General features: G+C 68.6%; 105 protein-coding genes and 10 pseudogenes (1 of these 115 cut by a window edge). 53 read left to right on the plus strand and 62 right to left on the minus strand.

Translation table 11 applies throughout. The features are described 5' to 3' along the window. Positions 1-159: 159 nt before the first annotated feature. Positions 160-739, minus strand: a pseudogene (locus ACTWQF_RS08070) (dienelactone hydrolase family protein). Positions 740-881: 142 nt separating this feature from the next. Continuing rightward, positions 882-1,460 (minus strand): HD domain-containing protein, encoded by a 579-nt coding sequence (locus ACTWQF_RS08075; RefSeq protein ID WP_443278943.1) that lies wholly within the window; start codon positions 1,458-1,460, stop codon positions 882-884. Positions 1,461-1,655: 195 nt separating this feature from the next. Between ACTWQF_RS08075 and ACTWQF_RS08080 the strand changes: the two genes are divergently transcribed. The 6 genes from ACTWQF_RS08080 to ACTWQF_RS08105 all read left to right on the plus strand — a co-directional run bounded on the left by ACTWQF_RS08080 (position 1,656) and on the right by ACTWQF_RS08105 (position 7,379). Then, on the plus strand, positions 1,656-3,143 hold the full coding sequence (locus ACTWQF_RS08080) for an ankyrin repeat domain-containing protein (protein WP_443278496.1): 1,488 nt from the start codon (positions 1,656-1,658) through the stop codon (positions 3,141-3,143). Between the two features lie 149 nt (positions 3,144-3,292). Then, on the plus strand, positions 3,293-3,502 hold the full coding sequence (locus ACTWQF_RS08085) for a hypothetical protein (RefSeq protein ID WP_443278497.1): 210 nt from the start codon (positions 3,293-3,295) through the stop codon (positions 3,500-3,502). Positions 3,503-3,946: 444 nt separating this feature from the next. Further along, a complete protein-coding gene (locus ACTWQF_RS08090; RefSeq protein WP_443278498.1) occupies positions 3,947-4,225 on the plus strand; it encodes a hypothetical protein in 279 nt (92 codons plus the stop codon). Between the two features lie 223 nt (positions 4,226-4,448). Continuing rightward, complete coding sequence (locus ACTWQF_RS08095; protein WP_443278499.1) at positions 4,449-5,300, plus strand: hypothetical protein; 852 nt, start codon at positions 4,449-4,451, stop codon at positions 5,298-5,300. Positions 5,301-5,769: 469 nt separating this feature from the next. Next, entirely contained in the window at positions 5,770-6,300 is a 531-nt protein-coding gene (locus ACTWQF_RS08100; RefSeq protein ID WP_443278500.1) for a GNAT family N-acetyltransferase, read from the plus strand. Positions 6,301-6,602: 302 nt separating this feature from the next. Continuing rightward, on the plus strand, positions 6,603-7,379 hold the full coding sequence (locus ACTWQF_RS08105; RefSeq protein ID WP_443278501.1) for a glyoxalase: 777 nt from the start codon (positions 6,603-6,605) through the stop codon (positions 7,377-7,379). A 118-nt stretch (positions 7,380-7,497) separates the two neighbouring features. Here the strand turns inward: ACTWQF_RS08105 and ACTWQF_RS08110 are convergent, their stop codons facing one another. After that, complete coding sequence (locus ACTWQF_RS08110; protein WP_443278502.1) at positions 7,498-8,163, minus strand: DNA-binding response regulator; 666 nt, start codon at positions 8,161-8,163, stop codon at positions 7,498-7,500. A gap of 67 nt (positions 8,164-8,230) precedes the next feature. Here ACTWQF_RS08110 and ACTWQF_RS08115 point away from each other — a divergent pair, with 67 nt between their 5' ends. After that, positions 8,231-9,073, plus strand: a complete 843-nt coding sequence (locus tag ACTWQF_RS08115; RefSeq protein ID WP_443278503.1) for an oxidoreductase — start codon at positions 8,231-8,233, stop codon at positions 9,071-9,073. A gap of 289 nt (positions 9,074-9,362) precedes the next feature. Here ACTWQF_RS08115 and ACTWQF_RS08120 read toward each other — a convergent pair whose 3' ends face one another. The 4 genes from ACTWQF_RS08120 to ACTWQF_RS08135 all read right to left on the minus strand — a co-directional run bounded on the left by ACTWQF_RS08120 (position 9,363) and on the right by ACTWQF_RS08135 (position 13,848). Then, complete coding sequence (locus ACTWQF_RS08120) at positions 9,363-11,573, minus strand: MMPL family transporter (protein WP_443278504.1); 2,211 nt, start codon at positions 11,571-11,573, stop codon at positions 9,363-9,365. 2 nt (positions 11,574-11,575) lie between these two features. Further along, a complete protein-coding gene (locus ACTWQF_RS08125; RefSeq protein WP_443278505.1) occupies positions 11,576-11,827 on the minus strand; it encodes a hypothetical protein in 252 nt (83 codons plus the stop codon). 136 nt (positions 11,828-11,963) lie between these two features. After that, positions 11,964-12,632 (minus strand): response regulator, encoded by a 669-nt coding sequence (locus ACTWQF_RS08130; protein ID WP_443278506.1) that lies wholly within the window; start codon positions 12,630-12,632, stop codon positions 11,964-11,966. Positions 12,633-12,699: 67 nt separating this feature from the next. Then, entirely contained in the window at positions 12,700-13,848 is a 1,149-nt protein-coding gene (locus ACTWQF_RS08135) for a sensor histidine kinase (protein ID WP_443278507.1), read from the minus strand. Positions 13,849-14,024: 176 nt separating this feature from the next. Between ACTWQF_RS08135 and ACTWQF_RS08140 the strand changes: the two genes are divergently transcribed. Next, complete coding sequence (locus ACTWQF_RS08140; protein WP_443278508.1) at positions 14,025-14,474, plus strand: hypothetical protein; 450 nt, start codon at positions 14,025-14,027, stop codon at positions 14,472-14,474. Between the two features lie 37 nt (positions 14,475-14,511). Here ACTWQF_RS08140 and ACTWQF_RS08145 read toward each other — a convergent pair whose 3' ends face one another. Continuing rightward, positions 14,512-15,723 carry an RNA polymerase sigma factor gene (locus tag ACTWQF_RS08145; RefSeq protein ID WP_443278509.1) on the minus strand — a complete coding sequence of 404 codons (1,212 nt, stop codon included), beginning with the start codon at positions 15,721-15,723 and terminating at the stop codon, positions 14,512-14,514. Next, positions 15,720-16,091 carry a YciI family protein gene (locus ACTWQF_RS08150; protein ID WP_443278510.1) on the minus strand — a complete coding sequence of 124 codons (372 nt, stop codon included), beginning with the start codon at positions 16,089-16,091 and terminating at the stop codon, positions 15,720-15,722. Before ACTWQF_RS08150 ends, ACTWQF_RS08145 begins: the two co-directional genes overlap by 4 nt. A 273-nt stretch (positions 16,092-16,364) precedes the next feature. Here ACTWQF_RS08150 and ACTWQF_RS08155 point away from each other — a divergent pair, with 273 nt between their 5' ends. Next, positions 16,365-17,858 carry an MFS transporter gene (locus tag ACTWQF_RS08155; RefSeq protein ID WP_443278511.1) on the plus strand — a complete coding sequence of 498 codons (1,494 nt, stop codon included), beginning with the start codon at positions 16,365-16,367 and terminating at the stop codon, positions 17,856-17,858. Between the two features lie 384 nt (positions 17,859-18,242). Here ACTWQF_RS08155 and ACTWQF_RS08160 read toward each other — a convergent pair whose 3' ends face one another. Both ACTWQF_RS08160 and ACTWQF_RS08165 read right to left on the minus strand, forming a co-directional pair. Beyond that, complete coding sequence (locus ACTWQF_RS08160; protein ID WP_443278512.1) at positions 18,243-20,225, minus strand: amino acid transporter; 1,983 nt, start codon at positions 20,223-20,225, stop codon at positions 18,243-18,245. A gap of 292 nt (positions 20,226-20,517) precedes the next feature. Beyond that, on the minus strand, positions 20,518-23,724 hold the full coding sequence (locus ACTWQF_RS08165; protein ID WP_443278513.1) for a glycoside hydrolase family 2 TIM barrel-domain containing protein: 3,207 nt from the start codon (positions 23,722-23,724) through the stop codon (positions 20,518-20,520). A 122-nt stretch (positions 23,725-23,846) separates the two neighbouring features. On the opposite strand from ACTWQF_RS08165, the pseudogene ACTWQF_RS08170 reads away from it, so the two are divergent. After that, a pseudogene (locus ACTWQF_RS08170) lies at positions 23,847-24,032 on the plus strand (VOC family protein); the annotation flags it as partial. Between the two features lie 44 nt (positions 24,033-24,076). Here ACTWQF_RS08170 and ACTWQF_RS08175 read toward each other — a convergent pair. Together ACTWQF_RS08175 and ACTWQF_RS08180 are read right to left on the minus strand one after the other, a co-directional pair. Continuing rightward, positions 24,077-24,985: a serine hydrolase gene (locus tag ACTWQF_RS08175; protein WP_443278514.1), complete on the minus strand. Its 909-nt coding sequence runs from the start codon at positions 24,983-24,985 to the stop codon at positions 24,077-24,079. Continuing rightward, complete coding sequence (locus ACTWQF_RS08180) at positions 24,982-25,944, minus strand: LysR family transcriptional regulator (RefSeq protein WP_443278515.1); 963 nt, start codon at positions 25,942-25,944, stop codon at positions 24,982-24,984. Before ACTWQF_RS08180 ends, ACTWQF_RS08175 begins: the two co-directional genes overlap by 4 nt. Before the next feature lie 153 nt (positions 25,945-26,097). Here ACTWQF_RS08180 and ACTWQF_RS08185 point away from each other — a divergent pair, with 153 nt between their 5' ends. From ACTWQF_RS08185 to ACTWQF_RS08200, 4 genes are all read left to right on the plus strand, one after another. Then, positions 26,098-27,159, plus strand: coding sequence for an MBL fold metallo-hydrolase (locus ACTWQF_RS08185; protein ID WP_443278516.1), 1,062 nt, complete (start codon positions 26,098-26,100; stop codon positions 27,157-27,159). 7 nt (positions 27,160-27,166) lie between these two features. Continuing rightward, on the plus strand, positions 27,167-27,358 hold the full coding sequence (locus tag ACTWQF_RS08190; RefSeq protein WP_443278966.1) for a hypothetical protein: 192 nt from the start codon (positions 27,167-27,169) through the stop codon (positions 27,356-27,358). 72 nt (positions 27,359-27,430) lie between these two features. After that, complete coding sequence (locus ACTWQF_RS08195) at positions 27,431-29,086, plus strand: serine hydrolase (protein WP_443278517.1); 1,656 nt, start codon at positions 27,431-27,433, stop codon at positions 29,084-29,086. 178 nt (positions 29,087-29,264) lie between these two features. Next, positions 29,265-30,293, plus strand: a complete 1,029-nt coding sequence (locus ACTWQF_RS08200; RefSeq protein ID WP_443278518.1) for an MBL fold metallo-hydrolase — start codon at positions 29,265-29,267, stop codon at positions 30,291-30,293. Between the two features lie 189 nt (positions 30,294-30,482). Here ACTWQF_RS08200 and ACTWQF_RS08205 read toward each other — a convergent pair whose 3' ends face one another. Then, positions 30,483-31,088, minus strand: a complete 606-nt coding sequence (locus ACTWQF_RS08205; protein WP_443278519.1) for a TetR/AcrR family transcriptional regulator — start codon at positions 31,086-31,088, stop codon at positions 30,483-30,485. A gap of 120 nt (positions 31,089-31,208) precedes the next feature. Here ACTWQF_RS08205 and ACTWQF_RS08210 point away from each other — a divergent pair, with 120 nt between their 5' ends. Next, positions 31,209-31,649 carry a VOC family protein gene (locus ACTWQF_RS08210; protein WP_443278520.1) on the plus strand — a complete coding sequence of 147 codons (441 nt, stop codon included), beginning with the start codon at positions 31,209-31,211 and terminating at the stop codon, positions 31,647-31,649. On the opposite strand, the pseudogene ACTWQF_RS08215 reads toward ACTWQF_RS08210, so the two are convergent. After that, positions 31,650-32,163, minus strand: a pseudogene (locus tag ACTWQF_RS08215) (helix-turn-helix transcriptional regulator); the annotation flags it as partial. It lies immediately after the preceding gene. A 155-nt stretch (positions 32,164-32,318) separates the two neighbouring features. On the opposite strand from ACTWQF_RS08215, the gene ACTWQF_RS08220 reads away from it, so the two are divergent. After that, entirely contained in the window at positions 32,319-32,546 is a 228-nt protein-coding gene (locus ACTWQF_RS08220) for a hypothetical protein (RefSeq protein WP_443278521.1), read from the plus strand. Positions 32,547-33,030: 484 nt separating this feature from the next. Here the strand turns inward: ACTWQF_RS08220 and ACTWQF_RS08225 are convergent, their stop codons facing one another. Then, complete coding sequence (locus ACTWQF_RS08225) at positions 33,031-33,552, minus strand: HAD domain-containing protein (protein WP_443278522.1); 522 nt, start codon at positions 33,550-33,552, stop codon at positions 33,031-33,033. A gap of 147 nt (positions 33,553-33,699) precedes the next feature. Further along, positions 33,700-34,158: an Lrp/AsnC family transcriptional regulator gene (locus tag ACTWQF_RS08230; protein WP_443248374.1), complete on the minus strand. Its 459-nt coding sequence runs from the start codon at positions 34,156-34,158 to the stop codon at positions 33,700-33,702. Positions 34,159-34,236: 78 nt separating this feature from the next. Here ACTWQF_RS08230 and ACTWQF_RS08235 point away from each other — a divergent pair, with 78 nt between their 5' ends. Continuing rightward, positions 34,237-35,310, plus strand: a complete 1,074-nt coding sequence (locus ACTWQF_RS08235) for a Glu/Leu/Phe/Val dehydrogenase dimerization domain-containing protein (protein WP_443278523.1) — start codon at positions 34,237-34,239, stop codon at positions 35,308-35,310. 140 nt (positions 35,311-35,450) lie between these two features. On the opposite strand, the gene ACTWQF_RS08240 is transcribed toward ACTWQF_RS08235, so the two are convergent. After that, positions 35,451-35,834: a hypothetical protein gene (locus tag ACTWQF_RS08240; protein ID WP_443278524.1), complete on the minus strand. Its 384-nt coding sequence runs from the start codon at positions 35,832-35,834 to the stop codon at positions 35,451-35,453. A gap of 42 nt (positions 35,835-35,876) precedes the next feature. Between ACTWQF_RS08240 and ACTWQF_RS08245 the strand changes: the two genes are divergently transcribed. Continuing rightward, positions 35,877-36,542, plus strand: coding sequence for a TauD/TfdA family dioxygenase (locus tag ACTWQF_RS08245; RefSeq protein ID WP_443278944.1), 666 nt, complete (start codon positions 35,877-35,879; stop codon positions 36,540-36,542). A gap of 464 nt (positions 36,543-37,006) precedes the next feature. On the opposite strand, the gene ACTWQF_RS08250 is transcribed toward ACTWQF_RS08245, so the two are convergent. The 3 genes and pseudogenes from ACTWQF_RS08250 to ACTWQF_RS08260 form a co-directional block, all read right to left on the minus strand. Beyond that, positions 37,007-37,624, minus strand: coding sequence for a TOPRIM nucleotidyl transferase/hydrolase domain-containing protein (locus ACTWQF_RS08250; protein ID WP_443278525.1), 618 nt, complete (start codon positions 37,622-37,624; stop codon positions 37,007-37,009). A 277-nt stretch (positions 37,625-37,901) separates the two neighbouring features. Further along, positions 37,902-38,219, minus strand: a complete 318-nt coding sequence (locus tag ACTWQF_RS08255; protein WP_443278526.1) for an SDR family NAD(P)-dependent oxidoreductase — start codon at positions 38,217-38,219, stop codon at positions 37,902-37,904. A gap of 226 nt (positions 38,220-38,445) precedes the next feature. After that, positions 38,446-38,553: pseudogene (locus ACTWQF_RS08260) on the minus strand (DUF7691 family protein); the annotation flags it as partial. An 80-nt stretch (positions 38,554-38,633) separates the two neighbouring features. Between ACTWQF_RS08260 and ACTWQF_RS08265 the strand changes: the two are divergent. Continuing rightward, positions 38,634-39,302, plus strand: coding sequence for a hypothetical protein (locus ACTWQF_RS08265; protein ID WP_443278945.1), 669 nt, complete (start codon positions 38,634-38,636; stop codon positions 39,300-39,302). 56 nt (positions 39,303-39,358) lie between these two features. After that, positions 39,359-39,970 (plus strand): DUF998 domain-containing protein, encoded by a 612-nt coding sequence (locus ACTWQF_RS08270; RefSeq protein WP_443278527.1) that lies wholly within the window; start codon positions 39,359-39,361, stop codon positions 39,968-39,970. Between the two features lie 15 nt (positions 39,971-39,985). Here the strand turns inward: ACTWQF_RS08270 and ACTWQF_RS08275 are convergent. After that, positions 39,986-40,393, minus strand: a pseudogene (locus ACTWQF_RS08275) (IS5/IS1182 family transposase); the annotation flags it as partial. Positions 40,394-40,446: 53 nt separating this feature from the next. Next, on the minus strand, positions 40,447-41,433 hold the full coding sequence (locus tag ACTWQF_RS08280) for a helix-turn-helix domain-containing protein (protein WP_443278528.1): 987 nt from the start codon (positions 41,431-41,433) through the stop codon (positions 40,447-40,449). 106 nt (positions 41,434-41,539) lie between these two features. On the opposite strand from ACTWQF_RS08280, the gene ACTWQF_RS08285 reads away from it, so the two are divergent. The 4 genes from ACTWQF_RS08285 (at position 41,540) to ACTWQF_RS08300 (ending at position 44,835) form a co-directional block, all read left to right on the plus strand. Then, positions 41,540-41,671, plus strand: coding sequence for a hypothetical protein (locus ACTWQF_RS08285; protein WP_443278529.1), 132 nt, complete (start codon positions 41,540-41,542; stop codon positions 41,669-41,671). After that, positions 41,668-42,063 carry an ectoine synthase gene (locus ACTWQF_RS08290; protein WP_443278530.1) on the plus strand — a complete coding sequence of 132 codons (396 nt, stop codon included), beginning with the start codon at positions 41,668-41,670 and terminating at the stop codon, positions 42,061-42,063. Before ACTWQF_RS08285 ends, ACTWQF_RS08290 begins: the two co-directional genes overlap by 4 nt. Before the next feature lie 116 nt (positions 42,064-42,179). Further along, positions 42,180-43,328: a threonine aldolase family protein gene (locus ACTWQF_RS08295; RefSeq protein ID WP_443278531.1), complete on the plus strand. Its 1,149-nt coding sequence runs from the start codon at positions 42,180-42,182 to the stop codon at positions 43,326-43,328. A gap of 157 nt (positions 43,329-43,485) precedes the next feature. Continuing rightward, on the plus strand, positions 43,486-44,835 hold the full coding sequence (locus ACTWQF_RS08300; protein WP_443278532.1) for an outer membrane protein assembly factor BamB family protein: 1,350 nt from the start codon (positions 43,486-43,488) through the stop codon (positions 44,833-44,835). A gap of 103 nt (positions 44,836-44,938) precedes the next feature. Here ACTWQF_RS08300 and ACTWQF_RS08305 read toward each other — a convergent pair. The 4 genes and pseudogenes from ACTWQF_RS08305 to ACTWQF_RS08320 all read right to left on the minus strand — a co-directional run. Next, a pseudogene (locus ACTWQF_RS08305) lies at positions 44,939-45,127 on the minus strand (IS5/IS1182 family transposase); the annotation flags it as partial. Positions 45,128-45,134: 7 nt separating this feature from the next. Then, positions 45,135-45,841: pseudogene (locus ACTWQF_RS08310) on the minus strand (transposase); the annotation flags it as partial. A 77-nt stretch (positions 45,842-45,918) separates the two neighbouring features. After that, complete coding sequence (locus tag ACTWQF_RS08315) at positions 45,919-46,413, minus strand: GNAT family N-acetyltransferase (protein ID WP_443278533.1); 495 nt, start codon at positions 46,411-46,413, stop codon at positions 45,919-45,921. A 740-nt stretch (positions 46,414-47,153) separates the two neighbouring features. After that, entirely contained in the window at positions 47,154-47,801 is a 648-nt protein-coding gene (locus tag ACTWQF_RS08320) for a YceI family protein (protein ID WP_443278534.1), read from the minus strand. A 636-nt stretch (positions 47,802-48,437) separates the two neighbouring features. Between ACTWQF_RS08320 and ACTWQF_RS08325 the strand changes: the two are divergent. Continuing rightward, positions 48,438-48,545 (plus strand): annotated as a pseudogene (locus ACTWQF_RS08325) (IS5/IS1182 family transposase); the annotation flags it as partial. A 79-nt stretch (positions 48,546-48,624) separates the two neighbouring features. Here the strand turns inward: ACTWQF_RS08325 and ACTWQF_RS08330 are convergent. After that, on the minus strand, positions 48,625-49,521 hold the full coding sequence (locus ACTWQF_RS08330; RefSeq protein ID WP_443278535.1) for a LysR family transcriptional regulator: 897 nt from the start codon (positions 49,519-49,521) through the stop codon (positions 48,625-48,627). Positions 49,522-49,641: 120 nt separating this feature from the next. Between ACTWQF_RS08330 and ACTWQF_RS08335 the strand changes: the two genes are divergently transcribed. Further along, positions 49,642-50,157 (plus strand): nuclear transport factor 2 family protein, encoded by a 516-nt coding sequence (locus tag ACTWQF_RS08335; RefSeq protein ID WP_443278536.1) that lies wholly within the window; start codon positions 49,642-49,644, stop codon positions 50,155-50,157. Between the two features lie 829 nt (positions 50,158-50,986). Further along, positions 50,987-52,462, plus strand: coding sequence for an amino acid permease (locus tag ACTWQF_RS08340; RefSeq protein WP_443278537.1), 1,476 nt, complete (start codon positions 50,987-50,989; stop codon positions 52,460-52,462). Positions 52,463-52,536: 74 nt separating this feature from the next. On the opposite strand, the gene ACTWQF_RS08345 is transcribed toward ACTWQF_RS08340, so the two are convergent. Together ACTWQF_RS08345 and ACTWQF_RS08350 are read right to left on the minus strand one after the other, a co-directional pair. After that, on the minus strand, positions 52,537-53,985 hold the full coding sequence (locus ACTWQF_RS08345) for an MFS transporter (RefSeq protein ID WP_443278538.1): 1,449 nt from the start codon (positions 53,983-53,985) through the stop codon (positions 52,537-52,539). 283 nt (positions 53,986-54,268) lie between these two features. Beyond that, positions 54,269-54,961 (minus strand): GntR family transcriptional regulator, encoded by a 693-nt coding sequence (locus ACTWQF_RS08350; RefSeq protein ID WP_443278539.1) that lies wholly within the window; start codon positions 54,959-54,961, stop codon positions 54,269-54,271. A gap of 130 nt (positions 54,962-55,091) precedes the next feature. On the opposite strand from ACTWQF_RS08350, the gene ACTWQF_RS08355 reads away from it, so the two are divergent. Continuing rightward, the gene (locus ACTWQF_RS08355; RefSeq protein ID WP_443278540.1) at positions 55,092-56,012 is read left to right on the plus strand and encodes an ornithine cyclodeaminase family protein; all 921 of its coding nucleotides are present in this window, start codon (positions 55,092-55,094) and stop codon (positions 56,010-56,012) included. A gap of 63 nt (positions 56,013-56,075) precedes the next feature. Continuing rightward, the gene (locus ACTWQF_RS08360; RefSeq protein ID WP_443278541.1) at positions 56,076-57,359 is read left to right on the plus strand and encodes an NAD(P)/FAD-dependent oxidoreductase; all 1,284 of its coding nucleotides are present in this window, start codon (positions 56,076-56,078) and stop codon (positions 57,357-57,359) included. Positions 57,360-57,383: 24 nt separating this feature from the next. Here the strand turns inward: ACTWQF_RS08360 and ACTWQF_RS08365 are convergent, their stop codons facing one another. Genes ACTWQF_RS08365 through ACTWQF_RS08375 form a run of 3 tightly spaced genes read right to left on the minus strand, consistent with a single transcriptional unit; the run spans position 57,384 to position 60,438 of the window. Beyond that, complete coding sequence (locus ACTWQF_RS08365) at positions 57,384-57,533, minus strand: hypothetical protein (RefSeq protein ID WP_443278542.1); 150 nt, start codon at positions 57,531-57,533, stop codon at positions 57,384-57,386. Between the two features lie 47 nt (positions 57,534-57,580). Next, on the minus strand, positions 57,581-59,200 hold the full coding sequence (locus tag ACTWQF_RS08370; RefSeq protein ID WP_443278543.1) for a VWA domain-containing protein: 1,620 nt from the start codon (positions 59,198-59,200) through the stop codon (positions 57,581-57,583). A gap of 20 nt (positions 59,201-59,220) precedes the next feature. After that, complete coding sequence (locus tag ACTWQF_RS08375; protein WP_443278544.1) at positions 59,221-60,438, minus strand: AAA family ATPase; 1,218 nt, start codon at positions 60,436-60,438, stop codon at positions 59,221-59,223. A 465-nt stretch (positions 60,439-60,903) separates the two neighbouring features. Between ACTWQF_RS08375 and ACTWQF_RS08380 the strand changes: the two genes are divergently transcribed. Together ACTWQF_RS08380 and ACTWQF_RS08385 are read left to right on the plus strand one after the other, a co-directional pair. Beyond that, positions 60,904-61,317 carry a hypothetical protein gene (locus ACTWQF_RS08380; RefSeq protein ID WP_443278545.1) on the plus strand — a complete coding sequence of 138 codons (414 nt, stop codon included), beginning with the start codon at positions 60,904-60,906 and terminating at the stop codon, positions 61,315-61,317. Positions 61,318-61,544: 227 nt separating this feature from the next. After that, on the plus strand, positions 61,545-62,363 hold the full coding sequence (locus tag ACTWQF_RS08385) for an alpha/beta hydrolase family protein (protein WP_443278546.1): 819 nt from the start codon (positions 61,545-61,547) through the stop codon (positions 62,361-62,363). 56 nt (positions 62,364-62,419) lie between these two features. On the opposite strand, the gene ACTWQF_RS08390 is transcribed toward ACTWQF_RS08385, so the two are convergent. Further along, on the minus strand, positions 62,420-62,584 hold the full coding sequence (locus ACTWQF_RS08390; protein WP_443278547.1) for a TY-Chap domain-containing protein: 165 nt from the start codon (positions 62,582-62,584) through the stop codon (positions 62,420-62,422). 124 nt (positions 62,585-62,708) lie between these two features. Next, positions 62,709-62,786, minus strand: a pseudogene (locus ACTWQF_RS08395) (IS5/IS1182 family transposase); the annotation flags it as partial. A 169-nt stretch (positions 62,787-62,955) separates the two neighbouring features. Between ACTWQF_RS08395 and ACTWQF_RS08400 the strand changes: the two are divergent. Then, a complete protein-coding gene (locus ACTWQF_RS08400; RefSeq protein WP_443278548.1) occupies positions 62,956-63,486 on the plus strand; it encodes a hypothetical protein in 531 nt (176 codons plus the stop codon). Positions 63,487-63,532: 46 nt separating this feature from the next. Here the strand turns inward: ACTWQF_RS08400 and ACTWQF_RS08405 are convergent, their stop codons facing one another. The 3 genes from ACTWQF_RS08405 to ACTWQF_RS08415 form a co-directional block, all read right to left on the minus strand. Beyond that, positions 63,533-63,844: a cupin domain-containing protein gene (locus ACTWQF_RS08405; RefSeq protein ID WP_443278549.1), complete on the minus strand. Its 312-nt coding sequence runs from the start codon at positions 63,842-63,844 to the stop codon at positions 63,533-63,535. A 711-nt stretch (positions 63,845-64,555) separates the two neighbouring features. Further along, entirely contained in the window at positions 64,556-65,131 is a 576-nt protein-coding gene (locus tag ACTWQF_RS08410; protein ID WP_443278550.1) for a DUF6368 family protein, read from the minus strand. Positions 65,132-65,185: 54 nt separating this feature from the next. After that, positions 65,186-65,734 (minus strand): suppressor of fused domain protein, encoded by a 549-nt coding sequence (locus tag ACTWQF_RS08415; RefSeq protein ID WP_443278551.1) that lies wholly within the window; start codon positions 65,732-65,734, stop codon positions 65,186-65,188. 321 nt (positions 65,735-66,055) lie between these two features. Between ACTWQF_RS08415 and ACTWQF_RS08420 the strand changes: the two genes are divergently transcribed. After that, positions 66,056-66,220: a hypothetical protein gene (locus ACTWQF_RS08420; RefSeq protein WP_443278552.1), complete on the plus strand. Its 165-nt coding sequence runs from the start codon at positions 66,056-66,058 to the stop codon at positions 66,218-66,220. Between the two features lie 19 nt (positions 66,221-66,239). Then, positions 66,240-67,313, plus strand: a complete 1,074-nt coding sequence (locus ACTWQF_RS08425) for a DUF2867 domain-containing protein (protein WP_443278553.1) — start codon at positions 66,240-66,242, stop codon at positions 67,311-67,313. Positions 67,314-67,757: 444 nt separating this feature from the next. On the opposite strand, the gene ACTWQF_RS08430 is transcribed toward ACTWQF_RS08425, so the two are convergent. From ACTWQF_RS08430 to ACTWQF_RS08445, 4 genes are all read right to left on the minus strand, one after another. Then, positions 67,758-67,997: a hypothetical protein gene (locus ACTWQF_RS08430; RefSeq protein ID WP_443278554.1), complete on the minus strand. Its 240-nt coding sequence runs from the start codon at positions 67,995-67,997 to the stop codon at positions 67,758-67,760. A gap of 388 nt (positions 67,998-68,385) precedes the next feature. Further along, positions 68,386-68,898: a carboxymuconolactone decarboxylase family protein gene (locus ACTWQF_RS08435; RefSeq protein WP_443278555.1), complete on the minus strand. Its 513-nt coding sequence runs from the start codon at positions 68,896-68,898 to the stop codon at positions 68,386-68,388. Positions 68,899-68,969: 71 nt separating this feature from the next. Further along, a complete protein-coding gene (locus tag ACTWQF_RS08440) occupies positions 68,970-70,340 on the minus strand; it encodes an MFS transporter (RefSeq protein ID WP_443278556.1) in 1,371 nt (456 codons plus the stop codon). A 74-nt stretch (positions 70,341-70,414) separates the two neighbouring features. Next, positions 70,415-70,876 carry a carboxymuconolactone decarboxylase family protein gene (locus tag ACTWQF_RS08445; RefSeq protein ID WP_443278557.1) on the minus strand — a complete coding sequence of 154 codons (462 nt, stop codon included), beginning with the start codon at positions 70,874-70,876 and terminating at the stop codon, positions 70,415-70,417. Positions 70,877-70,989: 113 nt separating this feature from the next. On the opposite strand from ACTWQF_RS08445, the gene ACTWQF_RS08450 reads away from it, so the two are divergent. Next, positions 70,990-71,877, plus strand: a complete 888-nt coding sequence (locus ACTWQF_RS08450; RefSeq protein ID WP_443278558.1) for a sigma-70 family RNA polymerase sigma factor — start codon at positions 70,990-70,992, stop codon at positions 71,875-71,877. 285 nt (positions 71,878-72,162) lie between these two features. On the opposite strand, the gene ACTWQF_RS08455 is transcribed toward ACTWQF_RS08450, so the two are convergent. The 5 genes from ACTWQF_RS08455 to ACTWQF_RS08475 form a co-directional block, all read right to left on the minus strand. Continuing rightward, positions 72,163-72,636, minus strand: a complete 474-nt coding sequence (locus ACTWQF_RS08455; RefSeq protein ID WP_443278559.1) for a hypothetical protein — start codon at positions 72,634-72,636, stop codon at positions 72,163-72,165. Positions 72,637-73,027: 391 nt separating this feature from the next. Next, positions 73,028-73,816, minus strand: coding sequence for a GDSL-type esterase/lipase family protein (locus ACTWQF_RS08460; RefSeq protein WP_443278560.1), 789 nt, complete (start codon positions 73,814-73,816; stop codon positions 73,028-73,030). Positions 73,817-74,253: 437 nt separating this feature from the next. Then, positions 74,254-74,715 (minus strand): VOC family protein, encoded by a 462-nt coding sequence (locus ACTWQF_RS08465; protein WP_443248395.1) that lies wholly within the window; start codon positions 74,713-74,715, stop codon positions 74,254-74,256. Next, the gene (locus ACTWQF_RS08470) at positions 74,712-75,299 is read right to left on the minus strand and encodes a DinB family protein (protein ID WP_443278561.1); all 588 of its coding nucleotides are present in this window, start codon (positions 75,297-75,299) and stop codon (positions 74,712-74,714) included. Before ACTWQF_RS08470 ends, ACTWQF_RS08465 begins: the two co-directional genes overlap by 4 nt. A 236-nt stretch (positions 75,300-75,535) precedes the next feature. Continuing rightward, entirely contained in the window at positions 75,536-75,982 is a 447-nt protein-coding gene (locus tag ACTWQF_RS08475; protein WP_443278562.1) for a TIGR03618 family F420-dependent PPOX class oxidoreductase, read from the minus strand. Positions 75,983-76,228: 246 nt separating this feature from the next. On the opposite strand from ACTWQF_RS08475, the gene ACTWQF_RS08480 reads away from it, so the two are divergent. Next, a complete protein-coding gene (locus tag ACTWQF_RS08480) occupies positions 76,229-76,606 on the plus strand; it encodes a nuclear transport factor 2 family protein (RefSeq protein ID WP_443278563.1) in 378 nt (125 codons plus the stop codon). A 135-nt stretch (positions 76,607-76,741) separates the two neighbouring features. Here the strand turns inward: ACTWQF_RS08480 and pdxR are convergent, their stop codons facing one another. Then, complete coding sequence (gene pdxR, locus ACTWQF_RS08485; RefSeq protein ID WP_443278564.1) at positions 76,742-78,382, minus strand: MocR-like pyridoxine biosynthesis transcription factor PdxR; 1,641 nt, start codon at positions 78,380-78,382, stop codon at positions 76,742-76,744. 82 nt (positions 78,383-78,464) lie between these two features. Between pdxR and ACTWQF_RS08490 the strand changes: the two genes are divergently transcribed. Continuing rightward, complete coding sequence (locus ACTWQF_RS08490; protein WP_443278565.1) at positions 78,465-79,436, plus strand: EamA family transporter; 972 nt, start codon at positions 78,465-78,467, stop codon at positions 79,434-79,436. 80 nt (positions 79,437-79,516) lie between these two features. Here ACTWQF_RS08490 and ACTWQF_RS08495 read toward each other — a convergent pair whose 3' ends face one another. Then, positions 79,517-79,999, minus strand: a complete 483-nt coding sequence (locus ACTWQF_RS08495; RefSeq protein WP_443278566.1) for a MarR family winged helix-turn-helix transcriptional regulator — start codon at positions 79,997-79,999, stop codon at positions 79,517-79,519. Positions 80,000-80,111: 112 nt separating this feature from the next. Between ACTWQF_RS08495 and ACTWQF_RS08500 the strand changes: the two genes are divergently transcribed. Beyond that, positions 80,112-80,858: a dienelactone hydrolase family protein gene (locus ACTWQF_RS08500; protein WP_443278946.1), complete on the plus strand. Its 747-nt coding sequence runs from the start codon at positions 80,112-80,114 to the stop codon at positions 80,856-80,858. Positions 80,859-81,601: 743 nt separating this feature from the next. After that, on the plus strand, positions 81,602-82,213 hold the full coding sequence (locus ACTWQF_RS08505) for a dihydrofolate reductase family protein (protein ID WP_443278567.1): 612 nt from the start codon (positions 81,602-81,604) through the stop codon (positions 82,211-82,213). Between the two features lie 146 nt (positions 82,214-82,359). Here the strand turns inward: ACTWQF_RS08505 and ACTWQF_RS08510 are convergent. Together ACTWQF_RS08510 and ACTWQF_RS08515 are read right to left on the minus strand one after the other, a co-directional pair. Continuing rightward, a pseudogene (locus ACTWQF_RS08510) lies at positions 82,360-82,515 on the minus strand (MFS transporter); the annotation flags it as partial. Positions 82,516-82,594: 79 nt separating this feature from the next. Beyond that, positions 82,595-83,305 (minus strand): GNAT family N-acetyltransferase, encoded by a 711-nt coding sequence (locus ACTWQF_RS08515; protein ID WP_443278568.1) that lies wholly within the window; start codon positions 83,303-83,305, stop codon positions 82,595-82,597. A 297-nt stretch (positions 83,306-83,602) separates the two neighbouring features. Here ACTWQF_RS08515 and ACTWQF_RS08520 point away from each other — a divergent pair, with 297 nt between their 5' ends. The 3 genes from ACTWQF_RS08520 to ACTWQF_RS08530 all read left to right on the plus strand — a co-directional run bounded on the left by ACTWQF_RS08520 (position 83,603) and on the right by ACTWQF_RS08530 (position 85,848). Then, positions 83,603-84,535 (plus strand): alpha/beta hydrolase, encoded by a 933-nt coding sequence (locus ACTWQF_RS08520; protein WP_443278569.1) that lies wholly within the window; start codon positions 83,603-83,605, stop codon positions 84,533-84,535. Between the two features lie 16 nt (positions 84,536-84,551). Continuing rightward, positions 84,552-85,295, plus strand: coding sequence for a helix-turn-helix transcriptional regulator (locus ACTWQF_RS08525; protein WP_443278570.1), 744 nt, complete (start codon positions 84,552-84,554; stop codon positions 85,293-85,295). 253 nt (positions 85,296-85,548) lie between these two features. Next, complete coding sequence (locus tag ACTWQF_RS08530) at positions 85,549-85,848, plus strand: DUF6506 family protein (protein ID WP_443278571.1); 300 nt, start codon at positions 85,549-85,551, stop codon at positions 85,846-85,848. A gap of 101 nt (positions 85,849-85,949) precedes the next feature. On the opposite strand, the gene ACTWQF_RS08535 is transcribed toward ACTWQF_RS08530, so the two are convergent. Then, a complete protein-coding gene (locus ACTWQF_RS08535; RefSeq protein WP_443278572.1) occupies positions 85,950-86,690 on the minus strand; it encodes a class I SAM-dependent methyltransferase in 741 nt (246 codons plus the stop codon). Positions 86,691-87,299: 609 nt separating this feature from the next. On the opposite strand from ACTWQF_RS08535, the gene ACTWQF_RS08540 reads away from it, so the two are divergent. Both ACTWQF_RS08540 and ACTWQF_RS08545 read left to right on the plus strand, forming a co-directional pair. Then, entirely contained in the window at positions 87,300-87,611 is a 312-nt protein-coding gene (locus tag ACTWQF_RS08540; protein ID WP_443278573.1) for a hypothetical protein, read from the plus strand. Beyond that, positions 87,611-89,341: a hypothetical protein gene (locus ACTWQF_RS08545; protein ID WP_443278574.1), complete on the plus strand. Its 1,731-nt coding sequence runs from the start codon at positions 87,611-87,613 to the stop codon at positions 89,339-89,341. Before ACTWQF_RS08540 ends, ACTWQF_RS08545 begins: the two co-directional genes overlap by 1 nt. 98 nt (positions 89,342-89,439) lie before the next feature. On the opposite strand, the gene ACTWQF_RS08550 is transcribed toward ACTWQF_RS08545, so the two are convergent. The 3 genes from ACTWQF_RS08550 to ACTWQF_RS08560 form a co-directional block, all read right to left on the minus strand. Then, positions 89,440-90,024 carry an AAA family ATPase gene (locus ACTWQF_RS08550; RefSeq protein ID WP_443278575.1) on the minus strand — a complete coding sequence of 195 codons (585 nt, stop codon included), beginning with the start codon at positions 90,022-90,024 and terminating at the stop codon, positions 89,440-89,442. Continuing rightward, positions 90,021-91,331 carry an MFS transporter gene (locus ACTWQF_RS08555; protein WP_443278576.1) on the minus strand — a complete coding sequence of 437 codons (1,311 nt, stop codon included), beginning with the start codon at positions 91,329-91,331 and terminating at the stop codon, positions 90,021-90,023. Before ACTWQF_RS08555 ends, ACTWQF_RS08550 begins: the two co-directional genes overlap by 4 nt. Before the next feature lie 120 nt (positions 91,332-91,451). Continuing rightward, positions 91,452-92,099: a bifunctional 4-hydroxy-2-oxoglutarate aldolase/2-dehydro-3-deoxy-phosphogluconate aldolase gene (locus ACTWQF_RS08560; protein WP_443278577.1), complete on the minus strand. Its 648-nt coding sequence runs from the start codon at positions 92,097-92,099 to the stop codon at positions 91,452-91,454. Positions 92,100-92,202: 103 nt separating this feature from the next. Between ACTWQF_RS08560 and ACTWQF_RS08565 the strand changes: the two genes are divergently transcribed. The 3 genes from ACTWQF_RS08565 (at position 92,203) to ACTWQF_RS08575 (ending at position 96,409) form a co-directional block, all read left to right on the plus strand. Beyond that, positions 92,203-93,009, plus strand: a complete 807-nt coding sequence (locus ACTWQF_RS08565; RefSeq protein ID WP_443278578.1) for a DeoR/GlpR family DNA-binding transcription regulator — start codon at positions 92,203-92,205, stop codon at positions 93,007-93,009. A 924-nt stretch (positions 93,010-93,933) separates the two neighbouring features. Beyond that, a complete protein-coding gene (locus ACTWQF_RS08570; protein WP_443278579.1) occupies positions 93,934-95,295 on the plus strand; it encodes a protein kinase domain-containing protein in 1,362 nt (453 codons plus the stop codon). Positions 95,296-95,464: 169 nt separating this feature from the next. After that, positions 95,465-96,409 (plus strand): alpha/beta fold hydrolase, encoded by a 945-nt coding sequence (locus ACTWQF_RS08575; RefSeq protein ID WP_443278580.1) that lies wholly within the window; start codon positions 95,465-95,467, stop codon positions 96,407-96,409. A 227-nt stretch (positions 96,410-96,636) separates the two neighbouring features. Here the strand turns inward: ACTWQF_RS08575 and ACTWQF_RS08580 are convergent, their stop codons facing one another. The 3 genes from ACTWQF_RS08580 to ACTWQF_RS08590 are packed head-to-tail and all read right to left on the minus strand — an operon-like array spanning position 96,637 to position 101,122. Beyond that, complete coding sequence (locus ACTWQF_RS08580; protein WP_443278581.1) at positions 96,637-97,833, minus strand: fumarylacetoacetate hydrolase family protein; 1,197 nt, start codon at positions 97,831-97,833, stop codon at positions 96,637-96,639. 41 nt (positions 97,834-97,874) lie between these two features. Further along, a complete protein-coding gene (locus ACTWQF_RS08585; protein ID WP_443278582.1) occupies positions 97,875-99,611 on the minus strand; it encodes an IlvD/Edd family dehydratase in 1,737 nt (578 codons plus the stop codon). 50 nt (positions 99,612-99,661) lie between these two features. Beyond that, the gene (locus ACTWQF_RS08590; protein ID WP_443278583.1) at positions 99,662-101,122 is read right to left on the minus strand and encodes an Nramp family divalent metal transporter; all 1,461 of its coding nucleotides are present in this window, start codon (positions 101,120-101,122) and stop codon (positions 99,662-99,664) included. A 119-nt stretch (positions 101,123-101,241) separates the two neighbouring features. Between ACTWQF_RS08590 and ACTWQF_RS08595 the strand changes: the two genes are divergently transcribed. Then, positions 101,242-101,934 (plus strand): FadR/GntR family transcriptional regulator, encoded by a 693-nt coding sequence (locus tag ACTWQF_RS08595; protein ID WP_443278947.1) that lies wholly within the window; start codon positions 101,242-101,244, stop codon positions 101,932-101,934. A gap of 235 nt (positions 101,935-102,169) precedes the next feature. Here ACTWQF_RS08595 and ACTWQF_RS08600 read toward each other — a convergent pair whose 3' ends face one another. Further along, positions 102,170-103,306 (minus strand): PP2C family protein-serine/threonine phosphatase, encoded by a 1,137-nt coding sequence (locus tag ACTWQF_RS08600; protein ID WP_443278584.1) that lies wholly within the window; start codon positions 103,304-103,306, stop codon positions 102,170-102,172. Positions 103,307-103,551: 245 nt separating this feature from the next. On the opposite strand from ACTWQF_RS08600, the gene ACTWQF_RS08605 reads away from it, so the two are divergent. Continuing rightward, positions 103,552-104,436 (plus strand): GNAT family N-acetyltransferase, encoded by an 885-nt coding sequence (locus tag ACTWQF_RS08605; protein WP_443278585.1) that lies wholly within the window; start codon positions 103,552-103,554, stop codon positions 104,434-104,436. A 36-nt stretch (positions 104,437-104,472) separates the two neighbouring features. On the opposite strand, the gene ACTWQF_RS08610 is transcribed toward ACTWQF_RS08605, so the two are convergent. Next, on the minus strand, positions 104,473-104,934 hold the full coding sequence (locus ACTWQF_RS08610; protein ID WP_443278586.1) for a GNAT family N-acetyltransferase: 462 nt from the start codon (positions 104,932-104,934) through the stop codon (positions 104,473-104,475). 266 nt (positions 104,935-105,200) lie between these two features. Between ACTWQF_RS08610 and ACTWQF_RS08615 the strand changes: the two genes are divergently transcribed. Next, entirely contained in the window at positions 105,201-105,473 is a 273-nt protein-coding gene (locus tag ACTWQF_RS08615; RefSeq protein WP_443278587.1) for a hypothetical protein, read from the plus strand. Between the two features lie 246 nt (positions 105,474-105,719). Here ACTWQF_RS08615 and ACTWQF_RS08620 read toward each other — a convergent pair whose 3' ends face one another. Continuing rightward, a complete protein-coding gene (locus ACTWQF_RS08620) occupies positions 105,720-107,111 on the minus strand; it encodes a SufS family cysteine desulfurase (protein WP_443278588.1) in 1,392 nt (463 codons plus the stop codon). Beyond that, entirely contained in the window at positions 107,098-108,483 is a 1,386-nt protein-coding gene (locus ACTWQF_RS08625) for a family 2B encapsulin nanocompartment shell protein (RefSeq protein WP_443278589.1), read from the minus strand. Before ACTWQF_RS08625 ends, ACTWQF_RS08620 begins: the two co-directional genes overlap by 14 nt. A 720-nt stretch (positions 108,484-109,203) precedes the next feature. Here ACTWQF_RS08625 and ACTWQF_RS08630 point away from each other — a divergent pair. The 3 genes in view from ACTWQF_RS08630 to ACTWQF_RS08640 are tightly spaced (at most 21 nt apart) and all read left to right on the plus strand, a layout consistent with a single transcriptional unit that may run on beyond the window. Then, positions 109,204-110,505 (plus strand): extracellular solute-binding protein, encoded by a 1,302-nt coding sequence (locus ACTWQF_RS08630; RefSeq protein ID WP_443278948.1) that lies wholly within the window; start codon positions 109,204-109,206, stop codon positions 110,503-110,505. 21 nt (positions 110,506-110,526) lie between these two features. Beyond that, entirely contained in the window at positions 110,527-111,486 is a 960-nt protein-coding gene (locus ACTWQF_RS08635; protein ID WP_443278590.1) for a carbohydrate ABC transporter permease, read from the plus strand. Then, positions 111,483-111,490, plus strand: partial view of a carbohydrate ABC transporter permease gene (locus ACTWQF_RS08640; protein WP_443278591.1) — the start only. It continues 886 nt past the right edge of the window; only the first 8 of its 894 coding nucleotides appear in the window; the start codon lies at positions 111,483-111,485; its stop codon lies off the right edge, out of view. The genes ACTWQF_RS08635 and ACTWQF_RS08640 overlap by 4 nt, the downstream gene beginning before the upstream one ends.

Here is a 111,490-nt window from a genome sequence, read left to right on the forward strand (position 1 = left end):
ACGCCGTATCGTTGCCACCGGACGGGTGGAGACGCTAAACGCCTGTGGAGTGCCGGTAAGACGGGCACACGTGCCCGCACAGCGCAGTGAAGCAGGAAGCCCCCGGAAGGGTCAGGCGACCCAGGCCCGGAATCCCTGGACTTCAGGCCAGGGAGCACGTCAATTGATGAGATCGAGGAAGCTGAGCACTCGGTGGGTGACCTGCGCCGCGGCGTGCTCATCGTGCGACGGCAGGCTGCTGTCGGTGAAGAGGTGTCTGTCGCCGGGATAGAGGAAAAGCTCAGCGTTCGCCGCCGTCTCGCCGAGTGCTCGGGCCGCCTTTACATCACCCTCCCCGGCAAAGAAAGGATCTGCGTCCATGCCGTGGATCTGGACCGGGACGTCCTGGGGCCAAGCGTCGCCCAACTCCGTGACTGGGATGCACGCCTCGAGCAGCAGCGCGCCCTTCGCTCCGGGGCGGGACTGGGCCAGTTTCTGTGCCGGCAGGACACCAAGCGAGAACCCGAGGTACACGAGGCCCGCAGGCAGCTTCTCGGCGGCGGCCGTCCCGCGCGCAATGATCGTGCCGAACCCCACCGTCTCGACGTAGCTGATGCCTTCATCGAGACTGTCGAAGACCTGTCCCTGGAAAAGGTCAGGGGGTGTGGACGGTGTGCCCGGCCCGTCGCATCTGCTCGGCAAACTCGCGGACTCCGGCCGTCAACCCGCACCCGTGGTGGAAAACCAGCACTTCAGCCATGTCGTTCCCCTCGCACTGGCATGTCGTTTCCCCTCGAATCTAGGTGCCTGGGCGGCACCGCTGCACGAGTATGGTCCGCAGCACTGACAACCGCGTGGTCCCCAGGCCCAGCGCTCATGCAGAGGTTCCGAAACCTCGACCGCTATGCGTACACCGGGAAGGATGCTTGGAATGCGAGGCGGCGATCGGCTCCGTTGCCGATGTGTTCAAGCAGCTCGTCGAGCGCGAGGTATTCCGCCCAATGCTGTTGGCCTGTTGCGTGCGCCAGCCGCGAGATCAGGAGGTCTTCGAGTTCTGCGACGCGTTTGTTCTTCCAGACCTTGTCGGCCGTACTCACCAGCAAGTCTTCAAACGTCGCGTCGGGATCCGTCCAAGAGGCGTGAGTTCCGGCGAAGCGGGCCAGGTCCGGGCTGAATCCAAGAGCCAACAGCATTTCTCGGCCGGCCTCTTCGTGTGCTGAGCCAGGCCCGGACAGTTCGGCGACGTGCACAGCTTTGCCGATGTCATGTGTCGCTGCTCCGAAGAGAACGGCGTCGCGGTTGACGACGATGTCCGGACAGCGATGCTCTGTCCATTCCACCAGTTGATACGCCACGTCATGGACGGCTCGCAGATGGGCAGCCAACCGCGGCGGAGCATTCAGGGACCGGAGAAGGTCTGTCACCGAAGACGGAAGCGGCCGAAGTGGCGGATCGGTGGAGGCAAGCAAAGCCCGGGACAGGGCGTCTGATGGTGTCACCGGTTCAGGTTACTGACGCGGCCTGACGGCCCCCTGCCCACTGACCCGAATCGGTGGGCAGGGGGCCGTCTGCGGGGATTACCTGGGATGGGTGGGCCGACCGACGTCAGGCGGCGCTTCACGGCAGTTCGAACGGGACCGGGGCCGTTGTCAGTGGCAGGGTACAGACTCGGGGCCATGGACGAGGATGAGGTGTTGCGCTGTCTCGCCGAGGCGGAGTCCGGTCGGCTGCGGCCCGAACTCTGCGGCGGACGGTACGTGGCCGTGGCGTACGACATCGACGGTACGGACGACGAGGACGCGTTCGAGGACGAGGCCGACGAAGGCTTCGAGAACGTCCGCGTACTGGGAGAGGTCTCGTCGGTCTACGAGGCGTTCGATCTCCTCATGGCCGAGATGGCTGACGATGCCGAAGCCAAGAAAGCTCTCGGCGCGGCCGGGCTTCCTTTGGTTGACGATGACCGGGACGGCGACTTGCTCGACGAGGGCCAGGGCGATGACCAGGGTGACGGCCAGGGCGGCGGCCAGGACGGCGACCGGAACAACGACTTGGACGACGACGATCCGGACGACGACCCGGACGATGAATTCGACGACGACCGGGGCGCCCCCGCCCTCCCGGGAATCACCTCGCCCGCCCGGCGCTACCTCGCCTACACGGCGCTGAGCTGGACGGCGCCCATGGACCTGGTGACCAGCAGCCACCACGAGAGCTACTACCTCGGCCACGCCCCGGCACTCTTCGACGGCGCCCGGTTCCGCTTCCTGTGCAGCGCTGCACCGCCGCATCACGAGGAGGCATGGGCAATTCTCGAACTCCAGCCCACGGGTGAACCCTCGGACGCCGACCGCGCCCTGATGACCGCGTCCGCCCTCGGCGACACCGAAGCAATCAGCGCGGCCCTCACGGCGAACGCGGACGTGAACGCCCTGGACGAGCATGGCATGACGGCCCTCCATGCCGCTGTGGCCCACCGTCGGCCTGGCGCTGTGACCGCTCTGCTCGCCGCGGGGGCCGACCCCGCCCGCCAGGCGGAGTTCGGCAACGCACCCCACTTCGCCGGGCTGGACCATCGGCAGCGGGTCCGCTCCTGCGCCGACCGGCTCGACGGCGCCGAGCACATGGCGGTCATACGGTCGCTCCTCGACTCAGGAGCCCCCGTGGACGCCCACGACCGGGATGGCGCGACCCTCATCGACCTGGCTCTCAACACCCTGCCGTACCCAGCAGAGTTGGTGAGCCTTCTCGTGGACCGGAGCGCTTCCAGCGGTCTGTTGGGGAACAGGACGCTGGGCCACCTTCTCGACCGCCTGCCCTACCGCGACCCCCGAGCGCTGCGCACCCACGTCAACAAGGTGCGGTTCCTTCTCGACGCCGGCGCCGACCCGAACGCCGCGGAGAACGACGGGGCGGTCTTCACTCACCGACGTCCCGCACTGCACGCTCTCCTCACCGGCACCGTCTACTACGCTCACGAGGTGCCCGGCGAGGTGTTGGCGGCCCTGGTCGATGAGCTGCTCCGGCACGGCGCCCGGGACGTCCCGTACCGGGGAGAAACGGTCCTCGAGCAGGTCGAGCACCGGTTGGACGACGAGCGCTTCCAGAACTACCGACCCGTGGCAGACCGGCTCCGCGCCACCGCGACGGAGCAACAGGCCCGCTGACCCCTGTCTGTCCCAGCGCCCTACTGGCACTCACCGGCGACAGGGGGGTGACCACCGATGCCCGCGCCTCATGGGAGGCGCCGGTCCGCGGCCCCCCATTGGCGGCCCAGTCGTGGGTCGGACCGCGGCTGTCGTAGCCGCACTGGAAGATGGATATCGGATACCGCGCCTATCTGGACATTCTGCGGATGACCAGGGGCGCCTTCTCCTGGCAGTTTCTCTTCACCCAGGCGCCCCTGGGCTCGGAGGAGTTCTCCCGGGTCCGGGGCCGCGTGGAGGGCATGCTCGATCAGTTGCCGAACCTGTTTCCCCAGCACGACTACGAGCCGCTCAGGCAACGCCTGGCCGCCCGGGTGTGAGTCCGGCGCTACCTTCTGCACGTCTCCTTCTTCCTCACCGCAGGAGCAACAGCGACAACGTGGCGGCCCTGACCCGGCAACAGGCAGGGGCCAACGGGAGGGCTCAGGCCGCGCGGCGTGGTGGGCAGCCGCCGTGCGAGCATGAGTGGCCATGCCCACGACGCCGACGGTTGCCGAGGAGCCAGCGTGAGACGGAACGTCGGATTGGCGGTCCCTCTGGCGGCTGTGGCGTTGCTGACCGCGTGTGGGAGTTCGGCGGGAGACACCCACCCCTGCACCCTGGTGGACGCGCCTGCCGGGATCCGGGTCAAGGTCGCGCCGAAGCTGGCTGACAAGGTGGCCGACGCGACCCTTACGGCCTGCTGGGACGGGAGATGCCGAAAGCGCATGCTGAGGCTGCGGGAGAGCGGGTCGGAAGAGCCGGCGTCCCCAGGGAACCCCGTGATGACCACGGAATCCGCTTCCGCCACAGAGAGCCAGGTAGCCAGGCCCTCCCCGAGCCAGGAGCCCTTTGTCTGGCCCGGCTTTGCACGCATGCATGACCTGCCGAGGAAGCCGATACGCGTCACGCTGGTATTCAAGAACCGGGAGGGCGCCACCGTGCTGGACCGACAGATCCGGACCACCCCGAAACCCACCTATCCCAACGGTCGCAACTGCTCGCCGAGCAACCGCCAGGCGCGTCTGACGGTCACAGAAGAACGCTCGCTGATCCCACGCTGACCGTGCGCTTCACAACGGCACAACGGCACAACGGCAAAACGGCACAACGGCGCAACGGCGCAACGGCTTGACCCCGGCAAGACGCCGCCGGGGCCCGCAGAAGGCAAACCGCCTAGTCTTGGGCGCGCGCTTCGCGTGGGTACCGTCCCTCCTGGTCTTCGGGAGTGCCGGGGCGGGCTCGCACGTCAACGGAAGAACAGAAAGCGGAAACGGGGGATGGGACATGGGCTTTCGCGACAAGGTCCGCGGCATCGGTGACTCGGTGGGCAATGCTGCCGCCTCGGCGGCTGCGCGGGGTCGCGAACTCACGGACCGGGGCGCCGAGGCACGGCGCAATGGGGCGGTCAACTCCGGGGAGTGGGTGCTCAAGGCGGTACGCGCGCTGCCGGCGCCGGCCGCTCCGGCTCGCGAGCCCTGGGAGTTCTCCTTGGGCGCCCTGGTCTCCCAGCACCCGAGGGTGCCCGCCCTCACCGCCAAGGCGCTGCGGCCCCTCAGGAGCCTGGGGGCCCTCAGCTTCGGGCCGGAGTCGGTGGGGTTCGACGGGGAGGACATCCCCTGGAAGAAGGTCGTCAGCCTGCGGCTGCACAACGCGTTCGCCGCGATGAGCACCGAGGGGCTGGACCAGGAGGTGGACCGGATACGTGACGTGCTGCCGCCGTTGCCGGGGCGTAAGTGGGCGGTGACCAAGGTCGTCGAAGGGCTTGGCTCCGTGGTGCTGGCCTCGCTGGAGCGGGCCTCGGGGCAGCGCCTGGACACGGTGGACGTCGCCTCGGAGATCACCTACCGCGGTCTGCTGGGCCGTGAGTCGACCCTGCGCGCGAGCCTCTTCCCCACCGCGCTGCTGGCCCACCAGGTGGAGGTGGCCCACAGCCTGGTCGCCACCGCTCAGCAATGGAACATCCCGGTCCTGCCCGCCGAGCCGGTCGACGTCGACACCGTCGCCCGCATCCGGGCACTCCGGGCCCGCGCCGACAAGGTCTACGACGAACTTCTGGTGGACGAGGATCGCGAGTCGCTCGAGTCCGGCCAGGGGCACGAATCCCAAGGGACCGACGCCCAGCGGGCCGACGCCTAGGTCCGTGTCTCCTCGGTCAGGTACCTCGTGTTCTGGGCGTGCTCAGCAGCGGGGATCCGACCGACGGCCGTCGTCGATGCCGGGGCGGCCTGACCGCCGAGATCCACTTGGTGGCTGATGGCAAGTGCCGTCCGCCTGGCCCTGGTCATCACCCCGGACCGGCGGGCGGACCGCACCCAGCTCGAACGGAAGCCAGGCACGGCACGTCTACGCTTGCCGACCATGGCACTTGTGCCGACTCACGGTGGCCAGGACGCCCGCCGGGGTGGAAGTCGAGCCCGGAGATCCGGTCCGGCTGCGCGGGGACATTGGTCCGGTAGGACCGGGGCGCGGACGTGTGTCAGCAGGGCGCGCCGCGCGCCACGGGTGTCGGCGCAGCGCGGTGCCTCTCCACGCTGAGCAGGGTCGCTGCGACCAGGTTATGGCTGGTTCGCTCGTGATCCGCCCGACAGGGTCCTAGGCTTCCGCCGTGAACGACACCGCACATGGCATACGGATCAGACCGGGCAGCCCGGCCGACGTGCCGGCCGTTCTGGACCTGCTCGACTCCGCGGTGGTCTGGATGAACGAGCGCGGGAACACCGAGCAGTGGGGCACGACGCCGTACTCGCAGAAGCCCGGCGGGGTGGAGCGGGTCGAGCGGTACACGACCGAGTACGCGCCCTACATCGCGGAGTTGGACGCAACCCCCGTCGGGGCCCTGGTGTTGCACACCGGGCCCAGCCCGCAGATGCCGCTCGCGCCGGCCGGGGAGGCGGAGCGGTACGTCCGGCTGCTGGTCTCCGACCGACGGCACGCCGGTCGGGGCATCGGGGCGGCGTTGCTGGCCCATGCCGTCGAGGAGACCCGGCGGGCCGGCGTGGACCTGCTGCGGGTCGACTGCTGGGCGGGCGGCGGGGGCGAACTCGTCGCGTTCTACGAGCGCAACGGTTTCACCCCCACCAACCGTTTCCTGCTCGGGGCCTGGCCGGGACAGGTGCTGGCCCGGCGGGTCGGCTGACGGACGGCGCGGGCAGAGAGGGAGCGGAGAGGGCAACGCCTCCCGTGCCTGCCTCACCTCCCGCCTCAAGCACGACGGGGCTGGGACAGCGTTCCGCACCATGGCTGACGATGACGGCGGTGACCGGCTGGTGTCGGCGGGGCAAGGGGGCAACTGCTCCCTGTCTCCCACTATTAAAGTTTGACTAGTCGAGGTCGCGGTCGTACTGTCGGGGTCCCAGTTCGGCGCTCACCCTTTGGGCAGTGATGCCCGAGTGGCGGGGGATGCCGGGGACATCCGAGATGCGATGAGGCGGAGGACCGTTGACGGAAACGCTGATACGGGCGAACGAGACGATGGTGCCGGTGCTGCCGTGCGCGGACGTGGAGGAGACACTGGCGTTCTACCAGGCGCTCGGATTCAAGGTCACCTACGAACAGACGCGCCCGTACCTCTACCTCGCCCTGGAGTGGAGCGGTTTCGCGGTGCACTTCGGCAGGCCGCCCCAGGACCATGACCCGGCCAGGGAAGACGGCGGCGCCTGTCTGGTCATGGTGGACGAAGTCGCCCCCTACCATGCCGCCTTCACCCAGGCCATGCGCGCCGCCTACGGCAAGGTGCTGGCCAAGGGAGTCCCGCGCATCACACGTTTCCGCCGCGGCCAAACGCGGTTCACCCTTCTCGACCCGTCCGGCAACTCGCTCATCTTCATCCAGCGGGACGAGCCGATCGAGCTCGAATACGGCGGCTCCAAGAAGCTGCAGGGCCTGGCCCGGGCGCTCGACAATGCCCGTATCTTCCGCGAGTTCAAGAACGACGACCGGGCTGCCTTCCGGGCCGTCTCCTCCGCACTGCGCAGGCACGGCGACACCGCTGCGCCCCTTGACCGGGCCCTGGCCCTGGCCACCCTCGTCGAGCTTGCCACCGCCCTGAACGAGCGTGATCACATCGACGCCTGGGTCGGTGAGCTGGAACAGATCCAGCTCACCGACACCGAACGCAGGCGCGTCGCAGCTGAACTGCACCATGCCGAAGACCTCACGCAATGGCTCGCCGAACATTCCACCAGGGCAGGCACGCAGGACGACTCTTCTCAGTGATCCGCCCGCCTGCCCATACCTCCGCTTCCGGCGGCAACGATGTTCCCGGCGCAGGCGGGGCGGGACCCATCCATGTGTCGCCTCTGGCAGAAGGTGACGGGATGCGACCAGTGCGGTCTCAGCGGGGTATCCCCAGTTCGCCCGCACGCAGCCCGGCCTGGAAGCGGGAGTCGGCCTCGAGCGTGGCCATCAGCTCGGCCACGCGCCGTCGGTAGGTGCGTAGCGAGAAGCCGAGCCGTTTGGCCGCCGATGCGTCGGTGAGTCCCGAAGCGAGGGCTTCGAGGATCATGCGGCCGTCGGCATCGAGGTGCGGGACGTCGCTGCGCAGATAGGTGTCGAGACCGACGGCGCTGTCCCAGAGCGCCTGGAACAGCGAGTGGACGCCGTCGACCAGGATCTGCGACGTCGTCACGGTGTACTCGCGGCCGGTTGGGGTCTCCCGGCCGGCCAGGATCATCACCCGCCGGTCGATGAGGATGGTCTCGTGCGGCAGCGGCGAGCCGCTGATCCGCACGAGAGCCCCCTTGCTCTGCACCAGCCGCAGGTGCGTGCGGGCTTCCTCGTCGGCGAGCGCGACCGGGCTGAGCAGCTTACGAGTGGTGAAGTCGGGGGAATCCGCAGCACGCATCCGGTTCCCGATCGCTGCCCTGGCCTCCGGTTGCGACCAGGTCCTGAGGTCCCGGGCCGCGCACAGGAACTCGGTCTGCGCGGATTCGAAGAGATGACCGGCACGCATGATCAACTCTGCGTCGCCACGGACTGAGAACACCTGTTCATTCGGCACCCCGCCAGTTTGGCAGCAAGTTGCCACGAGCTCGCGGGGCGTCATGGCGGCGGACACCATGAGCCTCATGACGACCAAGACGTTCTCCCTGGGCGGAGACCTGACCATCAACCGGCTCGGCTTCGGCGCGATGCGCCTGGCGACGGGTACCTTCGACGGTCCGCCGCGAGCCCCTGAGCGCGGCATCGCGGTGCTCCGGCGCGCCGTGGAGCTCGGCGTCAACCACATCGACACGGCCGGCTTCTACGGCAGGGGAGCGGTACGGGCCAACGAGCTGATCCGTACGGCATTGACCCCCTACCGTGACGACCTGGTGATCGCGACGAAGGTCGGACCGCTGCTCGGACCGAACGGAATGCCGAGCGGTCAGGCGACGCCTGACCAGCTGCGCGGTCTGGTCGAGGCGGACCTGCGCTCCCTCGGGCTGGACCGGCTCGACCTGGTCTATCTGCGGGTGGGCGGGATCACCGGACCGGGTGGCGAGTCGATCGCCGAACGGTTCGAGGTGCTGGCCGAGCTCCGGGCGGAGGGGCTGATCCGGCACCTGGGCATCAGTAATGTCGACGCAGCCCAGTTCGCCGAGGCCCGGGCGATCGCGCCCGTCACGGCGGTGCAGAACCAGCACACCGGTGACATGGGGCTGCTCGCGGAATGCGAGGCAGCGGATATCGCGTACGTGCCGTACTTCCCGCTCGGCGGTGGCGGCAGCCCACTCGACACCGAACGGCTCGGCAAGGTCGCGGCGCGCCTGGGCGCGACCACCGCGCAGGTGCAGATCGCCTCGCTGCTGGCGACATCGCCGTCGGTGTTGGCGATTCCGGGCACCGGTTCTCCCGATCACCTGGAGGAGAACCTCGCGGCCAACGATCTCCGTCTCAGCGACGAGGACCTGTCCGACCTGCGAGGCTGACCGGTCGGCTCCGGAAGTCAGCTCGGCCGCCATCCCCTTTGCCGCCGCCTGCCCGATCTCCCCGACGCCGACACTCGGCAGCCGCGCAGGGAGACCTTCTTCTTCCTCCAAGCGCCGGACGGCACCCCGGCCGTGGTGACCTCTGGGCAGGCGCAGGCGGCGGGCGTTCATTCACGCGCGGCATTCCACCGACAGACCTTCTGGCGATCCGAAAGCGCCGACTTCGGCGGCGTCGACGCCGCGCTCATCGCAGAAGGCGAGCACCTTCCGGGTCCGGGCCGGCCGTCGGTCATCGAGCTGGTGACCGGGCTTCGGGACGCTCCAGTGTGGCTTCGGGACGCTCCAGCGCCACCGTCGGCAGCCGCCTGGCGAGCGTCGCGGGGAGCCACCATGCGCGGCGGCCGAGCAGTTGCATCGCGGCGGGCACGATGAGGCAGCGGATGACCAGCGCGTCGAGCAGGATCGCCACCGCGAGACCCAGACCGAACTGCTGCAGCATGCGGCTGGGGCTGAGGATGAAGGCGGCGAAGACCACGATCATGATGGCCGCAGCCGCAGTGATCACCTTGCCGGTGGCGGCCAGGCCCTCTCGAACCGCATGAGCGTGGTCTTCGGTGCGCTCCCACTCCTCGTGGATGCGGGAGATCAGGAAGACCTCGTAGTCCATGGAGAGTCCGAAGACGATCGCGAAGATCATCACGGGGATGAAGGCTTCGACGGGCCCCGGCTGCACCCCGAACCAGCCCTTTTGGAAGACCAGCGTGATCGCGCCCAGCGCCGCTGAGATGCTCAGCAGATTCAACAGCGCCGCCTTGAGCGGGATCAGGGCCGAGCGGAAGACCACCATGAGCAGCAGCGACGACATTCCGACGACGATCACCACGAAGAGCGGCATCCGCTGTGTGATGCTGTCGGCGAAGTCCTGGGTAGTGGCGGTCGATCCACCGACCAGGAACTCCGCGCCGGTGTCCCGCTCCAGCGGTGGCAGTACGTCGTCCCGGAGCCGGTGTACGAGGTCGGTGGTGCCCTCGTCCTGCGGCGCGGCCTCCGGGAAGACGATCAGAGTGGCGAGTCTGCCGTCCTTCGACGGCAGCGCGGGGCTGGTCGCGGCAACACCGTCGGCCTTGACGAGGGCCGCCCGCGCGGCATCGCCTGCCGCCTGGTCACCGTCCACGACGACGATCAGCGGACCGTTGAAGCCGGGGCCGAAGCCCTCCGCGAGGAGGTCGTACGCCTGCCGACTGGTCGAACTCCGCGGGTCGTTGCCCGCGTCGGCGAAGCCGAGGCGCATCTGCAGTGCCGGAGCGGACAGCGCAAGAAGCGCGATGAACGCGGCCAGCAGGGAGGGCAGCGGGCGACGCTGCACCGCTGCGGCCAACTGCCGCCAACGGGAGCCGTCTTCCCTCCCCTCGGCCTTGGCCTTCTCGGCGCGCTTGAGTACATGGTGCTGGATCCGACGACCGAACAGGGCGAGCAGGGCGGGCAGCAGGATCAGCGAGGCCGCCACGGTGATCAGCACCGTCAGCACCACCGCCAGGGCGACACCCTGCAGCGAGCCAAGGCCGAGCACAACCAGGCCGAGCAGCGCGAGGACCACGGTGCAGCCGGCGAAGAACACCGTGCGCCCCGCGGCGTCCAGGGCGGACCGGGCCGCAGTGTTGGGATCTGCGCCGTGGATCAGCTCGTGCCGGTAGCGGTAAAAGATCAGCAGTGCGTAGTCGACGCCGACACCGAGCCCGACCAGCATCATGATCGGCGGGGTGAAATCGGCGACGGCGAACAGGTGAGAGGCGAGGGCGATCAGCCCGACCGCACCGCCTACCGCGAACAGTGCGGTGACCAGTGGCAGCGCGGCCGCCACCAGCGAGCCGAAGAGGAGCACCAGAATGACGAGCGCGGCGAGCATGCCCGCTCCTTCGGCAGAACCGCTGTCTTCCTCCTCCGCGCCGCGCACAGCTTCGCCGCTGAGCTCGACCCGTAGACCGTCCTGGGCGGCGGCCTGCGCGGTGTCCATGATGTGTGTGACGTCGTCCTTGGGCACGCTCTGCGCCTTGTCGTCGAGCGTCACCGTGGCGTAGCCGATCGTGCCGTCTTCCGAGACGGCAGAAGCGTCTGCGAAGGGGCTGCGCACCTCGGTGACGCTGGACTTGCCGCGTACCTGATCAAGCATGTGTTCCACGGCCGGCTTGCGCTCCGCGATGCCCTGCGGGTGCTCGAGGACGATCTGGATGCTGTCCCCGGCCTGCAGCGAGCTGTGCTGCTTCATCAGATCCGTTGCTGCCTGGGACTCGGTGCCGGGCAGCGTGAAGTCGTTGCGATAGTTGCTGCCGGCCGCCTGCGAGCCGACCGTGATCACGGCCAGCAGGAGTATCCAGAGCAGCACGGCGGCCCTGCGATGGCGCTGGGACCAGGCAGCGAGCCGTCCGAAGGTACCCGAGGAAGAGGCGGTGCCGGACGGGGCCGAGGCGTTGTTCGCGGGCGTGCCGCGTGAGTCGGACACGATTACCTGCCCTTGTTCTGTCGGAGCGGACGGCCGGCCCGATGTGCGCCGATCACTGCGCCGATGAGGGCGCACAGGATGGGCACAGCGAAGAAGGCGGCCGGCAGCGTGCCGCCGCTCCCATCGCGGGCGCGGTCATGGACGGGGGTGAAGAAGGCGCCCATGGCTTCGGTCAGCAGAAAGCCCGTTGCTCCGCCGACCAGGAGGCCCAGCAGGGCGGCTGCGGCCTTGCCGCGTATGGACGGTTCGTTCATACGGGGAGCATGCGGGGCTGCTTCTGCGGCAGGCGTCAGCCCGCGGCGGACACTCGTGCTACCCCAGCGGTTGCGGTCCGGACGGACCGGTGTACGCCGGTGGTTGCGGGCCGGCGGATCGCTCGGCCCCGGCAGGTCAGTCCGCCAGCCAGCCGGGGCGGACCATCCCTGACTCGTACGCCAGGACGACCAGCTGGGAGCGGTCGCGGGCGTCCAGTTTCGTCATGATCCGGCTGACGTGGGTCTTGGCGGTGGCCGGGCTCAACACCAGCCGGTGGGCGATCTCGTCGTTGGTCAGCCCGGCCGCGACCAGCTCCATCACCTCGCGCTCCCGCCCCGTCAGCGCATTCAGGCGTGGGCTCGGCTCGGGCGCCGCGACCCGGCCGGCGAACTCCGCGATCAGCCGCCGTGTGACGGAGGGGCTGATCAGCGCATCGCCGCGCGCCGCCACCCGTACCGCCTGCAGCAGCTCCTCGGGCTCGGTGTCCTTCACCAGGAAGCCGGTGGCGCCTGCCCGCAGCGCCCCGTAGATGTGCTCGTCCAGGTCGAAGGTGGTCAGGACGACCACCTGCACCTCGGCGAGATGCGGATCGGCGGCGATCAGGCGGGACGCCTCGATTCCGTCCATGCCCGGCATCCGGATGTCCATCAGGACGACATCGGGGCGCAGTTCCCGGCAGGCGGCCACGGCCTCCGCGCCGTCGCTCACCTCTCCGACCACGGTGATGTCGTCCTCGTCGTCAAGGATCGAGCGGAACCCGGCGCGCACCAGGCGCTGGTCGTCGGCCAGCAGAGCCTTGATCATGTGAGGGTCGGCTCCGATCGTCACGTGACTCGGTTGGTGAGGCCCCGTCGCCGAAGGCGGACCAGGCTCAACTCTCGTACGGAATACGGGCCGTGACAAAGAAGCCACCGCTCGGCCCTGGACCCGCGGAAAGGTCGCCGCCGAGCGTAGCCGCCCGCTCCCGCATGCCGGCAATGCCGCTCCCCCCGGTGCCGTCACTCCTGGATTTACGGTCCAATGCGCCCGTCGCGTCCCCGTCGTCCTCGATCGTCAGCGAGAGCTGCCGCCCCCCGAAGCCGATCCGCACCTCCACCGCCGTGGCCCCGCGAGCATGCCGGGTCACATTGGTCAGCGACTCCTGAACGATCCGGAACGCCGCGAGATCCGCCGCGGCGGACAGCGCGCGTGGCCGCCCCCAGTTGTGCACATTGACATCGAGCCCCGCCGACTTCGCCGAGGCCACCAGCTCATCGAGGCGGGCAAGTCCGGGCGCGGGCCGCGTCGGCACCTCGGCGTCGACCTGGCGGAGCACACCGAGCGTGGTGCGCAGCTCCCGCAGCGCTTCCCGACTGCTCTTCTTGATCGCTGCGAGGGCCTCCTCGGCCTGTTCCGGGTGTTTCTTCAGCCGATGCAGCGCTGCGCCGGCCTGCACATTGATCAGCGAGATGTTGTGCCCGACGACGTCATGCAGGTCGCGCGCGATCCGCAACCGCTCCTCGGTGGCCCGGCGTCGCGCCTTCTCCTCCGCGTAGGCGAACTGCCTGAACCGCATCGTGCCGAGTGCCACCATCGCCACCAGCCAGCCGGTGAGCATGAAGAGCGTGACGCCGTTGATCTCTTGGTTGCCCGCCAGCGTCCCGACGCCCACACCGATGACGGCAACGGCGGCGATGGCCACCGCCGCCCGGAGTCCGCCCTCGGCGGCCACCGAATAGAGCGCGACGATCAGGGCGATCATAAGAGGGCCGTCGTACTCGCTGGTGAGGTAGTACGCGGCGGTGCCGGCCAGGACGAACAGCGCCACGGCCACCGGATACCGACGCCGGAACGACAGCGCCCCGCACGAGGTCACGATCAGCAGCCAGCCGAGGACGGTCATGGGCCAGGATTCCGCGGAGTTGCGGATCAGCGCCGCCGCACTCCCGACGGCAACCAGCAGGACAACACCGCAGGCCGGCGCCAAGTCCGCCGTGCGACCGTGCGGAAGCCGCAACCGACGCGTGGTCTCACTTGCCATGCGACCAGCGTAGGCAGCCGCTGTGCCCCGCACCGTCGGCCGCACGGCGAAACCTTCCGCACCACTCAGCAACCACGGGTGTACGCCGACCTGCCCCGACCGCAACCCCTGGTGTAGGACAGATGCCCGCCCACGGCCGACGCCCGCAGCTCCGCCTCCCGTCCATTCTCGGCGGCATGAACACGTACGCGCACGAACCCCGGACCCCGACGCTGCTGAAGCGCCTGAACTGGCCCCTGACGACGGGACTGGCAGCCGTGGCGCTGATCAGGCCGCTGTTCTCGATCACCGGCCTGAGCGACAGCCTCGGTAAACCGGTCACCCCGTTGATCCTCACGGTGGCCATCTCGGCGGTCTGGATCGGCGCCGGCGCCCTCAGCAGGGTGCGGGAGCCCCTGCTGACCCTCATCGCCGCCGGCCTCGCCTATGCGCTCGGCACCATCGTGCTCAGCGGAGTTCTCTCGCCCCTGCTCGACGGCGAGTTGGCCGGTCCCCTCGCCCATCCGCAGGCGATCGCCCCCCTCTTCGCCGTCAACGCCGCCTGGGGCGCCCTCTGCGGCGCCTGCGCCTTGGGCCTGCGCAGAGTCCGCCGACGCGCTGACCTCCCCGATCGCGCTGACGGCTGACCCACCGGACAGCCCCGGCGGGGGATCGGGACAGCACCTATGCTCTTACCCGGCCGGCTCGGGACTCCAGGTAGCGTTGCTCGGCGAGGCTGGCGGTGGACTTCGCGGCGCGCCTGTAGTGCTCGTACGCTCCGGCCGTGTCGCCGGTCTTCTCCAGCAGATGCGCCCGTACGGACAGCAGCCGGTGATGCCCGGCCATCCGCTCGTCACCGTCCAATGTGGACAGCAGGGCCAGCCCGGCCGACGGGCCGTCGATCTCGGCGAGCGCGATCGCCCGGTTGAGGGTGACCATCGGGTTGGGCGCGATCCGCTCCAGGATCAGATAAAGGGCGTGCACCTGCGCCCAGTTGGTCTCCTCGGCCGTGGCCGCGTCGGCGTGCGTGGCGGCGATGGCGGCCTGCAGCTGGTAAGGCCCCAGCGCCGGGCCGGCCAGCGACGCCTTGACCAGTCCTACTCCCTCGTCGATCAGCCCGCGGTCCCACTTCGTACGGTCCTGCTCGTCCAGCGGCACCAGGTCGCCGGCCGCCGTCGTACGGGTTTCGCGGCGGGCGTGGGTCAGCAGCATCAGCGCGAGCAGCCCGGTCACCTCGCCGTCGTCGGGCAGCTGCGCGTGCACCGTCCTGGCCAGCCGGATCGCCTCGTGCGCGAGATCGGCGCGGTGCAGCTCGCTGCCCGAGGAGGCGGTGTAGCCCTCGTTGAAGATCAGGTAGAGGACGTGCAGGACGACCCGTAGCCGCTCCTCGCGCTCCGCACCGACGGGCAGGCTGAATGAGCTGCCGGCGGCCTTGATGCGCTGCTTGGCCCGGCTGATCCTGGCCGCCATCGTGGCTTCCGGCACCAGGAACGCGCGGGCGATCTCGGCAGTGGTCAGGCCGCCGACCGCCCGCAGCGTCAGGGCGGTCTGGGAGGCCGCGGTCAGCGTCGGATGGCAGCACAGGAACAGCAGCACGAGTGTGTCGTCGGTGTCCGGCACGTCCTCGGGCACCACCTCGGTGGCCGTCGCCGACTCCCGCTCGCGGCGCGCGTGGTCGCTGCGCAGCTGGTCGATGAGCCGCCGGGCCGCGACAGTCACCAGCCAGCCGCGCGGGTTGTCCGGCACTCCCTCGGCCGGCCACTGCACGGTGGCGGCGAGGAGGGCCTCCTGCACGGCGTCCTCGCATCCTTCGAAGTGGCCGTGCCGGCGTACCAGCGTGCCGAGGACCTGCGGCGTGAGCTCACGCAGCAGGTCCTCGATGGCTGTTGCTGTCATGCCTCCAATTGTCCGTCAGCGAACATCACCTGCCGCACCTCGACCCCCAGACCCTCGATCGCGGTGTCCGGGATCTGTGCTGCCAGCTCGATCGCCCGCTCCTTGTTCTCGCAGTCGATCAGGTAGAAACCGCCCAGAAACTCCTTGGACTCCAGAAAAGGTCCGTCGGTCACCACCGGCTGGCCGTTGCGTACGGACACCACAGCGGCCTGTGACGGGTCGACCAGCGCCTGCGTGGTGATCAGCTCGCCGGACTTCTTCAGCGCCTCGATGAACTTGCCGTGTCCGTCGCCGATCGCCGCCTTCTCCTCGTCGGTCAGCGCGTCCAGCACGGCCGGGTTGATATGCATGCTGATCAGGAACTGCATTTCGTACTCCTCGTTGGTTCGCAAGCCCCGGCGGGGCCCTTCGACCGGTTGGTCGGAGCCGCTGCCGTCGTCTTGACATCCCCGCCAGAACTTTCGCACGGGTTTTCTGCCGTCGCATCGCCCCGACCGCGAGGCCGTCGTTCCGGACCGCGAGGCTGTCATGCCCGGTGACTCACCGTGGCAGACGAGACAGGTCCGTCCGTACCGATGTCAAGAAGCTCCCGACTGCTCCGACCAACCGGCGAAACGTCGAGAGAACAGGGAGTTTCCGATATGCGAGTCAACCGGACGTGGCTGGGACTGGTCCTCCTCATGCTGCCGACATTGCTCGTCGCGATGGACATGACGGCGTTGCTGCTCGCGCTCCCACGGCTGAGCGCCGACCTGGGTGCCACCAACGTCCAGCAGCTGTGGATCAGCGACAGCTACGGACTCATGGTGGCCGGCCTGGTCATCACCATGGGCACGCTCGGCGACCGGATCGGCCGCCGACGGCTGCTGATGATCGGCGGAGCGGCGTTCGCGGTGCTGTCGGTCGTGGCCGCCTTCGCGGTCAGCCCGCTGATGCTGGTCGTCGCACGTGCGCTGCTGGGTGTCGCCGGAGCGACCCTGGCGCCGTCCACGCTTGCTTTGATCACCAATATGTTCCGCGACGAACGGCAGCGCGGGCAGGCCATCGCGATCTGGGCGACGTGCCAGTTCGCCGGCGGCGCGTTCGGCCCCGTACTCGCCGGATTCCTGCTCCAGCACTTCTGGTGGGGATCGGTGTTCCTGGCCGCTGTGCCGGCGATGGCGTTGCTGCTGCTGGCCGGGCCGATCCTGCTGCCGGAGTTCCGCAGCGAACAGGCCGGCCGACTGGACCTGGCCAGCGTCGGGCTGTCGCTCGTGGCGGTGCTGTTGATGATCTACGGCATCAAGCAGCTGACCGTCGAGAGCGTGCCGGTCGTGCCGGCGGTGGCCCTTGTCGTCGGCGCAGCCCTCGGATTCGTGTTCGTACGCCGGCAACTGCGGCTGGAGACCCCGCTGCTGGATCTGCGGCTGCTCCGCAACCGCCCGTTCACGGCCGTACTCGTCGCGCTGGTCTTCGCCGGCATCGCCATGGCCGGCACGGGCCTGCTGGTGACCCAGTATCTGCAGAACGTACTGGGCTTCTCGCCGGTCGCGTCGGCGGTGCTGTTCGCACCGATGGGCCTGGGTGTGGCGGTCGGCACCATGGCCGCGCCGGCGCTGGCCCGGCGGATGAAGCAGACCACCGCGATCGCCGGCGGGCTGGTGGGTTCGGCGCTGGGCAGTCTGCTGCTGGTCGGCGTCGAGGGTGCGAGCGCCCTGCCGTTGGTGCTGACCGGCATCACCGTACTGGCGCTGGGCACCGGCCCGCTGTTCGCACTGGGCACCGGGCTGATCGTCGGGTCCGCACCGCCGGAGCGCGCCGGCTCGGCGGCGTCCATGTCGGAGACCGGCAACTACTTCGGCGGTTCGCTCGGTTTCGCGCTGCTTGGCGTGGTGGCGGCGGTGGTCTACCGCAGCCGGATGGACGGCACGTCCGACTCGCTGGCCGGCGCGGTCGCCGCCAGCCGGCGCCTTCCCGCCGGCCAGGGTGCGGAACTGCTGCACACCGCGCGGGAGGCGTTCACCGCCGGCCTGCACGTCATCGGTGTCGTCGCCGCGGTCATCTTCGCCGGGCTGGCCGCACTCGTCCTGACGATGCGCCCGGCAGCCCGGACCGCCCCGGCCGCACTCCCGGAGCCCGGGACGACTCGCTCGTAGAACCCCGCCGAGACCGACGCTGTGGTCGGCGTGTCCGAGTTCGGCGACGACCTAACCGTGACCGTCGTCGCACAGAACAAGGACGGTGCCGTGCTGAAGTTCACCACTCCGTGATGGTTGCGTGCCCGGCACGGGGCTGCGCCCCGAAGGGGCGCGGGGAACTGCGCGACCAGCCACGAGGCACCCGCACCCCGCAAGCGACGGCCAGGGGCACCCCCTCACCGGAACAACGATGCGGGGCACCTACGTTGACACGGCCCACCTGATGCGCACCGCACGTTCGTCCCGTTCCGCCTCCAGGTTGCTCGGCGCCGGGGGGGGGAGAGAGGGTCAGCTGAACGACGGCGACGCGGTGCCGCGAGGCACCTTGCCGACTGCGTGTGGTCAGCCGCCGACGTGGATGCCGGGGCGCTCGTCCGGGTCGGGTTCGTTGCTGCGGATGATCTCGCGCACGACCGGTGCCGTATCCCCGCGGCCGAGCAGGAAGTACCGGAACATGTGACGCAGCGGGCTGCCTTCGGCCCAGGCGAAGTAGCAGTGCGGCTTGACACCGGTGGCATCGCGCAGGGCCAGGAGGATGGCGGCGATGGCGTTCGGCGCGGCGGGGGCCTCGGTGCGCAGAATGCGATAGCCGTCGACTTCGACGCCGTGAATCGCGAGGGTGTCGCTGAAGTCGGACGGGTCGACCACGTCGATCTCGAGGAACAGCACGTCGGCGGGGCCGGGAACGGGGTTGGTTCCGCGCTGCTCCCGCTCCTTGAGGCTGTACTCGGTCCGGTCGCCGGCCTGGCGACGGTTGGCGATGATGTTGATGGAGTTGTCGTAGGCGAGGGTGTCGGTGATGAACCCACGGGCGGCAGGGTCGAAGACGATGCGATCGGCGCGCAGCTCCGTGGTGCGTGAGACGCGGGAGACGAGCGACACGAGAACGATGCCGACGATGAAGAGGCCGGAGATCGCGATGCCGTCGGGCTTGTCCACGATGTTGTAGACCAGGGCGTAGAGCAGGACCACTGTGAGCAGTGCGAAACCGACGGCCGTGACCCTGCGTCGGTGCCGGGCGACCGAGACGGTGACGGCGAAGGCACCGGAGACCATCATGGCGAGGATGCCGGTGGCGTAGGCGCCTGCTTGGGCGTCGACGTCGGCGTCGAAGGCGATCGTGATGCAGACGCACACGGCGGTGTAGACGAGGACGACCGGCCGTACGGCGCGTCCCCACTCCGGTGCCATGCCGTATCCCGGCAGGTACCTGGGGACGATGTTCACCAGTCCCGCCATCGCGGACGCGCCCGCGAACCAGAGGATGAGGATGGTGCTGATGTCGTAGACGGTGCCGAACGCCTCTCCGACCTGTTCGTGGGCCAGCCAGGCCAGGGCCCGGCCGTTGGCCGCGCCGCCGGGCTCGAACTCCTTGTGCGGGATGAGAACGGTGGTCACGAAGCTGGCGGACAGCAGATAGACGCTCATGATGAGCGCGGCGGTGGTCAGCAGCGCGCGGGTGTTGCGGATCCGCGAGCGCAGCCGCTGCTCGGCATCGGCGCCCGCTGCGGATACGAGCGGCATCATGCTGACTCCGGTCTCGAAGCCGGAAAGTCCCAGTACGAGCAGCGGAAACGCCAAGAGAGCCGGGCCCATCAGGTCACCGAAGCCGCCTCCGCCATTGAGCAGCGCGTCCGACCAGTCCGACAGCGCCCCCGGGGTGGTGAAGACATCGACCAGGCCGGCGACGATGACGATCGCGTTCAGGGCCAGGAAGAGCGCGACCAGCGGGATGGCGACGCTGACCGCTTCGCTGAACCCGAGCAGAAAGACGCCTCCGAGCACCAGCAGCAGAGCCACCGTGAGCGCGACCTCGTGGCCGTGCAGGGCATGCGGGAAGAACGGGTTCTCCACGACATGCACGGAGGCGTCCGCCGTGGACAGGGTGATCGTGATGATCCAGGAGGTCGCCACGAAGCCGAGCAGGACCAGCACGAACAGCTTGCCCCACCAGAACGGCAGGAGGTCTTCCAGCATCGCCACCGACCCGGCACCGCGCGGGCTCTCCCGCGCCACGTGCCGGTACATCGGCAACATGCCCAGCAGGGTCAAAGCCACGATCAGCAGCGTCGCCAACGGAGAGACCGCTCCGGCAGCCAGTGCTGCGATGGCCGGAACGTAGGCCAGGCTGGAGAAGTAGTCGACACCCGTCAGGCACATCACCTTCCACCAAGGGTGTGGCTTGACGTGCCCTTCGCCGGCGGCCGGCCCGACCGGCTCCACCTGATGGCGCAGCAACCAGCCGGCCATTCTCCCGGTCGGCTGTGTCCGCAGAGCCGGACTGTCCACCACTTCGGGAACAGCCGCCCCGTCCGCTTCTGCCATTTCCCTTGTCAGCCCTTCTCGCCTGCCGAGTGCACCTGTCGCGGCAGTCACCGTCTGGGGGGAGCCGCCGCGGTCACCGAGTATGCGCTGCGCCGACGGCGCGGTGCGGTAGCGGGTCCCTGCACGCTGCACGAAGAGTGCGGTCGGCAATGACGGGGGCCTCCGCCCACGGCCGGCCAGGAACTCGGGCGGCGGTTACGACGGCAGTGGTCGGTCCGCCTGCCCGGGCTCGCCGGAGACCGGGCAGGCGGATGGGTGGGAGGCGGATGTGTGGGAGGCGGCGGGTGGCGGCTCAGTCCTGGCCGTCCGCCCCCTCCGCGCCGGTCGAGGCGGTGAGGTGCACGATGCGGAGGAAGCCGTTGTCGTCGTGCGGGTGGGGGCTTGTCATGTCGACCCTCACCCGGGTGGTGGCAACGGTGTCGAACGTGATGCGGGTGGGCTCATCGGAGCCATCCGCCCAGACGATGCGGAGATGGTCGACCGGCACGTATTCCTTGCCGTTCCAGTAGCTCACGGTGAGCTTCTTCGGGAGTGCGTGGACCTTGTCCGTGGTGAATGACGCCTGAAGACCGTTGACGCGCCTTCGGTCCGGCCAGCTCAGGGAGACCCAGTCCCGGGGACGGGCCTTGCTGATCGAGTGCAGCAGCCCCGTCGCCGGCATCCGGTAGAAGTTCGACCAGCCGGTGGCCTGGTCGTCGTCGAGCATGGCCGCGGGGACGGTGTCGGGCCCGCCGGAGAAGCTCGCGTCCGCGCTCGGCCGGTCGCCTCGGTCCGTCTCCTTCGCCCCCTTCCGCTCCTTCGTGAGCTCCGTCTGCTGCGTCTTCTGCGTCTTCTGGGGTGCCGCGTCGGGGGCGGGCAGTGCGAGCGCACGGTTGGGGCGACGGCCCTCGCCGGTGGCCTCGATCCTCGTCGATCCGGTCCGCAGCCCGTCCGCGTGTGCGGTGACGGTGACCGGCCCGGAGTCCCCTCCCGCCTGCACGACGGCGAGTGCCTTGCCGTGGAAGGCGGCGCGTGTGGGGGAACGGTAGTTCTCCGCGCTCTCCTGCTGCCCGTTGTCCACGCCTACGAGGCGGCTTCCGCCGCCGGTCACGTGGAAGGTGATGCGGTGGTCCGCGTCCGGCACCAGGACACCTCGCGCGTCGGTGACCTCGGCGGTGACGAAGCACAGCGAGCGGCCGTCGGCTGTGATCCGCGTCCGGTCCGGGGTGAGCCGGACGGCGGCCGGGTCACCGGCCGTGCGCAGCGTGTCCCGGGCCACCTCGGCGCCGTCGCGGCGGGCCACCGCGACGAGCTTGCCCGGCTGGAACGGGACCTGCCACGTCAGGTGCAGCTTGCCTGCGCTGCCGTTCGGGCTGGTGTAACTCCCGGGGTAGGGACCGGAGGTGACTGTCTTGTCGTCGCCGGTCGCCTCGGTCGTCTCCCAGTACTTCCGGCCGTCCTTGGTGGTCTTCCGGTCGAAGGACTTCGCACCCAGCGACCGGCCGTTGAGGAAGAGTTCGACGGTCTCGACGTTGGTGTAGGCCCATACCGTCACCTCCTCCTTGCGCCGGTGGGTCGTCCAGTCCATCGGCACGAGGTGCACCATCGGCTCCTCGCTCCACTGGCTGCGGAAGAGGAAGAACTGGTCCTTGGCGAACCCGGCGGTGTCGACGGCGCCGAAGAACGAGGACTTGACGGGAAAGACATCGCTGTACGGAGTGGGCTCGCCCAGGTAGTCGATGCCCGTCCACAGGAACTGGCCGGCGAAGAATTCCCGGTCGCGGTCCTTCTTGAGGACGTACTCCCCGCTCATGGTCCACGTCTCGAGATTGTTGTCGTAGGAGGAAGCGCCTCGTCTGCCGGGCGTGTAGTTCTCCCCGGTGTTGAGCTGCCTTGGGTTGTCGTACACACCGCGGCTGGAGGTGGCGGAGGAGGACTCGGCCTCGAGGAAGAAGGTGGTGGGGTACTTCGCGTGCAGGGCGTCGACCGAGGCGGCCGTGTTGTAGTTCAGCCCGATTCCGTCGAGCATGCGCAGGATCCGGTCCTCCGGCGAACCGTCCTTGGGCACGGTGCGGTATTTGTCCGAGCCCATCACGACGGGCCGCGTCGCATCGACCGATCTGACAGCCTTGATGAGCCGATCCGCCATGGGAACGCCCGCGGAGCTGGTGCTGTCGGGGATCTCGTTGCCGATGGACCACATCACCACGGCGGGGGAGTTCTTCGCGGCGTGGACCATCTCCTTCACATCGGCGTCGCTGTGCTCGTCGAAGAACCGGCCGTAGTCGTACGGATTCTTGGGGGTGCGCCAGCAGTCGAACGCCTCGACCATCATCACGATGCCGAGTTCCTCGCACATCTCGATAACCTGCGGCGCGGGCGGGTTGTGGGAGGTGCGCAGGGAGTTGACTCCCATCTTGCGCATCTTGGTCAACTGCCTTCTGGCCGCGTCCGGATGGAAGGCGGCGCCGAGGGAGCCCAGGTCATGGTGGAGGTTGACACCGCGCAGCTTCGTCGGGTTGCCGTTCAGCGAGAAGCCGTGGTCGGGGTCGAACGCGAACCAGCGCAGACCGAACCGGGTGGTCGTCTCGTCGACGACCTTGCCGCGAACGGTGATGCGGGTGTCGACGGTGTAGAGGTACGGCTTGTCGAAGGACCACAGGTGAGGAGCGTCGATACGCAGATCGAGTCGCGTGACGCCGGGGCGTTCGCCCAGCGTTGCCGGTGCGCTTGCCTTCGCCACGGTCTTCCCGTCCGCGTCCTTCACGGTCGCCGAGAGCTCTGCTCGCACCGATCCGTGCTTCTGGCTCACCGCACGGGTCTCCACGCGTGCGTCGGCATGGCCGGCCTTGACCGCCTTTTCGAGGTCCGGCGTGGTGACGGTGATGCCGTGGCGGGTGATGTGGACCGGGTCGGTGAGGACGAGGCGCAGGTCGCGATAGATCCCGCTGCCGGAGTACCAGCGGCTGCTGGGCACCTGGTTGCGCACCTTCACCGACAGCGTGTTCGGCGTCTTCCCGTCGGTGTGCACCAGGTCGGTCAGATCCAGCGCGAACCCGGTGTATCCGTAGGGGTGAGCGCCGACGAGCCGGCCGTTGCAGTAGACGTGCGCGTCCATGTAGACGCCGTCGAATTCGACGGACAGCCGCTTTCCTGCGGTCTCGGGCGGCAAGGTGAAGGTCTTGGAGTACCAGCCCAGGCCGCCGGGCAGGTAGCCGCTGCCCGCGGTGGTGTGGTCCCCCTTCTGCGGTGAGAGCTCGATGCTCCAGTCGTGCGGCAGGTCCACATCGCGCCACAGCGATGCTTCGGCGTCCGGCGCGGGGGCATCTTTCCCCGTGGTGTTGACCAGCGCGAACCGCCACCCACGCCGGAAGTCGACCGTCCGTCCCGATGCCGGGACCGTCACGGCCGCAGTCGATCCGCCGGCAGCCGCTGCCGGGGCGTGTCCCGCCACCGGCGCACCCAGTACTCCGCCCAGCACAGCGGCTCCGCCCAGGGCCGCTCGTCGTGAGATCGCCATTCTCGTGGCTCCCGCCCTCGCTGTTGTCGAAACGCCGCGCGGTCGGCGCGGCCCGCAGAACCACGGGAGTTTGTAGGGAGTTGTTGGATTGCGTCAATAGAGCCATCAGATCAGCTCAAGACAGAACTGATATCTTCGGTGACGGCATCCCGGCCGCCTCCTTCGCCGTGGACGACGTACAAGCGGAGTTCAACCGGCTGCGTGAGCTCGGGGTGCAGTTCACCCAGGAGCCGCTGGAGATGGGCACGATCACCACTGCGGTCCTGGACGACACCTGCGGCAACCTGATCCAGATCGTGCACAGCTGATCCGGGCTGCGGCGATACAGACGCCGGCAGCACCCCAGCCGCAGCTACTCCCGCCCTCTCAGATGCTCGACCGCCGTGCGGGCCGTGGCGCCGATGATCGCGTCGGCGCGGGGCAACCGGCGGTCGGCGCGGGCGGCCTGAGTGAAGACGACGGCCGTGTACGCGCGGCCGTCGGCCAGCTCGACGACCCCGGCCTCGTGCCGCATGACGCCGAACGTCCCGGTCTTCCCGTACACCGCCACCTCGTCGTACGGGAAGCCGGACGCGAGCCGGTGCTGCGCGGGCTGGTGTCCCATCGTCCGACGGATGAAGGCGCAGCCGTCGGGGGAGGCGGCCTCGTCCAGCCAGATGGTGCGCAGCAGGTGCGCCATCTCCGCGGGAGTGGTCGCGGTCGCGCAGGCGGGGTCGTAGACACCCGGTGGCACCGCCCGGTCGTTGTCGGCGATCCGCGCGAACGCCGCGTCCACCGTCTCCGCACCGGTCTCCGTTACCAGCCGGGCCAGGGTGCCCGCGGCACCGTCGTTGAGCTGGGTGCGGAAGAGACCGAGGGCCCGGCAGGTGTCGTCGACCGCCGCAGCGCCCACATGGCGGAGCACCGCGTCGGCTGCGGCGTTGTCGGAGATGGTCATCATCATGACGACCAGATCGCGCAGGGACATCGACACCTCGTCCTGCAGCTGTGAGATGCCGGTGGGTCCCGGCAGCCGGTCCTGGGGCGGCAGGGTGATCCGTTGCCGCGGGTCGAGCAGGCCCGCATCGACCTGGCGGCAGTAGGCCACCATCAGCGGCACCTTGTAGACGGAGCCCATCAGCGCGACGTCGTCCGCGTCGATGGTCACCCGCGCTTCGGGCCGGTGCAGTTCGGCCACGTGGAGCCAGCCGCGTACCCCGGCGTCGTCGAACATCTCGCGCAGGGTGCGCTCGATGCCCCTGCCGGGTGCCTCCGCGCTCATCGGGCGCTCTCCCGTGCGGGGGCCAACGCGTCGACGAGTGCTTCGGCCGCCTCTTCCGCCTCCGCGGCGGCCAGCCGCCGGGCGTCCCACACCACCCGCAGCCGCAACGGCAACGCCGGATCGGTGGTCGGCAGCCGGACGACGCCGTCGGCCGTGAGTGTTTCGTCGGCGGTGACGAACACGGCCTGGCCTGCGGCAACCAGGGCCAGCCCGGCGCGCTCGTCCGAGACCACCACGGTCTCCACCCGCTGCCCCCGGCCCGCGAGCGTGTCCAGGAACAGGTCGTGTGCCGCGGGCGCTTCGGCGCGCGGCCGGACGGCGTACGGCAACAGCCGCCCCGCTCGCGCACCGCCCGCGCGCCGGGCGGATTCATGGGTGGTGCTGTGCGGCGCGGTCCGGTCGGCCGCTTCGCCCGGCGAGGACAGCCCGGTCGGCCCGCAGCCTGTGTCGTCCGGTGCCAGCAGCCACGTCGGCAGCAGCGTCACCGGACCTGCGGCCAGCCCGTGGAGCACGGCGGGGTGGCGGACGACGGCCAGGTCGAGACGTCCTGCCGAGACGTCCGTCAGCAGCATGGCCGTCGGCGCTGTCACCACCGAGACCCGGCCGCGGATCCCCGCGCGGACGGGTGCCGCGGCGATGGATGCGCCGAGCCGGGGCGGCAGTTCGGGCGGCAGGCCGAGTCGGAGGCGCTGCCCGTCCGCGTGCTCCCTGGCGCCGGTCTCCCGCAGTTCGGCCAGCGCGATGAGTGCACGGCGGGCGTGCGGGAGCAGCAGTGCGCCCTCCTCGGTGAGGGATACCCCGCGTTCCCGGTCGAACAGCCGCACCCCCAGCAGCGCCTCCAGCCTCCGCAGCGCCTGCGAGAGGGGTGGCTGGGTGATGCCCACGCGCTGCGCGGCGTCGCCGAAGTGCCCTTCCTCCGCGAGCGCGACGAAGATTTCCAGGTGCCGCTCCGTCAGCATGCGTCCCCCATGATCTGCGGTGATACGCCGAACGAATCGGCGCGCGGTCGAGAGCATATTCGACACGGGGTGACTGCTGAGGTTTGACTCCTTTCCCCCAGGCCCGGGCCATGAGCAGCAGTTGAAACCCGCACGAGGCGAAGGAGTACCGCCATGCCCTCTCAACAGCCCGCAGCCGCCCAGCGCCGTCCGAGCCGTCGCAGGGTGCTGCGGACCAGCGTGGCCGCCGGGGCCGTCGGTGTGACGGGGGCGTCCACCATCGTTTCAGCGGCAGCGCCCGCAGCCCGCACAGCGCGGGACAGCGGTCGCCGGGGGAGCAGTGGTGTCCGGCTGCGCTGGCTCGGCATCGCGGGCTGGGAGCTGACCTTCGACGGGCACCGGCTGCTGATCGACCCGTATCTCACCCGGCAGCGCTACACGGGCCCCGACGGCAAGGCCGACCTGACGAGGAAGCTGGAGGTGAACCACCGGATCATCGACCGGGTGCTCGGTGAACACCTCGCAGGGGCACCCGAGTTCGTGCTGCTGACCCACGGTCACTGGGACCATCTCGCCGATGTGCCGCATCTCCTGGACCACCCGGCCTGGCGGGACAAGGAGATCAACGTCCTCGGCACCGAGACGCATCTGCACTTGCTGACCGCCATGGGCGTCCCCGGCAAGGGGCGCAAGCACCGCCCGGTCCTGGTGTCCGGGGGAGAGGTGCTGCGCTATCCCCTCCAGCCGTCCGGCAAGCGGTCACGCGCCGACTACACCGTCGAGGTGGTCCGCAGCCTGCACAGCCAGCTCGGAGGCTACGGCTTCGATCCGTACGGCACCCTGACCGCACCCCCTTCCCGGCCCCGGACGCTGGGCGATCTGGTGGAGGGCGGAACGCTGGGCTACCAGGTGACGGTGGGCGACCGGCTGAGCGTCATGTTCCTGAGCGGTACGGCCAACTTCGCGGCCCGCGAGGTCTCCGGCGCCACGCCGGACGTCCTGGTGCTGGGCTCCAGCGGGCACGCCGCCGTGCACGACTACTTCGAGCGCGCCGTCAGCGCCCTCGGCCGGCCCCGTGTCGTCGTCCCGAGCCACCACGACGACATGGTCACGGCACTGGACGATCCCGCGGTGCACGACACCGTGAACCGCCGTGTGGTCGACCAGCTCCAGCAGGTGGTCGGGAGCGACGGCCGCGTCGTCGACCCCCGCCACTTGGAGCAGTTCGAACTCTGAGCGCGGGATGCCCACCGGATCCGAGATCCTCCAGCAACTCCCGGAAAGCCCCGGCCTGGAGGCGGACGGCTCCTCCCCGGTCGCCGTCGCGGTCTTCGTCGATCCCGAGGACATGGACATCTCCCGCTCGGCGATCGCGGGTGGCCGTCTCGGCGCTCCTGTCGCCAAGTCCGTCATCCAGGCCGTACTGGACCGCTGACCAGTACGCCTCACCACTGTGCCGGGACAGCATCCCGGTAGCACCCGGCCCTGGGCCGAGAAAGGACGAACAGTGACGCGCGAATCCACGGCCGCGCAGCCACCGGAGCAGAGCTCGGACGGTCCCGCGACCGACGACGGAACTCAGGGGCCGGAGGAGGAGCACACAGCGGGGGAGCCGGAGGCCGCCGAGGAGCCGGATGACATGGGGGTGTCGGAGGTTGCCGATGCTCCTGGGTCGGAGCCGGATGACGTAGGGGAGCCGGAGGCCGCCGAGGCTCCGGAGTCGGAACTGGACGGCGCCGGGGAGCCGGAGGCCGCCGAGGCTCCGGAGTCGGAACTGGACGGCGCCGGGGAGCCGGAGGCCGCCGATCCCGAGAAGCCGGAACTGCCCGGTGGCCAGGGGCTGGAGGGGGAGACGGAGCAGAAGCCGGCGGAGGGCAACGCTGCCCCCGCAGCCGTGCGGGAAGCGGCGGCTCCGAGCCTTGCGAGGTCCCGCAGGGTGAAGGCAGGGGTGGCGGTGGTGCTCGCGTTGTGCCTGGTCCTGGCGGTGGTCCAGACGGTGCGGCCGCTGCCCGCCCCGATGCTGCGGCTGGATGCGGCGCACACCTCCTACACCCTGCCGGGACACTTCACGGTGCCGTGGCCGCGGGAGGGCCAGGCTGCCGTCACACTGCCGGGTACGGGAACAGTCGGCACCTACGGCGCGCAGAAGCCCGTGCCGACCGCGAGCGTCGCCAAGGTGATGACGGCCTACGTCCTCCTTCGCGAACGTCCGCTGGCGAAGGGCGAGAAGGGGCCGATGATCGAGGTCGATGCCAAGGCCGTGCAGGAGGGCAGGTCCAAGCACGAGTCGCGTATCGAAGGGCTGGAGGTAGGCCAGAAGTTCAGCCAGCAGGACATGCTGAAGATGTTGATGATCCCCTCGGGCAACAACATCGCCCGCCTGCTGGCCCGCTGGGTCACCGACAGCCGCACCGAGGCCGCTTTCGTACGGAAGATGAACGACGCCGCCCGGAAGCTGGGCATGAAGGACACCACCTACACCGATCCCAGCGGCCTGGACGCCAAGACCGTGAGCACCGCCGTCGACCAGCTGAAGCTCGCGGAGGCTGTCATGAGGTTCGGCGCGTTCCGCGCGGCTGTCGCATTGCCCAGTGCTCACGTGGACGGTCTGGACGAGCCGTTGATCAACAACATGGACAGGCTGCTGATGTCCGACCTGAGTATCAGGGGCATCAAGACCGGGTCCAACACACCGGCCGGCGGCACGCTGGTGTGGGCCGCCTACAAGTCCGTCGACGGCAAGACCCCACTGATCCTCGGCACAATGCTGGACCAGCACGCTGACGGCCCCGACCCGAACGGGGCCAACAGTCTCACCCTGGTCAAGAACAACAGCAAGAAGATCGTGCAGGCGGTCCGGGCAGCGCTCACTTCCGCCACGGTCGTCCGCAAAGGCCTGGTGGTCGGTCATCTCGACGACGGACTCGGCGGGCACACCCCGCTGGTCGCCGCCGGGGACTTCACCGCCGTCGGGGTGCCGGGCCAGAAGGTGGACCTGCGGATCACCCCGGTCAGCACCCCGCTCCCGCACTCCGCGAAAGCCGGCACCAAGGTCGGATTCCTGACCGCGGGCAGCGGCCGGGGCGGGGAGAAGGTGCCGGTCACCCTGCGGAACGATCTGTCGAGCCCGTCCCTCGGAGCGAAGCTGGCCCGGTGGGACTAGAGCGGTGTGACCGCCGCGCGCCAGCTCAACCACCGGACCGAGCAGTGCCGCCGGCCGTACGGCGACGACCGGTATCGAGCTCTCGTCACAGGCGCCGACCGCGCGGGCCACGGACCGCGGGAGCTCGCCTGAGAATTTCTGACAACTTCCGAGTCAGTCGAGTCAAGAGGAGAACGCCATGACGCATCTGCCCCGCCACGAGCGACCCGCCGGCCATCTCTCCAGGCGTCGCTTCGGCCGGCTCGCCGCCCTCGCCCTCGCGGCCGGAGCCGGCTCGCTCCCCTTCGCCTCGGCGACGGCCGCCACGGCGGACGGGCAGGCCTACTACGACCGTGCCCGTCGGCTGGCCGGCAACGACCCGGTGCTGCTCACCCTCGTGAAGGCGCTGACCCCCGGTACCCAGGTTCCTCGGCCACCCGCGCCGGAGCCGCTGAAGATCTTCGACAACCTTGCCATGCTGAGCGCGGGCTGGGTCTCCGCCATGGCCGTACTGACCGACGACGGGATCGTGCTGATCGACGCGTTGACGTCCTCTCAGGAGGCCGAAAGCACCCTCGTCCCGGGGCTGCGCACCTTGGGAGCCGATCCGGAGACGATCAAGTACATCGTCATCACGCACGGCCACGACGACCACTACGGCGGTGCCCAGTACCTTGCCGACCGCTACGGATCACGCGTGCTGATGTCACCGGCCGACTGGGACCTCGTCGCCCGCACCGACCCGGACCACGCCCCCGCCCGGGACCTGGACATCGTGGACGGGCAACAGCTCACGCTCGGCGGCACGAGGGTTCGGTTTCACCACACCCCGGGCCACACCCCCGGCACCGTCTCCCCGATCTTCCCCGTACAGGTGGGCCGAGAGCGCCATACGGCCATGCTGTGGGGCGGCTTGAACCCGCCCTCCGCGCCCGCCCAGTTGCGCACCTACCTGAACTCCATCCAGTCCTTCCGGGATCGGATGCGGCAGGCGAACGTGGACGTGGAGTTGTCCAACCATCCCAACGACTACGGCCTCGAACGCGCCGAGCAGCTACGGAACAACCCCGACGGACCGAACCCCTTCGTGCTCGGCCGGCCTCGGGCACAGCGGTATATGAAGGTGATGGACCTGATGCTGAACGGCAGGCTCGCCGACGCCGAGGCAACCACCACAGCCGACAGCACACTTCATGCGCCGGATGCCGCAGAACATACCGGCTGCTGAGGCTCCCTCCGGGCCCGGACACCCCACCGGGCCCCCGGCCGGCCACGAACACGATGGCGCGGCGCCCTGGGCCCCGGAGGTACCTCGTCGTAGTGCCGTTCTTCATGTGGTCGGCCGGCCGATCACGCGTCTGAGGGCGTGTATCGAAGGTGCGCTGGCCCAGTCCTCGTCGAGGGTTGTGACAGCGCTTCACGGCTGACGTTGGTTGTTCTGGGATCGCAGCCCGTGCAGCAACCGGTCCAACGCCCGCTCCGTTTGCGTCAGCGCCTGCGGGCTCGCTGACCGGGCCAGCCACAGTGCGGCCTCGTTCATCGCGCCTGACAGCAAGCGTGCCAGTGGCTCCACCGGCTGGTCGGCGATGACTCCGGTCCTCACAAGGGTCTCGAGCGCCTCGGTCAAGTGCCGGGCGGAGGAATCCTCGTCCATGGCCCGCCATTCGTCCCAACCGAGCACAGCCGGCGCCTCGATCAGCACGATCCGGCGCACCATCGGATCGCACCCGGCGGCGAGGAAGGTCCGGCAGCCGGCGCGCAGTTGCTCCCATGGATCGTCGTACTGCTCGGCGGCGTCCGCGACCCGTTCGCCGAGTTCCCGCTGCACCTCGGCGACCACGGCGCGGAACAGCCCCGCCTTGCTCTCGAAATGGTGATAGGCCGCCCCCTTGGTGACCCCTACCGCCTGCGCCACCTCGGCGAGCACCACATCGTGATAGCCGTCAGCGGCGAACCGCCGACGCCCCTCGGCCAGCAGCGCCCGCCGTGTCGCCGCCCGCTGCTCGGCCCTGGTGACAGCCATCCGTTGCCCTCCCTCCGCATTCGCATACCCGGGGTATGCTAACGTCTCATTTCACATACCCGGGGTATGTGAAATGGGCGTACGGACAGCTATGGACGTACAGACAGTTGGAGACATGACATGCAGGTCAAGCTCGGCAGCTTCTACCCGGTCATCGCTACCCGCGATGTCGCCGCATCGCGCGACTTCTACGCCCGCTACTTCGGGTTCGAGGTGACCTTCGAGGCCGACTGGTACGTGAGCCTCCACCGCCCGGACGCCCCGCAATACGAACTCGCCTTGCTCGACCACTCCCATCCGACCCTCCCCAAGGGGCACCGCGCCCCCCTCCAAGGCGGCCTCCTGCTCAACTTCGAGGTCGACGACGTCGACGCCGAACACCACAGGCTGGTCGGACAAGCGGGCCTGCCTGAACTCCTCCCCTTGCGCACAGAGGAGTTCGGCCAGCGCCACTTCATCGTCGCAGCGCCGGACGGCGTCCTGATCGACGTCATCACCGTTGTCCCGGCAACCGGGGAATACGCCGAGCAGTACGCCCCAGGCCACACCCCGCACATCTAGCTAGAACTCCACCGTCGCCGCCACCGCCGCCCGGAGCTCCGGCCCGCCCTCGACGCGGAACCCGAACGGCATCCTCGCCCGGGTCGAGGTCGTCGGGCGGATCGAACGCGCGGGTCGTCTGACGGACCGCGCCGATCCGGTCGACGCGGTACGTGCGGATCGCGTCCGCGCGATGCGAGCGGCACAGGAGATACCAGCGCCCGTGGCGGACGACCACCGCCCAGGGGTCCACCTCTCCCTCCGACTCCTTCCCCGACTCGCTCCGATACGCCACCCGCACGCTCCGTCGGACCGCGGATGCCGCGACCGGTGCGCCGGTGGTGGCCGGATCAGGCCGAGCCGAGTACGGGTCGGGCGCAGCCGACGCATGGTCGCGCAGCGTCGCCGCCTGCCGGCCGACGTTCTCCGGCAGCGCCCGGACGACCTTGCTCAGCGCATTTCCCACGAGCTCGTCGGCGTCGGCGTACACGAGATCTGCGACGCCTGCGTGACCGACCACGCCAACCGGAGGAATTGCTGTGACAGCTGCGCGACAGCCGGGCACCATGAACCTCATGAAGACACCGAGCACCGACTGGATCACCGTCGCGGCTTACGAGAACCTGCCGGGTTGCCTCCGGCCGATGGCGGCCCGTGCGCGCTTGACTGCGCGACCGCGGCATCGACTGGATGCCCTTCGGTCCGGACGACATCTGCTGGAGCCTTGTCTGCGGAGCCGGTCCTGACGGCCACTGGCACGGCTGGATCGACGTCCGCGTGCACCCGGACGCTCTACGACATCTCGGTCTGCATCCCGACCAGCCAACCTCCAAGATCACCAGCCCTTCGCCCCCTGGCTGGTGGCATGCCGCCGCCGAACGCAACGCTCTCTGGCGCCGCAAACGTTGGTCGCCGTAAGCGGTGCACCCGGCAAAACCATGGCGAATCAGGGTCGTTGCGGAGCCGACTCCTGGCCCGCTTGAAGAACAGCCGCCACGTGTAGTGGCGACGGCGCTGCTCGGCGGACTGCCCGTGAGGGGCAGCGGTCAACAGAGCGATGCGCGCCCTCTCGGTACGAGCTGTCAGCTGTCGGGGGAGGGCCTTCGGGTCCGCGTCCGGCCTGTCCGCCTCGCTCATGTACTGCCGGAACTCCTGCAGGCGGGGGTGAGCGCGGAGATCTTCGACCGACTCGTGATAGGCGAACTGCGGTCCGAGATGGTCGATCGTCCGCATGGCGATCACCTCCTCGGCCGCCTGGACAGGGCGTCTCTCGCCGGATCACCGTGGCAAGCACGCACGGGATCGGTTGGTGAGCTCGGTGGGGTGCCGGCTCACCGAACGCCGGGCCGGGTCCCCTCTGTTCGCCTGTCATAGCTGGAATCCGGCACTTTCTCTGCCGAGTTCAGGAGGGCTGCCGCAGCCATGTGTCGAGAGCCGCAAAGTCAGCATCGGTCAGACCATGGCGGGGATCAACACGGTGCAGCAAGGCGGGTCCCGGGTGGTGGGCGGCGACCCAGGCCCGATCAGTGCCGGTGAGCTCGTCGTCGATCCAGGCGAATGCGCGGCCTGCTGCCCATTCGACGATGGTGCGGGTCTTCCAGTTCAGTCCGTTGCGCTCGTCCTGGTCATCGATGTCGGACGGTTCTGGCCAGTTCACCACCGCCAGCGGCGGCAGACCAAGGCGCGGGGCGATGCAGTCGTTCGCGTCAGCCATCCATGTCGTGGCCCAGACCAACTCGCACGGGAGGGCCGCCAGCCGGCGCCCGTGCTCGGGATCGATCCTGTTCAGAAGCGGATTTGCAGCGGTGTCAAACGGGTCGGCAACTGTCGCACTGGTCGGATACTGCTGAGGCTCCAGGCCGAACGGGATGAGTGGTCCGTCGACATCGAGAAACAGCAGCGGACGCTGCACAGAACCAGTCACGCCAGCACGATAGCGACGCATCCCCGGCGCACGGTGGGCAGGGAGGGCGTATCGAACCATACGCATGTACTGGTGCGCGGGGCACGGTGGCTGTTTCCCGAACCGGTGGCCTTTCTTCCTGAACCGGTGGATGAGCACGCCCGACGGTCAGGGGGTGAGGGGTTCGAGCACCCGGTTGTGGGTGTGCTGGTAGATCACCGAGCTGCGGAATCCGACGACTTCGCGGCGCTCGGTGAACTTGTCCATCAGGAAGCCGTGGAGGTAGTCCACGCTGGGCACGGAGACGTGCACGATCATGTCGTCGCCGCCGGTGACGACGTAGACCGTGTTGACCTCGGGCAGGCCGGCGGCGTACGCCTTGAAGGTTTCGATGACTGCCCGATTCAGGGGCCGTACCTGGAAATGGATGAGCGCCTGTACGTGGCGGTTCAGGGCCGCCGGGTCGACTGCAGCGTGGTAACCGGTGATGACCCCGCGGGCGCGCAGCGCGCGGGTGCGCTCCAGGCAGGTCGACGGGGCGATGCCGAGGGCGCGGGCGAGGTCGCGATTGGTCTGCCGCGCATCGCGCTGCAGATGCCGAACGATCGCCGAATCAAGTTCGTCCATGCGACGAGTATGCACCCCGGATTCGAATATCATTCGGGGTATCGCCCACTGGTTCGTCGTACCGTCTAGCTTTCGGACATGACCACCGCATTTCCGTACGCCCTTGTCGCCGATGCCCCGAATCCCTCACACGAGCTGGTGCAGGTCGTGCGCGGCCGCCGCAGCAGCCTGGCGATCAGCATCGCGATCCACTCGACCTCCCTCGGCCCGGCGGCGGGCGGGTGCCGGATCGCTCACTACGACGACCCGGCCGCCGCCACCGCGGACGCGCTGCGTCTGGCCGCAGCGATGACCGAGAAGAACGCGCTGGCCGGTCTGCCTCATGGAGGCGCCAAGGCGGTCGTCGCCCTTCCGACCGCAGCCCGGCCGACCGGCGCCGAACGCACAGCGCTTCTCCACGACCTCGGCGACGCGATCGAGTCGCTCGGCGGCAGCTACATCGCAGGCCCGGACGTAGGAAGCAGCCCGGCCGACATGTCCGTGATCGGCGAACGTACGTCGCACGTCTGCTGCCGGCCCGTCGAGGACGGCGGCAGCGGCGACTCCTCCCTCCACACCGCGCGGGGCACCGTCACGGCGCTCGGTGCGGTGGCCGACGAGATATTCGGGGTGCCGGAGCTGAGCGGGCGGACGTTCGGGGTGATCGGCCTTGGTGCCGTCGGCGCCCATGTGGCCCGGCTGCTGGACCGAGCCGGTGCGAGGCTCGTGGTGACCGACGTCAACCCTGCCACGCGAAGCCTGGCCGAGGAGCTGGGCGCGAGCTGGGTGCATCCGGACGACGCCCTCAAGACGGAGGTCGACGTCCTCGTACCGGCCGCGCTCGGTGGTCTGCTGACGAAGCACACGGTGCCGCTGCTGCGGTGCGCCGCCGTCGCCGGCCCGGCCAACAATCAACTCGACGAGCCGGACACCGCCCGCCTGCTTGCGGCGCGAGGCATCCTCTGGGCACCGGACGTGGTCGTCAGCTCCGGAGGGGTGATCCACGCCACCGGTGTCGAACTGCGCCAGGAATCCGAGGAACTGCTGACGGAACGTATCCGCGGTATCGCATTGACGCTCCGGCAGGTATTCCGGATGGCCCGGGATCTTCAGACCACGCCTGCGTTTGCGGCCGGGCAGCTCGCCGCGCAACGGGTCCGCGGAGGGGAGTAGGCACCGCGGGGGTTACCAGGGTTGGAGTCGTCGAACTCGGAGGGGGCTGGGTGAACGCGGCGCGTACCGCCCGTAACTGACGTGCACTCACCCAGTCCTAGCTGTTGGCATGAGCCTGACTACCGCTGAGTCGCAACCGCTTATGATTCGTCTTCGTACGTGACCCGAAGGGAATCAAAGTGATGGACGAGTCCTCGGACACTGCTGAGTCCGACGGCATAGATGAAACCTGGCGGTTCGGTGTTCTGGGGGGTGAGGCCGTTCTCGACGTAGCCGAGGGCGACCTGGCGGATTTCGAGCAGGCGGCACGCGCGATCGCTGACTCCCACGCAGAAAGGCAGCTCGACGATCCGCTTCTGTTGACTGCTGCCGCTATTGCAAGTCGCTCTTTGCCCACCTCCCTGCTGGAACAGCTGATCCGCTTCCGGGTGGCGGGGAATGAGCCCGGAACGCTGTTGCTGCGGAATCTTCCGGTGGAAGCCGCACTGTCCAGGACCCCGGCTGACGGAAGGTTCTCCGGCCATTGGTCCGCACTCCCACTGAGCACGCTCACCCAATTGGCTGTCATGAGCGTGCTGGGGGACGCGGTTTCCTACGCGGACGAGAAGGAAGGGCGGCTCATCCAGGACATCTGCCCGTTGCCCGGGGCCGAAGAGCGCCAGGAGAACTCCGGCAGTGTGTTGCTGGATTTGCACACTGAGGACAGCTTCCATCCCTACAAGCCCGACTATCTGAGCCTGTACTGTCTGCGCTCAGGACCGGACCGCGGCGCCATCACCGTGACCGGATCGATCAGGGCGGCCCTGCCACTGCTGTCTCCGGTCTCTGCGGCGACGCTCCGTGAGCCGATCTACCGCACTCGGTTCAGCAGTTCTTTCGCCGACGACGCGGCTGCTCCCCGATACACCTCGCCTCAGCCCGTACTCAGCGGCCCGGCCGACGATCCCGATCTGTGCGTGAACTTCTTCGGGACGGAGGCGGTCGACGAACGGGGTGCTACAGCCCTGGACGAATTGCGTGGGGCGGTCGAGAAAGTGCTGTGCGGAGTGTTCCTGCGGCCCGGAGACATGATCGTGATCGACAACCGCACCGCTGTGCACGGCCGTACGGGGTTCACACCCAGCTACGACGGACAGGATAGGTGGCTCCGGCGCTGCTTCGCCGTGGCTGATCTGCGGCCCTCCCGCGCGCTGCGGAAGCGGGACTCGCGAGTCTGCGCACCGGTCCGGTGACCAGGGATTCCCTGGACGGGCGGAAGTAAGGGCCGAAGCGATAAGGGCCCCTGGCGCTACTCATCGACAGGGGCCGTATCCACAGCAGGCTTGCCCAAGTGCTCCGCTCCTGGGGCCCCTTCACGCTCCTGGACCTCTTGCCCCTTCAGAAACAGTTTCTGGTGCCGATGCGCAGCGGGCGCCCCGGCGGCAGCGGTGACTCCAGCGGTTCGTCGACCGGTATGTCCGACAAGTCGACGCGGGAGGGCCCGCAGTCCGAGTCGGCACGCACCCGCTTGCTGAGGTCGTACTCGGCGAGTGGGGTACCAACCGGTTGAGGTCAACAGCGGATTTCCCGTCTTGGCGTCGAGCAGGGAGTTGCTGCCCCGTGTCTTCGTCAGAACCAATGGGCGCCAGTCGGCCACCGCGGACGGGCGGCGCGACTGAGTGCCCCAAGTGGCTGTGACCGCGCTTTGGTGCGTCGGTCACAGACTTGTGAGGAGAGCGTCGAGCGGGGTCGGTACCTGTTCGGGGTCAAGGGCCTCGACGAGGAGGTGCCCGTAGCGGATCTTGCGGCCTTTCTTCGTACCGAGGAAGCGCCGCAACTGCTGCTGCCGGGGCCGATTGTGGTGCGCGGGCTGGTGCAGGAAGGTCTGCCAGGCACGGAGGTCGCCTTCGGCTCGGACGATCTCCTCGACTCTTGCTGTGCCCAGCGCGCGGATGAGCTCGTCCTCCAGGTCCGTCACGCACACGAAGAAGCCCTGGTGCGGTGCCCGTGCCCGCTCCAGTCCGCGGTCGAAGAATCGCTGCTCGCGCTCGTCGCACAGTCCTGCCAGGCGCAGACCGAGGCCGGGCGGTCCGAGGAGGCCGGCGTAGCGGCCGACGCTCATCGCCCCGCCCATCGGCACGACGCACACCCCCTCGGCAGCCAGATCCCGGCCACGCCGTGCGGCCAGCGTCTCAACGGCCGCGAGGTCGCTCGCTCCTTCCAGCAGCACCGCCGTCCGCACCCCCAGCCGTACAGCCAGATCACTCGCGGGCCCGCCGGGCCCGCCGTTCGCCCAGCCACTGACCGCGTCCCGGAATGCCTGCATGTCCGCCATGGAGCGAGTCTGCACCTCCACCGACGACACGGCACGCAATATTCGACGGCCCCCGCTCGACATACCCGACGCCCTCGTCACCCGGCAGCCATCACCCCGATGATCCGTCCCACCACCTGACTCCGGCGCTCGCCACCCTGCTCGGAGCCCGGCGGATTGCCGGGCTCCGATGCCGGAGTGCCCTCCCGATGAGGAAGTCAGGCCGCCAGGTCCCCCTCATCCGGGCCGGCCGGGCGCAGGGCCGTCCGGCTCGCCGCTCCAGGGACTTTGCAGACGCCTAGCTGAGCGTGTGACCACCGTTGATCTTGATGCGCTCGCCCGTGACGAAGTCCGCTGCCGGTGAGGCAAGGAAGGCCACGGCAGCTGCGACGTCTTCCGTTCGGCCCATGCGCCGCAGTGGCACGTCGGCGACGTAGGCGGCGAGTGACTCAGGACTGGCTCCGGCATGCCGCTCGACCGGGATCCAGCCCGGCGCAACGGTGTTCATCGTGATCCCGTACGGGCCGAGTGCGCGAGCCCAGCACTCGGTCAAGCTGTGCTGCGCGGCCTTGGCGGCCACGTACGCCGACATCCTCGGCAAGGAGCGCTCCAGCACGTCGGAGCCGATCTGAATGATCCGGCCGCCACCGCGCTCCCGAACCAGGAGATGTCCAGCCGATCACGACTATGCCGCGCCCGGACCCGCCCGCACGACATGGCCGTCCAAGGTCGCCTTGCTTGGACACCTCTCGGCTTGTCAGCCGTGATGGAGAAGAAGATCGGTCCTGGGTGTACCAGTCGATGTTCTTCGTGGCGTACTCCCATTCGCTGTGCTCGAACTCCAACTTGTCGATGGCCTCTTGTACGTCGTACCGGAAGCTCTCGTCCATCCGGTCCGGCACGGCGCGGTAGCCGTCGGCAGGGAGCTTGGCCTCGGCTGGCGGAAACATGCCGATGTCCCGGACACATCGATTCCTGCCAGGTTCCTGCCCGCCGAGTGAAGGACTGCGCGCAGTGCGAGACTGCCGCCATGACTATGCACCTCATCTCCGTCATCGGGAGCAGCCCTGGAGTCGGAAAGTCCACCCTGTGCCGTGCGGTGGCCGAGTGGCTTACCGGCGCCGGTGCATCGGTTGACCACTTCGAGGAGGCCGACATTCTCGAACGGTCGGCCTTCCGGCCCGTGGCTGAAGAGTTCGCCGGCGGGGCTGCCGCCGTCCGGCCTGCGACCCTGGTCGAGTGCACTCGCGCCTACGTCACGGAGTCACTCGCGGCGGGCAAGGACTACCTGGTGACGGATGCCCTTCTGCCCTTCATTCCGTCCCTTGTGGCATGGGGGCATGACGAGGGGACCCTCGTCCACGTGATGGAAGAACTGTCCCGGGCTGTGGAGCCGGCCAAGGTCACCGTGGTGTACGTCCACGACGATCCGGAAATGGCGCTGCGACGTGCAATCGAGCGAGAAGGCAATGCCTGGGAAGACTGGTACGTGCAGAAACTTGCCGGCTCCCCTGGCACTCGGGCTGTTCATGACCTCTCGTCGGCTGCCGCTCATCTCCGTTTCGAAGTGGACCTGACCCGTCGCCTTCTCGCAAAGACTCCGTGGCACGTTCTGACCGTGGATGTAGGAACACTCGACGCTCAGGAGGCATACGCCCACACCCAGCGCCACCTGATGGACGTGTTGGAGGCGCGTTGACACCTGTGTGTCAACGGTGGTTGACGCGCTCCATGGTGTCAACTTAGGTTGCCATCATGGGTAATCAATTGTTGCTTGCCTGCGGGATGGCTGCCGGGCCGCTTTTCACCGCCACCTATGTGCTGGTGGGTGTCCGGCGGAGGGGCTACAAGCCACTTCGCCACCCCATCAGTTCGCTTGCTCTCGGCCCCGCTGGATGGTCGCAGACCGTGAGCTTCATCTGCGCAGGCCTACTCTCGCTGGCACTCTCGGTGGGGTTGTGGCGTGATGGACCGTCCCGCTGGGGCGCGCTGCTGATCGGTGTATGGGCGGTCGGTCTGGTGGGTGCGGGCATTTTCCGGACGGATCCGGTGCGGGGTTACCCGCCCGGCACTCCTGATCAGCCTGGGCGTCAAACCCGGGCAGGCGCTCTGCACGACCTGTTCTCCCTTGTCGCCTTCCTCGCACTTGCCGTCGCATGCTTCGTACTCGCCTTGACGGACTCGCTCGGGTGGGCCATCTACTCGATCGCCAGCGGTGTGCTTTTCGCCGCGACAATGGTGTTCGCCAACACCGCGTTCGACCAGAATCAGCGCTTGGCGCACCTCGGCGGACTGCTGCAGCGCACCGCGATCACCATTGGCTGGACCTGGTTGACGCTACTTGCCGTACGCACCCTGCACACCTGAACGCCCCAACCCGGCTCATCGCCAACTCACCGGCACAAAGGCGGGATTGTGCAGGCGCGCGATGCCGAGTATGGCGAGGGGGGAATTCGTGGCTCTTGAGCGACAGTCACGCGGGATCACCACTGCTTCATGCGGGCGATGGCATGCCCGACGCGGGTGCGGACTTTCCTTGCGGTGGGAGGTGTTGTGTTTCTCTTTCCAGGCCGGAAGTAGGGCCTGGCTGCGCTCGCGGCGGTGTGGGATGACCAGGCCGGCGCCGCGGCAGCCGTCGTCCGCAATGACCGTGGTGCGGCCGACGGTCTCCCCCGTACCGGCCGGCTCGGCTCCCATGCCTTGCCAATCGTTGCGATTGCCGGGTACCGGTCGGCCCACCGCGACAACGAGCCGGGTGCAGGCGTCGATGACCACCTGATGGTCGGTGGACCGCGGCAACCAGCAGAACCCGGTCTTCCCGTGGCAGGACGTCCGGCTCCCACTCAGGCGGTGGTGCGGAAGGTACGTCGGTAGGCCGAGGGCGAGGTCTTCATGGCTCGAGCGAAGTGGTGCCGAAAGGTCACCGGGCTGTCAAAGCCGACGGCCGCGCCGATCTCCTCGATCGGCATCGCGCTGTGCTCGAGCAGCGGCAGGCTGGCCGTGATCCGCTGGGTGATGACCCAGCGGAGCGGGCTGGTCCCGGTCTGCCGGTTGAAGTGCCGGATGAAAGTACGGGGCGCGAGGTGGGCCTGGCGGGACATGTCGGCCACGGTGATCGGCTCGGCGAGGTGGTCCAGTGCCCAGGCCATCGCGCGGGCCACACCGTCGTCGGCCGTCGGCTCGCTCACGGCGGCCTCCACGAACTGGGCCTGGCCGCCCTCCCGGTGCGGCGGTACGACCAGGCGTCGGGCCACCGAGTTGGCGATCCGCGCACCGTGGTCCTTGCGCACCAAATGCAGGCACAGATCGAGCCCGGCGGCGTTGCCTGCGCCGGTGAGGATGTCGTCTCCGTCTACGTACAGCACGTCGGGGTTCACCCGGATCCGCGGATAACGCCGCTGCAGCAGCTCCGCGTACTGCCAGTGGGTCGTTGCCTCGCGGCCGTCCAGCAGCCCGGCCGCGGCCAGCGCGAACGCGCCCGAGCAGATCGACACGACCCGGGCGCCGCGCTCGTGCGCCTCCCGCAGCGCGGCCACGAGCTCCGGTGGTACCTCGCCTCGCACATTCGGCACCGCGACGACCATCACGGTGTCGGCCCCCGCGAAGACGTCCAAGCCGTTCTCGGTGGTCATCATGAAACCCCCGACCGCCCGCATCGGCTCCCGCTCCAACGAACAGACCCGTAGGTCATACCAAGGGACCTCAGGTTCGGCCTGGGGCAGTCCGAAGACCTCGACCACCGAGCCGAGCTCGAAGGGGGCCATACCGTCGAACGCCAGCACCGAGACGGTGTGGCGGCTGCCGGGGGACGCAAGAGGGATGGCGGGCATGGCGAGATCTTAGCGGTACCCGGCATTCATGCCACTGTCCCGAATTCCGCGCCAGCAGCCAGGATCTTGGTGTTCACAGGAAACGCCCCGGTCACAGGAGTGACTGATGACCACCACCGAGCAGGAGCTCGACGAGGGCCTGGAGATCACCACGGAGCCGGTGCGCGCGGTCCGCACCGTGGTCACCGTCCGACCCATCCCCGCCCGAGCACGAAACAGAAGGAGACGTACCCCATGATCGTCCGTTCGCTGAAAGAGATCATCGGCACCGAGCGCGAAGTGAAGGGCCCCACGTGGACCAGCCGTCGCCTGGTGCTCGCCAAGGAGAAGGTCGGCTTCTCCTTGAACGACACCGTGGTGCACGCGGGCACCGAGATCAAGATGTGGTACGCCAACCACATCGAGGCCGTCTACGCCATCGAGGGCCAGGGCGAACTGGTCAACGACGAGACCGGTGAGAAGCACCGCCTCGAGCCCGGCGTGATGTATCTGGTCGACGCACACCAGCGTCACACCCTGCGCGCCCACACCCAGTTCCGCGCGGTCTGCGTGTTCAACCCGCCCCTCACCGGCCGCGAGGTCCACGACGAGAACGGCGTCTTCCCGCTGCTGACCGAGGAGGATCAGTGAGCGCGCTCCAGACACATCCGACGACCACCGATCCCCTCGGACACCGCGTCCTCCGGGTGCAACAACGACGCGCCCTGGACGAGCGCCAACCGCGCCCCGCCTGAACGGACGACGCCTTGACCTTCCCCAAGCCTGACTGCTCTGCCAGGACTGAGACGTTCCCCAAGCCTGACGGCTATCCCAGGCCTGAGACTTCCCCCAAGCCTGACCACGAGGGCGAGCCGCTACGCGGTTTCGCCAGCGACAACAACGCCTCCGTACACCCGGACATCATGGCGGCGCTGGCCGCCGCCAACGAAGGCCACCAGCCGGCCTACGGCGCGGACGCCCACACCGCCCGGCTGCGCGAGCTGATCAGGGGCCATTTCGGCGAGCGCGCCGATGTCCATCCGGTCTTCAACGGCAGCGGCGCCAACGTGGTCGGGCTGCAGGCGATGTGCGGCCGGTGGAGCGCGGTGGTCTGCCCGGAGTCCGCGCACATCAACCGGGACGAGTGCGGCGCACCCGAGAAGGTGGCTGGGCTGAAGCTGATCCCGGTGCCCACCCCGGACGGCAAGCTGACGCCGGAGCTGCTCGACCGGTACGCGTGGGGCTTCGGCGAGCAGCACCACGCCCAGCCCGAGGTCGTCTCCCTCACCCAGAGCACCGAGCTCGGCACCCTCTACACGCCCGGCGAGATCGCGGCGATCGGCGCGCTGGCGCGCGAGCGCGGCATGCTGCTGCACGTGGACGGCGCCCGGCTGGCCAACGCGGCCGCCGCGCTCGACCTGCCGCCGCGCGCGTTCACCACCGACGCCGGGGTGGACGTGCTGTCGTTCGGCGGCACCAAGAACGGCCTGATGCTCGGCGAGGCGATCGTGGTGCTCAACCCGGACGCGGTGCGCGGCGTGAGGTATCTGCGCAAGGCCGCGCTGCAGTTGGCCTCCAAGATGCGGTACGTGTCGGCGCAGCTCGTCGCGCTGCTGGAGGGCGACCTGTGGCTGCGCAACGCCCGGCACGCCAACGCGATGGCGGCCCGGCTCGCCACGGCCGTCGCCCGGGTGCCCGGCGTCAAGATCGTACGGCCGGTCCAGGCCAACGCCGTCTTCGCCGTACTGCCCCAGGAGGTCACCGAACGGCTCCAGAAGCGGTTCCGCTTCCTCACCTGGGAGGAGCGCACCGGCGAGGTCCGTTGGATGTGCTCATTCGACACCACCGAGGCCGAGGTGGACGCCTTCGCCGCCGCCATCGCCCAGGAGATGGCCGCTTGGAGAGCGCGCAGATAGGCGCGGTAGGGGACCTGGGCAGCAGAACGGGCGCAAGTCTTGCTGATCACAGAGTTGCGACGCTCTGTGATCACTGAACCTGTGCCTTCGCTACCCTCATGGCCGACTGCACCGCTCTGGGACCAAGGCACGGTCCTGATGCCCGAGCGGCCGGAGTATGACCCGGACCATCCGCTCGGCTGGCACCGCCCCCGGATCATCTTCGACGAGCTCCTTGCAGTCTCCTTCAACACAGCCCAGGAGGCATGCCGTGGACGTGAGCGCCCCGTACGGGAACGACAGGCGGTCTGGTGCCTACAGGGTGTCGGGGCTCCCCGATCGTGCCCAAGTCGCATGGACTGCCCAGACAGGGTCTCCGGTGGTCGCGGCGCCGGCATACGCGGGCGACACACTGATCGTCGCCACAGCGGGAAATCTGGACGCGGACGGCGCGGTTCACGCCTTCGATGCGCGCACTGGGGCCGAACGCTGGCGCCACACCTACCACGACCTTTTCGACGATGGGCTCGAGATCCACGACGACTGGCTCGTCGACGTGGACGATGATGTTCCCGGCGTCATCAGCACCCCCGCAGTCTGGGGGACATGGGTGTTCGTGGAGGAATGGCGGACGTCGCGCTGGATCTACGTGCACGACCTGCGTTCCGGAGAGGTCGTGCACACCATCGAACGGGGAGGAACTCCGACCGTGGTCGGCGACCTGCTCCTGATCCACGAGGTCGAGGCCGGGGCCCGGGCGTTGCGGCTGCCAGATCTGACGGAAGTCTGGCGGGGCGCGCGGAGCGAGATCGGCGTGGAATCCGACGGCTGGCTGCGGGCTTGCCCGACATTCGGCCCTGACGGCACCGCCTACGCGGCACTCGGCATGGGAAACGGCTCCGAGCAGTCTGGAATCGTCGCATTCGACCCATCGACAGGCGAGGTGCTGTTCGAGTGCGGCGGGTGGGAGGAGCACGCGGGGTTCGCCCACGCGCATCCAGTCATCGCCGAGGACTTGGTGTGGACGCAGGTGGGCAACGCCATCGTGGGCATGGACCCGAGGACGGGCGAGCAGCGCCACTCGCACCGGCCCACAGCCCGGATGAATGGCGACCGGGGACTGGCCGTGACCGACGGCAAGGTCTTCGTTCTCGACAGGCCGACGCCTGGACCCTTCGGCGACGACAGCCATCTTCAGGCCATCGACAGCGTCTCCGGCGACCTGCAGTGGTCGGCGCCGCTCACCCCGACGCGGCCGCTTGAACCGGTGCAGGTGGTGGGCTCGCCCGTCGTCGCCGGGGGCACGGTCTATGTCGCCGACAAGTCCGGTGTGGTCCGCGCCTTCAGCACCGAAAGCGGTGAAGCACGCTGGACCATCGAGACAGGTCATGGGGTCGGCAACGTCCACGATGACGTCCTGCTATCTCAGGTAGGTGAGAGCTACTTTGACGAGGACGCCCAGGCCGTCCTGCCGGGCGACGGAATTGTCTACATCCGCACCGAGACAGGAGTGGTGGCACTTCAATAGCGAAGAGCATCCACCCCGATGGCCACGTGACCCACCCACCAAGTTCCCACCGCTCCGCCGACTCAGAAGTGGCTCATGAGAGGCCGCGGGCGTAGGTGTGTGGTCATAGTCGGCGGTTCGTGCGTTCGTTCCAGCGGTGGGTTGTCCATGCTCGTCGGATCAGGCTGTGCACGGTGATGATCGTGTCGGCGAGGTCGAAGAAGGCGTCGATCACGGTGGCGCGGCGTTCGCAGCAGCGGGCGAGTCGGTGGAAGGCGTTCTGCCAGGCGTGCGTGCGCTCGACCTGCCAACGCCGGCTTCTCCTCCACCCGCCACCTTGATCCAGCGACGCGGACCAGAGTGTTCAGGGGCGCCGCGTCGGGTGAGAAGCAGCGGTAGTAGGCGAGTTCACCGGTGGTGCGGTTGCGGCGGATCAGCAGCTGGCGGCTGCCGGGGCGGGGTTCGGGCGGATCGATGACCGCCCAGTCGTAGAAGCGGTGCCCATTGGGACCGGCCCCGGCCGACAGCTTCTGCCAGGCCCGCTTGGGCACCTTCGCGGCCGGAACTGCCCTGCGCCGGTGGTGACTTCATGTGAGCAGGCGACGGCGAGCACGTAGCCGACCTGGCGCTCTTCCAGCGCGGAGCACAGCTTTGGGTTGTCGCCTGTAGACCTCGTCTGCCGCGACCCAGTCGGCGCGGTGCCCGGCATCGAGAAATCGGCCGATCATGCGGGCAGCCAGCTCCGGCTTGGTCGCGAAGGCGGTGCCCTCGTCCAGGCCCGCGGCTCGGCAGCGATCCGGGTCGCGCGTCTGTTCCAGGACGTACTCGCGCACGTCATCGCGCACGGCGTCGGCATCCCATCGGGCCCGGCCGAGCAGGTGCTGCATGCCGTCCGGGGTGGCCTCTCCGGCCTACTCGGCGATGCTCCAGCAGTTTTTGTGTGGCAGGTCCGACAGCAGCCCTGCACCGGATCCCGTACCCGACAACGGAGTTCGACCCGGGCGAACCGGCCGGCTATCCGGCTCATCAGGACTTCGAACGCTTCCTGCCCGCAGGCAGGGTCTACGCTGTGACCTGCAGCCGACCCACGAGCTAGATCAAGGTCTATGGCTGGAGGTCGCGCTGGTACCAGGTGCCTGACTTGCCGCCGAGATCGGCCGGGGTGGCAGGGCCAACCGGGACGAACCCGGCCTTGGCCAAGACTCTCTGGGACGCGGCGTTGTCGTGGGAGGTGGCCGCCCGCAGTGTGCGCAGGCCGTGCCGCGCTGTCGCCATCCGGCACAGCTCCCGGACGGTCGCGGTCGCCACGCCGCGGCCGGCGACCTGCTCCGCGACCCGGTAGCCGAGTCTGGCAGTGCCGTCCTCCAAGTCGTACAGGTTGAACCTGCCGAGTACCGAGCCGTCCTCGGCGACAAGCACGTAGAAGGCGCAGATGCCGGCCTCCTGCTCGGCCAGCGAGGCGTTGTACCGGTCGGTGAACTGGTCGAAGAAGTCGTCGCCGCGGTCGGGGATCGAGGCAGCGAAGTAGGTGCGGTTCGCCCGCTCGAAGGCCAGAACCGCCGGGGCGTGGCAGGCATGCAGTCTCTTCAGCTCGGGCATTGCCCGACCCTACGCAAATCGTGCGCTGAGGCCACCTGAGTTTCCGCCAGCGACGACTGCCCCTGGACCAGGGCACGTAACGATCAACGGCTGGAGTATTAGGGAGTGTTTCCCGGATCTCGTCCGTCGCGTAGCTGCCAGCAGGACGTGGATCCGGGAAATACGCCTGACGCCGAAATACCGGCCCGGGAATCGGACGCAATGCCGTACGGATCGACGCGGTCACCCGCGAGCGGCTCGTCGAGAGCCTGGCTCAGGTCACCGACTGTCTACGGGCCCGGGCTGCCAATCCTTCGGCCGCCCGCTGGCCGACGCGACGCCGACGGCAACCGCGCCCCCGCCCGTGGGACGCACTAAGCAACCGGTGAACAGCCATCCCCGGCTCAGGCGTTGAAAGGCGAGGCGCCTCCGAACGATGGATGGCGGTATCTCGCCGGCGGACGGCTCGCCACCGCCACTGAGGGCTCGGTTGGTCCCGATGGGCCGTTCACTGCGCGCCGGCAAGGACCGCGTGTGGCTCCGCCAACAGAAACTCAAAGCCGGGATCCGGTCCGGCTTCAAGGTCGTTGTAGGTCAGTCGATCGGCGTTGTCCCTTCCGAGTCTCTCAAGTTCCGTGACCTCCGGATTCTCATGCGACTACCTCGATTCCGCCGCGCCTACCGGAGGCAAGCCAGGAACGCACCCTTCGGGTTCGCAGGCGGCGTCAGCACGGTGGTTCCGCAAGTCGTGGTTCGGGCGCTCAGCCGGCAGGGGCGTTTCGGATCGCGGCAATGTCGAACTGCAGGCGTACCTTTTCGCTGACCATCGAGCCGCCCTCGGCCAGTTGGCTGTTGTACGTGAGGCCCCAGTCGGAGCGATCGATGGTGGTCGTGCCGTCGAAACCTGCGCGCTGGTAGCCGAAGGGATCCAGTACGTGGCCTATGTAGGCCATCTCCAATACGACGGGTCGGGTCACGTCCTTGATCGTGAGGTCCCCTGTCATGCGGTACACATCGCTGCCGATGAACTGCACGGCTGTGCTGACGAACTGCATGCGGGGGTAGTTGGCGGAGTCGAAGAAATCACGGCTGACCAGGTGGGCGTCACGCTGCCCCACCCCCGTGTCGACACTGGCCGTGGATACGACAACCTCGGCCCGGGAGCGGGACGGGTCGTGGCCGTCGAAGAAGAGGCGACTCTGGTACTCGGTGAAAGACCCGCGCACCGTGGTCACCATGGCATGGCGTACAGAGAAACCGATCCGGCTGTGCGCGGGGTCGATGATCCATTCCCCGGTGAGCTCCTGCAGGGCCGGATTCACCACGCCCGCACCGGTGGTGGCTTCACCGTACGCGGCAGGGCGGGTCTGGGAAGGGCGGGGTGACATGCCACGCCTGAACAGTTTCATGCTTCACCTGGCGACTCGATGATGGGCAGTCAGGCAATGCTGCACCACCAATCGCCGCGTCCTGGCTCCGGATAGAACCTCTTTGTGCCGTGATCGTATAGTTGCCCCACGCGGAACCTTCACATGATCTACCTGATTCTTCCGGAGTCGCGAAGGCGGCAAAGTTCGCGGACACTGCTGAAGGCTGGCCGTATCAAAACCGCCGTAACCTGATCCCCTTGCTCAGGCGTTCCGCGACGACCTCCTCACCACAACTCCTCTCGCCCTGACCGCCTACCCACTGTGGCCCAACTTCCCTGCGTGAGAGACGAGTTCGTCCGCCGTCGGTGCCAGAACACCGGACAAGGATTGCGGCTTATGGGAGCTCGCTCGTCACCACGACCCATTGCGCTGAGTCGCCCACCTCAACCTGTGCGTAAGCACCGCACTGCTCCGGCCACTAGCGGTAGTTGCTTCAGACGACGCGCTCTCGGATGACATCACCCACACTTTCCGCAGGAGTTCCTGACTTCGACTCGTGTATGCGCCTCAAAAGCACAACTGAAACTGTGCGGGTGGCGACATCACGCGGGCGCCGTCCGTTCTGCCCAGGGAAAGACGATCCTCCAAAGCGGCGATGCCCGGGAGCCGGTCGCCGCTCTTCGTGCGGCTGCGGGCAAAGAGTTCGTGATCCTCGACGGGACGCCGCTGACCATCGACCGAATCACTGCCGACCGGCCGTACTACTCCGGCAAGCATCCTCGACGCTCTGGCCCAGGCCGGCATCCGGTCAGGGCCGTTCTCGCCCTCCACGTCGCCACATCAACATGAGGTTCGAAAAGCCTCAGTGGTGACTGCGGACCAGGTTGGACGCGGCCTGGCTGAAGGCTCGCACGCGGGCAGTTGCCGCATCCGCGCGCCACAGCAGCCCCCACTCCGCCGGCGGGGCGTCATGGAAGGGCAGATACGCCACGTCGGGGCGTGCGTAGTAGCGCCTGGCATGGGCGCCGACGGTGAATGCGCCCTGGCCGGCGCCGACGAGGGTCAGTGCCTCCTGGAAGGTCCCGGCCGACGGGCCGGGCTCGATCGACCGGCCGGCGGGTGTCGTGGGGGGCGTGTGCACATCGGGCCACGAGTCCAGTACCGCGCCGTCGACCTGCAGGACCCTGACCCTGGCCAAGTCCTCGACGGAGACGGCGTGCTGACGGGTGAGGCGATGCCCGGCGGGCAGAGCCAGGAAACGAGACTCCCTCACCAGTACCGGTCCCATGACGATATCCGGCTCCCGGACCGGAAAGCCGGCCAGTACGACGTTCGCCTCGGCGTCACGCAGCCACGGTACGACCTCGGCCATCTGTGCTTCCCGGATCTGCACATCGCAGTCCGGGTGGCGGCTACGGAACACTTCCGTGGTCCCGACCAGCAGTTGCCCTCCGGCCGCGCCGACGAAGCCGACGCGCAACAGGCCGTAGATGCCCCGCCCGGAGTCGACCGCCCGCTCAAGGGCCGCCGCCACCCGGGCCCATGCGGGCCGCAGGTCCTCCTCCAGGTGACGCCCGATCGGGGTCAGCTCCACCCGCCGGCTGGTGCGGTTGAAGAGCGGAGCCCCAACGCGTCGTTCCAGGACTCTGATTGTCTGGCTGACCCGGGCCGTGGACAGGTGCAACCGCTCGGCCGTGCGGCCGAAGTGCAGCTCTTCGGCCAGCGTCAGGAACGCCTCGACCTCGTGCCGCTCCAGCATGCCCCTCCATCGTCAAGCACTGATTCACGATCGTTGCACAAGCTCTCGTTGATCGGGAATCCGCCCGGGCGGAGGCTGAAGCACTCGAACATCACAGTCCGCACTGGGAGATCACACCCGATGTATGTCACCGACGACCACGCCCTGTCCGCACCGGCCTGGGACAGCGCAGCAGTCACCAAGGAACTGCGGGACCGCACGGAGATCACGGACGCGTTGTACCGTTTCGCTCTGGGGCAGGACCTGAAGGACAGGAGGCTGTTCGCCTCGGCCTTCGCCGAGGACGCCGAACTCGACTTCCGGCCCGCAGCCGCGAAATGGGGAGCCAACCCCCCGCTGATGGTCGGCCGCGAAACGATCGTGACCACGATCCTGGGCAACTTCACCGGCCGGGTCGACACCACCCACCAGATCACCAACCCGCGCATCACGATCGACGGTGACACAGCCCGCCTGACCGCACTCGTCGAAGCCCAGCACCTGCTCACGGCCGACCCCGGCAAGCACGCCCTGCTGAAGAACCCTTACGCCGTCGACCTCGTCCGCCACGGCGATTCCTGGGTCATCCAGCGCCTCCACATCGACAACACCTGGTACACCGGCGACCCCGCCGCAATCCTCGGCAGCGGCGAGTGAGCATGGTCCACGCACAGACGCAGAACACAACAATCACCCCAAAACGGGGTGTCGCGAAACCTCCGGCAGTAGACCGACCGGCGGCTCCATGACGGTCCTGACCGGGGAGCAGTTGCACACGTTGGAGAAGGGTGATTTCTTCCTGGTCCCGCCGAAGGTCCCGCACGCTTTCGCCCCTGGCCTGGGCCGGGAGGCCAAACCCGCAGACTCATCTGGCTGAACGGGGTCCCGTCGTACCGACCGACGAAGCTCCTGGTAGACGGGCTAACAACCAAGATCCGCCGTACGGCCAGGAGTTCCACTTGCTTGAAGGGGCGGCCTACCCGAATGTGAAAGCGGACCCGCTCGGGGCGGCAGCCGGGCGGACCGACGGCGCGACCGCCGTCCGGTTTCCAGCAGTGGATGACGAGCGCGGCTGAGCGCAGCACCGGTGCGGCGCTGCGGTGACGCCCTCCAGAGGCGGAACGGAGTGCTCCGCCGTCTCGGCCATGCATGGCTGGGCAAACCAGCAGTGGCCAGACAGTGAACCGTTCGCTCAGAGGATCCTCAGATCGGGATAACGATCACGTCACCTGGCTGCAGCTACCTGTTGATGAATACCCCTTTTCGCCACTTCTCTCGGTGGTGTGTGTCACATCGCCCGCCGCTGATCGCTGTTGCGGCCGTGATAGATCTTCACGGCCGTGTGACGGACGCCACCCATGTCCGCGCAGGCGTGCTCGGTCGGCCGACCGCCGACATGCAACTCCATCAGTAACCGGGGGGATTGGAACCCGATCCGCCGTCCGGAAGGGCGCGGCTCGGCGTGGAGCGGAAAGGCACACCACATATGACCTCGACGCAGGTCGGTAACAGGCATGAAGACGGCAGCACGGCCGTCGGCACCACGCCTGAAGAGGGCTACGAGCGGGGACTGGGCAGCCGTCAGGTCCAGATGATCGCCATCGGCGGCGCCATCGGCGTCGGTCTCTTCCTGGGCGCAGGCGCCAACATCGAGAAGGCGGGACCGAGCCTGATCCTGATGTACGCCCTCGCCGGCGTCATCGTCTTCTTCATCATGCGAGCGCTCGGTGAGCTGCTCCTGTACCGCCCGGTATCGGGCTCCTTCGCGGAGTACGCCCGCGAGTTCCTCGGCCCGTTCTGGGGTTACGTCACGGGCTGGACGTACTGGCTGCTGTGGGTCGTGACCGGCATGGCGGAGCTGACCGCCGCCGCGATCTACATCCACTACTGGTTCCCGGACATCCCGCAGTGGGTGACCGCACTGGCCTTCCTGGTCCTGCTGTATGTCGCCAACCTCATCTCGGTGAAGATCTTCGGCGAGATCGAGTTCTGGTTCTCGATGGTCAAGGTCACGGCCATCATCGGCATGATCGTGATCGGTCTCGGCGTGGTGACCTTCGGCTTCAGCGCGGCGGGTGACACGGCCAGTGCCTCCAACCTGTGGGCCCACGACGGCTTCTTCCCCAACGGCGTCGGCTCCTCGCTGATGACCCTGCAGGGCGTGATGTTCGCCTACCTCGCCGTCGAGCTGGTCGGCGTCACCGCGGGGGAGTCCGAGAACCCGGAGAAGACCCTGCCCAAGGCCATCAACACGCTGCCGTTCCGCATCATCGTCTTCTACGTCGGTGCCCTCAGCGTGATCCTCATGGTCGTGAAGTGGACCGCGTTCGAGGACGGCGTCAGCCCGTTCGTCGCCGCCTTCGCCAAGATCGGCATTCCGGCCGGTGCGGCGATCGTCAACTTCGTGGTGCTCACCGCGGCCCTGTCCTCGTGCAACTCGGGCATGTACTCCACCGGCCGCATGCTGCGTGACCTGGCAGCCAACGCCGAGGCCCCGAAGCTCCTCGGCCGGCTGAGCTCCTCCAAGACCCCCGCCATCGGCATCACCCTGTCGGCCGCCCTGATGGGCATCGGGGTCGTCCTCAACTACGTCGTGCCGGAGAAGGCATTCACCTACGTCACCTCGGTGGCCACCGCCGCCGGGATCTGGACCTGGATGATGATCCTGGTCAGCCACATCCTCTACCGCCGCGCGGTGGTCGCGGGCCGGCTGCCGGCCTCGTCCTTCCCCGCACCTGGCGGGTCGGTGTGCAGCTGGATCGCGGTGGTCTTCCTGCTGATGGTCACCGTCTTCATCGCCCTGGACCCCGACGGCCGGATCTCCCTGTACGTCGGCGCGGGCTGGGCGGTGTGTCTGGCCGTGGGCTGGCTGGTGCTCAAGGCCAACAACCCGCAGATCGCGCAGCGGTCGATCCGGGAGCAGGAGCAGGCGCCCGAGTTCATGGACAAGGGCAGCGTGTGACGCTTGGGTGAGCGACGGCTCATTCCGCGGCAGGGCGCCCGGCACAGCTCCTTCCCCCCCCCCCCCTCTTCTCTTCAGCCGCAGAGGCGGGTCACCTTCGCCTCGGGCGTGTCCTCCGCTCGGCGGTGACCGCAGGGCCGGGTGCAGCGGCCGAGGGCACCGGCGGGCTGGTCGACCGGCGTCGAGCCGGGGGTCGCGGCGACGCTGCTGGCCTCCGCCAACCGGCGACCGCGGGTCTCGGGGGCCATGGTGAGGCCGAATCCCAGCAGCGTGATCACAGCCATGATCAACATGGTGGGGCCGACGCCGATGCGGTCCAGCCCGACGGGCAGGAGGTAGGTCCCGATGGCAGCACCGATCCGGCTGACCGCCGTGCCGACTCCGACCGCGGTCGCGCGCACCTCTGTCGGGAACAGCTCAGTGGGGTAGATGAATTCGAGGATGCTCGGGCCGCCGGAGAACAGGGCGTAGGCACAGAAGCACGCGAGAACGACGGCGACGGGCGCTGCCGGCGCCAGCCCCAGAACGGCGAGGGGGAGGACCATCAGGGCGGAGGACCAGACGATGAGGGGGCGCCGTCCCAACGTGTCGATGAGGCGCAGTGCGGGGACGCACCCGATCAGGAAAAGCAGGCTGATCAGCGCTGAGCCGATGATCGAGTCGCTGCTGCCGGACATCCCGAACGCACTCAGGATCGTCGGGCCGAAGGAGTAGATCGCGAACAGCGGAACGATCTGCAGGAGCCAGAACAGGCCGACGAAGGCCGTGCGCTTGAGGTACTCGCCACGGAAAACCTCGGTGAAGCCCAGGCCGTGCGCGGTTTCGTCGTCCACCAGGGATTCGATCGCCTCCGGGGCGGCTTCCTTCCCGTAGACGCGGGTCAGTACGGCCCGCGCCTCTTCCACGCGACCGCGGCTGGCGAGCCAGCGGGGCGACTCCGGCGTCCCTATACGCGCGATGATGAACGCGACTGCGGGTATCGCCGCACTGCCCAGGGCCCAGCGCCAAGCCCCGGAATCCACGACATTGATGAGCGTGTAGCCGACCACGTACGCGGCCGTAGCCCCAACGAACCAGGCCATGATGAGCATCCCCATGACACGGCCCCGCTGAGCGGTCGGGAGCCACTCCGACAGCAGGGCGCTGCCGATGGCGTAGTCGGCGCCGAGCGCGACTCCGATAACGAATCGCAGGGCGACCATCAGCGTCGGATCGTTCACGAACGTGGACGCGATCGAGGCCGCCGCGATCACCACGAAGTGGAGCGTGAAGAGCAACTGCCGGCCGATACGGTCCGTCACACGTCCGAAGATCAGGCCGCCGACGAAGAGGCCGACCAGGGCCGATGCGCCGATCAGGCCCTCCTGGCTCGCCGACATTCCGAGGTCCTGGCTCATTCCCAGGACGACCACGCCCGCGATGCTGAGCAGGTAACCGTCGAGGAACTGACCCCCGGCAGTGAGCGCGAACATCTTTCTGTGGAACGGCCGGAAGCAAGCGTCATCGATGAGGGAACTGCTCACAGGTCCTCCTTGGTGTCCGTCGGCGACCTGGGCAGGGGCCGCCCACGCGGCGGCATGTGAGGTGTAATACCTTACTCATCGCCGCGAGTGTGCTTCCGCCGAAGATGCCGCTTTCGGGATTCGGGAATACGGGATTCGGGATGCGGGGGCGGACTTCGATGCATTGAAGACGAGGTGCGGCCCGCCTGCGGTGTGATGTGTAATGCCTTACCGCAACGCAGAGGATTGGCCGATTGCGGCCTACTTTCAAGGCCCCGGCGGGCACATTGCTCGGCTCAGGGCCTCAGGAGTCGCCCTCTGCCCGGCCTGCCCAGATCCCGCGACTGTGGGCAAGGTGCTTGCGCATCAGTTCGGCGGCCAGCTCGCAGTCCCCCGACTCGATCGCGTCCACGATGGCGATGTGCTCCTCGCCGGACTGGGTCAGCTCGCCCTGGTCCGCAAGCTTCTGCAGTCCCTGCATACGGGCCTGATCGCGCAGCTGGCCGACTATCTCCACAAGACGGTGGTTGCCCAGCAGTTCGAGCAGGCCGAGGTGGAACTGCCGGTCCCGGTCGAGGAAGGAGACGAGGTCCCCTTCGCGTGCGGCGTCAGTGATCTGCTCGGCGAGCCGCCGGAACTGCGGTACGGGCTCCCCGTCCAGGGCCTGGACGACGTCGGCCATGGCCGGGGCTTCCAGCATCGTGCGGATGCGGAAGATCTCGTCGAGGTCGTGGTCGGTGAGGACCGGCACCCGGAACCCGCGATTGCGGATGATCTCGACCACGCCGAGATTGGCGAGATCCATGATCGCTTCCCGGACCGGGGTGACCGATACGCCGAGCGCCGCAGCTACGTTTATGGCGCTCTCCACCTGCCCCGGCTTGATCTGTCCCAGCACGATCCGGGTCCGCACCGCCTCCCGTGCCTGCTCCCGGAGGCTCACGGACTTGAGCTGCGGGCTGTGGGCGGACGTGGCTGAGGGGCGGGAAGTGGTCACGCCTTATGCATAACACGGAACCCATGGACCGTCGACGACGGCCTTGTGGGGGGTGGTGAGGTGTAATACCTTACTCGCCATCCTTCCGTACGAGGCAGTCGAGGAAGGTCCTGAGACGAAGCGGAGTGCCATGAAGACCATCACCCTCGGTGAGCGCGAGATTCGCGAGGCCGTGACCATGCGTGAGGCGATCGATGCCGTACGGCGCGGCTTCGTCGACCTCGCCCGCGGGGAGTTCGAGATGCCGACCCGCACCGCGCTACGGGACGGGCGGTTCCTGGTGATGTCCGCTCATCACCGGTCGTCCGCATCCGCCATGATCAAGACCTTGAGCCTGAACTTCGAGCGCAATCCCGCCATCGCGGGCACCGTCGTCTGGAGCGAGACCGGCCGTCTGGACCAGCTGGTCGCCGATGCCGGAGCGGTGACGACCCTGCGTACAGGCGCGGCGGTCGGCGTCGCCACCGATCTCCTCGCCGCGCCCGAGGCCGGACGGCTGACCGTGATCGGTGCCGGAGGACAGGCGCCCGACCAGGTCCGCGCCGTCCACGCGGTCCGACCGCTGCGCCGGCTGACCGTCGTGGACGCCGACCCGCGGCGCGCCCAGGCCCTCGTCGAGACACTCGAACCCGAGCTGGCGGGAGCGGAACTCCACACGGCGGCCGACGCGGCGTCCGCCGTCAAGGAAGCGGAGATCGTCTGCTGCGCGACCAATGCGACCAGCCCGCTCTTCACGGAGTCTGCGCTGCCCGCACAGGTGCACGTCAACGCCATCGGCGCCTACCGCCCCACCATGCGTGAACTGCCCGACGAACTGCTCGCCAACAGCACCGTCGTCATCGACGAGCTTGAGGCCGTCCTCGAGGAATCCGGCGAGATCATCCACGCCCTCGAAACCGGCGCCATCGCCAAGAACGCCCTCACGGAGCTCGGCACCGCTCTGACCACCACCTCCGCGGACCACGGCAAACGGACGGTGTTCAAGACGGTTGGTGTCGCCATGCAGGACTGGGCCGTCGCCCACCTGCTGGCCGGGAAGTTCCTCCCCTGACCCGGCTGCCAAGATCCCGGCCCTCCCCGGGGCCGTACCAGCTCGAGCCGCAGGAGGAGAACGATGACAGACAGCGCGGTGATCGTCGGCGCGGGCGTGATCGGACTCGCCACCGCCCACCGGCTCGCACGTGACGGCCTGGCCGTCACCGTCGTGGACGCGGCCCGCGGCGACACCGGAGCGTCCGTCCACAACGCCGGGTGGATCGTTCCGATCATGTCGGCTCCCGTCCCCGCACCCGGAATGCTCGGCCAGGCCCTGCGGTGGATGGCGCGCAAGGACAGTCCCCTGTACGTCCGGCCCTCCCTGCGCCCCGAGCATGTGCGCTTCATGCTGAGCATGCTGCGCCACTGCAATCCCCGGGACTTCCATCACGGTATCGAAGCCCTCGTTTCCCTGAACGAACGAACAGTCTCCCTCTTCGACGAGTACGAGAAGGAGGGCGTGCGGTTCGAGTACCACCGCACAGGCCAGCTCATGGTCTTCCACACCCGGGAGGCCATGCGGCGGTACCAGACGGAAGCAGAGTCACCGGAGCGGATCGGCCACACCGCGGAACCCCTCTCGGGCGACGAGCTCAGGGATCTGGAACCGGCGCTCGGCAGGCATGTGCGGGCGGGCCTGCAGTGTCCTCAGGAACGACACGTGGATCCCGCGAGCCTGGTCAAGGGCCTGGCAGACCGCTGCCGAGAACGCGGAGTCCGATTCCTGCACAACAGACCGGTCACCGGCATCCGTTCCGGGGGTCAGGAGGTGACATCTGTCCTCGCCGGAGGTGAGGAGATCAGCGGCGATGTGTTCGTCCTGGCGGCGGGGGTGCACACCGGCACGCTGTCGCGGCTGGCCGGATTCCCCCTGCCCATTCAGCCCGGCAAGGGATACGGATTCGACGACACCAGTGGCTCGGTGACACTGCGGCACTCGGTGTACCTCGGTGAAGCGAAGGTGGCCGTCGCACCGCTGTCGGACCGGCTGCGGTTTGCCGGGACGATGGAGTTCGGCAGCTTCGACTCGACCATCGACCAGCATCGCCTACGGGGCATCGTCCGCTCCGTCCACGAGTTCCTGCCGGGCTTCCCGCCGGGGTCGCAGCCGCGTGGCTGGACGGGACTGCGTCCGATGACGCCTGACGGGCTGCCGGTCATCGGGCCACTGCCGGGCAAGGACAACATCCTCGTCGCGAGCGGACACTGCATGCTCGGAGTGACCCTGGCCCCGATGACGGCGGAACTCGTCTCCGCACAGATCAAAGGCGCTCACCAGGCTTCCGGTATCGCCCGCACAGTCCACCCCTTCACCCCGCAACGCTTTGCCTCACGGCGTGGTCACACCACGGCAGCCGGCTGAGAGGGCGTGCGCCCTACCGTGGTCTCACGGGGAGGCCGGCTGTGCCGGTCCGGCGATGTCTCTGCCGGTCAGGGCCCTGCCATACAGGCGGAATTCGTCGATCTCGCCCTTCAGCCAGGGGGCGGTGCCGGGGGTGTGGCCGGTGGGTGTGCTCGGCTCGTTCTTCTGCGCCATGGAACGGTCCTCTCTCTCGTGTCAGAGGCGCGGGGGAGGAAGCCGGGTCAGATCATGCGGAAGAGGTCGGCGGCGGCGTGGACGTCGGTGAGGTCCTCGATGGAGCGGAGGTTGTCGCACAGGGCCTCCAGGACCGAGCCGGCTTCGGCGGCGCGCGGGGCGCCGATGGCCACGCCGAAGACCCGGAAGCCCAGCCGGTGCTTGGCGTCCTTCCAGCCGCGCATCCATTCCTCGGTGACGCCGCATTCGTCGTCGGTGAGCATCACGATGTCGCCGCGCGTGCGGGCGGCGGCGTCGAACTCTTCCTCCAGCAGTTCGCTGGCCGCTGTCAGCGGCGCCTGGTAGCTGGTTCCGCCGCCGAGGAAGGTCTCCGCGAAGTCGAGGATTCCGTCGATGCCGGCGGGCTGGTCGGCCGGGAAGCGGAAGACCTGGATCTTGTCGGCTGCGGAGAACAGGATGCCGACGAAGTCACGCTTGGCATGCCGGGCCTGGTCCAGCAGTGCCAGGGCGCACGCCTTGGACCACGCCTCCCGGGTGACTCCGCCGGGCGCTGCCTCGTACATGGAGTGTGAGGTGTCTACGCACGCGATGACGGCGCCCTGGCCGGTGGCCTGCTCTCCCTGGCTGTCGTAGAGCATCAGCTCCCCGGCGGCGTAGCGCACGGCGAAGACCGCACGCAGCTCAGGCAGACCGAGGTTGGCCAGTTCGGAGGGGATGACGCGGGAGAGGTCGTTGCCGAGCGTGACGCCGACCAGTTCCCCGGCAGCGTTCTCCACCTTGCGGGCGCGCTCACCGCCGGCCATCTGCCGGAAGCGACCGATCAGCTCGGCCCACTGTGCGAGACGGCCGGTGCGCAGCCGCTCGGCGAGCCCGGCGCGCTGGTGGAACGGCATCCGCTCCAGCTGGCCGGGAGCAACACCCCATGCCCGCATCAGCGCGGCCTCCTCACGCGCGGTCTCGGCGGCCTTCGCCGCCCCGTTCCGCGCGGCGGCACGGATATCGGGGACCGCCGCTGCGAGGGACTGCCCGGCGTCCTGGGCGGCCTGCTGCGCAGCGGCCTCGGCGACCTCGGCGGCCTCGATCGCCTGTCGTACGGCGTCGGCGGCCGGGGCCGGAACGGTGCCGTCCTCGTCGGCCTCGCGGGCGGCCTGCTGGAGCGCCTCGCCCACGGCGGTCGCCGCGGCTTCGGTGTCCTGCCGGGCCTTCTTCGCCTGCTCGGCCTGTTCCTGGTCACCCCGGGAGCGTTCCAGCATCCCGCGCAGTGCGGTGGCCTGGGCGAGCACGGCCATGGCGGCGGCGTAGGGGTCACCGACCGTCTCCCGGCGCAGCTCGGCGAACTCCGCGGACTCCACCAGTGAGTTGACGACCTGGTGGTTGACCAGCCGCGAAGGGTCCATCTCCGCGCGCTCGCGCAACTCCGGGCCGACCTTGTAGGCGGCCAGGAACGCGTCGGTAAGGAGCTCGGCGGTGTGGTCGTAGCGCTCGTTCAGCTCCTCGGCCAGATCGCGCAGTGCGGCCGACTGCTCGTAGGTGTCGCGCCATGTGATCCGGTCGAACCGGTCCGCGACCACGGCCGCGGTGTGCCGCTCCGGAGCGGAGGCGGACAGGCTCAGCCACTTGCCGGCCCGGCCTGCCAGCTCGTTGAGCTTGCTCGGTGTCGTGCTCACTGTCCTGTTCGCCCCGGTGCTCAGAGCTGGGCCTGCACCATGCTCGCGTCCACGCCGAGGGCTTCGGTGAGAACGCGGGCGCGGACGGCGCGCTGGCGGCCCGTGACCCGGTCGATGGCGGCGGTGGAGCGGCCGGCGCTCGCCGCCTCCTCGCGCAGCTTCTCCAGCCGCTTCCCCGCCATGGCGAGCTTGTTGTGGGCCTTCTTGATGACCCACTCGCTCAGTGCCTCGCGGGACTGCCCGGCCATGGCATCGAGTTGGCCCTCCAGCTCCTCGATCGTGTCGGCCAGGTCGAGCGCTTCCTTTGCATCGGGGTTGACCAGTCGCAGCACCTCGCGCTCGACGGCCGGGCGTTCGGCAGGGGAGTCCCACAGCACGTGACTCAGCACCGACAGGTCGGTCTCGGCGACCGCCGGGCGGCCGTCGAGGTACGCGGATGCCTGGAGCAGGCCCACCGCCTGCCGCCAGCGGCGGTCAGAGGCGACAAGCTCCTTGCTGCGCAGGGCAGCCCGCAGCGTACACACCGCATCCACGATCACGTCGGGGACGTCCACGGCCGGAACGGCTTCGGTCACCGCGTGCTGCAGCGCGGCCAGCTCGACCGTGGTCCGTGTCGGCGCCGCCGGACGGCTGACGGCGGAGCGGACCAGCGCGGCGAAGTTCGAGGGATCTGCCAGATACCCGACCTCGATCCGCACCAGCAGCCGGTCGTAGATCGCGGCCGTATCCTCTCCGCCGGGCAGTTCGTTGCTTGCCGTGATGGCGCCGATCAGGGGGCAGCGAATCGGCTCGCCGCCGCTCTCGGGGTGGTAGATCCGCTCGTTGAGGTAGCCCAACGTCTCGTTCAGCGCCGCCGTGGAGCACTTGAAGATCTCGTCGATGAACGCGACATGCGCGGTCGTGGCGCGGCCGTCATAGACCTGGCGGTACTCACCGCGGGCCAGCGCCGCGACGTCGATGGGACCGAACATCCTCGTCGGCGCGGTGAACTTCGACAGAAGGATCTCCCAGTAGGCCGCCCCCTCGACCCTGCCCGTGAGCTCCCGGGCCATCTCGGACTTCGCCGTTCCCGGCGGGCCGAGCAACAACGAGTGCTGCCCGGCCAACAGCGTCACCACCAGCGTCCGCACCACGTCAGCCCGCTCGTAGAACCGGTCCGACAGCTCGTCGCTGATCGCCCGCAGCCTCTTGGCCGTGTCTTGCGTGTCCTGCGCGTCTCGCCCGTCTTGCGCGTCCATATTCAACTCCTTGCCTGCGACGCCCTGTTGGGCTGACGAGATGGCCCCTTCCTTCGAAGCTGCGACGAAGTGACAACGTAGCTGAAGGTGATAGCGAGTTGCGCTGGGCGGTTCTGAGAAAGGACCGGCGTCACCGAGGACCGCTACCCCGACCACTTCAGCCCCGCTCACGGCATCAGCGGCGACGGTAGCGACTGGCCCGCACCTCCGTGGCCGACCGACCACCTCACCGCCCTCCGGCACCACCGAGCCGCCCTCGGCCACGGCGCGGCATCGCGGCCAAATCCGGGTTTCTTGGAGCAAGTACTGCTGTGTCGGAGGCAGTTGTGACTTTGTAATCAACAAGTGAAGGTGAGGGGCTGGTTTCCGAAATGTGCTGATGTCATGATTCCTTCACCTGGGTGAACAGCTTCTTCACCATATGGGCCAGGAAACACCATTCATTGAGAGAACAAGGAAATACAGATGACACGTGCAAGACGTGTGGGCACCGTCGTAGGCACCGCTCTCGGCGCTGTTGCCGCTCTCGCCCTGACGGCCGGTCCGGCCAACGCCGTCGCCGCTTGGGGGTCGACGACCAACGGAGAGGGCAGCGGCTTCTTCGAGAACTGGCCCAACCGCCAGAACTACCCCGACCTGGCCGGCGCCAAGGACACGAAGAAGGACGGGCTCAGCGTCGTGATCCGCTGGGAGTCCGACCGCGGCACGAAGGGCGAGTGCGCGGACCGGAACGGTGCGAACAACGGCACAAAGACGTGCACCGTGACGGGGCTGAACCAGAGCGGCTACGTGACCTTCAAGGTGTGCGCGAAGAACTACAGCAATGACATCGGGTACATCAACTGCTCGTACCCGGACAGGCACCCGCTCAGCCCGTGAGTGAGTCGCTCACTCCGGGCAGTCGATGAGGGCCCGGTCCCGGCTAGTCGCCAGGGCCGGAAAACACCGGCCTGGCTGTACTCGATGCGTCCTGCGGTGCCCGTGTGTACTGCTGCTGCATGCCGACCGGGGCGCGGCCCTTCTCGGCAAGGCCGGTCACTGCCGCACACATTTTGCTGGTGGCATAACCGGTTCCCGGCATGCGGCCGCAGACCTACCGTGGCCGCATGCACTCACCGATCACGGGCACAGCCGCCGGCGTGCCGTTCACCGCGTTGCCGCCGGCCGGCGACGGCCCCGCGCCGGCCGGTGACGGCCCCGCGCCGCTGATCGTCACTTGGCACATGCTGGACGCGCCGAGGTCGAACGCCGCGTTCGCTGCCGCGTTGCCGATGAACGACCTTCCCGCGTGGCGGGTGCACCTTGGCATGCCGATGTGCGGGGCGCGCATGGTCGACGGCAGCACGGACGCGATCGTGGAGCTGTTCCAGAAGGACCCTCTGATGTCCTTTCTGTTCCCGTTCGTTCGACAGGCGACCGAGGAGTTCCCGGCCGCGCTGGAGTCGATTCGGGCGCAGCTGCCGGTCGCTGACGGCCCGATCGGCGTGCTCGGCGGCTCGCTGGGTGGGGCTGTGGCGCTGCGGATCCTTGCCGGCACCGACATTCCGGTCTTCGCCGGTGCCGTTGTGAACGGAGCCATCCGGATGCGGTCCGTCGTCGATCTGTTCCCGGGCGACTACCGGTATGACGCCGGGTCCGAGAAGGTCGTCGACGGCCTGGACTTCGTCGCCAAGGCGGGCGTTATCGCCGGTCGCGCGCCACTGCTGGTCGTCAGCGGCGAACTGGACCACCCGGCGCTGCGTACCGACGCGTTCGACCTCGTGGACGCGTTGGGGGAACGCTCCGAGCTGCTGTCGATCCCTGGACTGGCGCATCCGCTCGCCGACGAGCCCGGCATCGAGCCCGCGCCGCAGCTACCACCGGCCCGCGAGGTGGACGCCGGCCTGACCACATGGTTCCGACGCCACCTCGCGGATGCAGGCTGAGCACCGCCGGTGACCTGCTTGGCCGCGACGAGACCAAGTGCCGACCGGCCGCCACGTCAACGGCCCCCTTTCAGTTCGCTGCTGGACTGCGCGACCTGTACGTAGCGACCCCGCTTCTGCGTCCCTGGCTCCGATATCACCGCCAGCGCGCCGCCAGGGAGCGCTGCCAGTTCTTCGGCCAGTGCATCGGTGAACGTGTCCCAGTCCATGCGGCTGCTCATAGCCCTTGGCCTTCCCACCAGTCGGCGTCCAAGTGCTCGTTGGTGGCGAGGAAGATCCTGACCAGAGCCGAAGAGCTCCGGACGGCGATGGCACGGTGGTGGTGGGCGCGACTGAGAGCGCGTGCCACGGGCCGTACCGCTTCGGCAGGTCCCGCCTCGGAGCTTCGGTTCGCAGCCGCCACTGCACGTCGTTGATGACCCGTCAACTCGCCTACCGCTGGCCATCCGAAGTACGGAGGTCGGTGACGTCGCGACACAATCAGCCTGTGGGAACGGATATTTGGGGATTCGTGGAGTGCCGCACCTGGGGCCCAGGTCTCAGCGTCGGGGAGAGGGCCTGGTATCCGGCCATCAGGTTGTCAATGCTCGGGATGACGAGGGACTACTGCGCCTTCGCCTGCCTCTTCGGGGTCCGTGACTTCAGCGGCCATTGGCGGCCGATCGCAGCCGACCGTGGCCTGCCGGCTGACGCGTCGGAGACAACCCGGACCGAACACGCATTGTGGGGTGAGGCGGCGTTCGGCGCCACTTGGATCGGCTGGGACGAAATCTGCGCCATCGACTGGGACGAGCCGGCGATTCCCCGAGCAACCGGCATCGCCCGTTACCGGAGGCGTCCGGACGGCACGCTGGAGCTGAAGCACCGGTACGACTGGAGCCGCGGCTTCGCAAGGGCCAGTGGTATCGACACCCTGACCGTCGATCCCGACTGCGTCGGCGAACTGTGGGACGAGGGCACCGAATGGGACGTCGGCACCACCGTCTTCCGCGCCGAACGCGACCGGCGTCGGGACGCTGTCCCTGCTGACGGGCCATGGCAACCGGTATGGGTTGTCATGCGTGCTCTCGCCGGCATCCACGGTGACAACAACGTCCGCCTGACGGTCTGGTTCGACGAATAACTTCTCCCGGTTCTCCGCCCGCCGAGGATCTCTTTGCCAGACACGTTCAGGCCGCGTATGCAAAGTGTTCGATGATGACGAGCGTGCCCTGGCTGCCAGGGCGCACCGCATGCTCTACTCCAGCCTCGACGACGTACAGCTCTCCCGCGCGCACCTCGACCTCGATGCCACCGGCTACCAGCTGCAGTGCACCGTCCACGACCAACAGTGCTTCCGCTGTGTCATGGGACTCCGGTTCCATGGGGCGTCCGTCCATCCGCAGCACCTTCACCCCGGTGTGCCCGACCTGCCCGAGCAGGAGCGAGCTCCAGGCGTCGGGCAGTTCTACGGCCGTGCACTGTATGTCGACGACGTTCATCGGCATGCCTCCTGGCGGGCCGCCTGGCCGGAGGGCTGAATGAGCCGCCGGAGACGCCCGCGATCGTGATCAAGGGATGCAGTGACGTTACGACACGGTGGCGGACCGGTGGTCGACCGTTCGGCAAAACTTCCCAGCCGCCCTTTCCGCCCCGTTTGAAAGGCAGGGAGGGGCTGTATGAAGTGCCGGGGTGTGGCTGTGGAACGATCCTGATGTGGCTCGCGGGGGTCTGACAGGGGCGAACAGTCGGGGGCTGCTGGAGCCCCCCGTTCTCCAGCATCAAGGTTTGCACCGGCGCGCTCATGCCGCACCGGGCGCAGTCGGCCTTCGCCGCACCTGTCGGACAGGGCAGGTGTCGCCCACGCCAACAGCAGGCTCAGCACCAGCGCCGAGCCCTCATTCGGCGCACCTCACAGGTCTTCCCGCGCACGGTGACGCGCATCAGCTTTCCGTGCCAAGTCACCATGTCGGCACGGGACCCGCGCCGTGCGTCGTCGTGGCAGGACGGGAAGGAACCTCCACGTCGTAGGTCTTCTCAGCGCCCGAGGCCCACCGCAGACGCAGCGTCGGGCCGGTTTGCCGGCCGGTCCTTCGCGACGACGCGGCGTCACGGGCGACCCCTGGACAACGACCAAGCCGACGGCCGTTCAAACTGCTGTTGTTCGTTGTTCGCGCCAGGAGGCTGTAGGGGAGGCGGAGCGGATGACGAGCCTATTTGACCAGGTGGAAGTCCGGGTGCTGCAGCCATGCTTCCAGGAACTGCACGTCACCGACGTGGCGAAATGCCCGCTCAGGGGTGTCGGTGTCGTAGGCGACCTTGACGAGTTTTCCTGGCAGTGAGGCCACTGGTGCTCTGGATCGGTTCGCAGATGCATCGTCGCCTGCGGCGTCATGCGAGAGGCCGCGGCCGAGCAAGCCGTCGAAATCGATCAACGCGCCGAGGCGTTTGGCGAGAGCGAGCGTCAGGTGGCCCAGCAGCAGGTGGTTGACCGGGCCCGAGCAGCCGGCGCCGAGTACCAGTCCCCGCACAGGTGGCTGTGCGAAGGCTGAGTAGTCCTCGTCCTGCGCCGGTATCTCTTCATCCTCCGAAAGGGAAAAACCGCCCACGCCCGCAAGGTCGAAGCCCGGCAGCCCCACAGCCGTACCGTCTCGTACCCAGAAAACAAGGTCCCCGCCGGTGGTCTCGACCGGATCGCAGAAGCGAGCCAGCCACGGAGCCACAACTGTCAGAACGTCCTCGCACATCGGCGGCTCGAAGAGCCACAGCCCAACTGCCGGTCCCGGCATACCGCCTCCGATCGCGTCATGGTCAGGCTGAAGTCCAAGCTCAGTATTGTCGCTTCAGGCGACGGTCTCTCGGGTGACGTCCAGCAGATTGGGCTTCTTCTCCCAGAACGCGGCGAACAGAGCGTCTTCTCCCTCGTCTCGAACGAGATCAGCCTCGCCGGCAGTGATCGGCAGGAGTGTGATGGTCTGGACGTTGATGTTGCCTGACTCTTCCTTCAGCAGGCCGAAGCCGTCGCGGAAGAACGGGCTCGGACAGCCGAGCACGGCATGTATCTGCGTCCCCTTCAACAGTGCCTCGTCGTTCTCAACCACGAAACCGTATTCGATGAGCCTGCTCGGGTTCCGGAGGAGTATCTGGGCCATGGAGTCGACAAGATGGCGAGCGACGTGGCGCTGACCCTCCCACAGGGTGCACGCCAGTTCGACCGGAGCCAGGGCGGTAAGGCCCTGGGAGCGCAGTCCGTCGGTGGTCACCGTGCTCAGGGGCGGCGTCTCCCTACGGAACTCCAGCAGACCGTAGCCACGGTCTTGGGCCTCTTCGCGCTCCACAACCTCGCCGAGATGCCGCCTGAGGTGGTCGAGGTAGTCGTTGTCCGCCGTCATGGGTGCTTCCTCTGCTCGCCGTGCCAAAGACGATCACGGTAGCGACACCGCCCACAGATAGCGACCTTGGAACGTATAGCCCCGAACTGCCGGCACCGTCGCACATGAGGCCCGCGCCGCGAGTGTGTCGTAGCCCGGATTGTTCGACAGGGCAGCGCACCGAGGACACCGCGCCGGAGGTTGCAGCCCAAGCTGAAGCCCAAGTTGAGGCTCAGCCCGGGACCAGGCCGATATCGCCCACGATGTGTCCCACCTCACCCCTCCTGCAATGTACGCCTCCGTATACAAGCTGTAGCTTGGGTGTTATACGCTGCCGTATAGATGAGCGGAGTGAGTGGAATGCCCATCCGTTCCGTTGCCTTCCACTACCCACGGCCCGAACACTTCGAGGAGTTCGTCGGCCGCGCGCACCGTGTGGGCGAGGTCGTCGGCTTCGACGAGCGCGAACAAGAGCCGTGCCACGTCTACACCCTCCTGCCGAAGTAGAGCGAAGGCGATCGCGACCATGAAACTGCCGAACACCGCACACACCTCTCGCCCGTGGCGGATCCACGAGATCGCCGCAGACTTCCTGCTCGAGGACGTGTGGGCGGTCCGCACGCCCGGCGCCGGCCCGGACGACTTCCCCGCGATGCTCGCCGCACTACAGGCGCACGACAGCGCTTCGCAGGACCCCTTGCTGCTGCGGTTGTTGCTTGCGGTTCGCTGGAAGCTCGGTGCGCTCCTGGGGTGGGACAAGCCCCAATCGGGAGTCGGGAAGCGGGTTTCCTCGCTCCGCGAGCGCCTGCCGAACGACCTCCGCCAGGCCCCGCCCGGCCCGGACACCGGGCTGGGGCCGTTCACCCCGGTGTACGGGCTCGACGACGAGTGCGCCCTCGAAATGGCGAACAAGACCGTCCACACGATCATGCACCTTGGCTGGGCGCCGGCCGTGAACGGCGGGCACGAGCTGCGCATGGCGGTCCTCGTGAAGCCCAACGGCAGGGCCGGACGGCTGTATATGGCCGCTATCGCGCCGTTCCGGCGCTTGATCGCCGTGCCGGCGTTCATTCGCACGCTGGAACACGCGTGGCGGGACCGGGGCCACCCCGGCCCGGACGGCAGTGAAGCTGTCGCCGTTGCCGGTGCCGTGGGGACGCACGTCCCGGAGTCCTTCCGCGCTCTCAGCTCGTTGCCGGAGATCGACTACGTCGACCGCTTCACGCTTGCCACTGACGCCGGGGCCACACCGGAGCAGTGGGCTCGGGCGATGTTCGGCGACACCCCCAGTGCCGCGGAACGGCTGATCTGGCGCGGCCTCCTCGGAATCCGGCTCAGCCGCGGGCGATCGCCGGACACCGTGGCCGGATGGCGGATCGCCGAACGAGGCGGGGACTGGATCCGGCTCGAGGCCGCCTCCTGGTTCCTGACCGGCAACCTCCTCGTCCAGGCAACCGATGGACGCGTGTCACTGGGCACCTTCCTGCGCTACGACCGGCGTCTGGGCCAGGGTCTTTGGCCCCCGCTGTCCGCAGTCCATCGCCGACTGGCACCCGGACTGCTCCGCGACGCAGCGGCAAAGATCCGAGCATCCCAGTGAGTAAGCCCAAGCCTCGTCGTCAGGGAGCGCGATGAGGCGTGGCGCAGGGTGCCTACGTCCCCCGGCCAGGGCGATGCTGCTGGATCAGGGCGGCTGGCCCACTGTAGGGAACACCTTGGCCGCTTGCGGTCCGGGATGATCGGCTGGGGCCCGCAGCCAATCGCACCGTCTTCGACGTCGCTGCCGTGAACCGTAGATCCGCAATGTGAGCGGCGCGGGGCCTGGGCAGGCCAATTCCCGGGCCCCCTCGCCTCAGCTGCCGGCCACACGTGCGGCCACCAACTCCTTCCGCAGCTTCCCCGTCTCGGCACAGTGCGCGTGTCCTGACCACGCCCGTGCTCGACAACAGCCCCGGCCGTCGTCGCCAGAGTCTGCTCCTACGTCTCCTACGTCTCCTATGTGGCCTACGCGAACGCAGCGTCGTGAGCGCGCGATTCGGGTGACCTAATCGTCAATGCACTTGGGGTACTTCGACCCGCGGTTGCAGTCGTGGTAGTCGTACTTGCTGACCCGGAACTTCTTCTGGTCGCCTCCATTGGCCGGATCAACCACCAGATAGAACTTCTTTCCGTCCTTGACCTTCTCAGTGACTCGCCCTTTGGGGCCTTGGTCGAAGTCCTGTGCGCATCCTGCGAGGGCAAGGGCTGCAACGGAGGCGGAGATAAAAAGGGCAAGGTGGCGCATGTCGTGCTCCGATCAAGTTGAGAACACGAACACTCTAAAGAACCTTGGAAGAGCCAGTGAGCCGGCGCCAGCCCTCGACCTCGCCGAGGCCCTGTGTAGCAGCGGACCAACCCCCCGGCGGTAACCGACTCCGGCAGACGCCCTTCCCGAGCCCCGTTACCGTCAACACGATGTCCGGATATGGCCAATTACCGTAGGAACGAGTACACAGCAGCAGCCATGGCGGCCGCCAGTCGGACAGATCGGCGGCGCCGTTTTGCCACGTACCGCGGTCTTGTTCGTGGTGGAACACCCGACGCCGCGGTGGCCGAGCCTGCGACCACCGCGGCGAGGGGGAAAGGCCGGGGCGTACCTGAGCCTCAGGTGACAGCCCCGGCTGTCAAAGGGTTCAGCCCCAAGTGACGCCAGCCGGCTCTTGGATCGTGACGTTGATCCGGTTGAAGAAGTTGGTCATTGCGATCATGAGGATGAGGGCGGAGAGCTGTTCCTGGTCGAAGTGGGCGGCAGCCTCGGCCCACACCTCGCCCGGTACTCCGTCTCCGGTGTGGTCGGCGAGCCGTGTCGCGTATTCGGCGAGTGCCAGGGCTGCTCGTTCGGCGTCGGTGAAGAACGGTGCCTCCCTCCAGGCGGCGACGGTGGCGAGCCGCTCGGGTGTCTCGTTGATTTTCTGTGCTTCGCGCAGATGGCCGTGCAGGCAGGCGGCGCAGCCGTTGATCTGGCTGACCCGCAGGCCGACCAGTTCCTGGATTTCCTGCGGCAGGCTGCCTTTGCCGATTGCCTTGAAGATGTTCTGGACGCCTGTCAGCGCGTCCGTGAGAATCAGCGCCGGGTTCTTCATCCGGGGCTCGGTCCCGTTGTGTTCCGGGGCGGTGCGGGCCAGGGTGTGTTCCTGAGTGGTCATGTGGTCACTCCTCATCAGGGTCGAATCAGGTCGGTGCACAGCTATGACGTATGGGGCGGGGCAGTTGTGACCTAAGTTCTGCTCTTCTTTGCTCGCGGCATCATGAGCACTACCAGCAGCGCTGCTGCTGCGATGCATGCGGCAGCCAGGAACGCGGTCTGGTTCGCCGCTGCCTGGACTTCGCGGATGGCCAGCGGATCCCGGCCGGCCGCGGCCAGCTCGGCCTCGAAGCCGTTGTAGGCGAGGGTGGTCACGACTGCGAGTCCCAGCGCGCCGCCGGCCTCCTGACTGGTGTTGATCAGACCGGCGCCTACGCCTGCCTCCTCCGATGAGATGCCGGTGAACGCGGCAATCTGCAGGGTGACGAACACCATGCCGCAGCCCAGGCCGAGGGCCAGGAAAGCGGGCAGCAGATCGAGCGCGTAGCCGCCGTCGGCCGGTGCCCGCCACAGCAGCAGCAGTCCCGCCACCCCCACCATCAGGCCGGTGATCAGCACGGGTCTCGCCGCCACCTTCGTGATCAGCCCCGAGGCGATGCCTGCTCCTGCCGCCACGGCCACAGCCAGCGGTACGTAGGCGAATCCGGCCTTCATCGGGGAGTAGCCGTACACCTGCTGCATGAAGATGCTGCAGAAGTAGAACATCGCGCCGAAGGTGCCGAAGACGAGAACTGCGGAGAGATTGGCGGTGCGCATCGTGCGCAACCGGAAGATGCGCAGGGGCATCATCGGGTCCTGGGCCCGTGCCTCGATCAGAAGGAAAGCGCTCAGCAGCAGGGCCACACCCGCCAGGCTGCCGAGGGTGCGTGCGGTGCCCCAGCCGACCGTCGTGGCTTCACCGAGCGTGAAGATCAGCAAAAGCAGCCCGGCTGTCAACGTCACCGTTCCCGGGGTATCGAAACGGCGGCCTGTCGTCTGTATGCGGCTCTCCGGCACGACCCGTGGAGCCAGCAGGGCCGCACCCAGCCCGATCGGCACGTTGATCCAGAAGATCCATTCCCAGCCGGGGCCGTCGGCGAAGACTCCGCCCAGGATGACGCCGATGATCGACGCGATCCCCGAGAGCGACCCCCATACGCCAAGCGCCTTGTTGCGCTGTGGTCCCTCGGCGTAGGTGTGGGTCAGGATCGACAGTGCCGCCGGGGCGATCATCGATGAGCCCAGGCCCTGGAGGCCGCGGGCCGCGATGAGCATCGGGCCGTTGACCGCGAGACCCGAGGCGAGAGAGGCGAGAGCGAAGAGCGTCAGGCCCGCCTGCAGCAGCCGGCGGCGGCCGAAGGTGTCGGCGAGGCGTCCGCCGAGCATCAGGAAGCCGCCCAGGACGGTCGAATACGCCGTAACGATGTACTCGAGGCTGACGTCCGACATGCCCAGCCCGTCCTGGATGGACGGCAGTGCGAGGTTCACGATCGACACGTCAAGGAAGACCATGAACTGAGCCACGCACACAAAGGCCAGGACCACTCCCGGGGAACGGGCCGGGGCATGGGCCCCTGCGGTTCTGTTCGTGGTGAGTGTCATCCCACGGCCCCCGCAGTCTGCCGGGTGGGCGTCAGGAGCCGGTGCCACAAGTTGGACAGGCCCAGCCCCATGAGCAGCGCCGCCAGCTCGGGCTCGGTGAAATGAGCTCCGGCCTCGTCCCAGATGTGGTCCGGCACCGGCTCCTGCCGGTCGGCCAGCCGCGTGGCCGCTTCAGCCAGGGCGAGGGCGGCGCGTTCGGCATCCGTGAAATACGGGGCATCCCGCCAAGCGGCCACGGCGAAGAGCCGCTCGTCGCTCTCGCCGGCCGCGCGCAGATCGGCCGCGTGCTTGCTGGTGCTCCAACTGGAGCCGTTGATCTGGCCGGACCGCAGATAGACAAGGTTGAGCAGCGTCGCGGGCAGCGCTGCCTGCACCGCCGCGCTCAGCGCCCCCAAAGCCGGGAAGGCGTCGGGTACCAGCGCCGCGGGATTCTTCATACGGGGTATGCGCGAAGGCATCGCGTATCTCCTCATGAGTGTCATCGGTGCCACAGGTGTCACCGGTCTCGTGTCACATCGACGGCCTGTGGTCCGTCATCCACCTGACGGACCCGAACGAGGAGTTGTGACGGATGAGCGAGAACGCATTCCCGGCAGGCCCGAGGGCCGGGGACGAGGGGGAGTACGAATTCCTCGCCGAGCAGTTCGAGAGCCACCGCGGTCATCTGCGGGCTGTGGCCTATCGCATGCTCGGCTCACTCGCCGAGGCCGATGACGCCGTTCAGGAGGCGTGGTTCCGGCTCAGCCGCTCCGATGTGTCCGGTGTGGAGAACCTCGTCGGCTGGCTGACCACGGTGGTGGGCCGCGTCTGTCTCGACATGCTCCGCACCCGCAAAGCACGTGCCGAGGAGCCACTGGATGTGCGAACCCTGGCGCCCGCGGCCGGCGGTGACCCGGAAGAAGATGCGCTCCTGGCCGACTCCGTCGGCCTCGCTCTGCTCATCGTCCTGGACACCCTGACTCCCGCAGAGCGGCTCGCTTTCGTCCTGCACGACCTGTTCGCGGTGTCGTACGAGGAGATCGCGACCATTGTGGGCCGCACCCCCACGGCTGCCCGGCAGCTCGCCAGCCGCGCCCGGCGCCGGGTGCAGGGCGCTCCCGCCGACGATATCCGCGTCGACCGGCAGCGGGAGATCGTCGACGCCTTCCTGTCGGCCGCGCGAAACGGCGACTTCGACGCGTTGGTCGCCGTCCTCGACCCGGATGTGGTGGCGCGCTCCGCCGCTGGGGTGACCACGGGCGCGGCTGCGGTGGCCGCCGGCGCGGCGAGCTTCGCCCACATGGCCCGGATCGCACACCCCGCCCTGCTCGACGGCACCCCAGGCACCGTGGTGCTCACCGACGGCCGCCCGGAAAGGGCTCTGGCCTTCACCTTCCTCCACGACAGGATCGCTGTGATCGACATCGTGTCGGACCCGGAACGCCTCGCCCGGCTCGACGTCACCCTTTTCGACCGGTGACCCCCGGTAGCTGGGCTGCTCCGGGGCGGCGATCGCCGCTGCTCTGGCTCACCGGCTGTCAGCCGCCGCACCCACTGGAGACAGACCAACCACAGCACCCCGGACCGAGTTCCCGCTCGCCGTCCGACAGCCGGATCCCCAACCCGCCCTGACAGTCGGCCGGCCGTTCATCCCCTCCCATGACCCCCGCGAAGGCCCCCGGCCTCACCCAGGCCAGGGGCCTTCCGTTCCTGTCGGCCTCGAGAGGGGCCGGCGTCCCCCTCTCCCGGTCCCCAGGGTTGGGGGTCAGTCGTAGAAGGCGATGTTCATGTTCTTCGCGCGGCCGTCTGCCGTGACTGCGTAGAACTCGGCTTTCTTGTCGCTGCCGTCGACGTACTGGCTCGCGTTGTTGGTCCCCCCGCAGTTGTTCTTCTCCGTGAGTTTCCCGTGGCTCACGCGCTCATCCTTGTTGCTGCCCTTGTCCCATTCGTACACCAGATATTCGTCCCCGCCATTCGGCTTGGGGCTGTACATGCAGTCACGGAACTTCCCGCCGCCGGACTTCGCGATGTGCTTCGACACGTACAGGCCACCGTCCTGACGGAACGACGACCTGCCGATGAGGTTCAGCTCGTCGTCGATCTTCGCGGAGCTGTCGGCGAGCACCTCCGTCGACCCGGAGGCGGCGGACGCCGGCGTGGCTGCGAGCACCGGAAGGGACAGTATCGCGATGGAGGCGCCCAACAGGCCCAGCGTCTTCCGCGACGTTGTGATGGTCATGCCTTTCCCCTCGTGAGTGTGACTCAGGCCCTGTCCGGGCCCTTGCTTACGTGCCGCTCGTAAGCGGTGTGGTCTCGACTCTCGAGGCAGTGAGGATTGTCTGTAAGGCCAGATCAGGCGTATAGACAAAGGGGCTGGGGCTTGAAGGCAAGCCGGGTTGGCAGGTTGTCGGCAGTGGGCGTCATGCCGGCCTCATCGCCCGTATGTGGATGGCCGCCGGGGGGGGACCTTGCCACAGCTCCTCGTAGCAAGTGGTGACACGCCAGACTCCGCGACGCGCCACGTACTCGCCGGTGGGCCCCACCCTCTCAACAAGGTGTGTGCCGGGACACGTGTCCCGGCACACCGCGCCGTCTCTTGGTTCGGGACTGGATGCAGGCGTGGGCGGCAGCTACGGCTTGACGTGCGGCCAGACGAGATTGGCCAGGGCCGCTTGTCCTTGCGCGTTGGGGTGGTAGGAGTGCACCAGCGGGTTGCTGAATCCGTTGATCCACTCTTGGTCGTCGCAGATGGCGTGCCCGAGGAAGGGACGTTCGACTTCTGCGAAGGCGAATCCGTGCTTGGCTGCCTGGATGCGCAGTACGTCGTTGAGGGTGTGCGCGGCGGAGTTCATCACGGGCAGGCTGCTGGCTCCCAGGCCGTCGGCGAGGCAGTGCCGGTTCTGGGGGTTGACCAGTTTGGGATAGCCGACCACGACGACCTTGGTCTTTGTCTTCGACGTCTTTGCCTTGATCTTGTCGTACAGGCGGTCGAGACGTCCGGGAAGCGTTTCGGCGTACTGCTTCTGGATCCATCTGAGGTCGTTGTTGCAGGGCTCGTCGTCCCCGATGGCGCACTTGATCAGCACATCGGCGAACCCGAAGTCGTTGGCTCCCACCTGCACGGTCACCAGCCTGGTCTTCTTCGTCAGGGCCTTCGCCTGCTTCGTGCGTACCTGGGCGACGGTGGCGCCGCAGTAAGCCTGGAAATCAAGCTTCGCGCCCAGTGCTGTGGCGATGCGCTTCGGGTAGGCCCGAGACGAGTTGGGGACCCGGATGCCGGCGTTCTCGTTGATCCAGCAGTTGTGCGATCTCGCGGCCGGGGCTCCCGCGCCGATACCGGCCGCGACGGAATCCCCCAGCGCCACGTACTTCAGGGGCGGGGCCGTGCTGTCGGCCGTGGAGGTTCCGGGGGCGGCCATGGCCATGCCGCCTGCCAACAGCATTGTTCCTAAGCTTCTGACAACGCGTTGTCTCTGCTGCACCGTTGATTGTCCTTCCGTGTCCGCGTGGTCGTGATGAGGCTCGGCGTGTGCCCCGTACGACCTATGAGCTGGATCTGGGGCGGCACGCTGATCCGAGGAGCCACAGCCTGCACGAGGTGGTCGACCCCGGCCATGGCGGAGCTGTGTCCCGGACAGCGGTTCAGTGTCCTGCCTGGTCATCCCTACTTCGCGGACGTGTCCGGGACACCAGGGCGGCCGCGTTGCACGCTTGGCCGGCGGCCGGGCGTGCAGATCTGCACGGTCACATCTTGGCGATGAGCCCGGTCGCCTGCCTGGCTGGTGGTGAAAGCCCGTCGTCGGCTGTCTCGGCCGGGAGACCGGCCGAGACAGCCGACGACAACAGCCGAGCAGCGTCAGTCCAGGCAGAACTCGTTGCCCTCGGGGTCGGTCATCACGATGAAGCCGGCGCTCAGCGGGGGAGCGGGCTCGTCGCGGCGTACTCGCGTGGCTCCCAGCGCGACGAGCCGGTCGCACTCGGCCTCCAGCGCCGCCATCCGCTCCTCTCCCTGCAGTCCGGGAGCCGCACGGACGTCGAGGTGGACGCGGTTCTTGGCGACCTTGTCCTCCGGCACCTGCTGGAAGAACAGCCGCGGGCCGTGCCCGTCCGGGTCCTCGATGGCCGATTTCGTGTTGCGCTGCTCCTCCGGTACGCCGATCCGCGCAAGGAAGTCGTCCCAAGCGGCCAGTGGGTCGGCGTCCTTGGGCAGGTCGACTCCGGGCGGGCCGGGGTGGACGTAGCCCAGTACGTCGCGCCAGAAGGACGACAGCGCCCGCGGGTCGTGGGCGTCGAAGGTGATTTGGAGGTGGCGGCTCATCGGGTTGCTCCGTTCGTAGCGGGTTGCGTGTGCAGGTAGAGGTCGCGAATCAGGCATACCTCGGACAGGTGGTGGATCAGCTCGCGGTGGATGTGCAGCACCAGATCGGCCATGGACACCTCGGGGAAAGGCTCCTTCGGGCCGACCGGGACCCGGAGCCCGGCGTCGCCGAGGCCGGCCACTCCGGCCAGCCAGACGTCCAGCTGGGCCTCAAGTTGGTCGAGTGCGGTGGCCGCGCTGCCGGCGTACTCCCAGGTCTCGTACGATGCCGCCGGTGCGCCGAAGTGTGCCGCGTTGCGCGCGGCGAGTACGCCGACGATGACGTGACCGAGTCGCCATGCGATCGTGGTGAAGACTGCGGGAACCGGCCCGGGGAAAGCGAAGTCCAGCGTGAAGTTCCCGGCGCCCAACTGCACGGGCGCCGTCGAGCTGTCGCGCGGCCGCACGCTCCAGGTGTCGGGCACCGGCGACCAGAAGTACTCGTCGTCGGTGAGGCCGTCGAGCCTGGCTCGGAGCTGATGATTCCAGTGGAACTCCCACTGCTCGCGCAGCGTCCGGTTCCAGGGGAGTGTGTCCGCGTTCATGGAGCCACGCTGACACCGCTCGCGGTCAGATTCCGTCCGCAACCCCGTCCCGCGTACGTACGGCCCGGGTGCCTGTCCGCCATCAAATTCGAACCAGCATGCGCATGCGGTGAGTGGGTGGCGAGACCGAGCGGAGCTGCCCGGCACCCTGGCGGGCACAGGCAGTCCGGGACTTCCGGTCAGTCAGCCCCACTTGCCGGGCCATGGTGGGTGGGGGCGGTGAGCGGGTGGGTCGGTCAGGAAGCGGGGACGGGGCCGCCGGGGCGGAACCGCTCGACCCCGACGATGTGCCGTACCTTGACCGGGCGCACGATCACCGCGACCCGCTGCTCTCCCGGCATGATCCACTCGAACCGCTCGCTGCCCAGGTACTTTTGGGCCAGCCGGTCCATCCGGTCGTGCGCCTCCTCCCCCTCGATGAAGCGGGCCACCTCGCCACTGATCTGCACTCGGTCGAAGGGGTCGGCCGCGTCCGCGTGGGAGAGATAGACGCGGGGGTCGCGGCGCAGGTTCTCCTCCTTCACCCGGCCCACCGAGGTGTTGAACGTCAGCTGGTTTTCCCCCTCCAGGTCCACCCACATCGGACTGACCTGCGGTGCTCCGTCGGCGAATACGGTGCCGACATACCAGATGTTGGGGGCTTGGAGCCGGGCGCGGACGGCTTCGTCGAAGGTCGCAGTCATCCCGGGAGGCTACCAACCAAGATCATTCGGGGGAGTGGTGGGTTTCAACGGGGAAAGCCGGTGCTTCCACGTTCCCCGTGCTGACCGAGCGCGACCGGGCGCCGCCAGCACCCGCGCACGGACGAAGAAGGCGCCAGGGCAGGCCGACCACCGCGGGCGGGCTGTCTCCTCGGAGCCCAAGTCCCAGTGGCCGTGCCTGTGCGGGACAGCGGAGCCACTGTCAGTGGTGCGGTGCAGGATGTGGGCATGGAACCTTCGAAGACTGTCCGGATGCTCTGGGATCGGATGCAGGATCGGGACTGGGCGGGCGTCGGCGAACTGCTGGCAGACGATGTGGTCGTGGAGTGGCCGGTCAGCGGTGAACGCATCCTCGGCCGGGAGAACTACGTGCGCATCAACGCGGAGTATCCGGAGGGATGGTCGATCAACGTCCTCTCCCTCGTGTCGTCCGATAATGACGTCGTCTCTGAGGTCGAGGTCCCTCACGACACGATGGGCGTCCACCGGGTGGCGTCCTTCTGGACCGTTGACGACGGGCTGATCACCAGCGGCCGCGAATACTGGACCCAGCTCGGCGCGGACCCCTCTCCTGCGTGGCGGGCTCCATACGTCCAGCGCATCTGAGGCCGCTCAACTCCTGGTCCGCTGTATTCGCAGTGAGCGGGCCACCTTCTGTGCCGCTCGCTGTTCCACAGGGGGCGGGCGTAACCGGCAGGCTGCGACGATCGGCATACGACGCGCTCGACCTCGGCGCCGGTCTCATGAAAGAAGGCCGCGCAGGGCGGCGCCGATGAGGGCGATGCCCTCATCGATCTCGTGGGCGGAGCCCGCCGCATAGCCGAGTACCAGTCCCGGAGGGCCGGGGCTGATGCGGTGCCAGGACAGCGGGTGCACCTTGACGCCCTGTGCGAGAGCGGCGGCGGCGAGATCGGTGTCGCAGAAGCCGCTGTCACGGAAGCCCCAGTCCCGGAAGCCACTGTCGCCGACGCCACTACGCGGGTCGCCGAAGGTGACCATCAGGTGGAGGCCGGCGGCGGCCCCGTGGACGCGGGCGCCGGGGAGGTGCGTCTCAATGGCCCGCAGCATCACGTCCCGGCGCCGACGGTGGCGCAGCCGGACATGGCGCAGATGCCGTTCCAGCTCGCCCGAGTCCATCAGCCGGGCGAGGACCAGCTGGGTGAGGATGCCGTTCCCAAGGTCGGCATACCGCTTGGCGGTCACAGCGGCGTCCAGTCGGCCCGGCGGTACGAGGAGCCAGCCGACCCGCAGCGCGGGCGCGAGCAGTTTCGACACGCTGCCCGCATAGCAAACGCCTTCGGGTATCAGCGAGCGCAGTGCCGGCACCGGCGGCCGGTCGTAGCGGTGCTCGGCGTCGTAGTCGTCCTCGATCACCACCCCACCGTCGGCTGCCCAGCTCAGCAGCTCGCGGCGGCGTTCCCCGTCCAGGACGACGCCGGCGGGGAACTGGTGGGCCGGGGTCAACAGCACCGCACGGGCGCCACTGGCGCGCAGCGCGCCGACGTCGAGGCCGCCCGCGTCCACGGGGATGGGGACGATCGTGTGGCCCCCGTACTCCAGCTGCTGGCGTGCTCCGAGCGATCCGGGGTCTTCGACGGCGATGCGGCGGATTCCGTCTGCCCGCAGGAGCTGCATGAGCAGACCGAGTGCCTGTGCCACACCTGCGACCACGATCACCTCGTCCGGGTCGGCGCGGATGCCGCGGTTGCGGGCCAGCCAGCCGACTACGGCCCGGCGGAGGGCGGGAGCACCCTGGGGGTCGCCGTAGCCGAAGTCGGCCGGACCGACTCCCGTGAGGACGGCGCGTTCGGCGCGCAGCCAGCTGGTGCGGGGGAAGGCGGCGAGATCGGGGACGCCGGGGGAGAGATCGATACGGCAGGGCAGGGCGCGCAGAGCGTCGACGACGCCCTCGCGGTCGGCCGAGCCGAACAGCGCGGGCCCGGGGTCCGCCGGGCCGTGGGCGCGATCGCGGGGCGCGGCGGGAGCCGCCACGACCACCGTGCCGAGTCGGCCGCGACCGGCGATCTGACCGGACTCGGCGAGCCGCCGGTAAGCCTCGGTGACCACACCCCGGGTGACGCGTAGCTCTTCGGCGAGCACTCGGCTGGCAGGCAGTCGTGCTCCGACGGGCAGTCGGCCATCGGCAATGGCCGAGCGCAGCCGGTCGGCGAGCCAGGCGGTGCGCCCGCCGGGCGGCGCCTGGCCGATGTCCAACTGGAGGAAGTCCGAGCCGACAGCCGCGCCGGAGATCGGCGTGCTGTCCGCCGAAGCGTCCGCTCCTGCCGCCGACGCCGCCGGCGCCGAATCCCGCAGCCCGCCGGGTGGCTGCCGCGCGCCCGTAGGCCGCCCGTGACCCACCGATCCGGGAGCCGGATCAGCCATCCGAACGCGCATTTTTGGACCCCTCGGAAGATGGCACCGTGGACCTGTCCATGACGTCCATTGTGAGGGCAGGTTGGACGGTATGGACACACCTTCCGCTTCATTCGCCCAGCTCATCCCGGGCATGGTCGGGATGGCGCTGGTCGGCAGCAGCGTCACCGTCTCGCACACACTCGTTGACGCCCCGCTGTTCACCACCCAGGCCGTCCGCTACACGGCCGCGGCCGCCGTTCTCGTGGTCATCGCCCGGCTCGCCGGTGCTCGCCTGGTGTGGCCGCGCGGACGGGAGTGGCTATGGCTGGCCGGGCTCGCGGTCACCGGCCTGGTGCTGTTCAACGTGGCCGTGGTCCGGGGCGTCGCGCATGCGGAGCCCGCAGTGGTCGCCGTAGCGGTGGCGTGCGTACCGGTGGTTCTCGGGGTGGTGGGCCCGCTGCTGGAGCGGCGGAGGCCGAGCCGACAGGTCCTGTTGGCGGCGCCCGTCGTCATGGCAGGCGCAGTGCTGGTGGAGGGAACGGGCCGCACCGATGCCGCCGGGGTGGCCTGGGCGGCGCTGGCCCTGGGCTGCGAGGCCGGGTTCACGCTGCTCGCGGTGCCGGTACTGCAACGGCACAGCCCATGGGGGGTGTCCGTGCACGCGACGTGGCTGGGCGGCGTGCTACTGGCCGTCCTCGGCACGACGCTGGAAGGACCTTCCGCCGTCCGGGAGTTGTCCGGGCCTCAGTGGGCGGCTGTCGGCCACCTGGCGCTGATGGTGACAGCGGTTGCCTTCGTATTGTGGTACTCGACAGTACGAGCCGTCGGGGCCGGGCGAGCCGGGCTGCTCACCGGCATCGCGCCGCTGGCGGCGGCGGCCGTCGGCGCCGTCTCGGGCACAGGCGCGCCAGGGCCGTCGGTATGGCTGGGTATCGCCGTGGTGATCGTCGGCCTGGTCGGCGGCCTGCGGCCACGTGACGTTCCCGCCGGGGAAGTCACGGATATGGATCACACCGCCCCGGCGGATCCCCAGCCCACCTCGGTGCGCTCCAGGTGTGCGACATCCCGCGAGTTCTCCTGAGCTCCGCTGCGTCCCCGTCCCCGTGGCCGGGGGGCTCCTCCTTCGTGCGCCCTCCCGCAAAGTGACCTGGCTGTAGGGGGTCAGGAGGACCGGGTGTGGTGGTCCAGCAAGCGGGTGAGCAACTGCACGAACTGGTCGCGTTCGGCCGGACTCAGCGGCGCGAGCAGGTCGTCGTGGAGGTCGTCCAGGACCTTGTCGAGGCGGCGCAGGTGGCGGCGGCCTTGGGCGGAGATCGTGATGACGTTGCGGCGCCGGTCGCCGGGATCCGGCGCCCGCTCGACGAGGTCACGCTCGGCCAGTTCGTTGAGCACGGCGACCATGTCGCTGCGGTAGATGCCGGAGCGCCTGCTCAGCTCCGCCTGGCTGCCCGGCCCGTATTCCTGCAGTGAGGCGAGCACGGCGTAGTGCCACTTGCGGGCATCGACCTGGGCCAGCCCTTCGTTGATCAGTCGGTCCGACCGCATGGTCAGCTGCGACAACAGTCGGCTCGCCCGTCGACGCAGCCTGTCGGGCGTCTTGGGCGCGCCGTCGTCGGGCATGTCCGCGGCATCGGCTCTGCTCATGGCGCCCACCTACCCGTTGCGTTAGTGCAACTAACGATGTACGTTCGCTCGTGCCGAAAACGTTAGTGCAATAAACGATAATTCGGTGAACTTCAAGGAAGGAAGACCCGCTATTCCCACCAAGATGTTGCAGATTCCCACCGCGGACGGCCAGGCCGACGCCTTCGCCGCCTTCCCCGACCACGGCGAGCAGCACCCAGGGGTGCTGATGTACGCGGACGCCTTCGGCATCCGGCCCGTGCTGCGGGAGATGGCCCGCGAACTGGCCGGGCACGGGTACTACGTGCTCGTCCCCAACTTCTTCTACCGGCACGGCCCGGCACCGGTGATCGAACTTCCCGAGCACATCGGAGAAGAGGCCCGGCCCGCGGTCATCGCCCAGCTGATGCCCTTGATCGAGGCGCACACCGCCGAACGCATCCTGAGCGACGCCGACGCCTACCTCAGGTTCCTCACCACCCAGCCCGAGGTCGGCGCCGGACCGGTCGCGGTGACCGGCTACTGCATCGGCGGCCTCCTGGCGATGCGCACCGCCGCGGCCCACCCCGGCCAGGTGGCCGCAGTCGCCGGATTCCACGGTCCCGTGGGCGCCGACGGGCCCGACAGCCTGCGCCGCCTCCTCTCCAAGCTCACCGCCCAGGTCCACCTCGGCCACGCCGAAACCGACATGACGCCCGAGGCCCTCGGCGAGCTCAACCAGGCCCTGGATGCCGCAGGTGTCGACTACACCTCCGAGATCTACCCCGGCACAGTCCACGGCTTCACCATGGCCGACACCGACGCCTTCGACCCCGCCGCACTGCAGCGCCACTGGGACCGCCTGCTCCCCCTCCTCGGCCGCACCCTGGCCAACAGCTGACGCTCCGGCTCGAAAACCAAACCCGAAGCACACGGCTCCGGAAGCCCTCAGCTCGCACTCTCCAGGTCGGGACGGTGACTCCGCCGGATCGGGTTCAACCCGCCTCAGCGGGACGCTTCGCGGGCTGCCGTCGCCACGCAGATCGCCATGGGCCCCGTACGTCCAGAACGCGTGGCGTTTGCCCCCCGCACCACGTCGTGGGACGCGACCTCTGCGGTTCATCGAGCAGTAGCGGCTCTGGCTCTCGCTCTGTGGATCCCCGCCCTGGCCTTGCCCGGGCGGGGGAGGGGCGTAGGGCAGCCAGCTTGTTTCCTCGATGCGCGGTCACGGCGCGGCCGCTGCGACCGACCCTGTCGGCTGTCGTGGCTTCCGCGTTCCGACAGGCTCTGCTTGCCCGGTTCATCCGGGCGATGCCGACCGCGTCGCGTACCTGGCCACCCTGGCGCCCGGCGGGGACGTCGACCACCGCGGCACACCGTTCACCGGGCGAACTGTTGAGCGAACTGCTGACCGCACGCCCATAGGTGGCCCATTGGCCGCGATGCGTGGCCAGGCGCTCCTCGCCGGTCATCTGAACTGCAAGTTTGTCGACGGAGCCTCGTGGGCCTACGTGGGCCGCCACGGTCGGTAGCGTTCGGACCGATGAGTTTCTGCGCGCCACGGTGTCCAAGAAACAGGGCCGGTGGAGCCTTCCCCTGAGGTGACTGGATCGGCCATCGAGATCGAAGAGAGAGTTGTGTGTGATGAAGCTGGTTGTGCAGGAGTTCCTGACGCTCGACGGTGTCGCCCAGGGGCCGGGGTCCCCGGATGAGGATCCCAGCGACGGGTTCACGCGGGGTGGCTGGTTCGTGCCGCATTTGGACGAGGAGTTCGGTCGGCTCGCCAGTACCTGGCTCGGTGAGGCGGACGCGTTGCTGTTCGGCCGCCGTACCTACCAGAACTTCGCGCGGGACTGGCCGCAGATGACCGATCACCCCAACGCCCGCATCATGAACAGCCTGCCGAAGTACGTAGCCTCCAACAGCCTGACCGAGGCCGAGTGGCACCCGACCACGATCCTGTCCGGTGACATCCCCGCCCAGGTCGCCGAACTGAAGCGGCAGCCCGGCCGGGAACTGCAGATCCACGGCAGCGCCCAGTTGGCGCAGTCTCTGCTGGCTGCCGGCCTGATCGACGCCTTGCGGCTCGTGATCGCCCCGGTCGTGGTGGGCCAGGGCCGACGCCTGTTCCCGGACGGCGGCGCACCGGCCGGCCTGCGTCTCGTCAGCCAACAGACGACACCGGGCGGCCTCTCGGTGCACACCCTCGAATCGACGGGGCTTCCGGAGTACGGGACCTACGGGGCCGACGCGTAGGTCTCCTGGTGCCGGGCCGGCAGCAGAAGCGATCGCCGGTCGAACTCCCTCTCGCCGACTGGCCTCCACCAAGTTCGGACGCCAGTCGGGGCCCGGCCCGAGATCGAGCCGGGCCCGCCGTGGACCTCCCCCGGTGGATCTCCCGGCGCCAGGGCGTAGGCGGCGCCGGCGAGCAGGAACGGCCCGGCCAAGAGGGGGGTGCCGAGAGAGTCGGCGAGGCTGCCGGTGGGAGCCGCGAGGTTGGGGCCGACGACACCGCCGAGGGTGGTGGCGACCAGGACGGTGGAGACACGGGCGGCCGGGAGCGGAGAGACGGGCGTCTGTGGAGCGGACGCGGCGCGCAGAGCAAGAACTGTGCCCGACCTCAGGGGTGAAGGTTGGTCATGGTGTCCGGAACCCGCGGAAGGTCACCGGCGTGCGGACCACGAAGCCGAGCCGTTCGTAGAGGGCGATGGCGGCGGTGTGCGCCGCAGCCACGTGCAGGAACGCGCGCTCGTTGCGCGACTCGATGCGCTCGATCAGTGTGCGCACCAGGCGGGCGGCGTGGCCGTGCCCGCGCGACTCAGGGGCAGTGCAGACCGCGCTGATCTCGGTCCAACCGGGCGGGTGGAGCCGTTCGCCCGCCATGGCAACGAGCTTGTCGTTCTCGCGGATGCCCAGGTAGGTGCCGAGTTCGTGCGTGCGGGGCCAGAACGGTCCCGGGCTCGTTCGTGCGACGAGGTCGAGCATCTCCGGAACATCGTCGGCCCCCAGTTCGACGACTGCGGCCGGCGTGCGCTCGACCGCCGTGTGACCGGGATCGCCGTCCAGGGGAAGGATCAGCTGGAGGCCGTCGAGAGAGAAGACCGGTTCCCAGTCGCCCGGCGGAGTCGCCGGGCAGCTGAACATGTCGGCGAGTTCACCGCGGCCGAGCAGGGCGGCCAGATCAGCCCAGGCTGCCGGGCCCGCATCGGCGGAGACTGTGGAGAAGGTCGTGACGTCCGGCAGGTAGGTGGCCGCACCGCCGAGGCGATGGGCCAGGTGCGCGTGGTGGCCGCGGAGCGACTCGCCGACCGGGTCGTCGAGTGCCGTGTCGTCGCGGTTGACCTTCATGGGGCGCCCTTCTGCGTGTCTTGCGTCTCGAGGCGGATCGTAGGCTGCGCCCGTGACCGACGCGCTCGCACCGACGACTCCCGACCGCCGACGACTCCCGACCGCCGACGACTCCCGACCGCCGACGACTCCCGACGACGCCGACGACTCCCGATGACGCCTTCGGGACGCTGCTGGCGGGCAACCAGCGGTTCATGACCGGAGCACCCGCACACGCCAGAAGCGACAGGTCTGTGACGCAGCTCACCAGGGAAAGGTGACAGGGCGTTGTCGCGGGCGACTGCAACTGTCGACAGCGTGACGATCACAGATGAGGACTGCCTCGCCGAGACCTTGAAGTTCAACGAGCGATTTGCCGCCGCTGCTGCGAGCCGCCCGGCTCGCGAAGGGATGCCGGACGCAACCCTGCTGGCCACCCTGCGGCGTAACCGGCTCGGTGGCGACACGCCACCGGTGAGACTGCCGCAGGGCCAAGACCGCGTCATTACGGGCGGGGTGAAAGTCCGGGCATTCGTGCCCGACCATGTTGACGGCGTGTACCTGCACATACACGGAGGCGGCTGGGCGTTCGGCTCCGCGGACGGGCAGGATGAGAAGCTGTGGCAGCTTGCCGAGCAGGCACGACTGGCCGTGGTCAGCGTGGAGTACCGCCTCGCACCGGAACACCCGTTCCCCGCCGGACCCGAGGACTGCGAAGCGGCCGCCCGATGGCTGATGGACCATGCCGCAGCCGAGTTCGGCACCGAACGGCTGCTGATCGGCGGTGAATCGGCCGGTGCCCACCTGAGCGTCGTGACCTTGCTTCGCCTTCGCGACCGGCACGGCATCACCGGCGCGTTCCGCGCCGCCCACCTGCTCTTTGGCCCGTACGACCTGTCGATGACACCAAGCCAGCGACTGTTTGGATCAAAGCGGCTGCTGAGCAACACCGACACACTTCGGCGGACCTATGAGCTGTTCACACCGGCGATGGGGGCGGAACAGCGCCGCGATCCTGAGGTCTCACCACTGTTCGCCGACCTCGCCGGCCTGCCGCCCGCCCGGATCGTCGTCGGCACGGAGGACCCTCTACGGGACGACTCGCTGTTCCTGGCCGCACGATGGCAGGCGGCAGCTGCGCCTGTGCAACTCGGTGTCGTCGCCGGCGCCATGCACGGCTTCACCCTGTTCCCCTTGACCATCACCGAGCGGGAACTGCGGCGTGAGCGGGACTTCCTGGCCACAGCGTGACGGTAGCGTGGGCTGCGTGAACCGCACTGCTCGGCTCTATGCGCTGGTGGAAGAGTTGCGCGCGGCCGCGCCGCGGCCGCTGACAGTCGCGGTGCTCGCGGCGCAATTCGAGGTGAGCAGGCGTACGGTACAGCGCGACCTTCAGGCGCTGATGGAGGCCGGTGTCCCGGTGCGCACCACACCCGGGCGGGGCGGGGGCTGGTCGATCGACCCGGAGATGACCCTGCCCCCGATCCACTTCACCGCTGATGAAGCCTCGGCCTTGGCCGTGGCGCTCGCCGCGGTCGACGCCTCCGCCCCGTACGCCGGTGCGGCCCGCACAGCAGCCCAGAAGATCGCGGCCTCGATGACCGGTCCCGCCTCGGCAGCGGCACATGAACTCGCCGCACGGATCGTTGCGGTGCCCTCACCGAACAATTCCGCGGTCCGCGCCGCAGTGGAGCAGGCCCTGACCACAAACGCCGTTCTGTGGCTGTCCTACACCGACGCGGCGGGACGCGAAAGCGACCGCGTGGTGGAACCGGCCGGACTGCTCACCGCCGACGGCCGGTGGTACCTCATCGCCTGGTGCCGTACGCGGCGGGCCGGACGGGGCTTCCGGCTGGACCGGATCACAGCTGCAGCTCCAACCAGTGAGCAGGCTCAGTCCCATGACCTGGCGGAACTGCTGCTCGGCTCGGCCGCCGCCGGCGCGGTGCAGCCCACCGCGCTGGCGTCACTCACGCCTCCGCCCAAGAAACGGAAGGCACCGGCCCGGTAGCTGATCGATGCGGTCGCCTTCACGTCCCCGGACCGGAACGCAGTGGGTACCTGCCGGAGAAGTACGGCAACTGGCGAGGCGGCCAGCGCTTGTCCGACGGGTCATGCGCGAGTGTGGTCGGGGTTGTTGTGGGTGGATGGTGCGGGCATCCGGAATGCGGCGCAGATCACTTACGGATCATCTCCGATCCAGGCCAGTGCCGCCCTTGCTCTGCTTGGCTGGTGGCTCTGACGATCAAGGGAGGTCGATACGCATGGCGCTCACGCACTGGGGGTTCATCTACACGGCGGACGGCAGCGCGGCAGGTGGCGATGTCAGCGTCGTGGCCACGGGTACGTGCCGCAGTGTGTTCGTCGGGGTGGAGAAGCCCGAGGAAGGCATCGAGGTCGCGCGCCGCCTGGTGGACGAGGGCGTGCAACTGATCGAACTGTGCGGGGGGTTCGGGCCGGTGTGGGCCGGGCGTGTCATCGAGGCGATCGACGGCGCGGTCCCCGTGGGCGTGGTGGGCTATGGGCCCGAAGCGGTCGATCAGGTGCACGCGATCTTCTCCTGACGTATGCCGCCTCCTTCACCCGAAGGAGACTTCGTTCGAAGGAGGCGGCTGCCCGAGCACCCCTCGCCGGGCAGGCCGCTTACGGGAGTCCTGGTCCGTCGTCAGGCGCGGCAGCGCAGCATCTCCAGCGGGGGATTGGCGAGGAAGTCCGCCCAGAAGTCCGCACCGAACTTGCGCACGCCGGCGTCGGACACCTCCAGTGGGACCCAGGCCAACTCGCCGAATCCCGCCGCCCGCAGGCACCTTTCGTAGACCTCGCAGCGCGGGCTCGTGGTGACGATCTCGACCGGCGGGTCGAGCAGCGCTGTGACCCGGAATCGCGGTCCGGTCTCGATCTCCTCGCCGGTGGGCTCGCAGAGGAAGCCGTACTTTTCCAGGGATGGCCCGTCGAAGCGGTAGTCGGGCTTCTGGGCGAGCACGAAGAACTCGGCGCCGGGCTTCAGGCTCCGGTGCACGTTGCGGCACATCTGTTCCATGGCCGCGATGTCCTCCGCGTAGTTGAGCAGCTGGACCCCCGTGGCGACGTCGAAGCGCCGCCCAAGGGGTCGCAGTTCGGACACGTCGCCCACCTCGTAGCGCACACCCAGCGGACCGCGCTCCTCCAACCCCCTTGCCACGGCGACCATTTCACCGGAGATGTCGACTCCGAGCACCTCCGTGGCGCCGCGCCGCTTGAACTCCCTGCTGTAGAAGCCGGTGCCGGAGGCCAGGTCGAGGACCGACTTGCCGCGCACGTCCCCGACCATGGCCAGGAAGCTGGGCACCTCCCCGTACTGCGTCAGCGGCAGGGCCTTGAAGCCCTCGAACGCCTCACCTATCTCGTCATACTGCTGCACGCTCACTTGTTGACCTCCTCTGTGCTTCGTCATGTCCTTGGCCTCGGCCTCACTCCCGTCCCGGCAGGCGCCGCAGCCTCTGGCCGGCAGTCTCTCCGCACCCCGGCCACCGTCGTACTGGCAGAAGCCACAAAGATGCGGACATCGTCCCGGCCTCCTCTACGGGCGGGCGTACGCGTCTGCCGACCGCCGCCGCGATCGTCCACGCGCTCCGGCGGACCCCAAGCCCCACCGCGGGCGGCCGGGACAAGGTGGTGCCGACGTGTGTGTCCGTGCTCGGCGGCGAAAGCCCGGACGGCTTCCGGACCGGTGAGCCAGGTGGTCGACTCGGGCCGCAGGATGAGGGTGCGTACCAGCCGTGCGACGTTGCCCCCTTGGGGCTTTTGCCGTAGGGCGCGGCTACCGAAAGAACGCCATCTTGGCGCTCTGTGCTAAGGCGTCGCGCAGGGTTTCCAGGAAAGGTGAGGAGTGTTCGGGCCGGCGAACAGTACTGCCATGGATGGGGAGACCCTTGAACGCTGGGCAAAGGACGGCTGCCGTGGCCGCCTGTGCGGCCACAACTTCAGCCGAGGGGTTGTTGGGGTGTGCGGGGCGTGCGTCGAAGACTGGGCGGATGTGGGGACGATGAGGCCGGGGGAGACGCCGGAGCAGGCGCGGGCACGGGCGGGGCGGCTGCGGCAGCGCGCGGCGCAGGCCCGCGGCGTGGCTGGTTCGTTGGGTTCCACGCTGGATACGGGGGTGGCCAGGGCGAGTGCCGACGGGGTGTGGTCGGGCCCGTACGCCGAGCGCGTCACGGGGGAGCTGCGCAAGCGTCAGCGTGCGCTGGAGGGCTTGGCGAACGGGGTACGTGGCACTGCCAGGCGCTGGGACCAGGAGGCCGAACTGCTCGACCGAGAGGCTGCGGCAGCCCCGACCGGAGGTAACTGATGGGCGGTTTCCAGGGCTTCGACCCGGCGCGTGTACGGGAGCTGGCAGGGCATCTGGACTCGGTGGCGGGCTCCATCGTGCCGATGCACCGTCAGCTGTCGCAGATCCTGGAGGCGGCAGCCGCCGATATGGCGCCCCAGGAGGCGAGTACGAGCCCGGAGCTGCAGCCGCTGGTGGACCGCCCGGGGGTGCCGACGGCCACGGGCGCGATGCCGATCTCGAAGGTGTACGGCATCCCGACGGGGTACCTGCCGGGGCCCAGGACACAAGGCGAGGCGCTGGCGGGCGGGCCGCTGCCGGGCTCCGTCGATCCGTTCCTAAGACAGACCGCGGCCGACATCCGGGCCCGGTGTGATCGGCTGGAGCAGGTCCGGAAGGCCGCTCCGCTCTCCGTCAAGCTGGACGCGGGTGCCCTGCTCGCCGCCGACCCGGTCGACCTCAACGCCGTACCGAAGCCGAACGCAGGCGAGCAGGCGATCGCCAAGTGGTGGGCCGGACTGAGCCCCGCGCAGCGCGAGCAGTACCTGTATCTGAAGCCCGAGGCGCTGGAAACCCTCAAAGGGCTTCCCGCGGACGTGCTGCAGCGGGCCACGCAGCTTGCCTACTTCAAGGTCGTGCCCTACAAGACCTCCAGCCATGAGAGCGGAGGCGGCACCAAACTCTCGATCGGCATCTTCGAGATCGGTGACGGCTACGCCCTCCGCACCGAGCAGATGAGCGACGGCACCTACCGCGTCACCATGATCGACAACGAGCAGCTCGGCGCCAAGGCCGACAGACCCGACAAGAAGGGGATCTCGATCGGCGGCACGGTGAAGTTCGAACTCGGCGACACCTGGGTGTTCAAGAACAAGGCGGAGGCGGAGAAGCTGCGGAAGGACATCGACGAGGCGTACTTTCTGCACAGGCAGCTGAACGGCACAAACCTCATCGGCGTCATGTTTGCCAAGGCGCGGCTCCCGGACGTGCTGAAACGGATCGGTCAGCCGAAAATCAAGGCCACGACGATGGGTGTCGAGGTGGACGGGTCGATCGGCGTCGGAAACGTCACTCCCGGGATCAAGTTCGGCGGCAACCTCTCCAGCATCACCAGCACGATGGATCCCCAGCGGCCCTCGGTGACGCTGAGCAGGGACTTCACCGTGGAACCCTCGCTCGTCAGGGGGAAAGTGGTGAAGACCGAGTTCGGTCAGGTCGTCAACGGCACGATTCAGGTGGTCCGGGACAAGAACAACCCGGACCCCGACACCAATATCACCACCGTCCGGCTCATCCAGACGGTGGAAGGGAAGTTCGGCGGAACGTTCGGCGGCGATATCGGGGGCGAGAAGGCAGGCGTTTCGGGGACGTACAAAGAAGGGCGCACCCGCACCAATGTGGTGACGGTCAATGTGCCGATCAGTACGAACCCCGAGGAACAGGCCGCCGCCCGGAAATGGCTGAAGGCGCCGCCCCCTGCTGCCCTGGCAGGCCCCGCCGTCCCTACCAGTCCGCCTGCTCCCGACGGGGACCTCTTCTCCAAGCTGGCACACAACCGTGGGCAGGTCAGCGCCGTCTCCTACAAGGGGAAGGCATCCGAGCTGAAGCTGGGCGGGAAGCTCACGATCGACGGCATCCCCTTCGGCTTGGAGGCCAAGGCGGAAGAAAAGGGCGACCGAGTCGTCGACCAGCAGTACCTCGGAGCACCCGACCCGAAAACCGGCAGGCGCAACTTCGTACCCATCAACTGACCTGCCCGTCCCCGTGCCTTCCTGGTCGCTGGAGGCGAGCGCATGCGGGCCACGCGGCGACCCGTTTCAAGGATTCGGATCGCCCGTACCGTCCCTCGTCAGGTCAGGCCGTCCAGGGCGTGTGCAACCGCCGCCGTCGTCACGGCGCCGTCGGCCCGGTTGTCGAACACCAGCCGACGCGCGCCCGTCCACTCGCACTCGTTCTCCTGCGCCTTCTTCCAGAAGGCGTCCCAGTCGGCGAGCTTGGACAGGTCCCTGGTGTAGCCGCGGGCACGGACCCGCTCGCGGGCGGTCTCGGAGTCCACGTGGACCTGCACGACGACGGGTTCGACATGCTGTGGCCAGGAGTGCCGTTCGGCCGCCTCCTCCAGGTATCCGGGCCGGGGGAAGTAGCGGCCGAACGGGGCGTCCAGCACAACCGGCCGGCCTACCGCCAGGTTGTCCCGGGCCAGGTCCAGGAGCGTCAGATACTCGAGGTCCATCACCTCGGACTGGTAGTACGGGTTGAGATCGCGCTGGGCGGGGTCCGTGCCTGCGAGTTCGAGCAGCGCTTCGGTGAGCCTCGTACAGACGGTGTCCTTGTCGAGGTAGGCAGCGCCGGACATTTCCGCCAGCAGTCTGGCCACGCTGGTCTTCCCGGAGCCGGCCGGCCCGATCACGAAGAAGGCACGGAGAGTGCTCATGCCCGGCGCTCCTTGACGAAGAACTGGTAGGAGAGGGCGCCGACGAGCAGCAGTGCGCCGCCGACCAGGAAGACCAGGGTGTAGTTGTTGCCCGTGGCGTCGAGGATAGCGCCGGTGACCATCGGCGCCAGCGCGGCGCCGAGGAAGCCGCCGAAGTTCTGGATGGCGCCCAGCGAAGCCACCTGGTGCGGCTCCGCGATGTCGGAAGCGAGGGTCCACAGGCAGCCCGTCGGCACCTGCGCGGCGAAGTAGCCGAGGGACAGCAGGGCGATGGCGAGCGGAGTGCTCTCGACGTACGCCACGGGCAGCACCGCCGCAGCCGCCAGCACCGCGCCCCCGACAATGGGCACCTTGCGAGAGGAGACCGCGGAGAATCCCCGGCGGATCAGGCGCCCGGACAGGAGACCGCCGAAGAGGACACCGACGATGCCGCAGAGGTAGGGCAGGGAAGACAGCCAGCCGGTCTCGGAGAGGCTGAAACCGCGAGAGGTTTCCAGGTAGCTCGGCAGCCAGGTCAGGTAGACCCAGACCGTGTAGAAGATGCCGAAAGCACCGAGCATCATGAAGTAGGTGTTGGGCTGCCGGAACAGCGTTCCCCAACCCGCCTTCTTCTCACCGGACGTGTCGCGGGCCTCCGCTGCCGCCTGCGCCGCCTCCTCGCCCTTGATCAGCGCCTGCTCGCGCAGGGTGGGATCCCGGTAGATGCGCAGCCACACCAGCATGACGACGATGCCCAGCGCGCCCACGATGAGGAACATGCCGCGCCACCCGAACGTCAGCAGCAGGGCGGTGAGCAGTGGCGGGGCGATGGCGTTGGCTATCTGCGACCCCGTGTTGACGATCGAGACCGGCAGGGCGCGCTCGTTCTTGGCGAACCACCGCTCGTTGACCTTCAGACTGGCGGTGAAGAACGGGGACTCGGCGACACCGAGAGCGACCCGGCCCGCGTAGAGCAGGCCGAAGTTGTGCGCGGCTGCCGTGACCATCGTCATCAGCGACCAGAGCCCGGCTGCCCAGGCGTACATGCGCTTGGGGCCGAAACGGTCGACGAGGTAGCCGGCCGGGAGGTTGGCGATGGCGTACGGCCAGGAGAAGGCCGCGAGCAGCAGGCCCATCTCGGTGGCGCTCAGGCCGAACTCGTCGGCGATGGTCGTATTGGCGACGCTCAGGGTGGCGCGGTCGAGGTAGTTGACGACACCGCCGATCACCAGGAGGGCCACCAGGACCCAGCGGATGCGGATCGACTTCCACGGAGCGGCGCCGTCGGCGGGGTCGAGCGAGGGGGACGTGAGGGACTGCTGGGCCATGGGGAGCTCCTTGAAATGACCACCGTGCAAGTTGGGGAGGTGAGCGGCGAGGGGATGAGCGGAGGGGCGAGTGGGGGAGGGGAGCGGGGAGCGAGCGGAGAGGTATGGCGGCCCGGAGGATCAGGCACGTGCCCCTTCGATGGCGCGCAGCGTGGTGGCGGCGGCCTCGGTGACCCGGCCGTAGTTGCCGTCGACCCGGGCGGCCTTCGTCACGAAGCTGCCTACTCCGACGGCGACGACGCCGGCGTCGAACCACTCCTTGACGTTGTCGGGAGTGACGCCCCCCGTGGGCATCAGCGGTGCCTGCGGGAGTGGGGCCCGGACCGTGCGGACGTAGTCGGGCCCGACGAACTCGGCCGGGAAGAGCTTCACGATGTCGGCGCCCGCCTGCATCGTGTCGACGATCTCCGACGGAGTGAAGGCCCCGCTGACGGTGACGGCCTGGTAGCGGTTGGCCGTCTCGATCATCCCCGGGTTGAGGTTGGGGCTGACCAGCAACCGTGCCCCCGCCAAGACGCAGGTTCGGGCCGTCTGCTCGTCCAGCACCGTGCCGGCGCCGACGACGACCCCGTCGTCGCCGTAGCGGTCGGCGAGCGTCGAGATCACCCCCAGCGCGCCCGGCACCGAGAGGGTGATTTCCAGCGCCCGGATACCGCCCTCGATCGCCGCTTCCGAGACGGCCAGCGCCTCCTCGGCGCTGTCCAGGCGGACGATCAACAGGGCGCCCGTACGGGTGATCGAATCCAGGGCGTTAAACTTTGTTACCATAGCGGCACACGCTAGAACATCGATTCACATGTTGTCACGCCCCGCGTTACACGAAGTTAGGCTGGCGCCGATCCGCACCCAGGCTTCGAGGAGACGAGACGCAGTGAGCAGGGCCGACCGGGCACCGTTGATCCCCGAGCAACGCCATCAGGAACTGCTGCGCCTGCTGCGGAGCAGCGGAGTGCTCAGCATCCGCGACCTGACCACCGCGCTGAACGTCTCCCATATGACGGTGCGCCGGGACATCGCCGCGCTCGAGAAGAGCGGCCGGGTCGTCTCGGTGCAGGGCGGGGTACGGCTCGCCGACGGGACCGGCCACGCACCGCCCCGCGAGCGCGCTTCGCGGGCGGCCCTGGAGATGCCCCGCAAGCGCGCCATCGCCGGGACAGCCGCTGGGCTCGTCGAGGACGGCATGGTCATCTTCCTCGACGCGGGGACGACCTGTCAGTCGGTGGTGCCGCTCCTCGCCGCTCACCAGGACCTCACCGTCGTCACCAACGACTTCCACGCCGCGCTGGCGCTGTGCGACCTGCCGTCCGCGCACGCCGTCCACACCGGTGGCGAGGTGGATGCGGCGAGCGGTTCGAGCAGCGGGCCGCTCGCCGCCCGGACGATCAGCACGCTCAACATCGACCTCTGCTTCCTCAGCGCCGGCTCCTGGGACCTGACCCACGGCGTCACCAGCCACTCCACCGAGAAGGTGCTGCTCAAGCAGACGGTGATGGAGGCCGCCGCCTCCGTCGCGCTGCTCGCCGACAGTACGAAGTGGGGCACCGTCGAGCGCTTCAGGGTCACCGCCCTCGACGGGCTCGACACCGTCGTGACCGACGTCGGCCTGCCCCCCGAGGTGGCCGACCGGATCATGGAAGAGGGCCCGTCCGTGCTGCGTCCGGACGTGGCAGTCGTCTGAGGGCGGAGATCGGCCGGGCAGCCGTATGACGACGGTCCCGCCCATCGGTGTGTCCTGGTGCTGGGTGGGGTGACAGCTGATGAAGGCATGAGCTTGCCGGAGGACGGTGGCCGCGAGTCGAGAAGGTTTTCCGTACTTCCGCGCAGGGCTGACCGAGTGCCTGATGCGAGTTGTGTGGGGGCTCGTAGGGAGGAATCCCGGCGTGGTGGCACAGGATCGGTTTCTGCTGCACATAAGGCTTTCTCGCAGGCCCGCGAAGGGCCCGCATCGCTGAGCGCTTCGGAGGTCCGGGATGTTTGGAAAGGCCCTGTTCTGTGCCGCTGTAGTGGTGGCGGCATCCGCTGGTTCGGCCCTTGCGGCCCAGCCGACGCTCCCTCAAAGCGCCTCGTGCACCCCACAGACGGGGTTCCCTCACTGCCAACAGACGGTGGCCAAAGGCGCTCTGCACTTCCGGGCCGCCTTGGGAGGCGGCGGCGGAGCCCTGTGACGCACAGCGGCCGGGGCACTTGGCCTCGGTCACCGGGCCCCGCTTCGCCACCCGGAGGCGGCGCGTCCGCGGAGCCTCCAGGTCCGGCGCCGGCCGTGGGCCCGGCAGACGTGAAAGCGAGTCAGCACCGCAACGTGCGTTGCCGGATGGAGTGGCGGTTATGGGCACGCCGAAAAATGCGCCCGATACCGGACCGTGTGGCAGTTGCGTCGGTCACCGATCAGCGAGGGTGTGACGATCAGCGGGCCGGTGGCGCTGTGGAGGGTGAGCCGACTGGTCATCGGCGAGCCGGATCCGCAGGTTCCCCGTGCGTGCGGATCTGCCCCGGCGCGGGCGAGGTTGAGCCTCGCCCGCGCCGGGTCCTGTGGTGTACGTACGCCGTCGAACAGCCCGCGGGGGAGTTGCGGTGCCGGGGAGCAGAGGAACGGTGTGAGGTCATGCTGGAGGCAGGGCGGTATCGGCTGGTCGAGGTGCTCAGCCGTGGGGGTACGGGCGAGATCTGGCGCGCCGAGGACACGACGCTGGGCAGGCAGGTCGCCATCAAGCTGCTGTGGGACGAGGCCGCCCTTCCCGAGGCCAGGGAACTCTTCCGGCAGGAGGCATGGAGTGCTGCAGCGCTGATCCACCCTCACGTTCTGGCGGTCTACGACTTCGGCGAGGAGCAGGGCCTCTGCTACCTGGTGATGGAACTTGTGCACGGACACAGCCTCCGGGTTGAACTTGCCGAGCGGAGCGGACCGTTGGCGGTCGAAGAGGCGTGCCGGTATGTGCGGCAGGCTGCAGCGGGCCTCGCGGCGGCACACAGCGCCGGGGTCGTGCACCGCAACGTCAAGCCCGGCAATCTGCTGCTCGCCGAGAGCGGTGTGAAGGTCGCGGACTTCGTGAGCACCCGCGGCGTCGGCCGGGCCGACGCAGCTCCGACCTCGACCGGGGACCAGCTCGGCACCAGCTCCTACCTGGCGCCGGAGCACGGCATGGGCGCACCCGCAGGCCCTGCGGCGGACGTGTACGCGCTGGGCTGCGTGCTGTACGAACTGCTGTGCGGGCAGCCGCCCTTCACCGGGGAGGCAGGCGCCGTTGTTTCCCAGCACATCGAGGCCGCCCCCGTTCCTCCTCGGCGGCTGCGCCCGGAGATACCGGCTGGGGTGTCCGCGCTGGTCCTGGAGATGCTCGACAAGGACGTGACCGCGCGTCCGACCGCGGCACAGGTCGCCGAGCGTCTGAAGGCCGGTCACCGGGGCGTTGCGATCCAGGGCGTCTGGAGCCGTGAGGTGCCGAGCGAGCCGCCCACCGTCCGGACGGCCCAGCCGTCGACCAGTGGGCGGCAGCCTCGGCGCACTGCCGCTCTCCTCGCGGTCTCGGTTTCCGTTGTCCTCGGCGCCTCGGCCGCCCTGGGGTACGTCTTCTTCGGCGGCGATGCGGGATCACCGTCCTCCCGGCCCGCCCCCGGCACGCCTGATTCCTCGCCCCCCGAATCCAGTACCCCACCGAAGCGGGAAGCCCCCCGGCCCGCCACATCACCGACGATGCCGGGGCAGGACGAGGATGCCGGACCGGTCGAGGGTGCCGGAACGGTCGAGGATGCGAAAGAGGCAGGGGAAGCCCGGAAGAAGACCGCAGAAGAGCGGCCGGAATCGACCGAGGAAGCACGGAATCGGCAGACGGAAGCAGGGGAAAAGACTGCTGAAGAGCGCAAGAAGGCCGCCAAGGAGAGAGAAAAGCGCCGCGGAAAGGGTGCGAAAAGGGCGGCCGAGGCCCCGGCGAAACAGGGCGAGGGCGCCGCAAAGAACACCCCGTAGCGCCGGTTCAGCCAACAGAGCCGACGGCCGGTGAAGTGACTGGGGGAGTGGGCGAGTTGGCGGGGCCGGTGTTCAGGCTTGGTCGCGGCGGCGTCGAGGTTGCCGGTGCAGTTGTTCTTCAGTGCGACGGTTGACCCTGACGCAGGGGCAACCTTTCAGCATGGTGGCCATGACTACGAGAAACAGTGCGAGCGAGGTCTCCGGACAGCACACGTCGTACAGCGCCCGCGCGGTAGCGGACGGAGTCGAACAGGGACCTCACCATCGGGCAGGCACCGGCATGCCGACGGAGGGCGGGGAACGCAGTGAGAGAGGCGACTGCGCTGTGCGGCACTTCACGGTCCACCACGACGGCGTCACGATCCCGGTATCCCGCGGTGGCCGGGGACGGCCGCTGGTCCTGTGTCCGGGGCTGAACTCGACGCAGGCCGACCTGCACGAGCTGACCGCGCTTCTTCGGCGTGACTATGACGTGGTGACCTTTGACCTGAGGGGACATGGTCTCGCCTCGGCCGCCGACCGGTACTCCTTCGACGCGTTTCTGAGCGATCTCGTCGCCGTGCTGGCGGAGCTCGACCTGCCTTCGGCACCTGTCCTCGTGGGCTACTCGCTGGGCGCTGACCTGGCCGTGCACTACACCTCCGAGCGTCCTGGCGACATCGCCGAGCTGGTCCTCATCGACGGCGCGAACCCGCTGCCCGAGCCGTTCATCACCGACACCGACCTGGCGGTATTCCGCGCCATGGCAGACGACCTGGCCACGGAGGCCGAGCGGTCCAAGGGCACCGCGCACCAGGTGCTGCTCACCGCACAGGACATCCACGACCTGAACCTCGAAATGGATGTGGTCCGGTCCGCGATCCTCGACCGGTACCGAAAGATCGACCACCCCATCTGCGCGATCATGTCGGCCTCCATAGCCGGTGACAGCACCGAAGGGCGTGCGCCACGGCACAACCAGCTCTGGCGTGCCGGCATGGAGCAGCTCGTTCGCGAACGGCCGCACATCTCCACGTCGTGGCTCGATGCCGATCACCGGCTGGTCTTCACCCACGCTGCGGAAATCGCTCAGATCATCCGAAGCAACCAAGGTGCAGCCAGGTCGATCTCCTGAATCACCCTGGTAGACCGGTCCGATGCCGACCATCGGCGAGCCGGTGGCGTACCCCGGTGTGATGGCTCGCGCGGTGACGGACCATCACACCAAGGGGTTCCTCCGAGCTGGAGCGGCACCGCTGCGGCTATCGACGGAGGCCGGCTGCCGTGTCGGGAGTGTGCGTCGCAGCGTGCACGGAGGGCCTCCTGCGGAGAACGGGGGCGAACGACGAAGGAGGCCGGGGCTCACAGCACGCCGCGCTCGGCCAGGTTGTGCATCAGCGCGCGCAGCCCGAATTCCCACGGCGCGGCCTGCTCGCTGGAGGCGACGGTGTTGACCAGGGCACCGAGCCGGGGGCTGGAGATCCGCACGATGTCGCCGTGCTCGTGGGTGAAGCCCGCACCGGGGGCGTGCCGGTCCTCGGTGGGAGCGAAGAGTGTGCCGGTGAACAGCACGAAGCCGTCGGGGTACTGGTGGTGCGGGCCGTGCACGGAGGCGACGAGGTCGAGCACGTCGCGGCTGATCTCCCGCATCGAGCTGCTGCCGTGCAGCACATGGCCGTCCCGGCCGTCGACCCGTAGCTCGATGTCCAGCCCGCGCACGTCGTCCAGGCCGAACCCGTCGTCGAGAAGGCGGAGGAAGGGGCCGATCGCGCAGGAGGCGTTGTTGTCCTTGGCCTGGGACAGCAGCAGCGCGCTGCGCCCCTCGATGTCGCGGAGATTGACGTCGTTGCCGAGCGTGGCGCCGCGCAGCCGGCCGCGCGAGTCCACGGCGAGGACGACCTCGGGCTCGGGGTTGTTCCACACCGAGGCCGCGAGCACGCCGATGTCGGCCCCGGTGCCCACCGCGGACAGCACCGGCGCCTTGGTGAACACCTCCGGGTCCGGACCGATGCCGACCTCCAGATACGGCGACCACAGCCCTTCGGAGACCAGCAGCTCCTTGGCCTTGGCGGCCTCCGGTGACCCGGGGCGCAGGTGAGCGAGGGCGCCCCCGACCGCGTTCACGACGCGCTCGCGCACGCGGGCGGCCAGCGCCGGGTCGCCGCCGGTGCGCTCCTCGATGACCCGCTCCAGCAGACTGCGGGCGAAAGTGACGCCCGCGGCCTTGATCACCTGGAGGTCGACGGGGGCGAGCAGGTGCGGGACATCCCGGCGGCCGGCCGCCGTGGACTCCAGCAGCTCGCTGAGCCGCCACGAGCGTCCGCCGGGCGCGTCGTGCACGATCGCGGCGATCGTATCCGGGCCTTCGCGTTCCAGCAGGTCGCAGACCGTGGGGGCGAGGGCGGTCAGGTCGATGACGTACTCGCCCCGCACCGCGGCCACACACGGGCCGCCCCACTCCGGCTCGTGCACGCGGGCGACGAGGGTCGCGTTATCGGCATCGTCCGGAAGGACGGAACCGGGCGACAGGGCCGGACGGTGGCGGGCTGCCGGGTTCACGGTGTTACTCCTGGGGGCGAAGGGGTGTTGCTGGGCACGGGTCAGTGGGAGTCGCGGGGCACGTCGTAGCCCCGGAAGCCGCGGAGGAAGTCGAAGTCAGCGCCCTGGTCGGCCTGTTGGACGTGCTGGGTGTAGAGCCAGGCGTAGCCGCTGGTGTGCTGTGGGGCGGGCGGCTTCCACGCGGCCCGGCGCCGCTCGAGCTCGGCGTCGTCCACGTGCAGGCGCAGTGTGCGGTTCGGAACGTCGAGAACGACCGGGTCACCGTCGCGCACCAGGGCGAGGGGCCCGCCGACGGCGGCCTCGGGTGTCACGTGGAGGACCACGGTGCCGTAGCCGGTGCCGCTCATCCGGCCGTCGCAGATACGCACCATGTCGGTGACGCCCGCCTTCAGCAGCTTGGTGGGCAACGGGACGTTGGAGACTTCGGGCATGCCGGGGTAGCCCTTGGGCCCGGCGTTGCGGATGACGAGGACGGTGTTCTCGTCCACGTCGAGCTCCGGGTCGTCGCAGACCGCGTGATACGCCTCGGGAGAGTCGAAGACGCGCGCCGGACCGCGGTGGGTGAGCAGGTGTGGTGACGCGGCGGACTGCTTGATCACCGCGCCGTCGGGGCACAGGTTGCCGCGCAGTACGGCGGTGCCGGTGCCGGCCGGCTGGAACGGCGCTTCCAGGCCGGTGATGACTTCGGGGTCGACCCGCTCGGCGTCCGCGACGTTCTCGGCGATGCCGCGGCCGGTGACGGTGATCTGCTCGCCGTGCAGCAGTCCACCGCGGAGGAGCTCGCCCAGGACGGCGGGCAGCCCGCCCGCGTAACAGAAGTCCTCCATCAGGTACTTTCCGCTGGGCATCAGGTTGACCAGAGTCGGCACTGCACGGGCCAGGGCGTCGAAGTCCTCGGGGGCCAGCTCGACGCCGACCCGCCCGGCCAGGGCGGTGAGGTGGATGATCGCGTTGGTGGAGCCGCCGATGGCCGCGTTGGTACGGATGGCGTTCTCGAACGCCTCCCGGGTCAGGATGTGGGAGGGGCGCAGTTCTTGGTGCACCATCTGCACGATGCGCTGCCCCGCCGCCTGTGCGGTCTCCATCCGCCGGGAGTCGACGGCGGGCCAGGTCGCGGATCCCGGGAGCTGCATGCCGAGTACCTCAGCCATGCAGGCCATCGTGGAGGCCGTCCCCATGGTCATGCAGTGGCCGTCCGAGCGGGCCATGCAGCCCTCGGCGAAGGAGCATTCCTCCTGGGTCATCCTGCCGGTCTTCAGGTCCTCTTCGAACTTCCACACGTGGGTGCCGGATCCGACGTCCTCGCCCCGGTACTTGCCGTTGAGCATCGGGCCGCCGGTGACCATGAGCGCTGGCAGGTCGACGCTGGCGGCGCCCATGAGCATGGCGGGCGTGGTCTTGTCGCAGCCGGACAGCAGCACGACGCCGTCGAGCGGGTTGGCCCGGATGAGCTCCTCGACCTCCATGGCCATGAGGTTGCGGTAGAGCATGGCGGTGGGGCGCATCAGCGTCTCGCCGGTGGCCATGGTGGGGAACTGCAGCGGGAAGCCGCCGGCCTGCCAGACGCCGCGCTTGACCGCCTCGGCGACGCGGGTCAGATGGGCATTGCACGGGGCGAGTTCCGAGGCGCTGGTGGCGATGCCGATGACCGGGCGCCCGTCGAACACCTCATGGCCGAAGCCCTGGTTGCGCATCCAGGACCGGTACACCATCCCACTGCGGCCGCTCGCCCCGAACCACGCCTGGCTGCGGCGGTTCGGCTGCTTCTCGTCCGTCAAGAGTGCACTCCTCTGGCTCGTGAGCCGATCGGTTCGGTTGGTGAGTCGAGTCAGCCGAAGAGCTCCTGGATCTGCTGCCGTACGGTCAGGACGGACAGTACGCCGAAGAGGCCGACCGCCCAGACCAGGGCGGCCGCCCGGTAGCTGCGCACCTTCAGCGGCGCCGGCAGCGCCTTGCGGTTCATGAAGAGCAGCAGGCCGGAGTAGACGAACATCATCAACCCGGCGACGCAGGCGGAGATGACCAGCAGGACCAGCGGCTGGTCGAATCCGAGCGCCAGAATGGCGACGCCGATGGCGACGAGCCCCCATACGAGCCGGAAGTACAGCCGGCTCTCGGAGTGCCGCGAGCCTCGCAGATACGTCGACTTGAGGACGTCGGCGGCGAGCCTGCTGGTGTAGTCGACGATGCCGGTCGCCGCGCAGAACAGGGAGAAGGCGCCGATCAGCCAGAACAGCACACCGAACCAGCTGCCCGCCTGGGACTGCAGCACCTCACCTTCCTCCCGTACGAAGCCCACATCGTTGGAAAGCCCCGGCGTGCCGAACAGGGTGGAGTGGGCCAGCAGCGAGGCGAGCACGATGGTGACGACGGTGGTGAGGCCGAAGGTCACGGCCTGTTCGGTGTTGGCGAAGCGCCACCAGCGCTTCCACCGCACGAGGTTCTCCCCTTCCGGGACGAAGACGTATCCGGTGGTCGGGCCGGAAGCCGCATCCTCTTTGCCGGTCACCGGGCTGACCAGCCGGGGCACGTAGTGGCCCATGCCGAAGCCCTTGTCACGTATCCAGTTGCTCTGGCACAGGTTCTGCCCGCCGCCGGCCCCGGCGTAGGCGATCGCTCCCATCAGCACGGCGATGCCGAGTTCACTGGGGAACTGGCCGACGTGGGTGGCGGCCTGCGGCAGTTCCTTCCAGCTCGCCGCCTTGATGACGAGGATCACCGCCAGCACGAAGAATCCGCCGATCAGAGCGATCTTGACGAACAGCAGCCGCTCCAGCGCGGTATACACGACGGGTGCGAGGGTGAGGATCGCGCCGATGAGCAGCAGCAGGCCGACGGCGATGACGGTCGGCCGGCCGCCGAAGACGTAGGAGAGCATGGTGGCGGAGCTGGTGGCCCAGCCCGGCCACAGGTTCGCCGCGTACGTCAGCCCGGCCAGCACCGCGCCCCAGTGCCGCCAGAAGCGGTTGAAGCCGGTCATGGCCGTCTCTCCGGTGGCGAGCGTGTAGCGCTCGATCTCCATGTTGAGGAACCACTGGGTGACGAGGCCGACGACCGCGCCCCACAGGAAGATGAGCCCGGCCTGGGAGGCGATGTACGGCCAGAGGATGAACTCCCCCGAGGACAGCCCCACTCCGGCCGCGACGACGCCCGGCCCGATGATCCGCCAGGGCTTGCGGGGCGGGGCCGGCAGCGTCCGTACCTCGGGCAGCGGCAGGTGGCGGCTGTTCAGGGGGAAGGGAGCGTCGGCACTGTGGGGGATGCCTACGCCGTCGTCCGCGTGCGTCATCGGGGAACGCCTCTCTCCGGCTGGTTGAGCTCGCGGGTATGTACGATGCGAGCAATCATTAAATGATTCGATGATTGGCGTCCAGAGGGTGAACAAAGATCGTGGAGCATTACCGGACCATGCATCAGCGGCTGGTCGACGAGCTCGGCCGACGTATCGTGGGCGGCGCGTGGCAGCCGGGGCAGCCGCTGCCGGTCGAGGACGTGCTCGCCACCGAGATCGGCGTCAGCCGCGGCGCGTTGCGAGAGGCGGTCAAGGCTCTCGCGGCCAAGGGGATGCTGCGCGTACGCCCACGCACGGGCACGCGCGTGCTGCCAACGGAGTTCTGGAACCACCTGGACCGCGACGTGCTGCGCTGGCAACAGTCCGGTGACTCCGCGGCGTTGCTGCGCGACACCAGTGAACTGCGCCGGATCGTCGAGCCCGAGGCCGCCCGGCTGGCGGCCGGCCGGGCCGGTCCCGATGAGGTACGAGCCCTCTACGACGCCTTGGCAGCCATGGAAGCGGCAGCGGTGCGGCCCGGACGCGACGGCTACGTCGAGGCCGACATCACCTTCCACCGCGCCCTGTTGGACGCGAGCGGCAACCGTCTCCTCGGCTCGCTGGGCCGCGCGGTCGACGTCGCGTTGGAGCACAGCTTCGCCGTGAGTACGCAGACACCCGGGGCGGTCGAAGCCTCGTTGCCGGCCCACCGTGCCGTCGTGGAGGCCGTCGAAGGCGGCGATCCGGTGGCGGCGTCGGCGGCCATGCTCGGGATCATCGACGCCGCCGAGCGGGAGATCACCAAGTCCTCCGGGCTGCCGCAGCGCTGAGTTCCGACAAGCCCGGGCAGACGCCGGAAGCCGGCCGCACGTCCGAGATCGGTCGATCGATCGTCGCGGTGAGCCACCGGTCGCCCACCCGGTTACCCGCGGGTTACCGGGACGCTGTCCCCTCCCGGCCCTCCGTATCGCGATACCGGCGGCGACAGCCGGGCCGTCTCCCTGTCAGCACGCTGTGGAGGCGGCGAAAGGCCGAAATGCGGAGTGCGGAGTGGACCGGCGCAGCTCAGGTTCCGGTCGGCGCGTGTTCAAGGGCCGGTGGGCGCTTGAGGGCGATTACGGCGGCGTCGTCGCCGAGGCTGCCGCCAGTGTGGGCGAGCAGGTCGTCGCGGAGCCGGTGGACGAGGGTTTCGGGGTCCTCCACGGTCCACGAGGTGATCCGGTCATCGAGCGGGTAGAAGACGCCGGTCTCGTTGCGTGCCTCGATGACGCCGTCGGTGTAGAGCAGGAGGAAGTCACCGACCTCGAGCGGGAAGGTGTCGGCGGCGTAGGAGGTCGCGGCGAATTCGCCCAGGCCCAGTGGGGTTTCCGGATGTCGGGTGTGCAGCGGCGTGACCTGCTGCTCGTGTACGCGCAGCGGCGGCGGATGCCCGCAGTTGATCATGTGGATGACGGGTTCGTCGTCGGGGATCTCGAGGACGGCGGCGGTGATGAAGTCCTCTTCGGCGGCGTCCTCGGTCTCGGTGAACTCGGCCAGGCCGCGGCTGACGCTCGCCTCCAGCCCGCGCGCGAGTCCGGAGAGGTCGGCATGCTGGTGGGCCCCTTCGCGGAAGGCGCCGAGCAGCAGCGAGGCGTCACTGATCGCGCTCAGACCTTTTCCCCGTACGTCGCCGATGATCAGCCGGGTCGCCCTGCCGGTACGGGCGGCGGCGTAGAGATCGCCGCCGATCTGTGCTTCGGCCTCGGCGGACAGGTAGACCGAGGCGACCTCCAGGGGGCCGATGCGGCGGGGAAGCGGCCGCAGTACGACCCGCTGGGCCGCCTCGGACACGGAACGTAGCTGCGTCAGCTGCCGCTGGTGGCGCTCTCGCAGGTAGCAGAAGCCCACGATGACCCCCGTGACCAGAGTCAGCGAAATGACCTGCACCTCGTGATTGAGGGAGAGCCACCCCCTGCGGACCGTGCCGATGACCAGCTGTGCGGCTACCGCGACGACGCCGACGAAAGCCACCAGGCGGGAGCCGCCGATCGCCGCGGTCAGGGCGGGCGCCGCGATGAGCAGTGGGCCGAGATGGACCTCGGGCGGCGCCAGGATGTCCACAACCGTGACGGCCACGATCAGCCCGAGCGGGAACGCCAGCAGCCCGTGACGGGCTCGCCAGGAACCCGGGCCGACCGGAAGATCTCGCTGCTGGAGGCGCACGCTTCCGGTATACCTCCCTGCCCGCCCCACCGCCTGCCGAGACCCGCCCCGGGGGCCCGCGGCGCGGGCGCTGCGGAGGGCCGGGGTGGTCATCCACATCTGCGCCCAGCCCCGCCGCCGGATCCGTACCGGCAAAGGGCGCCTACGGCACCGTCGTGCTGCCCAGCCGCTGGGAGGTCGAGCGCACGATCGGCTGGTGCATGAACAAGTGTTCCCCTGGTCGAGTACATCAGGGATCATGAAGCATGCGTCCGGATGACTGGCACCTCACCGAAGACATCGACGACTTTCTCACCCGGGCAGGAGACTTCCTGCGCTCGCACCCCGCCCTGCACACCACGCCGCTGACAGTGACCGAGAAACTGCGAACACGCGGGTCGGACGCATACGGCGCCGGAGCCACCGTCTTCGGCCGACTGGAGTCAGGTGGCGAGGTCCGCGCCATCTTTTACCGCCTTCCGTCCCATCGCCTGACCCTCACTTCCCTCTCCCGTGAGCATGCCGACACTCTCGCCGCCCACCTGGCCGACCTCGGCCACCCCCTTTCCGGCGTCACCGCGGACCACAACACCGCCACCGCTTTCGCCGAGGCATGGCAGCGGCACACAGGCGGCGCAGCGCCGGCGCACAGCTGGCGGGGCCGCCTCTACCGTCTCGGCACGCTCACCCCACCGAAGCCGCGCCCAGAGGGCCGGGGCCGAGTCCTGGACGCGCAGGACCATGAGCAACTCATCCGCTGGTGCAGTGAGTTCGTCGCCGCTGTCGGGGAGGCCCCCACCATGGACGCCGACTCGTGGGCCGACTCGCGCTTCGCCGACAAGCACTTCACGTTCTGGGAGACCCCGGACGGCACTCCCGTCTCCATGGCGGGCTCGACGTCGATGGTCGGCGGCATGATCCGGGTGGACCCCGTCTACACCCCGGCCCACCTCCGGGGCCGCGGTTATGCGGGCGCCGTGACGGTCGAGGTGAGCAGAGCCGCGCTGACCGCAGGCGCGACGGACGTCGTCCTGTTCACGGACCCGGCCAACCGCACCAGCAACGCCCTGTACCAGCGCATCGGATACGTCCCGGTCACCGACTTCGCCGGGTACGACTTCTCCTGCGACGACGCGCCGGAAGCCGGTTAGGAACACGACCGTGCAGCCGGCACCACGCCTCACGGGTCACAGCGCTCGGCGAAAGACCACGCGGTCCAGCGAGGGCCCGTCGTAGTCCGCGACAGGGGCCGAGGCTTCAAAGCCGAGGGCGGTGTGAAAGGCGATCGAACGGGAGTTGACCGGCGAAGTGATCGCTTTCACCACGGTGCGCCCCTCCTCACGGGCCCGTGCGAAGAACCGCTCGTACAGCTCGCGGGCGAGCCCGGAGCGGCGCATCCGGGGCGCGACCCCCGCGAAGTGGATGTAGGCGTGGCTGGATTCCGACGGAGAGAGGAAGCCGACGAGGAACCCCGCGAGCGTGCCGTCGGCCTCCTCGGCGATCAGGCTGGTCGCATAGAAGTGGTCCAGGAAGACCCGGGTGAGGTCGCGGGACGCGGGGCGGCCCCACCAGTCGTCGACCACGGCGATAACGGCGTCATAGTCCTCGGGGCGAGCGGCACGTATGGCGCAGAGGGGGCGAGCGTTCATTCTGGGACGCTATCGCCGCGGCGCGACCACGCACCTCTGCCCCATCGTCGCACCGACAAGGCTGTGTACGCCGCGGCGTCACATGCGTACCGCGTCGACGCGCAGCCCATCGCTTCGATGTCGGAGACCCGCAGTAAGGCGTACGACGGCCGCGTCGAGCGGGGCCGACTACCAGTGAGCAGTGGCGGCCGTAGTCGCGCAGCAGAGCGCCCCGCCCGCAGGTTCCGGGAGGGATGTTTTGCGGTGTGGCCTCGTAGGGTCACGGCGTGATCAGAACAATCGTGTGGCTCCTCGCGTGTGCCGGGTTCGGCGTGGTCCTGTGGCTGCTGACCAGCGCCCCCGACATCAGCTCCGGCTACCCCCGCTCCCAGTGCTACTCCGTCCTGGGCACTCAATGGGGCCCCAGCCATGGGTCGTTGGAGAATGGAGTGGAGGCAACGTGCTCCGCCTTCCAGACGCGGCGCGTTGGCTGGGCGGTGTTGGTGTCGATACCGACGGTGGTGTTGGCAGGCGCGGGTATGCGCAGGCGAAACCCCTGACTGCCCCGGTCGCATTCTTCATGCGGGGCGTGCGCGTGCTCGCGGCCGGCGCGGGTGCCCGATAGCAGCCTGGATCACAGCCTCCGGGCTTTCAGCAGGCGGGGCAGACTCCTTCCGTCTGCGGGCAGGGCGCTACGGCCGGCGGCCACCGCACGATCTTCAGGGGCCCGGACAACCCCCGTTGTCACGCAGTGGCCGTCTGTTCCCAGCCGGTGTCACGGCGAGATCGTGAGACCGGACTGGGTGTCAACCGCCCGGTTTCTGTGCCTCCCCTTGCTCGTACAGGCGCAGCAACGAGGCCGTCAACCGGTCGATGTCTTCCTGGGTGTTGTAGAGGGCCAGTGAGGCGCGGACCGCACTGTCCAGGCCGAAGTGGGCAAGCGCCGGCTGGGCGCAGTGGTGCCCTGCACGGAGGGCGATGCCATCGTCGTCCAGCCGGCTCGCCGCCTCCTCGGGCGTGCAGCCCGGGAGGGTGAAGGTCAAAACGCCCACCTTCTCCGCTGTCGGGCCCAGCACTTGGAGACCGGGCACGGTCTGGAGGGAACGTTGGGCGTAGGCGGTCAGCTCCGCCTCGTACGCCGCTACGGCCGCCCGGTCGAAGCCCTGAAGCCAGTCGAGCGCCGCATGGAGTCCGACCACGCCCGCGATATGGCCGGTACCCGCCTCGAAGCGGTGCGGTGCGGGCGCGAAGTTCGTACGGGCGAACTCCACGGACTGGATCATGTTGCCCCCGCCCTGCCAGGGGCGCATGGCCTCCAGCCGCGCTCTCTTGGCGTAGAGCGCGCCGATGCCCGTAGGGCCGAAGATCTTGTGGCCGGAGAAGGCGTAGAAATCGGCGTCGAGTTCCTGGACATCCACCGGGAAGTGGGCCACTGCCTGGGCGCCATCGACGAGCACTGCGGCGCCATAGCGGTGCGCCAGCGCGGTCATCTCCCGGACGGGCGGAATGGTGCCCAGCACGTTCGACGCATGGCTGAGCACGACCAGTTGGGTGCGGTACGACAGCAGGGCCGCGTAGGCGTCCTGGTCGACGGTGCCCTCGGGAGTGAGGGGCACGGGGACCACGCGGGCCCGCCGCTCGGCCGCAATCTGCTGCCAGGGGACAAGGTCCGAGTGGTGTTCGAGGACGGGCACCAGAATGTCGTCCCCGGGACCGAGGTTGTCACGCCCCCAGGTCTGCGCCACCAGATTGATCGCCTCCGTGGTGCCGCGTACGAAAACGATCTCGTCCGGTGAGGCTGCGCCGAGGAAGGAGGCGATCGCGGCGCGTCCCGCCTCGTACGCCACTGTTGCCTGGCGCGCCATGGTGTGGGCGCCGCGGTGGATATTGGAGTTGGCGGCGGCGTAGTAGGCGCTGAGCGCCTCGATCATCTGATGCGGCTTGTGGGTGGTGGCGGCGTTGTCCAGCCAGACCATGGGGTGGCCGTTGACGGTCCGGTGCAGTGCGGGCACATCGTCGCGGGCCCGCTCGGGATTGAACGCGCCCCCGGTGAAGGGGCGCTCGGCCGCGTGCTCCGCCGCTCCCTCGGCTGACGGGGCTTTCGCCGGTATCTCCTCAGGGGAGTACGAGGGAACATCGGCCGGGGCGGTGGCGGGCGCGGCCCGCGGGGTGAGTGGGACCAGCTCAGGAGTAGTCATGATAGGTCCCCACCTCGACGTTCTGCAGCACAGCGATGGCGTCCTCGACCAGGACGGCCGCGTTGAAGTACGCCGTCATCAGATAGGAGGTGATGCCCCTGTTGTCCATGCCCATGTTCCGCATGGACAGACCGGGTTCGACCTCGTCAGGGACGCCGGAGGGCCGGAGCCCGACCACGCCACGCTCCGCCTCGCCGACCCGGATGAGGAGAATTTCCGAGGTGCCGGCCCCCCGGAGCCCGGTGAGCTGCACCTTGTCGGAGGGAAGCAGCGGCACGCCACGCCAGGTCAGCAGCGGGCTCCCGAAGCGTGAGTCGATCACCGGGGGGACACCCCGGCGCGTACACTCCCGGCCGAACGCGGCGATGGCCCTGGGATGGGCGATGAAGTAGCCGGGCTGTTTCCACACCCGGGAGAGCAACTCGTCCAGGTCGTCCGGGGTCGGCGGTCCCGCGAGGGTCTGCACCCGCTGGCCCGGGGCGACATTGCGGAACAGACCGAACTCGCGATGGTTGAGGATCGACCACTCCTGGCGCTCGCGCAGCGCCTGGATGGTGAGGTCGGCCTGGGTGCGTGTCTGGTCCATGGGCTCGTTGTAGAGGTCCGAGACCCGGGTGTGAATGCGCAGCATGGTCTGGGCGAGCGTCATGTGGTACTCGCGGGGGGCGTCCTCGTATTCGACGTAGGTGCCCGGCAGTTCCGGCTCACCGGTGTGCCCCGCGGTGAGGTCGACCGGCACCTCGGTGCCGGGGGTGGGGCGCTCGCTGGAGGTGTACGTCCGGAGTTGGGCGCTGAGCGACTCGTCCCGGTCGGCGACCCGTGCCAGCGCGGCGCGGTCCAGGCAGAGCGCCGAGCCTGCGGTGATGGCCTTGACCCGGTAGGGCATGGATGCGGAGCGGCTCCACGCGTCCAGGTCGAAGAACTGACCGTCGCCGACGACCTCGATCAGCGTGTCGTCGTCGTACCGTCCGGTGGCGCGCTTCTCGGCACGCCCGTGCACCAGCACCCACAGCTTGTCGGCGGGCGCGCCCTCCAAGACCAGTTCCTGACCCGGGTCGAAGGCCACTTCCTCAAAGGCCTCCGCCAGCTCGGAGAGCAGCGCACCGTCGGCGTCGCTCAGATACGGGACCTCGCGCAGGTCCTCCGCGAGGATGCGGCATGCTCCGTCCTGGGTGTAGCTGCTGATCCGGTCGTCGCCGAGGACGAACGAGCGGCGGCGGTTGACGCGGTAGATCCCGGCGCCGACATCCACCCAGGGCAGGGCACGAAGCAGATACCGGGGTGTGATGCCACGCATCTGCGGGCGGGTCTTGGTGGTGGTCGCGAGCTGCCTGGCGACATCGGGACTGAGGCTGAGCTGCTGATCGGACATGAACGGCTCCCCGGAGTGGGACGAACGATGCCTTGCCGCCTGATCGTCTGTCCCGGCCGACTGTGCTCACAAGAGGTCATCATGTGCTCACGGTCCGGATGCATTCGAAAGGAAGAGCGGCGAGCCGTACAGAGGTTTGACAGGGCGTCGGCCGAGCTCTCGTGACCACGGGAAAGACCAAACACAAGAGCCTTTGGAATATGCCCCGAGGCGCTCGGGGCGTTGCTGTGCTGCCGGTGAAACGGCCGGTTTACGACGAGCCGCCACCTGGACTCCGGGAAGCCGGCACCTCGGTGGCCGATCCCGATGCGTGGTGACGCGGCGTCGAGGACTTGCGTGAGCGTGCGTGTGAGCCGTGGTGTCGATGCTCGTGCTTGTCCGGCGTTGGGGTCGCGAGGAACGCCGGTGCGGATGTGTATGCCCGCTGCTTCGATTGACCACGTCCGACCCGATCGGACAGTCGCGCAGGTTGCGGCCGAGATGGGCATATCGCGCACCACGGCGCACAAATGGATATCGCCGGTTCACGGCAGGGGGCCACAGGCGCTGCTTAACAGGTCCGAAGTTTCGGTGAGGGGGCCCCGGTGTGGGGTCACGGATCGGTCAACGCCTATTGTGGGACGCCGAGTTGGCCTCGTAGCCTCCTGCGCACCTTGTTCAATGTTGATGCTCATGTTGCGCGTTTCGCGGCATAAGAGGCAGGGAGGTCCCATGATGAACATGCCTGTGCGGCGGCGGCTGTCTGCCTTAACTGCTGCACTGGGGCTGGCGGCTCTACTGGCCGCCGGATGCGCCCCGAAGTCCTCGAGCGGGTCGGGGAAGGACGAGAAGACGGGCACGGTGCGTGTCTGGCTCTTCAACGAACTCAACAACAAACCGAAAGAGAAGGTGATCGACCGCGCAGTCGACCGCTTCGAGAAGAAGCATGACGACGTCAAGGTCGATGTGACGTATTATCCGGCGGAGAATCGCGCCGCGAAGCTCAAGGGTGCACTCAACGATCCCGAGTCGGCGCCCGATGTGATCGAGTACGGCAATACGGACACGGCCGGATACGTCAAGGACGGCGCGCTCGAAGACGTGAGTTGGGAGCTTGGGCGCTGGGATTCCATCCTTGACACCGACCCCACGGCCAAAGAGTCCGTGACGGTGGATCAGAAGCTCTACGGTGCCCCGTTCTACGTCGGCGTGAGAGCGCTCTACTACCGCACCGACGTCTTCAAGGATCTGGGCCTCGAGCCGCCCAAGACGCTGGACGAAGTCAGCGAGACCGCCAGGAAGATCAGGTCTGCCAAGTCTGATATGTACGGCATGGCCGTGGGCGGTGCCAATACGTTCGCCGCGATGCCGTATATCTGGGCGAACGGCGGCGATATGGCGAAGCCGGCCGCGACGGTGTTGAACTCGACCATCAACGACAAGGCCGCGCGGAAGGGAATCAAGGAGTACACCTCCCTCTTCAAGGAGGACAACTGCCCCGCCCATACGTGCGCCAAGTGGGACGGCACCGAGGTGACCGACGCGTTCGCGAACGGCAAGGCCGGCATGGCCATCGGCGGTGACTTCAGCCGTCAGGTGATGGACGACGGCAAGGTCAAGGGCAAGTACGCGGTTGTTCCGCTGCCCGGCGAGAAGAAGGGCTCGATCGCGCCCGCCTTCGCCGGTGGCAACAACATCGGTGTGATGAAGTCCAGCTCGCACCGGACTCTGGCCATCGATCTGATGAAGGAGATCGCGGGGAAGCGCTCACAGGAAGACATGCACAAGGAGATGGGCTTCCTGCCGACCTTCTCCGATGTTCGGCAAAAGGTCACCAAGGGGAAGCCGTTCTTCGAGCCGTTCGCGAAGACCCTGGACGCCGACACGCGCTTTGTGCCCGTCACCCCCACGTGGAACGAGGTCGACGCCTCGATGGTGCTGCCCACGATGTTCCAGGAAATCGTCAGCGGCAAAAAGGATGTGGAGACCGCCTCGGACGATGCGGCCAAGAAGATGAACAAGATATTCAACAAGAAACAGTGAGGTAAAGCGCTAGTGAGTCAAGTGACCGCCGCCGCGTCGGCCGTGAACCACCAACCCGGGGAACCACCCGGGAAGCGGGCGAACCGGCGGCGGGCACCGCTCCGGCGGTACCCCCGCCGGACGCCCTGGATCTATCTCGCCCCCGCCCTGGTGGTGCTGGCGGGGCTGCTCGTCTATCCCATTTATCAGCTCGCGCTGATCTCCTTCATGGAGTACACGCAGGCCCAGGTGAGCGGCGACGAGCCCGCCACTTTCCAGGGGCTCGGCAATTACACCGAACTGTTCGCCGACCGACAGTTCTGGGATGTCCTGCTGGCCACCGTCCTCTTCGCCGCAGCCTGCGTGCTGGGCACGCTGCTGGTCGGCTGCTCCCTGGCCGTACTGCTCAGTCGAATACGGGCGTTCCCCCGGCTGGTGCTGATGCTGGCCGCGCTCGGTGCCTGGGCCACTCCGGGAATCACCGGTTCCACTGTGTGGGTCTTCCTCTTCGATCCCGACTTCGGGCCCGTCAACAAAGTTCTGGGGCTCGGGGATTTCTCCTGGACGTACGGCCGCTACAGCTCGTTCGCGCTGGTCCTCTTCGAAGTGGTCTGGTGCTCCTTCCCGCTGGTGATGGTGACCGTCTACGCGGGAATCCGCGCCATTCCGCAGGAGCTGCTGGAGGCCGCCTCGCTCGACGGCGCCAACATGTGGCGGACCTGGCGCAGTGTGATGGCTCCCTTGCTGCGGCCGATCCTCATCGTGGTCACCATTCAGTCGATCATTTGGGACTTCAAGGTCTTCACCCAGATCTATGTGATGACGGGCGGAGGCGGCATCGCGGGCCAGAACCTTGTGCTGAATGTGTACGCGTATCAAAAAGCCTTCGCCTCTTCCGAGTACAGCCTCGGATCCGCGATCGGAGTGGTGATGCTGCTGCTCCTCTTCGCGTTCACCCTCCTCTATCTGTGGCTGCTGCGCCGGAAGGGAGAAGAGCTGTGAGTAC

This window comes from Streptomyces sp. 8N114 (genome assembly GCF_052245835.1).
Lineage (GTDB): Bacteria > Actinomycetota > Actinomycetes > Streptomycetales > Streptomycetaceae > Streptomyces.

Bases quoted from the DNA above. Each gene is read 5' to 3' on its own strand.
- ACTWQF_RS08315 (WP_443278533.1), bottom strand. From the start codon at position 46,413: ATGCCCGAGCTGAAGAGACTGCATGCCTGCCACGCCCCGGCGGTTCTG.
- ACTWQF_RS08355 (WP_443278540.1), top strand. From the start codon at position 55,092: ATGAAGACCATCACCCTCGGTGAGCGCGAGATTCGCGAGGCCGTGACC.
- ACTWQF_RS08605 (WP_443278585.1), top strand. From the start codon at position 103,552: ATGCGTCCGGATGACTGGCACCTCACCGAAGACATCGACGACTTTCTC.
- ACTWQF_RS08340 (WP_443278537.1), top strand. From the start codon at position 50,987: ATGACCTCGACGCAGGTCGGTAACAGGCATGAAGACGGCAGCACGGCC.
- ACTWQF_RS08285 (WP_443278529.1), top strand. From the start codon at position 41,540: ATGACCACCACCGAGCAGGAGCTCGACGAGGGCCTGGAGATCACCACG.
- ACTWQF_RS08415 (WP_443278551.1), bottom strand. From the start codon at position 65,734: ATGACGGCGGACAACGACTACCTCGACCACCTCAGGCGGCATCTCGGC.
- ACTWQF_RS08085 (WP_443278497.1), top strand. From the start codon at position 3,293: ATGGATATCGGATACCGCGCCTATCTGGACATTCTGCGGATGACCAGG.
- ACTWQF_RS08095 (WP_443278499.1), top strand. From the start codon at position 4,449: ATGGGCTTTCGCGACAAGGTCCGCGGCATCGGTGACTCGGTGGGCAAT.
- ACTWQF_RS08270 (WP_443278527.1), top strand. From the start codon at position 39,359: ATGGGTAATCAATTGTTGCTTGCCTGCGGGATGGCTGCCGGGCCGCTT.
- ACTWQF_RS08490 (WP_443278565.1), top strand. From the start codon at position 78,465: ATGGACACACCTTCCGCTTCATTCGCCCAGCTCATCCCGGGCATGGTC.
- ACTWQF_RS08360 (WP_443278541.1), top strand. From the start codon at position 56,076: ATGACAGACAGCGCGGTGATCGTCGGCGCGGGCGTGATCGGACTCGCC.
- ACTWQF_RS08450 (WP_443278558.1), top strand. From the start codon at position 70,990: ATGAGCGAGAACGCATTCCCGGCAGGCCCGAGGGCCGGGGACGAGGGG.
- pdxR (WP_443278564.1), bottom strand. From the start codon at position 78,382: ATGGCTGATCCGGCTCCCGGATCGGTGGGTCACGGGCGGCCTACGGGC.
- ACTWQF_RS08365 (WP_443278542.1), bottom strand. From the start codon at position 57,533: ATGGCGCAGAAGAACGAGCCGAGCACACCCACCGGCCACACCCCCGGC.
- ACTWQF_RS08290 (WP_443278530.1), top strand. From the start codon at position 41,668: ATGATCGTCCGTTCGCTGAAAGAGATCATCGGCACCGAGCGCGAAGTG.
- ACTWQF_RS08205 (WP_443278519.1), bottom strand. From the start codon at position 31,088: ATGGCTGTCACCAGGGCCGAGCAGCGGGCGGCGACACGGCGGGCGCTG.
- ACTWQF_RS08210 (WP_443278520.1), top strand. From the start codon at position 31,209: ATGCAGGTCAAGCTCGGCAGCTTCTACCCGGTCATCGCTACCCGCGAT.
- ACTWQF_RS08465 (WP_443248395.1), bottom strand. From the start codon at position 74,715: ATGAGCCGCCACCTCCAAATCACCTTCGACGCCCACGACCCGCGGGCG.
- ACTWQF_RS08135 (WP_443278507.1), bottom strand. From the start codon at position 13,848: ATGGCAAGTGAGACCACGCGTCGGTTGCGGCTTCCGCACGGTCGCACG.
- ACTWQF_RS08265 (WP_443278945.1), top strand. From the start codon at position 38,634: ATGACTATGCACCTCATCTCCGTCATCGGGAGCAGCCCTGGAGTCGGA.
- ACTWQF_RS08515 (WP_443278568.1), bottom strand. From the start codon at position 83,305: ATGAAGGTCAACCGCGACGACACGGCACTCGACGACCCGGTCGGCGAG.
- ACTWQF_RS08130 (WP_443278506.1), bottom strand. From the start codon at position 12,632: ATGATCAAGGCTCTGCTGGCCGACGACCAGCGCCTGGTGCGCGCCGGG.
- ACTWQF_RS08150 (WP_443278510.1), bottom strand. From the start codon at position 16,091: ATGCAGTTCCTGATCAGCATGCATATCAACCCGGCCGTGCTGGACGCG.
- ACTWQF_RS08250 (WP_443278525.1), bottom strand. From the start codon at position 37,624: ATGGCGGACATGCAGGCATTCCGGGACGCGGTCAGTGGCTGGGCGAAC.
- ACTWQF_RS08420 (WP_443278552.1), top strand. From the start codon at position 66,056: ATGAGCGGAGTGAGTGGAATGCCCATCCGTTCCGTTGCCTTCCACTAC.
- ACTWQF_RS08435 (WP_443278555.1), bottom strand. From the start codon at position 68,898: ATGACCACTCAGGAACACACCCTGGCCCGCACCGCCCCGGAACACAAC.
- ACTWQF_RS08245 (WP_443278944.1), top strand. From the start codon at position 35,877: ATGAGCGTGCTGGGGGACGCGGTTTCCTACGCGGACGAGAAGGAAGGG.
- ACTWQF_RS08405 (WP_443278549.1), bottom strand. From the start codon at position 63,844: ATGAACGTCGTCGACATACAGTGCACGGCCGTAGAACTGCCCGACGCC.
- ACTWQF_RS08575 (WP_443278580.1), top strand. From the start codon at position 95,465: ATGACTACGAGAAACAGTGCGAGCGAGGTCTCCGGACAGCACACGTCG.
- ACTWQF_RS08480 (WP_443278563.1), top strand. From the start codon at position 76,229: ATGGAACCTTCGAAGACTGTCCGGATGCTCTGGGATCGGATGCAGGAT.
- ACTWQF_RS08390 (WP_443278547.1), bottom strand. From the start codon at position 62,584: ATGAGCAGCCGCATGGACTGGGACACGTTCACCGATGCACTGGCCGAA.
- ACTWQF_RS08410 (WP_443278550.1), bottom strand. From the start codon at position 65,131: ATGCCGGGACCGGCAGTTGGGCTGTGGCTCTTCGAGCCGCCGATGTGC.
- ACTWQF_RS08190 (WP_443278966.1), top strand. From the start codon at position 27,167: ATGCCCACCGGATCCGAGATCCTCCAGCAACTCCCGGAAAGCCCCGGC.
- ACTWQF_RS08240 (WP_443278524.1), bottom strand. From the start codon at position 35,834: ATGGCCGGAGAACCTTCCGTCAGCCGGGGTCCTGGACAGTGCGGCTTC.
- ACTWQF_RS08335 (WP_443278536.1), top strand. From the start codon at position 49,642: ATGTATGTCACCGACGACCACGCCCTGTCCGCACCGGCCTGGGACAGC.
- ACTWQF_RS08230 (WP_443248374.1), bottom strand. From the start codon at position 34,158: ATGGACGAACTTGATTCGGCGATCGTTCGGCATCTGCAGCGCGATGCG.
- ACTWQF_RS08590 (WP_443278583.1), bottom strand. From the start codon at position 101,122: ATGACGCACGCGGACGACGGCGTAGGCATCCCCCACAGTGCCGACGCT.
- ACTWQF_RS08550 (WP_443278575.1), bottom strand. From the start codon at position 90,024: ATGAGCACTCTCCGTGCCTTCTTCGTGATCGGGCCGGCCGGCTCCGGG.
- ACTWQF_RS08330 (WP_443278535.1), bottom strand. From the start codon at position 49,521: ATGCTGGAGCGGCACGAGGTCGAGGCGTTCCTGACGCTGGCCGAAGAG.
- ACTWQF_RS08280 (WP_443278528.1), bottom strand. From the start codon at position 41,433: ATGCCCGCCATCCCTCTTGCGTCCCCCGGCAGCCGCCACACCGTCTCG.
- ACTWQF_RS08625 (WP_443278589.1), bottom strand. From the start codon at position 108,483: ATGTCCGATCAGCAGCTCAGCCTCAGTCCCGATGTCGCCAGGCAGCTC.
- ACTWQF_RS08495 (WP_443278566.1), bottom strand. From the start codon at position 79,999: ATGAGCAGAGCCGATGCCGCGGACATGCCCGACGACGGCGCGCCCAAG.
- ACTWQF_RS08545 (WP_443278574.1), top strand. From the start codon at position 87,611: ATGGGCGGTTTCCAGGGCTTCGACCCGGCGCGTGTACGGGAGCTGGCA.
- ACTWQF_RS08320 (WP_443278534.1), bottom strand. From the start codon at position 47,801: ATGAAACTGTTCAGGCGTGGCATGTCACCCCGCCCTTCCCAGACCCGC.
- ACTWQF_RS08160 (WP_443278512.1), bottom strand. From the start codon at position 20,225: ATGGCAGAAGCGGACGGGGCGGCTGTTCCCGAAGTGGTGGACAGTCCG.
- ACTWQF_RS08530 (WP_443278571.1), top strand. From the start codon at position 85,549: ATGGCGCTCACGCACTGGGGGTTCATCTACACGGCGGACGGCAGCGCG.
- ACTWQF_RS08220 (WP_443278521.1), top strand. From the start codon at position 32,319: ATGCCCTTCGGTCCGGACGACATCTGCTGGAGCCTTGTCTGCGGAGCC.
- ACTWQF_RS08155 (WP_443278511.1), top strand. From the start codon at position 16,365: ATGCGAGTCAACCGGACGTGGCTGGGACTGGTCCTCCTCATGCTGCCG.
- ACTWQF_RS08620 (WP_443278588.1), bottom strand. From the start codon at position 107,111: ATGACTACTCCTGAGCTGGTCCCACTCACCCCGCGGGCCGCGCCCGCC.
- ACTWQF_RS08090 (WP_443278498.1), top strand. From the start codon at position 3,947: ATGACCACGGAATCCGCTTCCGCCACAGAGAGCCAGGTAGCCAGGCCC.
- ACTWQF_RS08445 (WP_443278557.1), bottom strand. From the start codon at position 70,876: ATGCCTTCGCGCATACCCCGTATGAAGAATCCCGCGGCGCTGGTACCC.
- ACTWQF_RS08455 (WP_443278559.1), bottom strand. From the start codon at position 72,636: ATGACCATCACAACGTCGCGGAAGACGCTGGGCCTGTTGGGCGCCTCC.
- ACTWQF_RS08145 (WP_443278509.1), bottom strand. From the start codon at position 15,723: ATGACAGCAACAGCCATCGAGGACCTGCTGCGTGAGCTCACGCCGCAG.
- ACTWQF_RS08475 (WP_443278562.1), bottom strand. From the start codon at position 75,982: ATGACTGCGACCTTCGACGAAGCCGTCCGCGCCCGGCTCCAAGCCCCC.
- ACTWQF_RS08300 (WP_443278532.1), top strand. From the start codon at position 43,486: ATGACCCGGACCATCCGCTCGGCTGGCACCGCCCCCGGATCATCTTCG.
- ACTWQF_RS08560 (WP_443278577.1), bottom strand. From the start codon at position 92,099: ATGGTAACAAAGTTTAACGCCCTGGATTCGATCACCCGTACGGGCGCC.
- ACTWQF_RS08385 (WP_443278546.1), top strand. From the start codon at position 61,545: ATGCACTCACCGATCACGGGCACAGCCGCCGGCGTGCCGTTCACCGCG.
- ACTWQF_RS08115 (WP_443278503.1), top strand. From the start codon at position 8,231: ATGACGACCAAGACGTTCTCCCTGGGCGGAGACCTGACCATCAACCGG.
- ACTWQF_RS08430 (WP_443278554.1), bottom strand. From the start codon at position 67,997: ATGCGCCACCTTGCCCTTTTTATCTCCGCCTCCGTTGCAGCCCTTGCC.
- ACTWQF_RS08235 (WP_443278523.1), top strand. From the start codon at position 34,237: ATGACCACCGCATTTCCGTACGCCCTTGTCGCCGATGCCCCGAATCCC.
- ACTWQF_RS08505 (WP_443278567.1), top strand. From the start codon at position 81,602: ATGAAGCTGGTTGTGCAGGAGTTCCTGACGCTCGACGGTGTCGCCCAG.
- ACTWQF_RS08375 (WP_443278544.1), bottom strand. From the start codon at position 60,438: ATGGACGCGCAAGACGGGCGAGACGCGCAGGACACGCAAGACACGGCC.
- ACTWQF_RS08425 (WP_443278553.1), top strand. From the start codon at position 66,240: ATGAAACTGCCGAACACCGCACACACCTCTCGCCCGTGGCGGATCCAC.
- ACTWQF_RS08595 (WP_443278947.1), top strand. From the start codon at position 101,242: ATGCATCAGCGGCTGGTCGACGAGCTCGGCCGACGTATCGTGGGCGGC.
- ACTWQF_RS08610 (WP_443278586.1), bottom strand. From the start codon at position 104,934: ATGAACGCTCGCCCCCTCTGCGCCATACGTGCCGCTCGCCCCGAGGAC.
- ACTWQF_RS08460 (WP_443278560.1), bottom strand. From the start codon at position 73,816: ATGGCCGCCCCCGGAACCTCCACGGCCGACAGCACGGCCCCGCCCCTG.
- ACTWQF_RS08185 (WP_443278516.1), top strand. From the start codon at position 26,098: ATGCCCTCTCAACAGCCCGCAGCCGCCCAGCGCCGTCCGAGCCGTCGC.
- ACTWQF_RS08180 (WP_443278515.1), bottom strand. From the start codon at position 25,944: ATGCTGACGGAGCGGCACCTGGAAATCTTCGTCGCGCTCGCGGAGGAA.
- ACTWQF_RS08570 (WP_443278579.1), top strand. From the start codon at position 93,934: ATGCTGGAGGCAGGGCGGTATCGGCTGGTCGAGGTGCTCAGCCGTGGG.
- ACTWQF_RS08470 (WP_443278561.1), bottom strand. From the start codon at position 75,299: ATGAACGCGGACACACTCCCCTGGAACCGGACGCTGCGCGAGCAGTGG.
- ACTWQF_RS08200 (WP_443278518.1), top strand. From the start codon at position 29,265: ATGACGCATCTGCCCCGCCACGAGCGACCCGCCGGCCATCTCTCCAGG.
- ACTWQF_RS08630 (WP_443278948.1), top strand. From the start codon at position 109,204: ATGCCTGTGCGGCGGCGGCTGTCTGCCTTAACTGCTGCACTGGGGCTG.
- ACTWQF_RS08165 (WP_443278513.1), bottom strand. From the start codon at position 23,724: ATGGCGATCTCACGACGAGCGGCCCTGGGCGGAGCCGCTGTGCTGGGC.
- ACTWQF_RS08175 (WP_443278514.1), bottom strand. From the start codon at position 24,985: ATGAGCGCGGAGGCACCCGGCAGGGGCATCGAGCGCACCCTGCGCGAG.
- ACTWQF_RS08555 (WP_443278576.1), bottom strand. From the start codon at position 91,331: ATGGCCCAGCAGTCCCTCACGTCCCCCTCGCTCGACCCCGCCGACGGC.
- ACTWQF_RS08080 (WP_443278496.1), top strand. From the start codon at position 1,656: ATGGACGAGGATGAGGTGTTGCGCTGTCTCGCCGAGGCGGAGTCCGGT.
- ACTWQF_RS08140 (WP_443278508.1), top strand. From the start codon at position 14,025: ATGAACACGTACGCGCACGAACCCCGGACCCCGACGCTGCTGAAGCGC.
- ACTWQF_RS08380 (WP_443278545.1), top strand. From the start codon at position 60,904: ATGACACGTGCAAGACGTGTGGGCACCGTCGTAGGCACCGCTCTCGGC.
- ACTWQF_RS08125 (WP_443278505.1), bottom strand. From the start codon at position 11,827: ATGAACGAACCGTCCATACGCGGCAAGGCCGCAGCCGCCCTGCTGGGC.
- ACTWQF_RS08400 (WP_443278548.1), top strand. From the start codon at position 62,956: ATGACGAGGGACTACTGCGCCTTCGCCTGCCTCTTCGGGGTCCGTGAC.